At 53.8% G+C, this 115,343-nt stretch carries 104 protein-coding genes, 1 tRNA gene and 3 pseudogenes (2 of these 108 only partly in view); 58 read left to right on the forward strand and 50 right to left on the reverse strand.

Annotated elements, in window-relative coordinates; all coding sequences use genetic code 11:
* On the forward strand, positions 1-955 hold the 3' portion of the coding sequence (gene patD / locus MUU46_RS21595) for an aminobutyraldehyde dehydrogenase (protein ID WP_159759041.1). 470 nt of this gene lie to the left of the window's left edge; the window shows 955 of its 1,425 coding nt (coding positions 471-1,425); the start codon falls outside the window, past its left edge; its stop codon occupies positions 953-955.
* A 97-nt stretch (positions 956-1,052) separates the two neighbouring features.
* On the opposite strand, the gene MUU46_RS21600 is transcribed toward patD, so the two are convergent.
* On the reverse strand, positions 1,053-1,895 hold the full coding sequence (locus tag MUU46_RS21600; protein WP_374685032.1) for an MBL fold metallo-hydrolase: 843 nt from the start codon (positions 1,893-1,895) through the stop codon (positions 1,053-1,055).
* Between the two features lie 163 nt (positions 1,896-2,058).
* On the opposite strand from MUU46_RS21600, the gene MUU46_RS21605 reads away from it, so the two are divergent.
* The 9 genes from MUU46_RS21605 (at position 2,059) to MUU46_RS21645 (ending at position 10,907) form a co-directional block, all read left to right on the forward strand.
* Positions 2,059-2,136: transfer RNA gene (locus MUU46_RS21605), tRNA-Lys, on the forward strand.
* 95 nt (positions 2,137-2,231) lie between these two features.
* Positions 2,232-2,456 (forward strand): hypothetical protein, encoded by a 225-nt coding sequence (locus tag MUU46_RS21610; protein WP_110508110.1) that lies wholly within the window; start codon positions 2,232-2,234, stop codon positions 2,454-2,456.
* Between the two features lie 204 nt (positions 2,457-2,660).
* The gene (locus MUU46_RS21615) at positions 2,661-3,209 is read left to right on the forward strand and encodes a GNAT family N-acetyltransferase (protein ID WP_159759053.1); all 549 of its coding nucleotides are present in this window, start codon (positions 2,661-2,663) and stop codon (positions 3,207-3,209) included.
* Between the two features lie 65 nt (positions 3,210-3,274).
* Positions 3,275-3,523, forward strand: coding sequence for a lipoprotein (locus MUU46_RS21620; protein ID WP_159759055.1), 249 nt, complete (start codon positions 3,275-3,277; stop codon positions 3,521-3,523).
* A 334-nt stretch (positions 3,524-3,857) separates the two neighbouring features.
* Positions 3,858-5,447 (forward strand): carbohydrate porin, encoded by a 1,590-nt coding sequence (locus MUU46_RS21625; RefSeq protein WP_258966834.1) that lies wholly within the window; start codon positions 3,858-3,860, stop codon positions 5,445-5,447.
* A gap of 39 nt (positions 5,448-5,486) precedes the next feature.
* Positions 5,487-6,659 carry an alpha/beta hydrolase-fold protein gene (locus MUU46_RS21630; RefSeq protein ID WP_374685033.1) on the forward strand — a complete coding sequence of 391 codons (1,173 nt, stop codon included), beginning with the start codon at positions 5,487-5,489 and terminating at the stop codon, positions 6,657-6,659.
* Between the two features lie 8 nt (positions 6,660-6,667).
* Positions 6,668-7,510, forward strand: coding sequence for a BglG family transcription antiterminator LicT (gene licT, locus MUU46_RS21635; protein ID WP_159759059.1), 843 nt, complete (start codon positions 6,668-6,670; stop codon positions 7,508-7,510).
* 129 nt (positions 7,511-7,639) lie between these two features.
* The gene (gene bglF, locus MUU46_RS21640; protein WP_258966662.1) at positions 7,640-9,496 is read left to right on the forward strand and encodes a PTS beta-glucoside transporter subunit IIABC; all 1,857 of its coding nucleotides are present in this window, start codon (positions 7,640-7,642) and stop codon (positions 9,494-9,496) included.
* A 16-nt stretch (positions 9,497-9,512) separates the two neighbouring features.
* Positions 9,513-10,907, forward strand: a complete 1,395-nt coding sequence (locus tag MUU46_RS21645; RefSeq protein WP_258966663.1) for a glycoside hydrolase family 1 protein — start codon at positions 9,513-9,515, stop codon at positions 10,905-10,907.
* Between the two features lie 84 nt (positions 10,908-10,991).
* Here MUU46_RS21645 and yncL read toward each other — a convergent pair whose 3' ends face one another.
* Complete coding sequence (gene yncL, locus MUU46_RS21650) at positions 10,992-11,084, reverse strand: stress response membrane protein YncL (RefSeq protein WP_159759065.1); 93 nt, start codon at positions 11,082-11,084, stop codon at positions 10,992-10,994.
* A 182-nt stretch (positions 11,085-11,266) separates the two neighbouring features.
* On the opposite strand from yncL, the gene MUU46_RS21655 reads away from it, so the two are divergent.
* Positions 11,267-11,440, forward strand: a complete 174-nt coding sequence (locus MUU46_RS21655; protein WP_258966664.1) for a GhoT/OrtT family toxin — start codon at positions 11,267-11,269, stop codon at positions 11,438-11,440.
* Between the two features lie 214 nt (positions 11,441-11,654).
* On the opposite strand, the gene MUU46_RS21665 is transcribed toward MUU46_RS21655, so the two are convergent.
* Positions 11,655-13,088 (reverse strand): aldehyde dehydrogenase, encoded by a 1,434-nt coding sequence (locus MUU46_RS21665; RefSeq protein ID WP_258966665.1) that lies wholly within the window; start codon positions 13,086-13,088, stop codon positions 11,655-11,657.
* A 169-nt stretch (positions 13,089-13,257) separates the two neighbouring features.
* On the opposite strand from MUU46_RS21665, the gene MUU46_RS21670 reads away from it, so the two are divergent.
* Positions 13,258-13,587 (forward strand): hypothetical protein, encoded by a 330-nt coding sequence (locus tag MUU46_RS21670; protein ID WP_159759071.1) that lies wholly within the window; start codon positions 13,258-13,260, stop codon positions 13,585-13,587.
* A gap of 150 nt (positions 13,588-13,737) precedes the next feature.
* Here the strand turns inward: MUU46_RS21670 and MUU46_RS21675 are convergent, their stop codons facing one another.
* On the reverse strand, positions 13,738-15,351 hold the full coding sequence (locus MUU46_RS21675) for an FGGY-family carbohydrate kinase (protein ID WP_258966666.1): 1,614 nt from the start codon (positions 15,349-15,351) through the stop codon (positions 13,738-13,740).
* Positions 15,352-15,373: 22 nt separating this feature from the next.
* A complete protein-coding gene (locus MUU46_RS21680; RefSeq protein ID WP_159759075.1) occupies positions 15,374-16,123 on the reverse strand; it encodes an SDR family oxidoreductase in 750 nt (249 codons plus the stop codon).
* A gap of 122 nt (positions 16,124-16,245) precedes the next feature.
* Between MUU46_RS21680 and MUU46_RS21685 the strand changes: the two genes are divergently transcribed.
* Positions 16,246-17,268 (forward strand): LacI family DNA-binding transcriptional regulator, encoded by a 1,023-nt coding sequence (locus MUU46_RS21685; RefSeq protein ID WP_258966667.1) that lies wholly within the window; start codon positions 16,246-16,248, stop codon positions 17,266-17,268.
* Here the strand turns inward: MUU46_RS21685 and MUU46_RS21690 are convergent.
* Positions 17,265-18,206, reverse strand: coding sequence for a sugar-binding transcriptional regulator (locus MUU46_RS21690; protein ID WP_159759079.1), 942 nt, complete (start codon positions 18,204-18,206; stop codon positions 17,265-17,267). The two genes, MUU46_RS21685 and MUU46_RS21690, sit on opposite strands and share 4 nt — an antisense overlap.
* A gap of 213 nt (positions 18,207-18,419) precedes the next feature.
* On the opposite strand from MUU46_RS21690, the gene dalD reads away from it, so the two are divergent.
* The 4 genes from dalD to MUU46_RS21710 all read left to right on the forward strand — a co-directional run bounded on the left by dalD (position 18,420) and on the right by MUU46_RS21710 (position 23,314).
* Positions 18,420-19,784, forward strand: a complete 1,365-nt coding sequence (gene dalD, locus MUU46_RS21695; protein WP_258966668.1) for a D-arabinitol 4-dehydrogenase — start codon at positions 18,420-18,422, stop codon at positions 19,782-19,784.
* Positions 19,785-19,794: 10 nt separating this feature from the next.
* Positions 19,795-21,258, forward strand: coding sequence for a xylulokinase (xylB, locus tag MUU46_RS21700; protein WP_258966669.1), 1,464 nt, complete (start codon positions 19,795-19,797; stop codon positions 21,256-21,258).
* 64 nt (positions 21,259-21,322) lie between these two features.
* Entirely contained in the window at positions 21,323-22,603 is a 1,281-nt protein-coding gene (locus tag MUU46_RS21705; protein WP_258966670.1) for an RbtT/DalT/CsbX family MFS transporter, read from the forward strand.
* 57 nt (positions 22,604-22,660) lie between these two features.
* Positions 22,661-23,314, forward strand: coding sequence for an HAD family hydrolase (locus tag MUU46_RS21710; protein WP_258966671.1), 654 nt, complete (start codon positions 22,661-22,663; stop codon positions 23,312-23,314).
* A 98-nt stretch (positions 23,315-23,412) separates the two neighbouring features.
* On the opposite strand, the gene MUU46_RS21715 is transcribed toward MUU46_RS21710, so the two are convergent.
* The 4 genes from MUU46_RS21715 to MUU46_RS21730 form a co-directional block, all read right to left on the reverse strand.
* Positions 23,413-24,672, reverse strand: coding sequence for a sugar ABC transporter permease (locus MUU46_RS21715; RefSeq protein WP_258966672.1), 1,260 nt, complete (start codon positions 24,670-24,672; stop codon positions 23,413-23,415).
* Positions 24,673-24,675: 3 nt separating this feature from the next.
* Positions 24,676-25,488, reverse strand: coding sequence for an ATP-binding cassette domain-containing protein (locus tag MUU46_RS21720; RefSeq protein ID WP_159759091.1), 813 nt, complete (start codon positions 25,486-25,488; stop codon positions 24,676-24,678).
* Between the two features lie 50 nt (positions 25,489-25,538).
* Complete coding sequence (locus MUU46_RS21725) at positions 25,539-26,528, reverse strand: ABC transporter substrate-binding protein (RefSeq protein WP_309582951.1); 990 nt, start codon at positions 26,526-26,528, stop codon at positions 25,539-25,541.
* A gap of 696 nt (positions 26,529-27,224) precedes the next feature.
* On the reverse strand, positions 27,225-28,124 hold the full coding sequence (locus MUU46_RS21730; RefSeq protein ID WP_258966674.1) for a LysR family transcriptional regulator: 900 nt from the start codon (positions 28,122-28,124) through the stop codon (positions 27,225-27,227).
* A 140-nt stretch (positions 28,125-28,264) separates the two neighbouring features.
* Between MUU46_RS21730 and MUU46_RS21735 the strand changes: the two genes are divergently transcribed.
* The 4 genes and pseudogenes from MUU46_RS21735 to MUU46_RS21750 all read left to right on the forward strand — a co-directional run.
* Entirely contained in the window at positions 28,265-28,840 is a 576-nt protein-coding gene (locus tag MUU46_RS21735) for an NAD(P)H-dependent oxidoreductase (protein WP_258966675.1), read from the forward strand.
* Between the two features lie 335 nt (positions 28,841-29,175).
* Complete coding sequence (locus MUU46_RS21740) at positions 29,176-30,204, forward strand: aldo/keto reductase (RefSeq protein WP_258966676.1); 1,029 nt, start codon at positions 29,176-29,178, stop codon at positions 30,202-30,204.
* Positions 30,205-30,307: 103 nt separating this feature from the next.
* Complete coding sequence (locus tag MUU46_RS21745) at positions 30,308-31,036, forward strand: putative quinol monooxygenase (RefSeq protein WP_258966677.1); 729 nt, start codon at positions 30,308-30,310, stop codon at positions 31,034-31,036.
* Positions 31,037-31,161: 125 nt separating this feature from the next.
* Positions 31,162-31,385: pseudogene (locus MUU46_RS21750) on the forward strand (hypothetical protein); the annotation flags it as partial.
* A 189-nt stretch (positions 31,386-31,574) separates the two neighbouring features.
* Here the strand turns inward: MUU46_RS21750 and MUU46_RS21755 are convergent.
* Genes MUU46_RS21755 through MUU46_RS21765 form a run of 3 tightly spaced genes read right to left on the reverse strand, consistent with a single transcriptional unit; the run spans position 31,575 to position 38,025 of the window.
* Positions 31,575-33,716, reverse strand: a complete 2,142-nt coding sequence (locus tag MUU46_RS21755) for a virulence factor SrfC family protein (RefSeq protein WP_258966678.1) — start codon at positions 33,714-33,716, stop codon at positions 31,575-31,577.
* Positions 33,713-36,694 (reverse strand): virulence factor SrfB, encoded by a 2,982-nt coding sequence (locus tag MUU46_RS21760; RefSeq protein WP_258966679.1) that lies wholly within the window; start codon positions 36,692-36,694, stop codon positions 33,713-33,715. Before MUU46_RS21760 ends, MUU46_RS21755 begins: the two co-directional genes overlap by 4 nt.
* Positions 36,694-38,025 carry an SrfA family protein gene (locus tag MUU46_RS21765; protein ID WP_258966680.1) on the reverse strand — a complete coding sequence of 444 codons (1,332 nt, stop codon included), beginning with the start codon at positions 38,023-38,025 and terminating at the stop codon, positions 36,694-36,696. Before MUU46_RS21765 ends, MUU46_RS21760 begins: the two co-directional genes overlap by 1 nt.
* A gap of 272 nt (positions 38,026-38,297) precedes the next feature.
* Here MUU46_RS21765 and MUU46_RS21770 point away from each other — a divergent pair, with 272 nt between their 5' ends.
* Together MUU46_RS21770 and MUU46_RS21775 are read left to right on the forward strand one after the other, a co-directional pair.
* Complete coding sequence (locus tag MUU46_RS21770) at positions 38,298-39,905, forward strand: ABC transporter substrate-binding protein (protein WP_258966681.1); 1,608 nt, start codon at positions 38,298-38,300, stop codon at positions 39,903-39,905.
* Between the two features lie 9 nt (positions 39,906-39,914).
* Positions 39,915-40,148, forward strand: coding sequence for a DUF2526 family protein (locus MUU46_RS21775; protein WP_159759111.1), 234 nt, complete (start codon positions 39,915-39,917; stop codon positions 40,146-40,148).
* A 38-nt stretch (positions 40,149-40,186) separates the two neighbouring features.
* Here MUU46_RS21775 and MUU46_RS21780 read toward each other — a convergent pair whose 3' ends face one another.
* A complete protein-coding gene (locus tag MUU46_RS21780) occupies positions 40,187-40,636 on the reverse strand; it encodes a DMT family transporter (RefSeq protein ID WP_110508128.1) in 450 nt (149 codons plus the stop codon).
* On the reverse strand, positions 40,633-41,151 hold the full coding sequence (locus MUU46_RS21785) for a GNAT family N-acetyltransferase (RefSeq protein WP_258966682.1): 519 nt from the start codon (positions 41,149-41,151) through the stop codon (positions 40,633-40,635). Before MUU46_RS21785 ends, MUU46_RS21780 begins: the two co-directional genes overlap by 4 nt.
* A gap of 210 nt (positions 41,152-41,361) precedes the next feature.
* Here MUU46_RS21785 and MUU46_RS21790 point away from each other — a divergent pair, with 210 nt between their 5' ends.
* The 3 genes from MUU46_RS21790 to MUU46_RS21800 all read left to right on the forward strand — a co-directional run bounded on the left by MUU46_RS21790 (position 41,362) and on the right by MUU46_RS21800 (position 43,961).
* Positions 41,362-41,937 carry a helix-turn-helix domain-containing protein gene (locus tag MUU46_RS21790; RefSeq protein ID WP_258966683.1) on the forward strand — a complete coding sequence of 192 codons (576 nt, stop codon included), beginning with the start codon at positions 41,362-41,364 and terminating at the stop codon, positions 41,935-41,937.
* Between the two features lie 65 nt (positions 41,938-42,002).
* Complete coding sequence (gene curA / locus MUU46_RS21795; RefSeq protein ID WP_258966684.1) at positions 42,003-43,040, forward strand: NADPH-dependent curcumin/dihydrocurcumin reductase; 1,038 nt, start codon at positions 42,003-42,005, stop codon at positions 43,038-43,040.
* Between the two features lie 261 nt (positions 43,041-43,301).
* Positions 43,302-43,961 (forward strand): GntR family transcriptional regulator, encoded by a 660-nt coding sequence (locus MUU46_RS21800; protein ID WP_159759119.1) that lies wholly within the window; start codon positions 43,302-43,304, stop codon positions 43,959-43,961.
* A gap of 85 nt (positions 43,962-44,046) precedes the next feature.
* Here the strand turns inward: MUU46_RS21800 and pqqU are convergent, their stop codons facing one another.
* On the reverse strand, positions 44,047-46,161 hold the full coding sequence (gene pqqU, locus MUU46_RS21805; RefSeq protein ID WP_258966685.1) for a TonB-dependent receptor PqqU: 2,115 nt from the start codon (positions 46,159-46,161) through the stop codon (positions 44,047-44,049).
* A gap of 258 nt (positions 46,162-46,419) precedes the next feature.
* On the opposite strand from pqqU, the gene yncE reads away from it, so the two are divergent.
* Entirely contained in the window at positions 46,420-47,481 is a 1,062-nt protein-coding gene (gene yncE, locus MUU46_RS21810) for a 7-bladed beta-propeller protein YncE (protein ID WP_258966686.1), read from the forward strand.
* A gap of 83 nt (positions 47,482-47,564) precedes the next feature.
* Here yncE and ansP read toward each other — a convergent pair whose 3' ends face one another.
* Complete coding sequence (ansP, locus tag MUU46_RS21815; RefSeq protein ID WP_159759124.1) at positions 47,565-49,028, reverse strand: L-asparagine permease; 1,464 nt, start codon at positions 49,026-49,028, stop codon at positions 47,565-47,567.
* Between the two features lie 271 nt (positions 49,029-49,299).
* Entirely contained in the window at positions 49,300-50,190 is an 891-nt protein-coding gene (locus MUU46_RS21820) for a LysR family transcriptional regulator (RefSeq protein WP_258966687.1), read from the reverse strand.
* Between the two features lie 104 nt (positions 50,191-50,294).
* On the opposite strand from MUU46_RS21820, the gene MUU46_RS21825 reads away from it, so the two are divergent.
* The 11 genes and pseudogenes from MUU46_RS21825 (at position 50,295) to MUU46_RS21865 (ending at position 59,225) form a co-directional block, all read left to right on the forward strand.
* Complete coding sequence (locus tag MUU46_RS21825) at positions 50,295-50,693, forward strand: (R)-mandelonitrile lyase (protein ID WP_258966688.1); 399 nt, start codon at positions 50,295-50,297, stop codon at positions 50,691-50,693.
* A gap of 167 nt (positions 50,694-50,860) precedes the next feature.
* Positions 50,861-50,998: pseudogene (locus MUU46_RS22910) on the forward strand (MBL fold metallo-hydrolase); the annotation flags it as partial.
* Between the two features lie 51 nt (positions 50,999-51,049).
* A complete protein-coding gene (locus MUU46_RS21830) occupies positions 51,050-51,595 on the forward strand; it encodes a P-loop NTPase family protein (RefSeq protein ID WP_159759130.1) in 546 nt (181 codons plus the stop codon).
* 98 nt (positions 51,596-51,693) lie between these two features.
* On the forward strand, positions 51,694-52,695 hold the full coding sequence (locus tag MUU46_RS21835; protein WP_258966689.1) for an MsnO8 family LLM class oxidoreductase: 1,002 nt from the start codon (positions 51,694-51,696) through the stop codon (positions 52,693-52,695).
* Positions 52,692-53,813, forward strand: a complete 1,122-nt coding sequence (locus MUU46_RS21840; RefSeq protein WP_258966690.1) for an amidohydrolase — start codon at positions 52,692-52,694, stop codon at positions 53,811-53,813. Before MUU46_RS21835 ends, MUU46_RS21840 begins: the two co-directional genes overlap by 4 nt.
* Positions 53,814-53,855: 42 nt before the next feature.
* Complete coding sequence (locus MUU46_RS23130) at positions 53,856-55,172, forward strand: LLM class flavin-dependent oxidoreductase (protein WP_509908885.1); 1,317 nt, start codon at positions 53,856-53,858, stop codon at positions 55,170-55,172.
* 13 nt (positions 55,173-55,185) lie between these two features.
* Positions 55,186-56,118 carry an ABC transporter substrate-binding protein gene (locus tag MUU46_RS23135; protein WP_509908886.1) on the forward strand — a complete coding sequence of 311 codons (933 nt, stop codon included), beginning with the start codon at positions 55,186-55,188 and terminating at the stop codon, positions 56,116-56,118.
* 11 nt (positions 56,119-56,129) lie between these two features.
* Entirely contained in the window at positions 56,130-56,639 is a 510-nt protein-coding gene (locus MUU46_RS21850; protein WP_159759140.1) for a GNAT family N-acetyltransferase, read from the forward strand.
* Between the two features lie 9 nt (positions 56,640-56,648).
* The gene (locus MUU46_RS21855; RefSeq protein WP_258966691.1) at positions 56,649-57,569 is read left to right on the forward strand and encodes an amino acid ABC transporter permease; all 921 of its coding nucleotides are present in this window, start codon (positions 56,649-56,651) and stop codon (positions 57,567-57,569) included.
* Positions 57,553-58,329, forward strand: coding sequence for an amino acid ABC transporter ATP-binding protein (locus MUU46_RS21860; protein ID WP_159759144.1), 777 nt, complete (start codon positions 57,553-57,555; stop codon positions 58,327-58,329). The genes MUU46_RS21855 and MUU46_RS21860 overlap by 17 nt, the downstream gene beginning before the upstream one ends.
* Positions 58,330-58,373: 44 nt before the next feature.
* On the forward strand, positions 58,374-59,225 hold the full coding sequence (locus tag MUU46_RS21865; protein ID WP_258966835.1) for a transporter substrate-binding domain-containing protein: 852 nt from the start codon (positions 58,374-58,376) through the stop codon (positions 59,223-59,225).
* 30 nt (positions 59,226-59,255) lie between these two features.
* Here MUU46_RS21865 and MUU46_RS21870 read toward each other — a convergent pair whose 3' ends face one another.
* Positions 59,256-60,593, reverse strand: coding sequence for a gluconate:H+ symporter (locus tag MUU46_RS21870; protein ID WP_258966692.1), 1,338 nt, complete (start codon positions 60,591-60,593; stop codon positions 59,256-59,258).
* Positions 60,594-60,650: 57 nt separating this feature from the next.
* Positions 60,651-61,718 (reverse strand): mannonate dehydratase, encoded by a 1,068-nt coding sequence (gene uxuA / locus MUU46_RS21875; protein ID WP_159759148.1) that lies wholly within the window; start codon positions 61,716-61,718, stop codon positions 60,651-60,653.
* Positions 61,719-61,909: 191 nt separating this feature from the next.
* On the opposite strand from uxuA, the gene MUU46_RS21880 reads away from it, so the two are divergent.
* A complete protein-coding gene (locus tag MUU46_RS21880; RefSeq protein WP_258966693.1) occupies positions 61,910-62,539 on the forward strand; it encodes a glutathione S-transferase family protein in 630 nt (209 codons plus the stop codon).
* Positions 62,540-62,590: 51 nt separating this feature from the next.
* The gene (pptA, locus tag MUU46_RS21885) at positions 62,591-62,821 is read left to right on the forward strand and encodes a tautomerase PptA (RefSeq protein WP_258966694.1); all 231 of its coding nucleotides are present in this window, start codon (positions 62,591-62,593) and stop codon (positions 62,819-62,821) included.
* A gap of 129 nt (positions 62,822-62,950) precedes the next feature.
* Here the strand turns inward: pptA and MUU46_RS21890 are convergent, their stop codons facing one another.
* The 4 genes and pseudogenes from MUU46_RS21890 to MUU46_RS21905 form a co-directional block, all read right to left on the reverse strand.
* Positions 62,951-64,372 (reverse strand): amidohydrolase family protein, encoded by a 1,422-nt coding sequence (locus MUU46_RS21890; RefSeq protein WP_258966695.1) that lies wholly within the window; start codon positions 64,370-64,372, stop codon positions 62,951-62,953.
* Between the two features lie 8 nt (positions 64,373-64,380).
* Entirely contained in the window at positions 64,381-65,175 is a 795-nt protein-coding gene (locus MUU46_RS21895) for an ABC transporter permease (RefSeq protein ID WP_258966696.1), read from the reverse strand.
* On the reverse strand, positions 65,168-65,986 hold the full coding sequence (locus MUU46_RS21900; protein ID WP_258966697.1) for an ABC transporter ATP-binding protein: 819 nt from the start codon (positions 65,984-65,986) through the stop codon (positions 65,168-65,170). Before MUU46_RS21900 ends, MUU46_RS21895 begins: the two co-directional genes overlap by 8 nt.
* 135 nt (positions 65,987-66,121) lie before the next feature.
* Positions 66,122-66,334 (reverse strand): annotated as a pseudogene (locus MUU46_RS21905) (ABC transporter substrate-binding protein); the annotation flags it as partial.
* A 536-nt stretch (positions 66,335-66,870) separates the two neighbouring features.
* Here MUU46_RS21905 and MUU46_RS21910 point away from each other — a divergent pair.
* The gene (locus tag MUU46_RS21910; protein WP_258966698.1) at positions 66,871-67,851 is read left to right on the forward strand and encodes an isopenicillin N synthase family dioxygenase; all 981 of its coding nucleotides are present in this window, start codon (positions 66,871-66,873) and stop codon (positions 67,849-67,851) included.
* Here the strand turns inward: MUU46_RS21910 and MUU46_RS21915 are convergent, their stop codons facing one another.
* Positions 67,852-68,424, reverse strand: coding sequence for a flavin reductase family protein (locus MUU46_RS21915; protein WP_258966699.1), 573 nt, complete (start codon positions 68,422-68,424; stop codon positions 67,852-67,854).
* 151 nt (positions 68,425-68,575) lie between these two features.
* Between MUU46_RS21915 and nhoA the strand changes: the two genes are divergently transcribed.
* On the forward strand, positions 68,576-69,421 hold the full coding sequence (gene nhoA / locus MUU46_RS21920; protein WP_258966700.1) for an N-hydroxyarylamine O-acetyltransferase: 846 nt from the start codon (positions 68,576-68,578) through the stop codon (positions 69,419-69,421).
* Positions 69,422-69,568: 147 nt separating this feature from the next.
* Here nhoA and narI read toward each other — a convergent pair whose 3' ends face one another.
* The 6 genes from narI to MUU46_RS21950 form a co-directional block, all read right to left on the reverse strand.
* Positions 69,569-70,249, reverse strand: a complete 681-nt coding sequence (narI, locus tag MUU46_RS21925) for a respiratory nitrate reductase subunit gamma (RefSeq protein ID WP_159759167.1) — start codon at positions 70,247-70,249, stop codon at positions 69,569-69,571.
* Entirely contained in the window at positions 70,246-70,944 is a 699-nt protein-coding gene (narJ, locus tag MUU46_RS21930; RefSeq protein ID WP_258966701.1) for a nitrate reductase molybdenum cofactor assembly chaperone, read from the reverse strand. The genes narI and narJ overlap by 4 nt, the downstream gene beginning before the upstream one ends.
* Positions 70,944-72,488 carry a nitrate reductase subunit beta gene (narH, locus tag MUU46_RS21935; RefSeq protein WP_159759171.1) on the reverse strand — a complete coding sequence of 515 codons (1,545 nt, stop codon included), beginning with the start codon at positions 72,486-72,488 and terminating at the stop codon, positions 70,944-70,946. Before narH ends, narJ begins: the two co-directional genes overlap by 1 nt.
* Positions 72,485-76,225 carry a nitrate reductase subunit alpha gene (locus MUU46_RS21940; protein ID WP_258966702.1) on the reverse strand — a complete coding sequence of 1,247 codons (3,741 nt, stop codon included), beginning with the start codon at positions 76,223-76,225 and terminating at the stop codon, positions 72,485-72,487. The genes narH and MUU46_RS21940 overlap by 4 nt, the downstream gene beginning before the upstream one ends.
* 59 nt (positions 76,226-76,284) lie before the next feature.
* A complete protein-coding gene (locus MUU46_RS21945; protein ID WP_258966703.1) occupies positions 76,285-77,676 on the reverse strand; it encodes a NarK family nitrate/nitrite MFS transporter in 1,392 nt (463 codons plus the stop codon).
* 181 nt (positions 77,677-77,857) lie between these two features.
* On the reverse strand, positions 77,858-78,433 hold the full coding sequence (locus tag MUU46_RS21950) for a TetR family transcriptional regulator (protein WP_258966704.1): 576 nt from the start codon (positions 78,431-78,433) through the stop codon (positions 77,858-77,860).
* A 118-nt stretch (positions 78,434-78,551) separates the two neighbouring features.
* On the opposite strand from MUU46_RS21950, the gene MUU46_RS21955 reads away from it, so the two are divergent.
* Positions 78,552-80,042: an MFS transporter gene (locus MUU46_RS21955; protein ID WP_258966705.1), complete on the forward strand. Its 1,491-nt coding sequence runs from the start codon at positions 78,552-78,554 to the stop codon at positions 80,040-80,042.
* On the opposite strand, the gene yddG is transcribed toward MUU46_RS21955, so the two are convergent.
* Positions 80,043-80,921, reverse strand: coding sequence for an aromatic amino acid DMT transporter YddG (gene yddG, locus MUU46_RS21960; RefSeq protein WP_258966706.1), 879 nt, complete (start codon positions 80,919-80,921; stop codon positions 80,043-80,045).
* A 113-nt stretch (positions 80,922-81,034) separates the two neighbouring features.
* Positions 81,035-82,237, reverse strand: coding sequence for an NAD(P)/FAD-dependent oxidoreductase (locus MUU46_RS21965; RefSeq protein ID WP_258966707.1), 1,203 nt, complete (start codon positions 82,235-82,237; stop codon positions 81,035-81,037).
* A 132-nt stretch (positions 82,238-82,369) separates the two neighbouring features.
* Here MUU46_RS21965 and MUU46_RS21970 point away from each other — a divergent pair, with 132 nt between their 5' ends.
* Positions 82,370-82,879, forward strand: a complete 510-nt coding sequence (locus tag MUU46_RS21970) for an RrF2 family transcriptional regulator (RefSeq protein WP_159768540.1) — start codon at positions 82,370-82,372, stop codon at positions 82,877-82,879.
* Between the two features lie 58 nt (positions 82,880-82,937).
* Here MUU46_RS21970 and adhP read toward each other — a convergent pair whose 3' ends face one another.
* From adhP to sra, 4 genes are all read right to left on the reverse strand, one after another.
* The gene (gene adhP, locus MUU46_RS21975) at positions 82,938-83,948 is read right to left on the reverse strand and encodes an alcohol dehydrogenase AdhP (protein WP_258966708.1); all 1,011 of its coding nucleotides are present in this window, start codon (positions 83,946-83,948) and stop codon (positions 82,938-82,940) included.
* A gap of 232 nt (positions 83,949-84,180) precedes the next feature.
* The gene (locus MUU46_RS21980; protein WP_258966709.1) at positions 84,181-85,899 is read right to left on the reverse strand and encodes an ABC-F family ATP-binding cassette domain-containing protein; all 1,719 of its coding nucleotides are present in this window, start codon (positions 85,897-85,899) and stop codon (positions 84,181-84,183) included.
* Positions 85,900-86,219: 320 nt separating this feature from the next.
* Positions 86,220-87,917, reverse strand: coding sequence for an NAD-dependent malic enzyme (locus tag MUU46_RS21985; protein WP_159759191.1), 1,698 nt, complete (start codon positions 87,915-87,917; stop codon positions 86,220-86,222).
* A gap of 195 nt (positions 87,918-88,112) precedes the next feature.
* The gene (gene sra / locus MUU46_RS21990) at positions 88,113-88,253 is read right to left on the reverse strand and encodes a stationary-phase-induced ribosome-associated protein (protein ID WP_159759193.1); all 141 of its coding nucleotides are present in this window, start codon (positions 88,251-88,253) and stop codon (positions 88,113-88,115) included.
* Positions 88,254-88,512: 259 nt separating this feature from the next.
* On the opposite strand from sra, the gene MUU46_RS21995 reads away from it, so the two are divergent.
* The 3 genes from MUU46_RS21995 to MUU46_RS22005 all read left to right on the forward strand — a co-directional run bounded on the left by MUU46_RS21995 (position 88,513) and on the right by MUU46_RS22005 (position 90,721).
* Complete coding sequence (locus MUU46_RS21995; RefSeq protein WP_258966710.1) at positions 88,513-89,565, forward strand: NAD(P)-dependent alcohol dehydrogenase; 1,053 nt, start codon at positions 88,513-88,515, stop codon at positions 89,563-89,565.
* Between the two features lie 57 nt (positions 89,566-89,622).
* Entirely contained in the window at positions 89,623-90,051 is a 429-nt protein-coding gene (locus MUU46_RS22000) for an OsmC family protein (protein ID WP_125353566.1), read from the forward strand.
* A 130-nt stretch (positions 90,052-90,181) separates the two neighbouring features.
* On the forward strand, positions 90,182-90,721 hold the full coding sequence (locus tag MUU46_RS22005; RefSeq protein WP_258966711.1) for an NUDIX hydrolase: 540 nt from the start codon (positions 90,182-90,184) through the stop codon (positions 90,719-90,721).
* A 30-nt stretch (positions 90,722-90,751) separates the two neighbouring features.
* Here MUU46_RS22005 and MUU46_RS22010 read toward each other — a convergent pair whose 3' ends face one another.
* Positions 90,752-92,161 carry an MFS transporter gene (locus MUU46_RS22010; protein ID WP_258966712.1) on the reverse strand — a complete coding sequence of 470 codons (1,410 nt, stop codon included), beginning with the start codon at positions 92,159-92,161 and terminating at the stop codon, positions 90,752-90,754.
* 128 nt (positions 92,162-92,289) lie between these two features.
* Between MUU46_RS22010 and MUU46_RS22015 the strand changes: the two genes are divergently transcribed.
* The 6 genes from MUU46_RS22015 to MUU46_RS22040 all read left to right on the forward strand — a co-directional run bounded on the left by MUU46_RS22015 (position 92,290) and on the right by MUU46_RS22040 (position 96,917).
* Positions 92,290-93,222: a LysR family transcriptional regulator gene (locus MUU46_RS22015; RefSeq protein ID WP_258966713.1), complete on the forward strand. Its 933-nt coding sequence runs from the start codon at positions 92,290-92,292 to the stop codon at positions 93,220-93,222.
* Positions 93,223-93,355: 133 nt separating this feature from the next.
* Complete coding sequence (locus MUU46_RS22020) at positions 93,356-93,871, forward strand: DUF6622 family protein (protein WP_258966714.1); 516 nt, start codon at positions 93,356-93,358, stop codon at positions 93,869-93,871.
* A gap of 137 nt (positions 93,872-94,008) precedes the next feature.
* Positions 94,009-94,809 carry a MipA/OmpV family protein gene (locus tag MUU46_RS22025; protein WP_185153759.1) on the forward strand — a complete coding sequence of 267 codons (801 nt, stop codon included), beginning with the start codon at positions 94,009-94,011 and terminating at the stop codon, positions 94,807-94,809.
* A gap of 50 nt (positions 94,810-94,859) precedes the next feature.
* The gene (locus MUU46_RS22030) at positions 94,860-95,813 is read left to right on the forward strand and encodes an autotransporter domain-containing protein (protein WP_159759207.1); all 954 of its coding nucleotides are present in this window, start codon (positions 94,860-94,862) and stop codon (positions 95,811-95,813) included.
* A gap of 97 nt (positions 95,814-95,910) precedes the next feature.
* The gene (locus MUU46_RS22035; RefSeq protein ID WP_258966715.1) at positions 95,911-96,354 is read left to right on the forward strand and encodes a hypothetical protein; all 444 of its coding nucleotides are present in this window, start codon (positions 95,911-95,913) and stop codon (positions 96,352-96,354) included.
* 5 nt (positions 96,355-96,359) lie between these two features.
* Positions 96,360-96,917, forward strand: a complete 558-nt coding sequence (locus MUU46_RS22040; protein WP_258966716.1) for an RNA polymerase sigma factor — start codon at positions 96,360-96,362, stop codon at positions 96,915-96,917.
* Positions 96,918-97,000: 83 nt separating this feature from the next.
* On the opposite strand, the gene MUU46_RS22045 is transcribed toward MUU46_RS22040, so the two are convergent.
* From MUU46_RS22045 to MUU46_RS22055, 3 genes are all read right to left on the reverse strand, one after another.
* On the reverse strand, positions 97,001-98,332 hold the full coding sequence (locus MUU46_RS22045; protein ID WP_258966717.1) for a glycoside hydrolase family 10-like protein: 1,332 nt from the start codon (positions 98,330-98,332) through the stop codon (positions 97,001-97,003).
* A gap of 106 nt (positions 98,333-98,438) precedes the next feature.
* Positions 98,439-98,777 carry a ProQ/FinO family protein gene (locus MUU46_RS22050; RefSeq protein ID WP_159759215.1) on the reverse strand — a complete coding sequence of 113 codons (339 nt, stop codon included), beginning with the start codon at positions 98,775-98,777 and terminating at the stop codon, positions 98,439-98,441.
* Between the two features lie 98 nt (positions 98,778-98,875).
* Positions 98,876-99,190: an ArsR/SmtB family transcription factor gene (locus MUU46_RS22055; protein WP_159759217.1), complete on the reverse strand. Its 315-nt coding sequence runs from the start codon at positions 99,188-99,190 to the stop codon at positions 98,876-98,878.
* 220 nt (positions 99,191-99,410) lie between these two features.
* On the opposite strand from MUU46_RS22055, the gene fusA reads away from it, so the two are divergent.
* Positions 99,411-101,513, forward strand: coding sequence for an elongation factor G (gene fusA / locus MUU46_RS22060; protein WP_258966718.1), 2,103 nt, complete (start codon positions 99,411-99,413; stop codon positions 101,511-101,513).
* A 141-nt stretch (positions 101,514-101,654) separates the two neighbouring features.
* Positions 101,655-101,939 carry a VF530 family protein gene (locus MUU46_RS22065; protein WP_258966719.1) on the forward strand — a complete coding sequence of 95 codons (285 nt, stop codon included), beginning with the start codon at positions 101,655-101,657 and terminating at the stop codon, positions 101,937-101,939.
* A 232-nt stretch (positions 101,940-102,171) separates the two neighbouring features.
* Here the strand turns inward: MUU46_RS22065 and MUU46_RS22070 are convergent, their stop codons facing one another.
* Together MUU46_RS22070 and lysC are read right to left on the reverse strand one after the other, a co-directional pair.
* Positions 102,172-102,336 carry a YnfU family zinc-binding protein gene (locus tag MUU46_RS22070; RefSeq protein ID WP_258966720.1) on the reverse strand — a complete coding sequence of 55 codons (165 nt, stop codon included), beginning with the start codon at positions 102,334-102,336 and terminating at the stop codon, positions 102,172-102,174.
* Between the two features lie 173 nt (positions 102,337-102,509).
* On the reverse strand, positions 102,510-103,871 hold the full coding sequence (gene lysC, locus MUU46_RS22075) for a lysine-sensitive aspartokinase 3 (protein ID WP_258966721.1): 1,362 nt from the start codon (positions 103,869-103,871) through the stop codon (positions 102,510-102,512).
* Between the two features lie 494 nt (positions 103,872-104,365).
* Between lysC and MUU46_RS22080 the strand changes: the two genes are divergently transcribed.
* On the forward strand, positions 104,366-105,751 hold the full coding sequence (locus MUU46_RS22080) for a diaminobutyrate--2-oxoglutarate transaminase (RefSeq protein WP_258966722.1): 1,386 nt from the start codon (positions 104,366-104,368) through the stop codon (positions 105,749-105,751).
* Positions 105,752-105,765: 14 nt separating this feature from the next.
* Positions 105,766-107,241: a pyridoxal phosphate-dependent decarboxylase family protein gene (locus tag MUU46_RS22085; protein ID WP_258966723.1), complete on the forward strand. Its 1,476-nt coding sequence runs from the start codon at positions 105,766-105,768 to the stop codon at positions 107,239-107,241.
* 141 nt (positions 107,242-107,382) lie between these two features.
* On the opposite strand, the gene MUU46_RS22090 is transcribed toward MUU46_RS22085, so the two are convergent.
* On the reverse strand, positions 107,383-108,225 hold the full coding sequence (locus MUU46_RS22090) for a LysR family transcriptional regulator (RefSeq protein WP_159759227.1): 843 nt from the start codon (positions 108,223-108,225) through the stop codon (positions 107,383-107,385).
* Between the two features lie 22 nt (positions 108,226-108,247).
* Positions 108,248-109,171 carry a LysR family transcriptional regulator gene (locus tag MUU46_RS22095; RefSeq protein WP_258966724.1) on the reverse strand — a complete coding sequence of 308 codons (924 nt, stop codon included), beginning with the start codon at positions 109,169-109,171 and terminating at the stop codon, positions 108,248-108,250.
* A gap of 532 nt (positions 109,172-109,703) precedes the next feature.
* On the opposite strand from MUU46_RS22095, the gene MUU46_RS22100 reads away from it, so the two are divergent.
* Positions 109,704-110,591 (forward strand): LysR family transcriptional regulator, encoded by an 888-nt coding sequence (locus MUU46_RS22100; protein WP_159759231.1) that lies wholly within the window; start codon positions 109,704-109,706, stop codon positions 110,589-110,591.
* 40 nt (positions 110,592-110,631) lie between these two features.
* Here MUU46_RS22100 and MUU46_RS22105 read toward each other — a convergent pair whose 3' ends face one another.
* The 5 genes from MUU46_RS22105 to MUU46_RS22125 form a co-directional block, all read right to left on the reverse strand.
* Positions 110,632-111,327: a fimbria/pilus periplasmic chaperone gene (locus tag MUU46_RS22105; RefSeq protein WP_258966725.1), complete on the reverse strand. Its 696-nt coding sequence runs from the start codon at positions 111,325-111,327 to the stop codon at positions 110,632-110,634.
* Positions 111,320-111,850: a fimbrial protein gene (locus MUU46_RS22110; RefSeq protein WP_258966726.1), complete on the reverse strand. Its 531-nt coding sequence runs from the start codon at positions 111,848-111,850 to the stop codon at positions 111,320-111,322. Before MUU46_RS22110 ends, MUU46_RS22105 begins: the two co-directional genes overlap by 8 nt.
* A 10-nt stretch (positions 111,851-111,860) precedes the next feature.
* Positions 111,861-112,385 (reverse strand): fimbrial protein, encoded by a 525-nt coding sequence (locus tag MUU46_RS22115; RefSeq protein ID WP_258966727.1) that lies wholly within the window; start codon positions 112,383-112,385, stop codon positions 111,861-111,863.
* Entirely contained in the window at positions 112,385-114,976 is a 2,592-nt protein-coding gene (locus tag MUU46_RS22120; protein ID WP_258966728.1) for a fimbrial biogenesis usher protein, read from the reverse strand. The genes MUU46_RS22115 and MUU46_RS22120 overlap by 1 nt, the downstream gene beginning before the upstream one ends.
* A gap of 81 nt (positions 114,977-115,057) precedes the next feature.
* Positions 115,058-115,343, reverse strand: partial view of a fimbria/pilus periplasmic chaperone gene (locus tag MUU46_RS22125; RefSeq protein ID WP_258966729.1) — the 3' portion only. 428 nt of this gene lie beyond the right edge of the window; 286 of the gene's 714 nt are visible here — the last part of the coding sequence; its start codon lies off the right edge, out of view; the stop codon is at positions 115,058-115,060.

The following is a 115,343-nucleotide window of genomic DNA, read 5'->3' on the forward strand; positions in this document are numbered from 1 at the left end:
GAAACTCGCTCCGGCGCTGGCGGCGGGTAACTGCGTCGTTATCAAACCGTCCGAAATTACACCGCTGACGGCGCTGAAACTGGCGGAACTGGCGAAAGATATCTTCCCGGCGGGTGTGATTAATGTGCTGTTCGGGCGTGGCAAAACCGTCGGCGACCCACTGACCGGCCACGAAAAAGTCCGCATGGTATCGCTCACCGGATCTATCGCCACCGGCGAGCACATCATTTCCCACACTGCACCGTCAATCAAACGCACCCATATGGAGCTGGGCGGCAAAGCGCCGGTTATCGTGTTTGACGATGCGGATCTGGATTCGGTAGTGGACGGCGTGCGGACCTTCGGTTTTTACAACGCCGGACAGGACTGCACCGCCGCATGTCGACTGTACGTGCAGAAGGGCGTTTATGCCGCACTGGTCGAAAAACTCGGCGCGGCGGTTTCCACACTGAAAATGGGTTGTCCAAACGATGAGTCCACTGAACTCGGACCGTTGAGTTCTAAAGCACATCTGGATCGCGTCAGCCAGGCTGTGGAGGACGCCCGCGGCCTGAGCCACATCAAAGTAGTGACCGGCGGCGAAAAAGCACCAGGTAAAGGTTATCACTTCCAGCCGACCGTGCTGGCGGGGGCGAAGCAGGAAGACGACATCGTGCAACGCGAGGTGTTCGGCCCGGTGGTCAGCGTCACCGAGTTTGACAATGAAGAACAGGTGCTGGGCTGGGCCAACGATTCACAATATGGCCTGGCATCATCAGTGTGGACTAAAGACGTGGGCCGCGCCCACCGAATGAGCGCGCGCCTGCAATACGGCTGCACCTGGGTTAACACCCACTTTATGCTGGTCAGCGAAATGCCACACGGCGGCCAAAAACTGTCGGGCTACGGCAAAGATATGTCGGTTTACGGGCTAGAGGATTACACCGTGGTTCGGCATGTGATGATAAAACACTAAATCCATGTCCGGTAGCGCTGACGCTTTCCAGGCCTAAAAATGAAGGGATCGTAGGCCCGGCAAGCGTCAGCGCCGCCGGGCTGCGACTCTTTAATCGTTACTCTTCCAGATACACAATTCGATACCCATCCTTCGCCTCAACCAGATGCGCAAAGCCGGGCTTGCCCAAATGCATTCCGGCAATCAGTAGATTTTCTCGGGCGACCTGCTCGAATAGCTTTTTGCGGGTGGCCTCTGCCTGAGCAGGATCGTTATCGAACGCAATGGAAACGGCGGGGAGCGCGGTCTGAATATGCGGGAAATGCACGACATCGCCCCAAATCAGCAGGCTCTGTTCGCGGGATTCAATGCGGAAGCCGGTGTGACCTGGCGTATGGCCAGGCAGCCAGATTGGGGTAATGCCGCGCACGACCGCATGGTCGCCGAGGACATTTATCCGCTGTGCGTAGGCGTCCAGCGTGCGGCGGAACAGGGCAAAGTTGCGCTGTGCTCGTTCGCTGGCCCGCTGATATTTGTCGTCATCCAGCCAGTGTTCGATTTCCAGCGGATTAAGGTAAACCTCGGCTTGGGTAAAAACCGGAAGATCCTGGGCGTCCAGCAGGCCGCCGATGTGGTCAGGATGACCATGCGTGAGTAAAACAGTGTCGATATCCTCAGGACTGACGCCAACCGCTGCGAGAGAGTTTTGCAGCAGTCCTCCGGAATTGTTGAGCCCGCCGGTACCGGAATCTATCAATACGGTATGGCCGTGACCGCGAATAAGATAGCCGTGAATATGAATATTGCCGGCGTCGGTTATCCCGGCCTCGCGCTGAATGTCGCCCGCGACGGCACTGTCGACGCCGGACAACAGTTCCAGGCTGGCGGCCATGTTACCGTCGCTCAGGGCGGTTACATGAAAATCACCAATATGACGTGAAGTTAATTCAGAGCCGGACATTGCGTTCTCCCGTTGATTTTTCATCATCTTACACGCCGTCTCATGCCTTCGAAATTGAGAAAATTTCACGGCCCATCACGGCGGTGAATGACCTGAATTGTCTGTAATATTAGTCCTAATAATTGTAATGCTAACGATTGGCGCGTAATATTTGCAGCCCAAACCGCCACTAGCTCAGCTGGAAGAGCAAATGACATTTTATGTTGTAGTGTACGAGGTTCGAGGCCTCGGTGGCGGTCCAATTTCCTTTTACTCTGGCTTCTGCCTGGGTTTTCAGTATCCTGCTCCTGACAATCAATTCAAAAACACTATTCATACCCCCTTAAGGAGAGAGCGATGTTAGAAGGCTATTTTGATCTCGATGGCACCACCGGCCCGGATGCATCAGAAAACAGAAAACGTCTGCTGGCCGTTCAGGCAGCGTTAGAAATTTCGAAAGCGTCGGTTTCTGCTTCCACCGCAAATTCTGGCATTCGTAGCCAGATGGACCTGCGCAACGTGGCGCAGGAAGTGGCTTCCTTAGCGGACGCCATCCAGGATGCGCTGGAAGGGGCTGAGTAAGACCTCTTAATTGTGCTAAGCCGCCTGTGTGACGTGGGCGGCTTTTCTTTTGTCCATTCCACCAATAAACGCCAGGCAAAAAGGCGAAAACTGTCCATAATTCAGGATATCTAATGTCAGCTTTTGGGTTCTTCACGGCTGGCGTCCCTGTCATGGAGCGGTAAGACAATCGACACGCAATTTCTTTTTTCTGAACGACTGATCATGCGCCCGGTGCGCCCTGATGACGCCGATTGCCTCTTTCGCATTTATGGCGATCCCGCCACTAATACCTTCAATCCTGCCGGACCTTATCCCGACGTGACGTTTGCCAGAACGCGGCTCGCGCAGTGGCTCGACGGCTGGCAGAAACATGATATTGGTGAAATGGCTATCTATGACCGGCTACAACCTCAGGCGCTGATAGGTTTCGGCGGGATCAGCGTGCGTCCTCTGGGCAATGACCTGACTTACAATCTGGGCTACCGTTTTGCGACGGAGGCCTGGGGCAAAGGGTTGGCAACCGAGTTTTGCATCCGCATTCTTGACTATGCGTTCGACGAACGTGCGCTGGAAAAAGTCACCGCGGTGGTACGCGCCAACCATCTGGCCTCGCAACGGGTGCTGGTGAAAGCCGGACTGGCGCTGCGTGGGCAGGTGAATGATGTCGCTAAAGCGGATCCGAGTCTGTTCTACGCGCTGAAAGCGGAAGAGTGGCAGCGTAACCGCCAGGAGATGCTACGCCCGCACAATTCCAGACTAATCGGGTTTTGACAGTCTTCAGGCAGGTATGCGAGGATCGTTAGCTTTCTCATCCTGGTTATAAATCTTACGTTGTTATGAAGAAATTGTTTATTTGCGCCTTTGTCGCGCTGGCTTTTTTGAGTGGTTGTACAAATTCACCGGCGCACCGCATCGCGGAGTGCGAAAAGAAGGGGGGTTCTGAAGCGGCCTGTACCGCGGCGGAGTGGGATTATGAGAAGGTTAATCCGTTACCTCAGTACGACGCGAGCAACTACGATAACGCGGCGGCGTTGCAGGCGGCATTCAACATGAATGCGGCGAAGGTGAAATCTCCTGCGGAGTGAGTTTTAACTAAAAAACTGTCTGATGGTAATGATTTCCCCGAATATCGTTGCTAACAAAACGAAACAAAGTTAGAGGAAGGTCACAGACTATTTAAATAATCATTGCGGTCTACAACGCAATGATTATCATCGCTACACAAATATGATTGGATTGTTACTGCTGCGGCAGGCAAAACCTGACTTTCTCAAAAGAGGAATGTCAGGTTTTTTTGTTTTTTAATACCAGGTAATTACTCATTCAACTAAATGCAGTCAGCGGCGTGTATGTTTTTTTACGCGATGGTTAACTATTGCCTTTTAATAATATTGTTATCTCTGGGGTGTTTATATGGATATAGGCAGGCACGGTCTCTTAACCACGGCGTTTTTAGCACCGATGGCGTTTCCGGCATTGGTGCAAAGCGCGACGCAATTATCTTTAGAGCAACGCATGGAATTGCTTGAAAAGGATTTGCGCGAAACAAAAAAAGAACTGCAATATTATAAGTTGAAACAAGAAGAGGGAAGTCGAAGAAATATTTCCTCCATCAATGAGTTGCCCAGACAAACCACACGCCCTGATGACGTTATTGTGACATCCACTGTGCCGATATCGGGTGATACCGCAGCCAATGCAAGCTCACAAATCGCGGCAATCACTATGAAGGATTTAAGTCAATTCGTTAAGGAAGATATTGGTTTTAACTACAGTGGCTATTTCCGTTCGGGCTGGGGAACGAGCTCGCAAGGCTCACCCAAGTCTTGGGCGATTGGTTCATTAGGTCGTCTGGGGAACGAATACAGTAACTGGTTCGATTTACAGCTTTCGCAGCGTGTTTACAATGAAGGGGGAAAAACGGTTCATGCGGTGGTGCAGCTCGATGGCAACGTAGGGCAACAGTATTCTGCCGGATGGTTTGGAGATAACGTTTATAACGAAAATTTCCTTCAGTTTTCAGACTTATATGTCAACACCAAGGGCTTCTTGCCTTTCGCGCCAGACGCGGAGTTCTGGGTCGGTAAGCATCAGTTACCGATGTATGAAATACAGATGCTGGACTGGAAAACGCAGCGAACCGACGGCGGCGGCGGATTGGGCGTGCAGAATATGAAACTGGGTCGCGGTATGCTGGATATTGCATTAATTCGTGAAGATATCGACGGTTATAACCAGGATCTCAGTCAGTCACAGCAACTCAATATCAATACTGTTGATATGCGGTATAAATCAATTCCATTATGGAACAATGCAGAATTGATGGTAAATGGGCGCTATGCCATGGCAAATCAAAGCGACTATCAACATAACAATGAAGATCGGAACGGTTATTATCAGTGGAAAGATACCTGGATGTTCGGCACTGCGCTGAAACAAAAATTCGACGGCGGTGGATTTAATGAATTTAGCATTCTGCTGGCAAATAATTCATTGGCCAGTAGTTTTGCGCGTTACTCCGGTTCAAGTCCGTACACCTCTTTCAATGGGCGGTATTATGGTGAGCATACCGGGGGGACAGCATTACGTGTTGTCTCGCAGGGTGAGGCTTATTTGCGCAGCGATATTATCGTGGCAAATGCACTAGTGTATTCTCGTGGTGAAGATGTTTACAGTTATGAAACGGGAGCACATACTGATTTCGAAAGTGTGAGAGTGGTTGTCAGGCCAGCTTATATCTGGAGTGAGTTTAATCAGACCGGTATCGAAGTCGGCTATTTCAATCAAAAAAACACGAATCAATTTGGTGATACATTCACCGAAGCAGGTTATAAAACTACGCTCTACCACGCATTTAAAGTGGATACCAGTATGCTAACGTCTCGCCCAGAGATTCGTTTCTACGCCACTTATATACATGAGCTGAATAACGAACTCGATAACTTTAGTTTTGCGGATGAAAAAAACGATCAGTTAGCCGTGGGTGCGCAGGCTGAAATCTGGTGGTAATCCACCTTCAACATAAAGGAAACAAGGATGAACATAAAAATGCGTTATTTGTCTCTATTAATGCTTAGCATACTGGGTGCTCCGGCTGTAAAAGCGGCGAATCTGCCAGCCACCTCCCCGGTAAGTGAGCCTGCCAGTCAGTACATTACCGGCCTTAATAGTGACAACTCTGTGACCTGGCGTCTGTATGCGCCAACCGCAAAGCGGGTCGCTGTAGTAACAGGCAGTACGCCTGAGAGCCAGGTATCCCATGAGATGTCTCGCGATGCAAACGGCCTCTGGTCGTGGCGAAGCGGGCAGCTTAAACCAAACCTGTACGAATACTTTTTTGACGTTGATGGTTTTCGAACCATCGACACTGGCAGCCGCTTCCCCAAACCTCAGCGGCAGGTGAATACCAGCCTGATGCTGGTTCCCGGCGGGATTTTAGACCAACGCGCAGTTCCCCATGGCGAACTGCATACAATCACTTACTCTTCTGGCGCATTGCAGTCAGAGCGGCAGATTTATGTCTGGACGCCGCCGGGCTATAAGCCGGACGGTGAACCTCTTCCGGTGCTCTATTTTTATCACGGTTATGGCGATACCGGCTTGTCTGCGATTACGCAGGGACGCATCCCGCAAATCATGGACAATCTGTTAGCCGAAGGCAAAATTAAGCCGATGCTGGTGGTGGTACCGGATACTGAAACTGACATTAAGCAGGCAGTACCGGAGAATTTTGCCTCGGTGAATACGCGCAAAGATTTCTATCCTGCGAATGCCGCAGCAGCGGATAAAGAGCTGATGGAGGATATCATTCCGCTTATCGGCAATCGTTTCAATGTGCGCAAAGACGGCGCAGGCAGAGCGTTGGCGGGGCTTTCTCAGGGCGGATATCAGGCGCTGGTTTCAGGCATGAGTCATATTGACAGCTTCGGCTGGTTGGGGATGTTTAGCGGCGTGAGCATCATCTCGGTACCCAATGCAGCCGTATCCCAGCAGTTAATGCAGCCTCAGGCTATCAATAAACAACTGCAGAATATTACGCTGGTGGTCGGTGAAAAAGATGGGGTGACGGGTAAAGACGTCGCTGGCTTGAAAAGCGAATTTGAGCAGCGTGGGGTGAGGTTTACCTATAAAAATTATCCGGGCCTCGGCCATGAAATGGATGTCTGGCGGCCCGCGTATAGTGAATTTGTACAGCACATTTTCAATCGTGAGCCGCAGTAGGGGCAGCAATGAAAGTAGCCAAAGTACTCAATAACAACGTGGTGGTCATTCTGGATGAAAACCAGCACGAGCAGGTGGTGATGGGCCGCGGATTGGGTTTCCAGAAACAGATCGGGGATGCGCTGGATACGCGCAAAATCGAGAAAGTGTTCTCCCTGCAAAGTGATGAGTTGGTGGCGCGTCTGGGCGATTTACTGAGTCAGATCCCGTTGGAAGTGATGACCACCTGTGACCGGATTATCGAGCAGTCACGCGCGCAGCTTGGCAAATTGCAGGAAAGTCTGTACATCACGCTGACTGATCACTGCCATTTTGCTCTCGAGCGGCATCATAAGGGCGTGGCGCTGCGAAATGTGCTGTTATGGGAAATCAAACGCTTGTATCCGAAAGAGTTTTCATTGGGACAACAGGCGCTGGATATCATTGAAACACGTCTCGATGTGCGGCTGGCAGAAGATGAGGCCGGGTTTATTGCGCTACATTTGGTCACCGCCCAGCTCAACAGCGAAATGCCGGAAGTCATGCACGTTACGCGCGTCATGCAGGAAATTTTGCAGATAGTGAAATACCAACTGACGCTGGAGTACAACGAAGAGGCTCTGAGTTATCAGCGTTTCGTTACGCACCTGAAATTTTTTGCTCAACGAATGCTGAACCGCACGGTGGTAGCAGACGATGACGCTACGCTGCATACGGCGGTCAAAGACAACTACCCGCGCGCCTGGCGCTGTGCGGAGAAAATAAGTCGCCACCTGGTCAATGAATATCAGCGCGAACTGACCACGGAAGAAATCATGTTCCTCGCCATTCATATTGAGCGAGTGCGTAAAGAGAGCCTCACGCTTTCTTAAAAAACGGATTGTTACTGCTTTGGCAGGCAAAACCTGACTATCGGTCCTCTGTATTGAGTGGCTGAGGTCAGGTTTTTTTTCGTATATAACTCAGGCTACACAACGCCCGACGGGCGAAAGGAACGTATCATGCAATATCAAGAGATTGCGCGGGATATTCTGGCTCAGATAGGTGGACGGGAGAATATCGTCAATCTGGTTCACTGCGCTACGCGTTTACGATTCAAGCTCAAAGAGGGGAAGCGTGCCAACGCCGAGGTGCTGAAGAAGAATCCCGACATCATTATGGTGGTGGAAAGCGGCGGACAGTTTCAGGTGGTTATTGGCAACCACGTGCATGACGTCTATAACGCGGTTTGCGACGAAGCGGGGATCAGTGATGAAACCGTGGCGCCGCCGACGGCGGAAAAAACGAACCCTCTCAATAAGCTTATCGACATTATCTCCGGCATATTTACGCCGTTCCTTGGCGTGATGGCCGCATCGGGGATCCTCAAAGGTCTCTTGTCGCTGGCGGTGGTGTGCGGCTGGCTGGCCCCAAACAGCGGAACGTACACGCTGTGGTTTGCCGCCAGCGACAGCCTGTTTTACTTCTTCCCGTTAGTGCTCGGTTACACAGCAGGTAAAAAATTTGGCGGCAGCCCGTTCCTGACCATGGCGATCGGTGGAGCGCTGGCGCATCCGCTGGTTATCCAGGCCTTTCAGGCCAGTCATCAGGCGGGCGCAACGACGGAGCATTTCCTCGGTATCCCGATTACGTTTATCAATTACAGCGCTTCGGTTATTCCCATTATTTTTGCCGCATGGGTCAGCTGCTGGCTGGAGAAACGCTTTAACAAGATTTTCCCCTCGGCGGTACGCAATTTCTTCACCCCGCTGTTTTGTTTAGCCATTACTGTACCGCTGACGTTCCTGCTCATTGGCCCGGCGGCTATCTGGTTGAGTCAGTTGCTGGCGCAGGCGTATCAGGCAATATATGTCTTCATGCCGTGGCTGGCGGGGGCTGTCATAGGCGGTATCTGGCAGGTGTGCGTCATCTTTGGCCTGCACTGGGGGCTGGTGCCGCTGATGATCAACAACCTCAGCGTGCTCGGACATGACACCTTAGCGCCGCTGCTGCTGCCTGCGGTAACGGGACAGGTTGGGTCGACGCTCGGTGTGCTGCTGCGCACGCGTGATAAGAAAATGAAAGTGCTGGCAGGCTCGGCATTTACCGCCGGGATTTTCGGTATAACCGAACCGGCGGTGTATGGCGTCACCTTGCCTAACCGTCGGCCTTTCATTTTTGGCTGTATCAGCGGGGCGGTGGGCGGCGCAATTGTCGGGTTATGCCACTCAAGCGTCTACTCTTTCGGTCTGGTCAGCGTCTTCACCTTTGCACAGATTATTCCATCGGCCGGTGTCGATTTCACCGTATGGGGAGCGATTATCGGGACGGCGGTATCGATGGTGTTAGCCTGCGCGATGACTTGTATTTCAGGCCTGCCGCGTAGGGAGGGAAACACCACGGTTGCCGTCGCTGTCGCCGGTGAGAACGACATTCTGGCGCCGATGAGCGGCACGGTTCTGGCGATGGATCAGGTTACAGATACCACTTTTGCCAGCGGTTTACTTGGCCAGGGCACGGCGATTATCCCGCTAACAGGACAGGTTATCGCACCTTTCCACGGGGAAGTGGCCTCATTGTTCCAGACGCGTCACGCCATCGGTCTGCTAAGCGAAAGCGGTATCGAAGTACTCATTCACATCGGCATCGACACCGTCAAACTCGACGGACAGTATTTCATCGCCCACGTCAAAATGGGTGACAAAATTAAACCCGGCGATCTGCTGATCGAGTTCGATCGTCAGGCTATTCTTGATGCGGGATACGATCTTACTACGCCGGTAATCATCAGCAATAGTGAAGATTACACCGCTGTTGTTCGGACCTCAGATCAGCACATCATCCAGGGCGGGATGCCATTTTTAACGGTTACGCGTTAAATCAAAGGAGAATCAGATGAAAGCATTTCCTGAAACATTTTTGTGGGGCGGCGCAGTGGCTGCTAATCAGGTCGAAGGTGCATGGCAGGAGGACGGAAAGGGCATTTCAACGTCTGATGTTCAGCCGCACGGCGTGTTTGGCGAAATCAGAGAACGCAAGTCTGGCGATATGGGCATCAAAGATGTCGCCATCGATTTTTATCATCGCTATCCCGACGATATCGCCTTGTTCGCCGAAATGGGCTTCAGTTGCCTGCGGGTGTCAATTGCGTGGACGCGCATTTTCCCTAACGGTGATGAGCAGCAGCCCAACGAAGCCGGGCTGGCCTATTACGATCAGCTGTTCGATGAGCTGGCGAAGCACAACATCACCCCAATGGTTACTTTGTCTCACTACGAAATGCCGTGGGCATTAGTGAAAAACTATGGTGGCTGGGGCAATCGCGAGGTTATCACGTTCTTTGAACGCTACGCCCGTGTGGTGTTCACCCGCTTCAAAAGCAAAGTAAAACTGTGGTTGACCTTTAACGAAATCAACATGTCGCTTCATGCGCCAATGACCGGCGTGGGCCTTGCGGGAAACAGCACCAAAGCCGAGATTTATCAGGCTATTCATCAGCAACTGGTGGCCAGTGCTCTGGCGGTCAAAGCCTGTCATGAGCTTATTCCGGACGCGAAAGTGGGCAATATGCTGCTCGGTGGATTGATGTATCCGTTGACCTGTAAGCCAACAGACGTACTGGAAACCCTCCAGGAAAACAGGCAATGGTTGTTCTTTGGTGATGTGCAATGTCGTGGTGAATATCCGGGCTATATGCTGCGCTATTTCCGTGATAACAACGTCGAAATTGTAATGAGCGACAGTGACAGGCAGGCGCTGAAAAGCACCGTCGATTTTATTTCCTTCAGCTACTACATGACTGGTTGCGTCAGCGCTGACGAAGACGTGAATGCCAAAGCGCGCGGCAATATTCTCAGCATGATCCCCAATCCTCATTTGCCGGCCTCCGAATGGGGCTGGCAGATTGACCCGGTTGGCCTGCGCGTGCTGCTGAATATGCTGTGGGATCGGTATCAGAAGCCGCTGTTCATTGTCGAAAACGGACTGGGCGCGAAAGATAAAATTGACGCCGACGGTATCGTGAATGATGACTATCGCATCAGCTATCTCAACGATCATTTAGTGCAGGTCAGGGAAGCGATTGAAGACGGCGTGAACGTGCTGGGATACACCTGCTGGGGACCCATCGATCTTGTCAGCGCCTCGAAAGCAGAACTTTCCAAGCGATATGGATTTATCTACGTGGATCGTGACGATCAAGGCAACGGCACACTGGCGCGTTCGCGGAAGAAAAGTTTTTATTGGTATAAGGACGTCATTGCCTCGCGTGGCAGCAGCTTAAAACGCTAACGAGCTGTTAAAATAATGCCGGTCACCCTACAGTGACCGGGATTAACTCTCAGACTTTGCTGTTACTCTGTCCGCTGTGCGTCTTTAAATCCAGCCAAAGCGAATCGACAACAGACTAATAAGGGCAACGGCTGCAAAGAGATTAATCAGGAACACGGTTTTGCTCGACACTTCCATAACGCCTTCCTCTTTTTATCGGCCTCTATTGATATAGTCGCCAGCCAGAAGGTTCGCAATCAGACAAAGTCAGTTTTTACATAACCAGAGCAGTCGGTCGAAGTGAAATGTAAAAATTTGATACATGTCAAAAAAAATGGCATATTGCGCGCGAATTTTTTTGATACGGATCGGTTTTTTTCATGACGCTTTACCAGCATATGCTGATTTTCTACGCCGTAATGGCTTCCATCAGTGCCTTCATCACGTGGTTTCTCACCAAAGAGAGCAAGCGTATCCGCCTGATTGCCACTGTGTTGATTGGTGCCACCTGGCCTTTTAGTTTTCCGATCGCACTTTTGTTATCGATGTTTTGATCCGGACTGGGCTCGCCATTTCTTTATGGGTACTGTATAAAAATACAGTCAATAAGAGAGGGAGGAACCTATTCGGTGAATGCTCATTACCGGATGACGATGCATCAGCGGTAGTAAATGCCGGGATCCCGCTGCATATTGTGCCAGAAGCAGGACACTCCATGTCCTGGGAAAATCCATCTGCGCTGGCGGCAGTATTAGGGCGAATTTTTGTTCAGAAGGGTAGCTGACGCGGCGTGGTTTGCAGCGTTATCCAGCGCAGTTCAGTGAATTCATGAATGCCCGCGCGGCCACCGAAACGGCCATAGCCAGAAGATTTGCAGCCACCAAACGGCATTTGCGCCTCGTCGTGAACAGTGGGGCCATTAATGTGACAGATACCGGATTGCAGATTCTGTGCCACGTTCCACGCTCTGGCGGTATCGCGACTGTAGACCGCAGAAGAGAGGCCATATTCGCTCTCATTGGCGATAGCCAACAATTCAGCGTCGCCGCTGGCGCGGATAATAGCTTTCACCGGCCCAAAAGACTCTTCGGCCCACAGGCGCATTTCACGGGTGACGCCGTCGATCAGCGTGGCGGGCATGTACGTGCTGTCGGCTTTTCCTCCGGTCAGCACGCGTGCGCCTTTACCGACGGCGTCATCAATCAGTGCGTTGCAGCGCTCAACAGTGTGTTTATTCACCACCGGTCCCAGTAGCCCGGCAGGTAATGCTTTCACGCGGCTCACCAGGCTGTCGATAAACACCCCGGCAATGGCGTTATCGACGATGATGCGCTCGGTCGACATGCAAATTTGCCCGGCGTTGGCAAAAGCGCCGAAGGTAGCACCGGCTGCAGCCTGCGTAATATCGGCATCATCCAGTACCAGTAGCGGGGCTTTGCCGCCGAGTTCCAGTACCACAGGCTTAAGATAGCGGCCGCAGGTTTGCGCGATAATTCGCCCCACGCCCGTTGAACCAGTGAAATTGACCCGACGCACGGCCGGGTGCGCAATTAGCGCTTCTACCCGTTCTGGGGCATCAGCCGGATCGCAGGAAAGATAATTGACCACGCCTGCCGGGAATCCAGCGGCATCCAGCGCTTCAATAATCAAACGTTGGGTCGCAGGGGAAAGCTCAGAGCCTTTGAGAATAACAGTATTACCACAGGCCAGCGGGGTGGCGATGGCGCGTACGGCGAGGATCACCGGTGCATTCCACGGCGCCATACCGAGCACCACGCCGGCACCCTGGCGCACGCCCATCGCGAGGTTGCCCGGAACGTTTGAGGGAATAATCTGGCCGTCGATTTGAGTGGTCAGCGCGGCGGCTTCTCGCAGCACCTCTGCGCCCAGATGGACGTTAAAGCCCGCCCAGTGCGGTGTCGCACCGGTTTCAGCTGCCATCACGGTCACGAACTGTTCGCTGCGTTTTTCCAGTTCATCGGCGGCGTTCAGCAGCAGGTTTCGCCGAACCGCTGGCGTGGTTTCGCGCCATGAAAGAAACGCCTTGGCGGCTGCGTCAGCTGCCCGGACGGCATCATTGACGCTGGCAGCTGCCGCCCGACTGGCTACGGCATCGTTAACGGGATTACGCCGCTCAAAGGTGCGCTGGTCTTCAGCCATCACTGACTTACCGGCAATAAACAGGGGACAGATGACAGTCATACTTACCTCGTTGTTCTGGTTGACGAAATGAGTGTAGAGAGTGGTGGGGAGAAGACCAGACGCAGGGCGTTAATCGCACGCTTTATTTTGACAGGCAGTTAAGCATTAAAAGCCCATAATGAACCCATTAATCCCTGTAGATTGCACGGTTTTCTTTTAAGGAGGGGTTGTGGGATTTAGAACAATACTGGTGTTAGGCGTGGTGATGACAGGAATTCCGGTGTCGGGTATAGCAGGCGTTTTTGCCGAATCAAACGGGTCAGTGCTCTCCTGTACTTCAAATGATGGGACGACATATCAGGTCGACGTCACGCTTTTCCCGAAGACCCTAAGGGTCAATAACAGCTATTTAGAGCTGCAGTCTACCCGTGATGCCAATGACAACTTTAAAGTCGGTGTTTATAAACAGGCTGCCGGGGAATCTCACGCGCTGTTTGCGGTAAAAGCTGGGTTCAGACCGGTGCTTTTCGAAAGTAACACCCCGTATATTTGTCGTTAATACCCGCAGTAAAAGACTCTCGTTCACCCCGTAATGCCAGATAAACCAACAGCCATATTTTACTGATTCATCATTTTATCTGATTGAGGGGTGTGGCGGGCTGACGGACCAGAGTGGAATGGTCCGTCCCCAGACCTGTGAATCACAATATCAACTATCCCGAATCCTTTTGGCCGTCTGCTGCAACAGCATGTAGCTCTCGTAGCGAGACTTGTGCTTCTGGCGGAAATTCTCTTGTGGATCAAACTGGCGGTCAAGCTTTGTCATTTTCTGCATTGCTTCCCTGACGGTGGGTGCCAGGCCTCCTGCCACTGCGCCAAGAATGGCTGAACCCAGTAATACCGGCTCGCTGCATTGCGTGGTTACCACAGGAAGATCGCATGCGTCTGCCAGCAACTGACGCACCAGCGGATGCTGGCCTGCACCGCCGCTAATCACTATCTTATCTGTCACCACCCCTTCATGACGCTGAGCATCCACGATCTGCCGCAGACCGTAGCCAATCCCGCAAAGCCCTGCGATGTAGAGTGCGACCAGATTGTCCAAATCGTTTTCCATTCCCAGACCTGCAATGACTGCCCGGGAATGGGGATCGGCAAAAGGTGCGCGGTTGCCTAAAAACTCCGGCACCACGTGTATTCCGCGGGCCAGCTCTATTGTGCTGGAAGGCTCAGTGAATTTCGCCAGCGCGAGATCCGCGAGATAAACGGGTAACGGTACGTTAAGGGCTTTTGCTTGTTTGCGTGTTGCAGCGGCAGCCGGATGGAAAGCAACCAGTTGATCAATCGCCGCACCCGCTGCGCTCTGCCCCCCCTCGCTCAGCCACATGCCCGGCACCATAGCTGAATAGTAAGGCCCCCACACACCGGGAATATAAACGGGATTTTCCGTAGAGGTCATCGTGCAGGCGGACGTGCCAAACACCCAGGCAAGATTGTGCAGTGCACCTTTATCCACACCCGCTGTACCGATACCGCCAGCATGGGCGTCAATCATCCCCACGGCGACAGGCGTACCGAAAGGCAACCCCAGTTCATCTGCCGCGCTGGGGCTAAGTCCTTCGCCGCAAGGGGTCCCTGGCTCAACAATTTGCTGACCAATACGCTCGAAATCTTCATCCGCCAGTTCGTTAAGGCCAATGGTACGGAAATAGTCGGCATCCCAACGCTTTTCGTGCGCCAGATAGGTCCATTTGCAGGTTACGGTACAGGTTGAGCGGGCGAGATCCCCCGTGGCGCGCCAGGTGAGGAAGTCAGCCAGATCAAAGAATTGCCAGGCATTGTCATACACTTCCCGGCAATTCTCCTTCAGCCAGAGGAGTTTTGGCGTTTCCATCTCGGGGGATATTTTGCCGCCAATATATTTCAGCACGGGGTGTTCTGTGGCGTTAATGCGCTCAGCCTGCGCGGTGGCGCGGTGATCCATCCAGACGATAATATTGCGATCGGGATGGTTTGCGTCACTGACCGGTAGCGACTCGCCATTGTGCCCCAGCACCACCAGTGAACAGGTGGCATCAAAGCCAATTCCTTTCACGCTGGTTGCCGGGACGTCTGCGGCACTCATCGCTTCACGAATACTCTCACACACCGCTTGCCAGATTTCGCGGCTGGATTGCTCGACTTTGTTCCCTGTACTGCGATGCAGCGTAATTGGACGTGACGCGTGGGCCAGCAGATGACCATCATGGTCGAATATCCCGGCGCGTACGCTGCCTGAACCAACATCTACACCGATTAGGGTACTTTGTGTTTCACTTTTCATATTGTTATCCATTATCCCTGGATCACAGATCGACGCTGTTTGGCAGAATGACCAGATCGCGAACGGTCACGTTTTTACTGCGCGTCACCATAAACAATACGGACTCGGCGACTTCAATCGGCTGCATCAGGCTGCCGTTGGCCAGAGCCTCTTCCATTTTCTCTTTCGGCCAGTCGTCGAGCAGGGCGGTAACCACCGGGCCTGGAAGTACAGCACCCACACGTACGCCATACTGTGCAACCTGGCGACGGGTTGAGTGAACGAATGCCTGTACGGCAAACTTGGATGCGGTATAGATAGGTTCCCAGATGACCGGCACCACGCCCGCGATGGAACTGGTGAAAATAATATCCCCGGATTTCTGGGCGATCAGGTGAGGCAGTACTGCCCGCACGCTGCGAAACGCGGCATTGATGTTAAGGTGAAGCACGCGGTCCCAGACATCCGGATCGCCTTCCGCCACCGGGCCGCCAATATAGGCGCCAGCGTTAGCATGGAAGATATCCAGACGCCCGGCTTTTTCCAGGATCCCCGCGAGGATACTGTCAACCTGCTTCGGCTGCATCAGGTCCACTACCAGGGCAAAGGCGTTGTCACCCATTTCTGCGGTCAGTTTCTCAAGCTTTTCGCCGTCGCGGTCGATCAGTACAACCTTCGCACCTGCCGCCAGCAGCGTTCTGGCACATTCCAGCCCGATGCCGGAGGCAGCGCCGGTAATGGCAGCCACTTTGCCGTTCAGTGCGCAATTCTTAGAGGGTAATGTGTTTTTCATTTTATAATCCTTGTCAGCCAGGCAGATTATTGGGATGTAATATAAATTGCTCAATCGATAGAGCAGATTTAGCACCAGATCAAATGTGCGGCAAGCCCGATAAAAAACGGAGAGAGAAATTTGTGATACGCACCAGGAAAACGAAGAAAATAACGATTTACGACCTGGCAGAACTGACCGGGGTTTCGGCGAGTGCGGTGAGCGCTATTCTGAACGGTAACTGGAAAAAGCGCCGCATCAGCGCGAAGTTGGCCGAGAAGGTCACCCAAGTGGCTCAGGAGCAGGGCTACGCGGTTAATCGCCAGGCTAGCCTGCTGCGCAAAGACAAATCCCGGGTGATTGGCATGATTGTGCCGAAATATGATAATCGCTACTTCGGCTCCATCGTCGAAAAATTTGAAGAGATGGCGCGTGAACGTGGCCTGTTCCCGATTATCACCTGTACCCGCCGCGACCCGGAGCTGGAGCTGGAAGCGGTGCGCACCATGCTCTCATGGCAGGTTGAATGGGTGATTGCGACCGGGGCGACGCGGCCTGATGAAATCTCTGAGCTGTGTTCGCAGGCGGGCGTTCACACCCTGAATCTTGACCTGCCGGGCACGCTCGCGCCTTCGGTTATCTCCGATAACTACGCCGGAGCAAAGGCGCTGACCGAACGTATTCTGCTCAACGCCGAGAAGCGCTTCGGCAAGAAGGTCGCGCTGACATTTATCGGCGGCAGGCGCAACGACCACAACACCCGCGAACGTCTGCGCGGCTTCCGGGATGCGCATCAGGCGGCGGGCCTTGTCGTGTCAGCGAAAAACACCTTTGTTGACGGCTACTCGCCAAAGCATGTTCAGGCGAGTCTGGTGGATTTTATGCCGCCGGAAGATGGCGTGTACGGCCTGTTTGTCAATTCGACCATTTCGCTGGAAGGGGTGGTGCAGTGGTTGTCCGCCCGTGGGCAAACCGGCACGCAGCAGCCGCCGATGGGCTGCTTTGACTGGGATCCGTTCGTGCCGCTGTTGGGCCACGATATCGATATGGTGCGTCAGGACGTCCCGGCGATGCTGGAAGCCGCGTTTTCAATTATCGATTCCGGTGACGCCAAAATTCAGTGCATCGAAATTCCGCCCATGCTCACCATCGGCAGCCCGCTTTAGCGGGTCAGCAGCCACCGGGCGGTGTGCTCATCGGTCACCAGGCCGTTAATCCACTTGCCCTTAAGCGCCGAGAAAATCACCCTGCGTTTATCCTCGCCGCATGCGGCGGCAATGCGCGGACACGGGCTGCGGCGGATATCAAAGCTGGTGATCAGATTGTTGATATCGCTCTCTACTACGTCGCCGCTGGCATCAATAAAGCGGCCCAGGATCTCCCCGATGGCACCCTGTAGAGTCAGTGTTTCCAGCTGTTCGAGAGTGATGAAACCATCTTTCACGATAGGGCTGTCCTGTGTCAGCGCGCCGATGCCGACGAAAATAACGTCCGCATCCAGCGCGACGTCGGAGACGTTGTTAAACAGGCGGTTCGAGCACCACATCTGATGTTCCAGCGACGTCTGCGCGTAGCGAGGTGCAGGCCACTGATAATAATTGGCCTGAATTTTACTGGCCAGCAGCAGCGGCACGTCATCGTAGTAGTTACATTTCCCGTCCGCGTTCATGGCGCTGATTAATGCCACACAGCGCGTGTTGGCGCTGTCGAAATCAATCCGCCGGATGGTTTTTTTCAGTGTTAAGCCTGAGCCCACGCCGACCACCTTATCCTCATCGCTGTGAAGATACTTCTTCATCAGCTGATAGCAGCCGAAGGAGACGCTGTCGAGCGTCATGTCGCGGGTAAAAGCGGGGACGACGCTGCACTCGATAAGATCGTATTTCTCTTTCAGCATTTGCGCGTAGTTCAGGCAACTGGCCACCGGGTGGTTAAGACCGATGGAGACGATGCCTTCTTCTTTTGCCGCTGCCAGCAGACGCTGTACGACAGGCCGGGAGGTCCCGAGCTGGGTGGCTATCTCGCTCTGATTCTGTCCGGCAATGTAGTACATCCACGCGGCGCGTACTTTCTGATCCAACCGGATATCGTCTTCAGTTATCAATTTTTTCAGCACCTTAGAGGGAGGAAACGGAAAGTTTATTCCCGTTGTGATACCCGCATTCTGGCGCGTGCAGGCCAGGCAGGCAACACTAATTTATCTGTATCTGGTCATTTGTAATTTAATGGGTCATTTGCTCTTTTGTGACGTAACGCTCTTAATTTAACTAAATGTTCAATTACATTCAGTTCACAAATCTGAATGGAGAGCTACGTCATGACTACGAATACCTGGTTACACATTGGTCTGGGATCTTTTCACCGCGCGCACCAGGCCTGGTACTTGCACCGTTTGATTGCGCAGGGCGATACCCGCTGGCACATCGCCGCCGGGAATATTCGCAATGATGCGGAACATGTCGTCGCCGCTCTGACGGCGCAGAAGGGCCGCTACGTGCTGGAAACGGTCAGCCCGGAAGGCGAAAGGGCTTATGAAGAGATCACCTCCATTCAGAAACTGCTGCCATGGCAGGCTGACCTGCAGCCGCTGATTTCAGAAGGCGCGAAGCCGCAAACCAAAGTCATCGCATTCACCGTGACGGAAGGAGGTTACTACCTGAATACCTCCCACAGGCTGGAGGTCGCAAATGTCGATCTGGCCTGTGACCTGAAGGGCGGCAACAAAACGATTTATGGCGTTATCACCCGTATTCTTGAGCAGCGTATGGCAAACGGCGCGGGTCCTCTGACCTTGCTTAACTGCGATAACGTGCGCCACAACGGTGAGCGATTCCACGACGGGCTGGTGGAGTTCCTCGAACTGTCCGGTAAGCAGCCCGTCATCGCGTGGCTGGCTGCCAATGCGACCTGTCCGAACACGATGGTTGACCGTATTACTCCTCGTCCGGCAGCCGATCTGCCTGCGCGCATCAAAGCGCAGACCGGTATTGAAGATAAAGCCCCGGTGATGGGCGAAACCTTTATCCAGTGGGTGGTTGAGGACAATTTCCGCGACGTTCGCCCGGATCTTGAGGCCGTTGGCGTGGAGATGGTTGAGTCGGTCATCCCTTACGAAGAGGCGAAAATCCGTATCCTGAACGCCTCCCATAGCTGCATTGCCTGGGCGGGCACGCTGATGGGGAGGACGTTTATTCACGAAAGCACCCTCACGGAGGCCATCTACGCCGTGGCCGACCGTTACGTCACCGAAGATGTGATCCCAAGCCTGGGCGATAACGGCATCGACCTGCCGACCTACCGCGATGTGGTTCTGAAACGTTTCACCAATCCGTATATCGAAGATACCAATCAGCGCGTGGCGGCAGATGGTTTCTCGAAAATCCCGGCGATGATGACCCCGACGATGATCGAATGCTATCAGCGTGGCACCGTGCCGCACGCGACCGCCATGCTGCCCGCGCTGTTTTTTGTCTTCATGGAGCAGTGGCACAAGGGCCAACTGCCGTATGAATACCAGGACGGCATTCTGGACGCAAATGCGGTGCACGCCATGTTCAACGCCGAAGATCCCGTGGCGCTTTACGCCGGTGACAAAGCGTTGTTCGGAGAGTTAGCGCAGCGGGAAGATTTTACCGCGCTGCTGCGTGAAAAAATTCAGGCTGTTTATTCGCTGATCCGCTGAGGAATACATCATGTACTTAGGCATCGATCTTGGCACCTCAGAAGTAAAAGCGCTGGTCATTGACGAAAACGGTGACATCGTGACCAGCCATAGCGCACCGCTGACCATACAGCGTCCCCATCCGCACTGGTCAGAACAAAGCCCACAGGCCTGGTGGGAGGCCACCGACTACCTGATGAGCACGCTGAAAGAGAAATGTGAACAGCACTGGTCGGCAATTAAAGCCGTTGGCCTCTCCGGGCAGATGCACGGCGCGGTGCTGCTGGATGCGTCAGACAATGTGATCCGCCCGGCCATTCTGTGGAACGACACCCGCAGTTCACAGGAGTGCGCCGAGCTGGAAGAAATAGCCCCTGAGCTGCACGCGGTGGCTGGGAATCTCGCTATGCCGGGATTCACTGCACCGAAGCTGCTGTGGGTTCGCAGGCATGAGCCAGAAAACTTCAAACGTATCGATACGGTTTTGCTGCCGAAGGATTACCTGCGGCTGCAGATGACGGGGAAAAAAATCTCTGACATGTCCGACGCAGCGGGCACGCTCTGGCTGGACGTGGCGCGCCGCGACTGGTCAGACAGCCTGCTTGCTAAGTGCGGTCTGTCCAGACGCAATATGCCAGCGCTGGTGGAAGGCTGTGACGTCTCTGCCACGTTGGCCCCGGAAATCGCCGCACGCTGGGGGCTTAACCCGTCGGTGGTGGTCGCCGGTGGGGGGGGCGACAACGCGGTCAGCGCCATAGGCGTGGGGGCGGTTAACCCAGGGGATGCGTTTATTTCTCTGGGCACTTCCGGCGTGCTGTTTGTGGTTAACGAAGCCTATCGCCCGGCGCCGGCTTCCGCAGTGCATGCATTTTGCCACGTGCTACCCAATCGCTGGCATCAAATGAGCGTCATGCTGAGCGCCGCCAGTTGCCTGCAATGGTTCTGCCGACTGGTTGGCGTGACCGAAACGGCGTTGCTTGAGGAAGTCGCGCAGCTGAGCGAGCAAGAAAAGGCCGAGGCACCCATGTTCCTGCCATATCTCTCCGGGGAGCGCACACCTCATAACGATCCGAATGCGAAGGGCATCTTCCACGGGCTAACGCATGCCAGCAGTCGCGCCACCATGGGGTATGCGGTGCTGGAAGGCGTGAGCTTCGGTCTTGCCGATGGGCTGCGGGTGTTGCAGGAAAGTGGTACGCATATCGAGCAGTGTTCGTTGGTCGGCGGCGGTGCCCGAAGTGCATTATGGGCGCAACTGCTGGCGGACGTGCTCAATATGCCCATTGTCACCCACAAGGGCGGCGAAACCGGCGGCGCGCTCGGGGCGGCCCGTCTGGCCTGTCTGGCGGCAGGTAAAGATCTGGTATCGGTTTGCAGGAAACCTGAAATATACCAGAGCTGGTCGCCGCGGGCTCAGCAGCATACCGCGCTGATGAAACGCTATGCACACTTTACTTCGCTCTACCTGAACGATCTGAATTATAGAACCTTCTGATTTTAATAATAAAAATGACCCGGCTGCGGCCGGGCTTACCCTGTACAAAAGAAACGAGGTCACTATGTCCGTTGCGAATAAACAATGGTTTGGATTACCGCTTCACCTGCTGTGGGGCTATATCGCTATCGCCGTTTTCATGACCGGTGACGGTTTTGAGCTGGCGTTCCTCTCCCACTACATCAAAGAGCTGGGCTTTTCGCCCGCACAGGCATCGTTTGCCTTTACGCTCTATGGCCTCGCTGCCGCGCTGTCCGCCTGGGTTTCCGGGGTGGTTGCCGAAATTATTACGCCGCAGAAAACCATGTTTATCGGCTTTGTGCTGTGGTGCGTGTTCCATGTGCTGTTCTTGACGTTCGGCCTGGGGCATGCCAACTACGGGCTGATCTTGCTGTTCTACGGCATTCGCGGCTTTGCTTATCCGCTGTTCCTCTATTCCTTCATCGTGGTGATTATTCATAATGTGAAGAGCGAAAATGCCAGCTCCGCACTGGGCTGGTACTGGGCGGTCTATTCAATTGGTATTGGCGTGGCGGGCAGCTACATTCCGAGTTTTACCATTCCACTGGTTGGCGAACTGGGTACGCTGTGGATGGCGCTTTTCTTCTGCCTGGCGGGTGGGGTGATTGCGATGATCTCCCTGCGTAACGTGCATACCCCAACGCACATGCATAACCTGACGACCAAAGAGAAACTCAACGAACTGAGTCGGGCGATTACGCTGCTCTATACCAACCGTAGCATTATGTATTCGAGCATGGTGCGCATTATCAACACTCTGTCGCTGTTCGGCTTTGCGGTAATCATGCCGCTGATGTTCGTCGATGAGCTGGGCTTCAGTACCTCTGAGTGGCTCCAGGTGTGGGCAGTATTCTTCTTTACGACCATTTTCTCGAATATTTTCTGGGGCATCGTGGCGGAAAAAATGGGCTGGATGCGCGTCGTCCGTTGGTTCGGCTGCATTGGTATGGCCCTTTCAAGCCTGGCGTTCTACTACGTACCGCAGCATTTTGGGCATAACTTCGCCATGGCGCTACTGCCTGCTATTTCGCTTGGGATTTTCGTCGCGGCATTCGTGCCGATGGCGGCCGTTTTCCCGGCGCTCGAGCCGCGTCACAAAGGGGCTGCGATTTCTGTCTACAACCTCTCTGCGGGCCTGTCGAACTTCCTGGCGCCGGCGATTGCGGTAGTGTTGCTGCCGTACTTCAGCACCATCGGCGTGGTGATTGCCTATACCACACTTTATGTCATCGCCTTCTTCCTTTGCCACTTTATCCATGTCGAACAGCCCGGCTTTGAAAGCTGTGCGGATAAAACCGACAAAGCGGTGGTGCGGGCATCTTAAGATAGTTACGGCTGGCGTACCCTGCCAGCCGCTAACGGAACGGGAACAGGAACAGTAATGGGCGTACAAGCGGTTATTTTTGATATGGACGGCGTCATTATCGATTCGGAAGGTTTCTGGCAGCGTGCCCAAATCGAGGTGTTGGCAGAACAGGGCATTGCGATAACGGTTGAGGAGTGTGAAAGCGCCACCAAAGGGAAGCGGATTGATGATATCGCAAGGCTATGGTGTGAACGATACGCGTTGAGCATATCCTCGCAGCAAGCAGAGGAGCAGATTGTCGCGCGGGTTTGCGCTGCCATTCGTAGCGAAGGTGTGGCAATGAGCGGGCTGGAGCAGGCGCTGCGCAATTTCCGTGCCGCAGGTTACCGCCTGGCGCTGGCAACGTCATCCTGTAAACAGATCATTGAAGCGGTGTTTGACCAACTGAAGCTGTGGGACTGGTTTGACGTTGTGTGCAGCGCGGACGAGGAGCCTTTCGGCAAGCCTCATCCTGCTGTTTATCATAAGGCGATGTTTAAGCTGGCGCTGGAGGCCGGGGAGTGCAGAGTCATTGAGGACAGTCTGAGCGGTTTTACCGCCGCCCGGCGGGCGAAGATCGAAACCTTTGTGGTGGCCGCCGATTACCAGGATGTAAAGTTTGCGACGGCGCTCGGGCGCTACCCAACGCTTGATGAACTTATTGATGCTTTGCAGCCAGCACTTACCTGACCTTTACCCCTACCAGGGCGGCGCAGACACTATCCCGGGGAAGTTAAACGACCTTTGTGACCCCGGGATGGTATCTGCGCTTCGCCTATTTTCTGAATTCAGGCGCGGCCGTGGCTCACCCGCGAGCGTCTCGCCATCGAATCCACAATGACGGCAATAGCCAGCACGCCACCGGTGATCATATAGCGTAACGACGATGGCAGATTGAGCAGCGTCAGCCCGTTGGAAATACACTGGATAACGATGATGCCGAGCAGGGCAGAGTACGCGCTGCCGCGTCCGCCAAACAGGCTGGTGCCGCCGATCACCGCTGCCGCGATAGCGTTAAGATTCACATCTCCGGTCCCTGCCTGCTGGCTGGCAGAGGCCAGGCGTGAAGCGGCAAGGATCCCGCCGGTTGTGGCCAGCACGGAGCAAATCATAAACGCGCTGATGTAAATACGGCGGACATTAATGCCGGAGCGGCGCGCAGCTTCGCGGTTGCCCCCTACGGCAAACATTGAGCGGCCCCATTTTGTGCGTTTCAGGGCATAGTTCAGCACCACGACGACGAGAATAAACAGCCCAAAGACCCACGGTACACCGCGACCCATGTTGAGATAAAAAACCATAAACTCGAACACGGCAGTCATAAAAATGCTGCGCGCCCAAAGTGAGCTGAGAGGTTCACAGGACAGGTTGGCCTGATTCCGTCGCGTGCGGGTGCGCAACCCCTGGACCAGCATCAGGACCCCCGGTAGCAACGCAAACAGATGTGCCAACCAGCCCGGCATAACCAACACCTGCCCGAAGCGCACCAGCGGGGAAACGTAGGGCAGGTTAATACTTCCCGATGGGCCGAGAATGTAGAGCTGCATCCCGAGCAGCGCAAGCAGTCCGGCAAGGGTTGCCACAAAGCTCGGCATCCCTAAGCGGCTGTATAGCTGGGCGTAGAGCAGACCCACGGCGGCACCTACCACCAGGGCGACGGCTATCGCGCCAATGACCGGCCAGCCCTGGTTCACCCACAGCACGCCGATAATGGCCGAGGCCAGGCCGCTCATCGACCCGACGGAAAGGTCAATCTCACCCAGCAGTAGCACGCAGACGATACCCAGCGAGATAAAGCCCACCGTGGCGCAGTCGAAAAGCATATTGACGAGGTTATTCGGTGCCAGATAGATCGGGTTAAGCACGGTAAAGACGATGGAGATAATTATCAGCCCGAGGACCACGGGGATCATCCCGAGATCGCCTGTTTTGATGCGAGTGATATACGCGCGCAGCAGGCCGGAGATGCTGTCCTGGTGGCTGACACGCTCGTCGCTACGATCTAGCCTGGTTTCTGGCGTCAGCGGTTTATTGGTGGTTATGGTCATGGCTCAGCTCACTCCCGTCGTATGTTCATGCGTTTTTCTTTCCACCCGGCGCGACACGGCGTTCTCCGTCGCCCCGGTAATGGCGGCAACCAGATCCTGGTTGGTGGCTTCCGGTGTGAAAATGCCTTTATTGCGGCCCAGACGCAGAACAACGATTCGGTCGGCAACGGCTCGCACGTCTTCCATATTGTGGCTGATGATAATCACGCCCAGCCCGCGCTCGCGTACCCGTTCAATCAGGTTCAGCACTTCTGCCGTCTGTGCCACGCCGAGGGCAGCCGTGGGCTCATCGAGCATAATGATTTTGGGATGGAGCAGCAGCGAGCGGGCGATGGCGACCGTTTGCCGCTGTCCGCCAGAAAGGGAGGCGACCGGTTCGCGGACGGAGGGAATGCGGGCAGCCAGCTCGTTGAGCAGCGTCCATGCCTGCACCTCCATGCTCACTTCGTCGAGCTGCCAGGCCGACAGCTCGTGCCCCAGAAACAAGTTCGCCACCACGTCCAGGTTTTCGCACAACGCCAGATCCTGAAAAACAGTGGAAATACCATGCTCCAGCGCCTTCCCTGGGCTATCGAGGGTGATTTCCTTACCTTCAAATTCAATCGTACCGGAAGTGGGCTGATGCACGCCCGCCAACACTTTGACTAGCGTCGATTTACCTGCACCGTTATCGCCGACCAGTGCCACGACTTCACCCGCATAAACGTCGAGATCAATATCCGTCAGGGCGGAAACGGCGCCAAAGTTTTTAGAGATTTTCCTTAACTGAAGAAGCGGGCTATCCGTGCGCGGGGCGAGGCCATTGTCGATTAACATAGTAAAAACCTTCTTATTGTCGGTGCGTCTGCGAACGCACCGACTGCGACTTAGTTGAGGATCCCTAATTTTTGGCAGGCCTGCTGGTATTCTCCGGTACAGACCTGTTGCGGCGTCTGGATTTTCTTATCAAAGATTTCCGCTTTGATATTTTTGGCAGTGATCACCGCCGGAACAAAAAGCTGTGACGGTGTGTTGTAGAGGGTTGAGGTGGCCTTAGGCTTCTGACCATTGATCAGCTGCACCGCAACATTCGCGGCCGCGGCAGCAACGATTTCCGACGGTTTGGAGATGGTGTTGTACTGATCCCCGGCGATAATCAACTGCAATGCGGCGATTGTCGCATCGTTGCCGGTTACCGGAGGAATCGGTTGAACACCGCCGGATTTAAAGGCGGCGATAGCCCCGCCACCGGTCCCGTCGTTCGCCGCGACCACGCCCTTAATTTTGTCGCCGAAGCGGGTTATCTGACCGGCAGCCCACTCCTGCGCCTTTGGTGGGGCCCATTCCGGGGTATCGAATTCAGCTAACGTTTTGTAACCGGACGCTTTGAGTCCGCGATGGATACCGTCGCGAATCAGACCCGCTGCGGCATCGGTCGGCGAACCGTTAATCTGCAGCACGCCAGCGCCAGCGGGCACGTTTGTCGCCTTCAGTTGTTCAACCAACGAGGTGGATATCGCGTAGCCGATGCCTTCGTTATCAAAGGAGATGTAAAAATCGGCTGGCTTGCCGGGGATAGGGCGGTCGTAAGCCACCACTTTCACGCCCTGGGAGTGGGCGATTTCCACCAGGCCGGCAGCGGCGGAGGAGTCAACCGGATCCAGGACAATCACCTTCGCGCCCTGGGCAATGGCGGAATTGAACTGCTGTTGTTGCAAAGAGGCGCTGGCGTTGGCGTTCTGGTAGATAACCTTGCACTGCTGGCAGAGCTTGGTCAGCTCCGATTTAAAGCCGGGAAAATCATGCTGCTCATAGCGGGTAGATGCCTGATCGGGCATCAGAAACGCAACGGTAGCTGCTTCCTGCGCCTGCGCCATGCCGCAAAAACCTATGGCCGCAATAAGCGATGCTTTGAATACTGTAGGGTAACGCATAGTTCTGCACCTCACTGAATCGAATAAGATGACCACCTCACCATTAATTCACTGAGGCAGCTGTTTTGCTTAAACATCAGGAAACCAAAATTCAGCTTTTCATTATCATTGCCGCTACATTTGCTCAATCGGTGAAGCAAGAATTGACACTCCTGATTCAGGTTGTCAAGAAAGGGCAGAAAAGCGATGTGGATTTTGTGACTGAGTGCAGATAGGGAGAGAGGAGAGCAGTTGTAAGCAAGTTATGAGGAACATTTACCGCCCATGGGGACGGCTTGGGTAAAAGCAATTTTTGGATACCGAAAAAATTCAGTTTCAACAGACAGAAAATCAGGTGTACAGGGAGAAGATTGCCTCTGTCTGCCACTCAACCCTGCACTACTCGAACGGCTAAGGCTGAGCCAGCTATGCGAGTCTGTGCTTTAATACCTGCGTCAATGCCACCCAGACCAAACCAGTGAAGAAAGGCTGGAAGCCACCACCCGTCGATAACGCAATCCGGTCTGTAAAACCACGCTGTTCGACAAGAGTAGTAAACCTGTCTTGAGTTCGAAAAAATAACCTAAAAAACATGGATCTATGTCTTCAGAAAAATCCAACAATAAACCCATTTGTTTGCGCATTTATAAACACAGGTCGCTATTTTTTGGTTTTCATCATTAAAAAATTAATCAGCGCTTTGACTCGCTTTGCCTTACCGGTGCTTTTTAAATAATAGAGATAAACCGGTGGATAGGTTTTCCAGTAAGGCATCATTACCGGGATAAACTGCTCTTTATCGGGCTGCAATTCATACACCGGCTCAAACAGTCTTCCTATTCCAAGACCGCTGCGTATGCCATCGGCCATGACATCAATATCATTGCTGATGAGCTGTCCTGGCATTTCAACGGTTAATTGCTCACCGTTATCTTCCAGCATCAGAGGAAGGATGCGGTTATTGGTAATAAAGCGGTAGCCGATGAGTTGATGTTGTTGCAAGTCTGTCGGCAATTTAGGCGTACCGTACTGTGCGAGATAGGCCTTGGATGCATACAAACCTTCCCGAAACGGTTTCATCAACTGGCGAGCCACAACGCTCTCTTCCAGGATATCGCCAAAACGAATGCCCAAATCAAAGCGTTCATCAATCATATTCACGGTTCCGTCATAAACGGATATCTCAAGCTGTATTCCTGGATAGCTTTGGCAAAACTCTGTCATAAAGGGCTTCAGAATGAGCAGGTATGCAAAGCGTGACAGCGTGATTCTGACCAACCCGGACGGTTCCTGATTCAGATCTTTGATGCTTTCCACCGCACTTTCCAGTGATGCCACCGCCCGCGATGTCTGTTGCAACAGTTGCTCTCCGGCATCTGTTAGTTCAATACGCCGTGTGGTGCGTACAAATAGCGGATGGCCAATATGCTGTTCAAGCAGTTTTAGCGCTTTGCTCACGGAAGGTGGCGTTATCTCAAGTTTCCTGGCCGCTGCAGTAATGCTGCCTTCACGGGCGATGCTCTGAAAAATACGGATTTGGTTGTAAATGACATTGTTCATGGCGCTACCCAGCAGAGAAGATAAAGTTTGATTATTAGCTATTGGGTAATAGTGTATGAGCTATTGCTGCTCTAAAAAACAGAATCAGGTTTGTTTATACTCACTTCCAGTTAAACAAGCCACTGTTAAGGAAGCTAAAAATGCAAAATGTACTGATTATTTCGGGTCATCCGATTATTAATGAGTCCATTGGCAATGCCACTATCTTGGGTGAAGTCGCGAAAGCGCTGCCCGATGCCGAAATTCGCTTTCTTGATGCTCTGTATCCTGACTACCAGATCGACGTGGAACGGGAGCAGGAAGCCTTGCTCAAAGCCGATGTGATTGTCTGGCAGTTCCCTTTCTCCTGGTATTCAGTGCCGGGGTTAATGAAATTATGGATTGATCAGGTATTCGTTCACGGTTTTGCTCATGGATCAACCGCAAAACTGGGTGGCAAAAAACTGATTATTTCCTTTACCGCCGGAGCACCTGAGAGCCTCTATTCTCCGGAAGGCTTTTTCGGTCACGGGATTGAGCAATACATGGCCCAGTTTGAAACCACTGCATTGTTGTGCAATCTGGATTTACAGGACCCGATTTATACTTTTGGGATCAGCTATGCGGGTCGTGATGAAGACAAAATTCGGGAACAGAAAGCCATGGCAAGAGATCACGCTGAACGCCTGATTACTGCGATTAAAGCAACTGCACCAGCTTTAAAAATAGCTGTATAAAAGGGAAGATAAAATGTATCTCATTAATATTACGGTGAATGGCGATATTCCGGCTCAACAATATGAGGTGCTTTTCATGTGCCATGCGAGCTGGTTTTAACACTATTTCAACGCAGGAAAATTTGTTCTGAACGGCCCCTATTCGGATTGCGAAAGAGCAGGGGTGATTATTGCTCATACTGAAAGCCGGGAAGAGCTGGATACTATCCTGAGTGAAGATGCCTATTATCCAAATCTCGCTGAATGTGAGTTTCGCGAATTTATCCCGAAAATGGTAGGGAGCTGGCAATAAAAGACGGTGAACTTTTAATTAAAAATAGGGTAAGGAGATAACTATGCAGTATATAAACTTGGGGCGAAGTGGCCTTAAAGTATCGCGACTGTGTCTGGGCTGTATGAGTTACGGCGAACCAGAACGTCTTCCTCAGCCGTGGTCGCTTGATGAAAATGCGTCGCGTCCCTTGATTCGCCAGGCACTTGAGGCCGGAATTAACTTTTTTGATACGGCGAATGTTTATTCAGGTGGTAGCTCGGAAGAAATAGTTGGTCGGGCGCTACGTGAAATGACGTATCGGGATGAAATTGTCGTCGCCACGAAGGCCTTTTTCCCATGGCGCAATTCGCCAAATACCGGTTTTCTGTCTCGAAAATCGTTGTTTCAGTCCATTGATGACAGCCTGACCCGGTTGGGTATGGATTATGTGGATCTGTATCAGATCCACCGTTTTGATCACGGCACACCTGTTGAAGAGACCATGGAAGCCCTGCATGACTTGGTGAAAGCCGGGAAAGTTCGCTATATCGGTGCATCCTCGATGGAAGCCTGGCGTTTTGCGAAGATGCAGCATGTGGCTGAGCGTCACGATTGGACGCGCTTTGTCTCTATGCAACCGCAATACAACCTGCTGTATCGGGAAGAAGAGCGGGAAATGCTGCCATTATGTGAAGACCAGGGGGTGGGGGTTATTCCCTGGAGTCCGATGGCACGCGGCAGGCTGACACGCGACTGGAATGAAACCACTACCCGAACGCGCAATGACGCCTTTGCGCTGAAAATGTATGAGAATGCCGCGCAGCAGGACCAAAAGGTGGTTGAGGTCGTAGCGCAGATTGCCGCTAAACGAGACGTTCCTCGTGCGCATGTTGCGCTAGCATGGCTGCTGTCTAAATCTGTGATTACCGCGCCTATAATCGGTGCTACAAAAGCGGAACATCTTTCAACCGCAGTAGATGCGCTGACGCTGACATTATCAGCAGAGGAATTTGCCGCATTGGAGGCGCCGTACGTTCCTCATGTGGTCGATGGCATCGTACCTCCGCTGTCTGAACAACCGGTACAGCTTTCATCCCTACGGATCAAATAGGGGGACGGGTTTGACGAAAATGGATGGTGATGATGGCGCGGTTAACGCGCCTTATCAGCAATAGTGGCACAAAATTTACTGCAGCCGAAAAGAGAGATCATTGATGAATACCAGAATTTCATTATCACTTTTGTTGACTCTGAGTTGTTCTGCTGTTGCGCAGGGGCAGAAAATAGTTGCTCCACCGGTATTCAATATTTTTGAGCTCGTTATCAAGCAAGATCAAAATAACGCATACGACAGCCTGGCTGAAAAGAACATTACTGCTTCGGTAACAGATGAAGCTGGAACCCTGGCGATGTATTCAGCCAAAAAGAAAACGAATCCCTCAGTTGCTTATATGTTTGAAATTTACGCTGACAGCGATGCCTACCAACAACATCTGAATTCGACGAGTTATAAAGATTTTTTGCGCAATTCACCGGATATTCTGGATGCGAGTCAAAAGCGTAAAATTGACGCGGTACCGCAATTTTTGGCTGATAAAAACATTGTGCAAAGCGATAAAACGATAAATAACTTTGTCATCGTTGATGTTAAGCCCGAGTTTGGGCAGGCGTTTCGCCATGTCGTTTTACCTGAAATGGCACAGTCCATTAATCTGGAAGAGGGGGTTCTGGCTATGTATGCCGTGACCGATAAAACGAACCCTAATCGCTGGTATTTCTATGAAATATACGCCAGCGAAGAGGCTTATCAGGCCCATCGTCTGACTCCCCATTTTAAAGGTTATATTGAGCAGACGGTCGAAATGACGACGTATAAAGAAGCCGTTGCGATTAAGCCTGGCAAACTTATGAATAAAGGTGGCCTGATGTATGAAATTAAGTAAATGACTGCCTCACAGGGCGAATGGGGCAGTATAAAATCAATTCAGTTCTGACGTTCAGAGGGTTCATATAGCAAAAGTATCGGATGTTGCATATAGCGGTTATGTTTCCAGCAGAGCAACGGTGCGAGGTGCGCATCACCTGCTCAGGACGAAAGTTTGCAGGCTATCTGGATTTTTACCGTAAGCACAAAGCTAAATTAGACGTATCGAGTAAAAAATATCAGCTTTTCACCCTGTACTACATCCGCAATAAAAGATGCGCCCGCAAACGCTGATGAAACTGATGACGCTACGAAATCTTAAACGCTATCTGATGATGTATTCCAGCTTCCGGAACAGGAAATTCTAGCGCTGACTGACGATGAGAGGTCTTGCGGTATTTAGAATCGTGGGATTATTTCAAGTTTAAAGTTGAGGCGATTTATGAAAGATCATTGCTTTCTTTTTTCGCTCAAAACTCCCTGTCATGTCTTCTTAAGAAACGTTAATCAACACCCGTAAACATGCCTGGCTCACGTCCCTGTGAGCCGCAAATGGGTTACAGCAATTTATTCAATTGAGCGCGGGCTTCCGGGGAAAGATCCAACGGGTGGCGATAGTCCGGCGCTTCGGTAGCACGGGTGAACAATGCCACTAGCCAGTCATAGACATAGCGCGTAGCGGCATGGGCAGGGCGCTCACCTAGTCGCGTAAGACGTTCGGTATTACTCGCAGTCGGAGCAAACAGGGTACTGCCTTTTACTACGCGGCTCGCCGGTCGCGAGTCGACAGGCATATCCGCGTAGCCCAGCCACGCCAGATAATTGCTGATAGTGGCCCTCAGGCGTGCGGCGCTGGCGCGCTCATCCGGAATGACAGCCTGCAGCTGTTTTGGCAAATCGAGTCGGTAGCTGGTGATTATCAGACAATCAGCCAGCTGCTGGAGCACCACCGGAGCAATGCCATAGCGACGGGCGTAGGATTCACTGCGACTCCACTGACGCAAATAATTCACCCACAGCGCATGGGCCTGAAAGCCGCTGTCCTGTCGAGCACTGCCGCAGAGCTGCGGGTCGTCCGGGAGGGCGAAAAGATCCATATTATCGCTAAACAGTTCACTGACTTTTTCTTCACGCGGCTGCTGCACCTGGCTGAGCTGCTCGAAGGTGGAAAGCGGGGGCAGCAGGCCTTCAAGCAGTTCGCCAAGGGTCGCAGCGTGGCCCTGTAATTCGCGCACGAGATTTTCTGCCTGATGACGCGCGCTGGCGGCATCGGTCTGCGGCGCCTGCTGCCAACAGGCCATAATCTGGCGCACAGCCTGTGGCTGACGTGCCCTCAGGCGTTCGAAACGCGCCGCGCGCAACGCAGGTGCCGTCGCCTGTGACAACCATTCGATCAGCCGTTGCAAACTGCTGCCATCCAGCGCCTGTAACGTTCCCCAACGCTGGCCCGGCTTCTCTATTAACTGTTGAACGGCTTCGTCGAGATTCAGCTTACGCACAAATCGGTCGTCCTGCGGAGTAATGGCCCACACCAGGCCCGGTAACGCGCCGTCGTGCTGCGGTTGGGTGTCACTGACCCAGCGTACCAGCGCACGGGCGCTGGTTGGGATCTGCGCCCGTGTGGCCGCCGCATTACAAATCAGCAGCAGATCGGGCTGCATCTGCTGGCGATAATGTTCCAGCAGCCAGCGGCATTTACTGGCCCATAGCGCATCGTCAGTTCCTTGGGCGGGCTGCGGGATATCAATCAGGTCGACGTTATCCAGCACGCCATTTTCAGTGGGCAAGACCAGTTCAACGGTCAACAAGGCCAACGCGTTTAGCGGCAGGCTGACGGCATTGTGCAACTGTTCGTCGATCAGCGGATGCACTACCGTTTCGCCTTCTGGTTCGCTCTCGGGCGTCAGAAAACCCTCCGCGGGTAAGGTGAAACTGTCGATCAGCAGGCTGAGCGGCGCGGCCAGTTCGCGCGCGTTTCCGCATTGCTGGAGCACATGCGCCAGCGTCAGCCACTGGCGGGTCAGTTCCTGCTGTTCGCCCCACAGCAGCGCCCAGGCGCTGGCGCGAGCGCTAAGGTCGAGACACGGTAACAGCTGAATAAACTGCTGCCACAGGGCGTCGTCAATCTGCTGGTGATGGGCAGGCACATTCGCTTGCCAGAAGTGAGCGATAGCCGCCACATCTTCTTCATTCATTCCTGGAACTGGCTGCGTCTGGCGAAGCGATTGCCAGCTATTCAGCCGCGCGGCCACTACTGATTTTTCTACCTGACGCACCGCGCCTTGCTGCAACGCATGGGCGAGAAACACCTGCACCAGTTCCGCCTCACGCATAATGCGCAGGCGTAGCGGAAACGCGTCGTCCGGGGTTGGCGTGCTGTGGCTAAAACGCAGGGCCATCCGCGTCACGGCATGACCGGGATTAAGGTGCGTGAAATAGTCGAGTGTTTTGCTGCCGGTTTGCACCAGCAAACGGCCATTACCGCTGCTGCAAAGTGTGCCAAGCAAGTGCGCTTTTGCCGCCTGCGAATGACCGTAAAGCGCAATGCTCGCCGGGGCGGACTGCGCGGTTTTCAGCGCTGTTTCCTGCGCTTTTAGCTGATACAAACGCGTGAGCAACGCATCAGCATCGGTATCGAAAAGCGGCGAGGTCCGACGGTTCGCGTGGGTCCAGTCGATGATAGTTTGCAGTCGGCTCATTTCAGGTACACGCTCCCGCTGTCGATCCAGTAATGGCTGCCGCTATGACGGCGGTCGGCCAGAGTATTCAGTTTCAGCGTCAGGGCGTCCGGCGCCACCGGCGTGCCGTCCTGAAGCCAGGCGTCGGCCAGCACAAAGGCTTCCGGACCTTCGGCTTTATTGCCGCCAGTGAGCTGTAGGCGAACCTGCAACACGCCGTCCCCGGCAATGGCTTTTGCCACTTCCGGCGAGTTGATGCTCAGGGTGTACAGTGGCGTGGCGGGCCAGCGGGCATTGGCGAGCTGACGGAAACCGAGTGTGACGTTGCCGCGTAGCGGGAAATGCACCCGCGTATCGACCTTCGCCCCCGGCTTGTCCAGATCGAGTTCTGAATACCAAATGTTTTCTTCGCGCAGCGTGTTGACGGTGCTGTCCAGCACGCCGAGATAGCGTACGGTGGAGTAGGCGCCGATATCCGCCGCTTTAAAATTAAAGCGCGGCAGTCGTAAATCCAGCGCCAGGCTGCACAGCATCGCGCCGACGGCAGCGGTGGATTTCGGGTTGCCGATGCGGCCTTGCTGGCTGAACGGATACCATTCGTGAACGTGATAGCTGTCCATCCACACCATGCGATTCACCGGCACCGGCTGCAAATAGCGGATCAGCGACTGAACGCCCGGCAGGCAACCCGGACGCCCGGTCACCAGCAGCACGTCGCAGGCGTAATGTGAAATCGCTTCGCATACCGCATGCAGCGGGGCAGCGATGGTAAATTCGCCCGCCAGCATCGCGTCGTGTAAATCGCGGAAGCTGACCTGCAACGGCGTGGCGAATAAATCGAAAGGCTCTGAACCGGCCGGCTGCGCATGGCTGATTGCCTGGCCGACATAATTCATCACGTTGCGGGTCGGCGTCTGCGGTAACAGTTCGCCGAAGGTGGCATGCAGACCCGCCAGCGGATCGTTAATGTCGCTTTCTTCCCACGCGCCAAGAATGGCGTGACCAACAGGCATAAACAGCTGCAAGGCCGTTTGCTGGCGCAGCACGGCCTGCGTATCAATGCGCCCAGAATCGCCAAACAGCGTTGCCATCAGGGCTGGCGCATCGGCAATACCGGATTTTTGCAGCTGAGTTTGCAGCGCGGGCAGCACGCAGCGCTGAATAATGTCGAGCAGAATATCGTCGCCCGCTACCTTAAACCCTTCGCGGAACAGCAGCTGCGGCGTGATTTTGACGTTGCTGCCAGTGCCTTCATCCAGCCGATAATGTGTGATAGCCATATCGGTGGTGCCGCCGCCTAAATCGATGGCCGCCACGCGCAGGGCGCGAGCTGGACGGCTGCCGGGTTCCGGGTCACGATCCGGACGGGCAAGGGCGGTGAAGAATGCTTCCGTCTGTCCACCAAAGTGCGACATTGCCTCGTTATACAGCCACACCAACTGGCCACAACTGGCTTCATCCCACTCCATATGGATTTTTGGCACCGGAACAACGCTTTTATCCTGCTGTTTTTGCGTCACAAAATCGTCGTCCTGCGGATGCCAGCCCAGAGCTTTCCATACCAGGGCGATAGCTTCAAACATGCGACGACGAAAAATCTCGCGTTCTTGTTTCGGCATCGCCGACGGCAGAGTCAAAATCAGGGTACGCAGCTGGCGCGGCGAAGACGGGAAACCGAGGCGCTGGCGGGTCGCCACGCTGTTAATTTGTCCCAGCGCCTGCGACAAAATTTCGCACAGCATATGCGTCATCAGCGTGCTGCGGCTGTACTGCGGTGAAAACACCGGCATCCGCTCATCCTGCGGCAGTGTAAACAGTGGCTGTCCGTCGTCATTCATCAGATAGGCCAGCGGGAACGCGGCGGCCAGCGGTTCTCGCTGCGTGCGGCTGTTCATCTGGCTAAAGCGCCAGTCCTGAACGGTCGGTGTTTCATCCCATAAATAGCGGCGCGGGCTGGAGATCCCACTGTTGCCTTCGGTGCCCAAACGCTGCATCGCCAGCTTGCGGGCTTCATCGCCCACGCGAACGATTGACGGCCAGACGAACGCATCCTCGCGTCCGCTTTCCACAGAGAAATGCTGTTTGCCAAAGCGCGCTTCGGAGAACTCCAGGCGGCTGGTGAATAACGGGGCATTGAGGAACTGCGGTTCACTCAGCGAGCGTACCTGCAATTCTGCGGTCTGGCGCAAACCATCGTTGGCATCGCCATGATCTTCGATGATCACCCCGCAGGTATGGCTATTGCCGACGTCCAGAATCAAGTCCACCGGGATCGCCGGGGTGCTGACGGTGGCGGTGGCAATTTTCACTTCCGGCACGCTGAGCTGTTCACCTAACAGAGCCAGCAGGTTAAGCCAGTGTCCCTGATATTCAAAGCCACGCATCGCCTGGGCAATGTCTCGCTCGCTGCGGTTTTCTTCCACGCTGGCGTGATGGCTGAATACTTCGCGTAGCCAGCCGTCAATCCAGGTTTGATCGAGGAAATCCGCAACTTCTTCATCGCGCCAGGCGAGTGCAAAACGTGTCCCGTTCAGCAGATCATTTTCAATCGGGGCCAGCGCGGAAGGGGCGTCGTCACGAATTTGGCTGTCGAGGGCGATGGTGACGCGGTGCGTGTTTCCGGCGCTGTCCGGCTCGGGGAGCTTGCGAATTTGCACGCGCGCCCAGTTGTCCGGGCCTTCAACAAACGTGCGAGGCGGATTAAAACGCAGGAACGGCAGCGGCAGCCAGACGCCGTCGAGCATCACCAGAGATTGCTCGAGCGGAAGGGTGCTTTCAGGTTTCACCACTTCAGCCTGCTGGCCGTCGATGGCAGGCAGCGTGTAGCGGCTGTTGACGATGTCGTAGTTCAGACGCAGCAGCGGACCGTTGGCGGTTTTACGCACGAAGCGCCCGTTGCTCAAGGAATCCTGTGGCGTCAGACCAAAATCGAGAAACTGCACCCCGCTGTTGGCAATCAGGGTAACGCTTTGTTGATAATCACAGAGAGTAACCAGCATTAGCGCGCCCCCACTTTACGGAACGTCAATGGTACGACGGTGTTTGCGTCGTAGCGCCCGGTGCATTCCGCCACGTCGCTGACGCCTGCTTTACAGGTAATTTCTGGAACCGGATAGCGTGAACCATCGCTGCAACGCGCGTTGCCACGGCTTTTGATCAGCAGCTCGCCGTTCTGATGCAGCCCGGAGAAAATTTCAGCCTTGCAGACCACATTGTCGCCATGCACCAGACGCGCGTTGCCTTTATTGTTGAGAATTTGATAGCGAAGAGATGGGGCTTTACCGGTGACCGGATCTTTCACGTTGACCAGCACACGCCAGGTGCCGTTGAGGAATTTGGTGGTGCCAGCGCGCATCTGATCGGCCTCCATCACCAGCGCATCTTTCGGAATGGCAGCGATAATCACCGGTTTTTCCTCCGGCTTCTCTTCTTTCACCGGTTCTTTGACGCTCGCCAGATGCAGCGGCAGGGAGTGCGTCAGTTCTGGCAGCGCAGGTGCCGTCGGTTTTGTCACCGTAATGGGTTCCACATGGGCCAGAACTGGTTCCGCGGAGGTCGTTGACCGAGGCCATAACAGCGGCCCGGCAATGGCGGCGACAAGTACGGCCGCCACCGGTAAGCTCCACAGCGGAATGCGGCGAGAGGCTTTCTGCGCAGCGACGTCCACTGGGGCCTCTGGCTCGACGTTTTCTTCAATGGGTTCTGGTTCAGAAAATTCGTGGGGTTCTGCGGCAACGGTCATCGCCAGCGGTGTCGCCAGCAGCGGCGTATCGGACTGGCTGAAGGTGACTTTCAGCGCGTCTTCATCCGGGATGTCTTCGTAAAAGTCGATAACGGGTTCTGGCGTGGGCGCTAAATGCAGGCAACCAAACAGTTCCTCGCGGGCGCTTTCGTTCAGATTCACAAAGCCCCAGAAGGTGATAACCGGTTTGCCGCCGACCAGGAAAACATGGTTTTCGCCGGGAAACTGTAACGCTTTTTCCAGCAACGCGCCGAACAGCTGCTGAGCGGTCCTGTCGGACTGCTGGCATTTACGTGCCAGGCTCAGTGCGCCATCGGCCATCATTTCCAGTTGACTCAGCGCGCGCTCACGCACATCTTCATCGGCTAGCTTCCACGCCAGCACGTCGCCTTCAACCGGCGAATACCAGTCCACGCGATCGCCGTCATCGTTGACCTGCGGGATAGCCAGACACTCAACCAGCGTCTGCTGTTTGCGCAGGCGCAGCGTCTCACGAATCTGTAATGCTGATGCAAATACGGCCTGGCCGCCGCCGCCCACGGACTGGAAATCGTCCAGACTGCCGCTGCGTAATAGAGTTTTTGCCACGTTCTTATCCCATCGACTTTTTCACACCGCTACTCTAACGCAGGCGGGAAGGGGATAAACGGGCGAGGAAAAGCCAAAAACAGCAAATACTCTGGCTATTGAACGCACGTGAAACGCTTGCTTTTTGAGAAAGTTTTTAAGTTAAATTATTGGCGAATAAAACGGCGGAATGGGTTGAATACGCATAACCTGATGCCGTTTGGTTATTTGCCAGAATAACTGCCTTGTGCTGTGATTAAGCCTCATATAATAAGAGCAAAAGGCTTATAACAATGTCTCCAACAACGACAGGGAAAACGCTGCTGGCCCTGGCCCTCAGCGCATTATTACCGGCAGGGGCCGCGATGGCGGCAAATAACGATACCCTTATATACTGCTCCGAAGCGTCACCGGAGTCGTTCAACCCGCAGATTGCCAGCTCCGGACCGTCGTTCGTGGCCAGTTCGCAGGTGCTGTACAACCGTCTGATAAATTTCGATCCGCAGAAAAACACCCCGATCCCCTCGCTGGCAACCGCCTGGACGATTTCTCCGGACGGTAAAACCTATACCTTCACCCTACGTCAGGGCGTGAAGTTCAACAGTAATAAATTCTTTAAGCCGACGCGTGATTTCAACGCCGATGACGTTATTTTCTCGGTGATGCGCCAGAAGGATGAAAATAATCCTTATCACAAAGTATCGCAGGGGAATTACGAATATTTCACCGACGTGGGGCTGGATAAGCTCATTAAAGACGTGAAGAAAATTGATGATTATCACGTTCAGTTTGAGCTAACCGAACCGAACGCCGCATTCCTGGCCGACTGGGGCATGGATTTCGCCTCGATCCTTTCCGCTGAATACGCCGATGCGATGATGAAAAAGGGGACGCCGGAAAATGTTGATACCTGGCCTATCGGCACAGGGCCGTATGCGTTCCAGCAATATAAAGTCGATTCGCTGATCCGCTACGTTGCTAACCCGAACTATTGGGACGGCGAGGTGCCGACGAAACACCTTATTTTCTCCATCACCCCGAATGTGGAAACCCGTCTGGCGAAGCTGCAAACCAACGAATGCCAGATTATCCCTGCACCGTCGCCAGTGCAGTTCGACGTGATTAAAAAGAACAAAGATTTGGTATTGCATTCAGTGGACGCGCTTAACGTCGGTTATCTGGCGTTTAACACTGAGAAAAAACCGTTTGATAACGTACTGGTGCGTCAGGCGCTGAACTACGCCACGGACAAAAAGGCGATCGTCAATGCGGTGTTTATGGGGTCCGGTACGGTAGCCAAATCACCGTTGCCGCCGAAAATGCTCGGTTACGACAGTCATCTGGCAGACTACGATTACAACCCTGAAAAAGCCAAAGCGCTGTTAAAGCAGGCAGGGCTTGAGAAGGGCGCGGAAGTGACGCTGTGGTCGATGCCGGTGCAGCGCCCGTATAACCCAAATTCGCGCCGTATCGCCGAGATGATCCAGAGTGACTGGGCGAAAGTAGGAATCAAAGCCAAAATTACCACCTATGAATGGGGTGAATATCTGTCCGGGATGCGTAAAGGCGAACACGATTCGGCACTGTTTGGCTGGATGTCCGACAACGGCGATCCGGATAACTTTGCCGACACGCTGCTGGGCTGTGACAGCATAAAAACGGGCTCGAATGCCGCGCGCTGGTGCGATAAAGGGTATGATGGCCTGGTGAAAAAAGCCAAGCTGACCAGCGACCCGGCCGCGCGCGCGAAGCTGTACCAGCAGGCGCAGGAGATTTACTACCAGCAGGCTCCATGGATTGCCCTGGCCAACGGTAAAACCTTCTTCGCCACGCGCAGCAATGTGACCGGCTACAGCGTCAGCCTGATGGGCAGTGATTTTTCGAAAGTGAAGCTGAATTAAGGAGCAGATATGTCACATTTGGATGAGGTAAGTACCCAGGTAGACGCAGCCATTGAGGACGGTTCTATCATCGGCATGAATGAATTGCTGGTTGTGTTAAGCGATGATGCAGAACTGAGCCAGGAAGATCGTTATACCCAACAGCAGCGCCTGCGGACTGCTATTGCCCACAAAGGACGTCATCATAAAGAAGAAGAGGACGCTCGCCACGACAGCCTCACCAAAGGTGGTACGATCGTTTAAGTTCCTGCCATTGTCCCCTTATGTTGAGGGGACAATGCTCAAAATGACCGCCGCGCAACCAACCACGCCCCGACGACCAGCATCACTGCGCCGCAAACCGGGCCGACCAACGCGCGCCACGGAATACCCTGCTGGCGCAGAATATCCATTGCTAACCCACCAATTAACTGGCTGGCGACCAGCACCGCGATCGTCGTTGCCGCACCGACGTATTGATAGCCGCTAATACTGGCAAAAACGAAAAATGAGCCCAGCAGGCCGGGGATTAACGTCCACCATTTAACGCTCGAGGCCAGCTCCTGAAAGCCGCTCAGCCCGTGTTTAATCAGCAAAATCGACACAAACAACACAATGCCGACCAGCGAATTGAGCAGCATCGCAATGAGGATCGTCGACGCCGATTGAGTGATGCGCACCATCAGCGTGTTCTGGATAACCAGACCGATACCGGCGGCAATCAGAAAGGTGAGGGTCAGCGACTGGTTCATCCGCGAGCGTCCGGATCCTGACGATCGTCGAGCTGCAACTGCATAAACGTCAGATCGAGCCAGCGCCCGAACTTGGTGCCGACCTGTGCCATTTGCGCGGTGGTAACGAAACCGAGCGTTTCATGCAGCTTCAGCGAAGCTTGATTCTGCGACTCAATGCCCGCCACCATGACATGTTTACCGATGTGTTTGGCCTCAGTGATTAGCTGAGTCAGTAGCGCACGGCCAAGTCCTTTACCCTGATGCTGGGGGTGAACGTAAACGGAGTGCTCAACGGTATGGCGAAAACCATCGAATGCGCGCCAGTCACCAAAAGAGGCGTAGCCTGTCACGGTGCCGTTTTCTTCGCTAACCAGCACCGGATAACCCGCAATCTGGCGGGCTTCGTACCACGCGATACGGTTGTCGGTGTCAACGGTTTGATCGTTCCAGATGGCGGCGGTGTGCAGCACCGCGTGATTATAAATTTCCGCGATCGCCGCGCAGTCTTCTTTGCTTGCGTAACGAATGTTCATGGCTGGCCTCGGCTGTTCACTATAGTAGTACGGTATAGATACTATAGTTCTGTCTGTTTTGACAAGAGCTCGATCGGTCTGTTCTTAAAAAAGCAGGCTGGCCAGTGAGGAAACACATTGTCACGGGAAGCTTCTGTCCAACATCAGTCTGATTTACTGTGACAAATTGCCCTTCGAGGAAACTCATCAAATGCACTATAGTATTACGCCATGAATACTATTGCAGACAATCTCAATCAGCGCATTAGCGCGCGCATTCGTATCGAGCGCGAATCCCGGGGCTGGTCGCTGAGCGAACTGGCAGAACGGGCAGGTGCGTCGCGGGCGATGATCCACAAGATCGAGCGGGGCGACAGCAGCCCGACGGCGACCATGCTCGGGCGGCTTTCCGGTGCGTTTGGGATAAGCATGTCCACGCTTATTGCCCGGGCGGAAATGCAGGAAGGCAAACTCCTGCGTCTTGCCCATCAGCCTGTGTGGCACGATCCGCAAAGCCATTATTTACGCCGCCATGTCTCTCCGCGTAGTGATTTACCCATCGATTTAGTGCAGGTCGAACTGCCTGCGGGCAGCGATATCCCAATGCCCGCGTCGTCGTATGCCCTAGCGCGACAGCTGATCTGGCTGCAACAGGGAGAACTGTTGTTTATCGAAGGCGATACGCGCCATGAGATGCACGCCGGTGATTGTCTGGAACTCGGGCCGCCGAACGACTGCCGCTTTGTGAACGAAACCGATCACCCCTGCATTTACCTCGTCGTGCGTCTGAATCATTCAGGCTCATAAAGACAAGGCGCAGGTGCGGATTAACGTCCAGGATTAAAAGCTGAATTCCCAATAAGGAGCAGATCATGAGTCAACAGACATCACGCCACCGCCGCTGGGTGCTGGCCTCGCGTCCACACGGCGAGCCGGTACAGGATAATTTCCGCCTGGAAGAGGGCGATGTACCGACGCCGGGCGACGGACAGCTGTTGCTGCGCACCGTTTATCTTTCGCTCGACCCTTATATGCGTGGCCGCATGAGCGACGCGCCGTCCTATTCGCCGCCGGTAGAAATCGGCGCCACGATGGTCGGTGGCACAGTCAGTCGCGTTGAGCAGTCGAACCATGCCGATTACAAAACCGGTGACTGGGTGCTGAGTTACGGGGGCTGGCAGAACTATGAAGTTTCTGACGGACAGGGGTTGGTCAAACTCGGCGATAATCCGCAACATCCGTCCTGGGCGCTGGGTATACTCGGGATGCCGGGCTTTACAGCGTACATGGGCTTGCTGGATATCGGCCAGCCGAAAGACGGTGAAACGCTGGTGGTTGCCGCAGCCACCGGGCCGGTGGGCGCGACGGTCGGACAGATTGGTAAGATTAAAGGCTGCCACGTCGTGGGCGTGGCAGGCGGTAGCGATAAATGCCGTCATGCCGTGGACACACTTGGCTTCGACATTTGCCTCGATCACCGGGCGGAGGATTTCGCTGAGCAACTGGCAAAAGCCTGCCCACAGGGCATTGACGTGTACTACGAAAACGTCGGCGGTAAAGTCTTTGATGCGGTACTGCCGCTGCTGAACACCTCGGCCCGCGTACCGGTATGCGGTCTGGTGAGCGGCTACAGTGCGACGGAACTGCCGTCCGGGCCCGATCGTTTGCCGTTGTTGATGGGCACGTTGCTGAAAAAACGCATTCGCATGCAGGGTTTTATCATTGGACAGGACTACGGGCACCGCATCAGTGAGTTCCAGGCAGACATGGGCCATTGGATAAATGACGGTTCGATAAAATATCGTGAACAGGTCACCGATGGGCTAGAAAATGCGCCAGAAACCTTTATCGGTATGCTAAAAGGTAAAAATTTCGGTAAAGTCGTTATTCGTATCGCCACCGACGCGTAAAAAAACAACAGCGGCGCCATGCGCGCCGCAACTTTTCGTGCAAAAATTCCATTAGCGTCTTTAATTAATCATGCAATAGCATATTTGTATGATGTGTACGGCCTAAATTAACAACCTAATAATTAAATAGTTAATATTGGCAGCAGATTGCTCCATGTTATTTCCAACACCACCCGCGATACAGGATATATCCTGTATCGCGCTGAGTTGTTTACTCGCAGGCCGTAATGAGAACCATGATTATGGAAACAGGAAATAACCATGCTTGATTTTGAAAAAGCGCAACGTATGAGCCTGACGATGCAGGTCGAAGTGAATTTAAAAAGCGCGTTGATTATTGGGGCACTGAAGCCCGGTGCCCGCCTGATAACCCGGGATTTGGCTGAACAGCTCGGGACCAGCATCACCCCGGTGCGGGAAGCACTGCTGCGGCTGGTGTCTTCCGGGGCACTTCAGGCCACACCGGCGCAGGCATTTTTAGTGCCAGAGGTATCGCTCCAGCGGTATAACGAAATCAATCAGATCCGTAAAAAGCTGGAAAGCATGGCGGCGTCTACGGCGGCATCGCTGATGACGAAGGAAAAGCTAGGGGAATTGCACAGCCACGTTGATGCCTTCCATGATGCGAAAGCACAGGGCGATATGGAGGAAGCGTTACAATCTAACTGCCGGTTTCGTTTTCATCTGTATGACTACGCAGAAATGCCGACGCTGACCGCACTCATCGAACAGCTGTGGGTGCGCATCGGGCCGTGTTTTAATTTTTTACATCCGCTGTCGTGCGAAATATTTAAACAGGATCGGTATTATGACGATCTGTTGCGCGCGCTGGAAAAAAAGGATCAGGCGGAAAGTGGGGTGGCGATTTGTCGGGCTATCGATCAGGGGGCGGCTATTTTGCAGCGGCAGTACGTAAATTAATGCAGGTAATTAATTTCGGTAATTAATAAATAACATGCGTGCCGGGTATTCCGGCACGCTGATATGGCTATTTAAACTAATTAACTTATTGGAACTGATAGGCCACAGATAAACCCACACCATAATTACGGCCAGGCGCTGGCTCGTAATAGCGACCATTAGATTCGTTCACAATCACCGAACCCACATATTCACGGTCAAACAGGTTATCAACGCGGCCAAAGACATCCATTTTCCAGTTGTCGGCGATGTTGAATTTATAACCGGTATTCAGGCCTACCACGGTCCACGACGGCGCTTTGGCGGTATTTTCGTCATTGGCCATGATATCGCTCAGATAGCGAATATCGCTGCCCGCGTACCAGCCCATCTCCGGCTCATAGCCAAATGAGACGTATCCCATATTACGGGCGATGCCCGGAATACGGTTACCGTTGCAGTTGGCGTCATCACAGACGTTACTGCGGTAGGTCGCGTCCAGCCACGTCCAGGCAGCTTTCAGTTTCCAGCTTTCACCAAACTGCTGATCGAGCGACAACTCTGCGCCCTGGCGACGGGTTTTACCGGCGTTTTTATAGGTGGTACGCCCGCCACTGCTGGTGTCGGTTACGATTTCATTATCGGTGTCGGTCTGGAACAGGGCGGCGGTCAGCAGGCCGTTGCCAATACGTGTTTTACTACCGATTTCGACGGTTTCGTTAGTCGATGGCTCAAGGCCAAAGTTCAGCCCGCTCTGGTTATCCGGACGATAGGAAAGCTCGTTGATGGTTGGTGTTTCAAAGCCGCGTCCCGCTGAGACGTATACGTTCCACGCATCGGTCACCGCATATTTCAGAGAGCCTGCCGGAAGCCATTTATGGTAGCTGGCATCGCCGCTGTCGTCGTCGTTACCCGGCGTGACGTAGGAATCGTTGGAGTCGAACCACACTGAGCTATAGCGCACACCCGCGTCCAGTGACAGTTTGTCGGTGAGCTGCCATTGGGTTTGTAAATACGGGTCGAGGTCCCACATCAGGTTACGTTCGTTACGGCGCATTGCGCCTTTCTGCCCGTAGTCCGGCACGCCGTTATCCATCACAAAGTTTTCGTAACCTTTGCGCTTCTCGCTCATGTTTTCGTAATCGAGGCCGGTGGTAAACGTGACCGGCACAAGCAGTTCGCCGCGGTGCGTCCAGCGGGTATCAATGCCCTGATAGTGGCGGTCGAGGTCGATCACGCCGCCGGAGTGTGAAGGTTTGAGCTGCGGCCCCATTGGGATCGACTGATACTGTGTGGTCTGGCGTTCCCCGGCGTACATCATCACGCTAAGGTCGTCGTTTTCGCTCAGCTGGCGTTCATAACGCATACCTGCCTGGGTCTGTTTTATATCTTTGCGGGTGTTGTACTGATCGCCACGCGGCGATTGCTGCGGATCGGCGCGCCATTCGTTGTAGCTCAGGCCGCCCGGATCGTTAGCTTTGATGTCTACGCTGTTGAACATCAGGGTCAGTTTGCTGACGTCATTAATGCGCACGCCGAGTTTGGCGTTGGCGAGGTTTTTACGCGCGCCGCTATGATCGCGATAACCGTGGGTGTCAAACCGCGTGGTGGAGACAGTGTAATCCACGTCTCCCGCTTGCGTACCGTCGCCGACTGCGCCGCTGGCTTTCAGGCCATAACGCCAGCTGCCATAGCTGCCGTAATAGCTGCTGGCTTCAATGGTGGTCGGTTGCTGGCCGGTGTCGGTCGTGACGTTCATCACCCCGCCGGATGAGTTACCGTACAGCGCGGAGAATGGGCCGCGCAGCACTTCGATATTTTCGACGCTGCTGATGTCGATGTTTGAGGTCTGACCCTGGCCGTCCGGCATCGTGGAGGGAATACCGTCCACATACAGACGAATGCCGCGTACGCCGAAGGTCGAGCGGGAACCGAACCCGCGGATAGACAGCTGTAAATCTTGGGCAAAGTTCTGACGATTCTGTACCTGCAGGCCGGGCACCGCACCGAGGGATTCAGACAGATTCACGCGCGGCGTAGCGTGGCGCATATCGTCACCATTCACCACGCTCACGGCGGCGGGTGTATCGAGTTCAGAGACGATTTGTGGGCTGGCAGAGACAACCATGGTCTGTTCATCGGCGGCGAATGCGTCAGGCAGTGGAAGAAGCGGCAAAAGTAATGCCGGGAGCGCGGCCCTGCGGACAGTAATGATTTTCATGCAATTCTCGTGATAATGAACCAAATGGAACAACTGCGAATATGTTAATGCTTTTGTAAATTATTTGAAAATCATAACGGCACTTAACGTTAAACGAAGGTTTAACAATGGCACATTTCCAGCGAAACAGCGGAATTATCACTGCCCTTTCAGTGCAATAATGATTACTATTCTCAACAACTAACGTAGCGCACAGACGCTACGAGCAGGAAGCATGTCGGGCAATACACATTTTTGTCTTTAAAAAAGGGAGTCGTCATGTCTTTACGTCATATGTCCATGCCGCGTTTACGCCGTTCACTGCTGTTATCATCACTGCTGCTCGCGGGCTCATTCAGCGTCCATGCGGCGGATGAAATGCTGCGCAAAGCCGTCGGCAAAGGGGCTTACGAAATGGCGCTCAGTGAGCAGGGAAATGCGCTGTGGGTAGCCACTTCACAGAGTCGTAAAACCGACAAGGGCGGGGTGATCTACCGTCTCGACCCGGTAACGCTAGAGGCAACTCAGCTTATTCACAGCGATTTAAAACCGTTCGGCGCGACGATCGATAACCAGACGCAGACCCTGTGGTTTGGCAATACCACCAATGGCACCATTACCGCCATTGATGGCAAAACCGGTGACGTGAAAGGGCGCGTAGTGCTCGATTCGCGCCAGCGCAGCGAAACCGTTAAACCGTTACAGCCACGCGAGCTGGCGTCTAACGACAAAACCAACACCGTGTACGTGACCGGCGTCGGCAAAGAAAGCGTGGTATGGGTGATTGATGGCGCAACGCTGAAGCTGAAAGCGACCATTAGCGGAACAGGTAATCGTAGCACTGCTCTGGCGCTGGATAACGATGCGCAGCGTCTGTATACCGTGAGCGCTGACGGCGAGCTGATCACCATCAACACCGCCAGTAACAGCATTCTGACGCGTCAGAAACTGGTGGATGACGGCAAAGAACACGCCTTCCTGAATATCGCGCTGGATACCGCGAATCACCGCGCCTGGATCACCGATTTCAAACAGCCGGCGCTGTTGGTGGTGGACTACCGGGACGGCAAAGTGCTGAACAAAATTGCGGTGCCAGAATCGCTGGCCGTGAAGTTCAACCCGGCGCGCAATGAAGTTTATGTGACTCACCGCAAAGCCGGGAAAGTCAGTGTGATTGACGCGAAAACCAATAAAGTGGTGAAAACCTTCGATACCCCAACGTACCCTAATAGTCTGGCGCTTTCCGCCGATGGCAAAACGCTGTACGTGAGTGTTAAGCAGGAATCCACTCGCGAGAAAGAAGCCACGCAGCCGGATGATGTGATTCGGATTACGCTGTAATCCACAAAAAAAGCCGCTCAGTTGAGCGGCTTTTCGCAGGCCCGGCACGCTTTCGCCGCCGCTTATGCTGACCGGGTCAGCAACTACTTCACATCGTCCGGATGAACCGGCGCGGTACTGTGAATTTCATTCACGCGTTTACGCACGCCAAACCAGCCCGCGACCAGTAGCACGGCCAGCAGCGGAATCGAGCCGATGGTGTAGGTGCCGTTCGGGTAATCGAAGGCCATCAGCACCAGCACGCTGAACAAGAACAGCAGCGTCAGCCAGGAGGTAAACGGCGCACCCGGCAGCTTGAAGCTGACGTCAGCGCATTTCCCTTCCTTGATGAACTTACGCAGGCGCATCTGGCATACCACGATAAATGCCCAGGAAGCGATGATGCCGATAGACGCGATGTTCAGGACAATCTCAAACACCTGTGAAGGTACCAGATAGTTCAGGAACACACCAAAGACATAGACCACCAGCGTCGCAAGGATCCCGGCGTAAGGCACCTGTTGTTTGCTCATTTTTGACATGAACTTCGGCGCGGAACCGCCCATCGACATAGAGCGCAGAATACGGCCCGTCGAGTACAATCCGGAGTTCAGGCTGGAGAGGGCTGCGGTCAGCACCACCATATTCATCACGTCGCCAATATAGGGCACGCCGAGCTTCGAGAAGAAGGTCACGAACGGACTTTGTCCAGCCTGATAGGCATTCCATGGCAGCAGCAGAACCAGCAATACAACAGAGCCGACGTAGAACAGACCTATACGCCAGATAACGCTGTTAATCGCTTTCGGTACCATGGTCTGCGGATCTTTACATTCCCCCGCAGCAGTCCCGACCAGTTCAATAGAGGCGAAAGCAAACACCACACCCTGAATCAGCACCAGCGCAGGCAGCAGGCCATGCGGGAATAAACCGCCATTATCGGTGATTAAATGGAAGCCGGTGGTGCCGCCGTCAAGCGGCTTGCCAGTGCCGAGGAAAATAGTCCCGACTATGAGGAATGCGACGATCGCCAGCACTTTCACCAGTGCGAACCAGAACTCCATCTCGGCGAACCACTTCACGCCAATCATGTTCATGGTGCCGACAATCGCCAGCGCACCGAGCGCAAAGACCCACTGCGGTACGTCGCCAAAGGCGCCCCAATAGTGCATGTACAGTGCGACGGCGGTGATATCGACTATCCCGGTCATCGCCCAGTTAACGAAATACATCCAGCCCGCCACGTAGGCGGCTTTTTCGCCGAGGAATTCACGTGCGTAGGACACGAAGCTGCCGCTGGACGGACGGTGAAGGACCAGTTCGCCGAGGGCTCGAAGAATAAAGAAGGAGAAAATACCGCATACCAGATAGACGATGGCGAGGGAGGGGCCAGCCATCTGTAAGCGTGCACCGGCGCCCAAAAACAGACCGGTACCGATTGCGCCGCCAATGGCGATCATTTGAACCTGACGGTTGCCTATTGCTTTGTGATAACCCGCTTCATGCGAGTTCAGCCAGCGGCGTTTAGCTGCGTGATGCTCCGCCGCGCTGTTGTTTTGTGTGGTCATTGTAGTATCCCATTTACCTGTCTTTACCCCAATCAGGGTCCAAAAAGTACCGCCGCGTTTAAACGATTGCGTGGCAGCACACAATTCTGCCTTTCTCAACATTCTGACGCAGAGATAAGGCAAAACATGGCGCAGCATCGTACCTGCAAATGGTAAGCGACGCAAAACTTACCCGCCGATCCAGTGACGGATGTCGTAACATTTCGTGTGGTCAGATCTGCTGTTTAATTGGAAACTAATAGCATAACTAATCGGGATAGATTCCAGTAAGTTACGCCAGACGTAGCGCATCAATCAGTAACGCAAATGCCGCGGTGTGCTGGCGTCTTCCTGGGTAGTAGAGGTAATAGCCGGGGAATGGCGGGCACCACTCTTCGAGTACTCTCACCAGTTTTCCTGATGTAACTGCGTCGATAATGGTGTCTTCCGGAAGGTAGGCAAATCCGAGTCCGGCCAGCGCGGCGCCGATGCGCTGCGGCAGGGTATTGAGCGTCACTTGTCCCTCGACCCGCACCCGTAAAATCTGCTCGCCCTGTTCAAACTCCCAGGCATACAGACCGCCGCGCGTCGGCAGACGCATGTTAATGCAGCGGTGCTCCTCCAGCTCGCGCGGGGAGAGCGGGGTCCCAAACTGTGCGACATAATCGGGCGACGCCACCACCGCCATGCGCATCTCCGGACCGATTTTCACGGCTATCATGTCTTTCGCCACTTGCTCGCCCAAGCGAATGCCCGCATCGAAACGTCCGTCGACGATGTCCGTCAGACCGTTCTCAACCGTGACTTCAATATTAATATCAGGATAACGCTGCATAAACGGTACCAGAGCAGGCCACAACAGCGAGTTCATCGCGTGCTCCGCAGCGGTCAGACGAATATTTCCGGTCGGTTTATCACGCAGTTCGTGCAGCGTGAACAGCTCTTCTTCGATTTGCTGGAGCTGTGGGCCGAGGCGCGTCAGCAGTTTTTCACCGGCTTCAGTCGGCGCGACGCTTCGGGTGGTGCGGGTCAACAGGCGAACGTCGAGACGCGCTTCGAGATTACGCATTGCGTGACTGAGCGCTGATTGCGATACGCCAAGCTGCGCCGCCGCCCGGGTAAAACTGCGCTCACGTGCCACGACCATAAAGGAGAGCAGGTCGTGAATGTTCTCTTTCAGCATCGTTTACCTCATTCATGAATTACATTCATAGTTCCATTCTGATTATGCAGTCTAATCCTCAGAGGCGATCCGCGCTACGCTAAATACATCAACCAGGAGGAAGTATGAAAATTATTCGTAGTGGTTCACTGCCGTCCGTTACTGGACCCGATCAATGGTTTACCGGCAAGGTCAGAATTGATGCACCGTTTCAGGCAACAGAACCGGCAAAAGTCGGTGGGGCAACGGTAACGTTTGAACCGGGCGCACGTACCGCATGGCACACGCATCCGTTGGGGCAGACACTGATTGTGACGCAGGGTCGCGGCTGGTTGCAGGAAGAAGGGAAAGAAGCGCAGGCGCTGAATCAGGGCGATATCGCGTGGATCCCGCCAGGTATCAAACACTGGCACGGTGCAAGTTCAGAAACGGCGATGACGCATATCGCCATTGCTGAATCCGAGAATGGCTCGCCCGTGACTTGGCTTGATAAAGTTTCGGACGAAGAATACGCCGGACGCTAATTAGCGAAGTATTTCATTACCGTTGATGCAGGCCTGGAGAGTAAATTCAGGCCTGCATTCGCTTTTTTATTGCTCGGAGGGAGTAAGCTTAATACTCAAAAATAACGATTCCAGCCTAAGGAAAGCGCGAGCAATGACGTTAAAAATCAGTGTGCTACTAGCGAATGCTGTGGCAAGTCAGAGCGTTTCTCCGTCAGCAAAATCCCGATAAAATAATGGGCTGCCATTGTACCGGCGCGTGGGGCCGATTGTGGTTGCCAGAGGTCATCACGCCAGCCGCAGGGGATACGTTCGTATTCGAATAAATACCAGGCGAGCGCTTCGTTTCATTTTTGGGCAATAAAAACGGGGGGAAGGTGAGGATTAACGTGGTTGGCACCAGTGGTGTGGGAAAATCTACGCTCGCTCGCCGTCTGGCAATGCACTTAAATGTACCCTATATCGAAATGGATACACTCTACTGGCGTCCACAGTGGCAGGGCACACCGGATCATGAACTGTTCGCCAGACTGGCTGACGTGTTGGCGGCCAGTGAAAGCTGGGTGCTCGATGGCAATTATAACCGTACACGTCCGGTGAAATGGCGCAATGTGGAAATGATCGTGTGGGTGGATTATGGCTTCTGGCGCACGCTACGTCAGGCTGTTGGTCGGGCACTGTCGCGAGCGTGGACGAAACAGGAACTGTGGCCGGGCACTGGAAATCACGAAAGTTTTCGACTCTCTTTTTTAAGTCGAGACTCGATTATTTTATGGACGCTAAAAACCTGGCATAAAAATCGTCAGCGTTATTTGGCCGATATGCACGACCCACAATTTGCCGGGCTGACCTTCGTCAGGCTGCGAAATCAGGCCGATACTGATGCTCTTATTGCAAAATTGACGGTAAGCGCTAACAACTGATATCTAATTTTGTGCAGAGCAAATGTAAATAAATTGTTTCTCACGCGGCCCAAGCCCTTCTAATAATGCAGACATGTTCCTCATCAAGAGCCTGCGACATGTCTTATCGAATCAGCATCCTGGATAAAAGCCCACTGGCAGATGGCGAGACCGCATCTCAGGCACTGGCACGCACGTTAACACTGGCGCAACAGGCTGACGCCTGGGGCTATCACCGTTTATGGATTGCCGAGCATCACAACACGCTACAGCTGGCGAGCCCTTCTCCGGAAGTGGTGATTGGCTGGCTATTGGGGCAAACGCAACGTATTCGCATCGGGTCCGGCGGCGTGATGCTCCAACACTACAGCCCATACAAAGTGGCGGAAAACTTCAATCTGCTGGCGTCGCTAGCCCCGGGGCGCGTTGATTTGGGCGTCGGCAAAGCGCCGGGCGGTTTACCGCATTCCACTCTCGCGTTGCAGCATGGCGTAGATCCGCAGCAGAAGGGGACGTTCGCCGATCAGCTCGCGCAACTGGACAACTGGTTATCGCTGACGCGAGCGGAAAGCGCCGATGCGGTGCTGGCGACACCTGTTCCACCGCAGCGCCCGGACGGTTTTCTGCTGGGGGCTAGCCTCGAAAGTGCCGAGCTGGCCGCCCAACTCGACTGGAATTTTGTTTTTGCGGCGCACCTCAACGGTGACAAAAATTTACTGCGTGATGTTCTGACTCGCTGGCGCGACCGCAGCTTGCGGGATGCGATAGTCGCAGTCCAGGTGATTGTCGCGGCGGATGCGTCACAAGCCGTGAAGCTTGCCGCACAGGTGGAGGTCTGGGGCGTGCGGCTCGAAAACGGCCAGCGCGTGTCGGTGGCCAGCCAGCAACAAGCCGACGCTTTTGCGCATCAGGCGGGCAGCCCGGCGGTGGAAATTGTGCGCCGAGAATCGGCCGTTATTGCGGGCACTGCGCGCCAGGTTCATAACCAACTTGATACGCTGCATCACACCTTTGGTATCGATGAATTCATTATCGACACCCCGGTGGCTGAAGGTGCGGCCCGTCTGGCGTCGTTGCGCCTGCTGGCCGAAGAACTTAACCGCGCGGAGGTGCTGTCATGAGCTTAGAACAACAGCTGATTACCTGGCGGCGCGAGCTGCACCAGTTCCCGGAGCTTTCTTTACAGGAGGTGACGACCACCGCGCGCATTCGCGACTGGCTGCAAAGCGCCGGGTTGTCGATTTTGCCCTATGCGTTGAAAACCGGCCTGGTGGTTGAGATTGGTCAGGGCGAAAAAGTGATAGCGCTGCGCGCAGATATCGATGCTCTGCCGATTGACGAGGCCGCAGACGTAGCGTTCCGTTCGCAAAATGCAGGCGTCATGCACGCCTGCGGCCATGATATTCACACCAGCGTGATGCTTGGCGCGGCGCTGCTGCTCAAAGCCCGCGAAGCACAGTTACCGGGGCGAATCCGTATTCTGTTTCAACCTGCCGAAGAGAATTTTGGCGGCGCAAAAACGCTGATCCGCGCCGGCGCGCTGGAAGGTGTTTCCGCCATTTTCGGTATGCATAACGAACCAGGGCTGCCGGTGGGCGCCTTTGCCACTCGCGGCGGGGCGTTCTACGCCAACGTAGATCGTTTCGTGGTGCGGGTGCACGGAAAGGGCGCCCACGCAGCCCGTCCTCATGAAGGACAAGATGCGATCCTGCTCGCCAGCCAGTTGGTGAGCGCTCTGCAAAGTGTCGCCAGTCGCGAAGTAAACACCCTGGATTCGATGGTGCTGAGCGTGACGCGCATTCAGGGCGGCAATACCTGGAACGTCCTGCCAGAAAACGTCGAACTGGAAGGTACGCTGCGCACCCATCGAACCGACGTTCAGCAGCAGGTTAAAGCCCGAGTAAGCGAAATCGCCGCCGGGTTTGCTGGCGCGTTCCGATCGCAAATTGACGTTATCTGGCACGCGGGGCCAACCGCACTGGTGAATACTGCCAAATGGGCAGAATTCGCCACCATCGTGGCCGACGAGGTGGGTTATCACACCACGACCGCAGATTTACACATGGGCGGTGAAGATTTTGCCGTGTATTTGCAGCAGACGCCTGGCGCCTTCGTGAGTATCGGCAGCGCCAGTGAATTTGGCCTGCACCATCCGGCGTTTAATCCGGATGAAAAACTCATCGCTCCGGCGGCGCAGTATTTTGCAACGCTGGCAGAAAAAGCCTTACAGCACCTTTAATTTTATTCTTAATTTTTATTACCGGCAGGGTAAGGGGTCATTATGTCAACAGCACGGCAATTACGGCTTGGTACGATATTACATGGTGCATCTGGCAATATGTCTGCCTGGCGTCATTCGGCGGCGCAGGCCGACGCCAGTATTAATTTTGATTTTGTGAAACAGACGGCGTTAAAAGCGGAGCAAGGCAAGCTGGACTTTATTTTTGTTGCCGACGGTCTGTATATCAATGAAAAGTCGATCCCTCATTTTTTAAATCGCTTTGAACCGCTGACCGTCTTATCGGCGCTGGCGAGCGTGACGCAGCATCTCGGTCTGGTCGGCACGCTGTCGACATCTTATAGCGAACCGTTTAGCACCGCCCGCCAGTTCGCGAGCCTCGACCATTTGAGCAATGGCCGCGCGGGCTGGAACGTGGTGACGTCGCCCCTGGAAGGGTCGGCGAAGAACTTTTCCCGCGCACAGCATCCCGAACACGCGCTTCGCTATCGCATCGCTGATGAATATTTGCAGGTGGTAAAAGGGCTGTGGGATTCCTGGGAGGACGATGCGTTTGTGCGTAACAAGGCCAGCGGGCAGTTCTTCGATGCATCAAAACTACACACCCTCGATCATCACGGTGATTTTTTCCAGGTTACCGGACCGCTGAATATTGGCCGCACGCCCCAGGGCAGGCCGATTATATTTCAGGCCGGATCGTCGGATGACGGCAAAAAATTAGCCGCCACGTATGCCGACGCTATTTTCACCCATCATGAATCCCTGGCAGAAGCGCAGGATTTTTATCGCGATGTGAAAAACCAGCTCGAAACTCATGGCCGTCGTGCAGATGAGTTGCATATTTTCCAGGGCGTGAGTGTGATTGTCGGGGATGACACCAATGATGTGGAACAGCAATATCAGACTACCGCCGCACTGGTGACAGAGGAAGACGCGCTGAATTATCTGGGGCGTTATTTCGAACATCACGATTTCAGCCAGTATCCGCTGGATGAACCTTTCCCTGAACTGGGCGACCTCGGGCAGAACAGTTTCCGCAGCACCACGGATGAAATCAAACGCAATGCCCGTGTGCGCGGGTTAACTCTGCGCCAGGTGGCGCTGGAAGCCGCCAGCCCACGCCCTCGATTTTCCGGCACGCCGGAGGAGGTTGCCGACGGTTTACAGCTGTGGTTCGACAGCCACGCAGCGGACGGGTTCATCATCCAGGGCGGCACGCCGGACACCTTCCCGCGCTTTGTCGACCGGGTTGTGCCGTTGCTGCAGGCGCGTGGCCTGTTCCGTCAGGATTATCCTGGCACGACGCTTCGTGAAAGCCTCGGGCTGACGCTGCCCGTCAATCAGTTCACAAAACAATAAGAGAGACTGCACCATGCAAAAATCATCGCTACTGCTGGCAATCGCGCTGGCATTTTCCGGGCTGGCGCAGGCCAGCGACGTCACCGTTAACGGTACAGGCGTGAGCGTCGAGGCCAATAAAACGCCGGTGAATACCGATAAAAATCCGTCGGCGATAGCTCAACTACCTGCGGGCTTTAAACCGGCGGTGCCGGGCAAATTCACCGTTGCCGTGGCGGGCCTGAATCAGCCGCCGCTGACCGTATTTTCCGATGACAACAAAACCCTGCTCGGTAGCGAAGTGGATATCGCCCGTCTGGTTGCCGACAGTCTCGGGCTGCAGCTCAACGTGGTAGTGACCTCTTGGGAAGACTGGCCACTCGGCGTGGCCTCCGGCAAATATGATGCCGCAGTCAGCAATATTACGGTGACCAAAGAGCGCAAAGAGAAGTTTGATTTCGCCACCTACCGCAAGGATTCGCTGGGGTTCTACGTCAAATCGGGCAGTTCAATTGGCAAGGTTGAGAAAGCGGAAGATATTGCCGGATTGCGGATTATCGTCGGTTCCGGTACCAACCAGGAAGCCATTCTACTGGCGTGGAACGCGGAAAACGTCAAAAAGGGCTTAAAACCATTTATCCCGGTCTATACCAAAGATGATGCAGCGCAAACCCTGGCGCTACAGTCCGGACGCGCCGATGCCTATTTTGGTCCGAACGTGATTGGTGCGTGGAAAGCGGCATTGAACGGCAAAACGCAGCTGGTCGGCAGCGTCGACGGCGGCTGGCCAAAGGCCGCACACATTGCCGTGACGCTGAAAAAAGGCAGCGGTTTAGCCGAACCGGTGCAAACGGCGCTGAACGGCGTTATTCAGAAAGGGGACTATGACAAAGTGCTGAACCGCTGGGGCGAAGGCGTGGAACGCATTCCGCATTCTGAACTCAACCCTGCCGGACTCGGCGACTGAGGAATTTAACCATGACTGAACGCTTTCGTGATGTTTCCCCGGAAGATGCCGAGCTTGAGCCGATTTTAGACGGTCTGTTTGCCGAATATGCCGCGCGTTACGGCGACTACTTTTCACGTGATGCGGAAGTGGAACAGACCGAGTGGTATCTCGCCCCGCAGGGGCTGTTTATCGTGCTGGAGCGCGACGGCGCGATCATCGCCACCGGGGCATACAAACCCTATGACGAGCAGACCGCGGAAATTAAACGCATCTGGACCGACAAAACGCTACGCCAGCAGGGACTCGCCGGACGGGTGGTGGCCGAACTTGAACGTCGGGCACGGCTCGCGGGCTATGTGCAGATATACCTGACCACCGGTTTCCGCCAGCCGGAAGCAGTGCGTTTGTATCTCAGCCAGGGCTATCAGCCGCAGTTCGATCTCGATCGCAACCCGGAAGAGTACAGTCGTCCGCCGTTTGACGGTCGGCTGCGTTTCACCAAAGCGCTGGCGCAGCCGGTGCTCAGCAAAAGTGCCTGAGGAGTGACGATGAAGAGCAACGAATCCATCAAAGTGGTGCCCGCGCGATACCCGCTGCGTATCGTCGGGGCCGGCGTGGCGCTGCTGGTGCTGGCGATTGTGGTGCAGTCGGTGGCCTTTAATCCGCGCTGGGAATGGGCCGTGTTTGCCCGCTGGTTCTTTGACCCGGTGATACTGGAAGGGCTTGGGCAAACGCTGCTGTTAACGTTGCTCGGCACGGTTCTGAGTGTGATTTTTGGTGGCCTGCTGGCGCTCTGCCGGCTGTCATCCTCCTGGTTGCTCAGTAGCCTGGCGTGGGCGTACATCTGGCTGTTCCGCTCGTTGCCGCTAATCGTGGTATTGATCGTGCTGTACAACTTTTCGTATCTGTACGACACGCTGTCGGTAGGCATTCCGTTTACCGGGATTACGTGGGCCAGTTACCAGACTATTAACGTGCTTGGCCAGTTTTCAACGGCGGTAGTGGGTCTGACGCTGGTGCAAAGCGCCTACACGGCAGAAATTATTCGCGGCGGTTTTCTTGGCGTCGACCACGGGCAATATGAAGCCGCGTCGGCACTCGGTTTACCCACCTGGCGACGTACGCTGCGCATCATTTTACCGCAGGCGCTACGCACCATTTTACCGTCCGGTTTTAACGAAATTATCAGCCTCGCAAAGGGCACCTCGATGGTGTACGTGCTGGCAATGCCGGAGCTGTTTTACACCATCCAGATGATCTACAACCGCACGCAGGAAGTCATTCCACTGCTGATGGTTGGCGCAGTCTGGTATCTGGTGATCACCAGTTTCCTCTCAGTCATTCAGTATTGGGTTGAACGGGCGCTGGCGAAGAGCGAACGCCGTTCCGCCGTGAACAGCAACCGCAGCCACGTCGCGGTGTCTACCACCACACCAACCCCGGAGGCGGCCCATGCTCAACTCTCCTGAAGGTCATATTTCGATTACCGGCGTCAGTAAATTTTTCGGTCGCCATAAAGCGCTGGATAATGTGTCGCTGGAGATCCCGCCCGGAACGGTGACGGTGATTTTAGGCCCGTCAGGATCGGGAAAATCGACGCTGCTGCGCACGATTAATCATCTGGAGCGCGTCGATGAAGGGTTTATCCAGATTGATGGGGACTACATTGGCTATCGCCGTCAGGGCGAGAAGCTGTACGAACTCAAGGAAAAAGAGATCCTACGCCAGCGCGTGAACGTCGGTTACGTGTTCCAGAATTTCAATTTGTTCCCGCACATGACGGTGCTGGAAAACCTGATTGAAGCGCCGGTGGCGCATCGCCAACTGAACCGCAAGCAGGCCACGGAACGCGCTTATGCATTGCTTGACGTAGTCGGCCTGCGCAATAAGGCCGATGCCTGGTCGCGTCATTTGTCGGGTGGGCAACAGCAGCGCATTGCTATCGCACGGGCGCTGGCGCTCAACCCGCGGGTGATGCTCTTTGATGAACCAACGTCGGCCCTCGACCCTGAACTGGTGGGTGAAGTGCTGGACGTTATCAAAAAGCTGGCGCGGTCGGGCACTACCCTGGTGGTGGTCACCCATGAGATTGGTTTTGCGCGTGAAGTGGCAGACCAGGTGGTGTTTATGGTCGACGGTAAAATCGTCGAGCAGGGCGAAAGCGATGCGGTGTTGAATCGACCGCAGCACCCGCGTACCCGACAATTTTTATCAAAGGTATTGTCATGAATAAATGGATGTTACTGGGTGGGTTGCTGTGTGCCACCTCGGCGATGGCAGAAGGGCGCATTGACCTGAAGGCTAATGAGCAGCCGCTGCCGGTAGTACGCGATGAGGCGGCGATCGCAAAGATCCCCGCCAGCTATAAGTTTGTCGAACCGGGCACGCTGACGGTGGCGATCTCTGCGCTAAATTCACCGCCGCTGGCGCTACTGGCTAGCGATAACCGCACCAGGATTGGCAGCGATCCGGATATCGCCCGACTGCTGGCGGGTAGCCTTGGCCTAAAGCTGAAACTGGTGCCGACGGCGTGGGAAGACTGGCCGCTGGGCATTACTTCCGGGCGCTATGACGTGGCGCTGGTGAACATTGCGGTCACTGAACAGCGCAAAGAGAAGTTTGATTTTGCGACTTATCGCGTCGATTCGCTGGCGTTTTCGGTGAAAACGGGCAGCCCGATAACGACGGTTAAGGGGCCGGCCGATCTCTCCGGTAAGAAGGTGATTGTCGGTTCTGGTACGAATCAGGAACGCATTTTACTCGGCTGGAATGCAGAGAACGAAAAGGCAGGCCGTACGCCTGCGCTGCCGGTGTATCTGACCGACGACGCTTCCGCCAATCTCTACATTCAGTCCGGACGCGCCGACGTGTTCTTCGGCCCGCAGTCCGTTTCGGCGTATAAAGCGGCGTTGAGCGGAAAAACGAGCGTCGTGGGTCTGGGACCGAAAAAAGCCTATGTTGCGACCACCACCAAAAAGGGCAATCAGCTGGTATATGCCCTGCAAGCGGCGCTGAACGGCAGCATTGAACGCGGTGAGGTGCAACGCATTCTGGTGCGTTGGGGAGAAGGTGACGAAGGTGTAGCGCAGTCCGATGTTAACCCGCCGGGGATCACCTATCCATGATTGGCTTTCACCGGCGAACAAGCGTAAACGCTATGATGTAATAACGAGGCTGAGTAACAATACCATCAATAGTCCGACGAGCGAGCTTATCAGTTCAAGCAGCCCCCATGTTTTGAAGGTATCTTTCATGGATATACCAAAGGTCTCTTTGAATAATAAGAAACCGCCATCGTACATTAGCGTTATCGTATTACTGCCACAGGCGACGGCCAGGCACATTAACGCTGGATTCAGATGAAATGCATTAACCATTGGCGCGACAATACCGGCTGAGGTGATAGCAGCGACAGCACCCTGGCCGGTGAGAATGCGAATAATAGCCGTGATTATCCAGGCCACAATAAATGGAGAGAGTGAGACGTTGCTCATAATACTGACAATATGGTCACCAACACCGGAGACGATAATCACCTGCTTCAGGATCCCACCTGCACTGATAACAAACAGCACGTTGGCAATTTTAGCAATGGAATCACTCACGCAATGCGTAATATTCTCGGTGGACATTCCCCGTTTTTTACCCAAAAACCAAATGGCAGCCATTGTTGCCAGCAACATACTGATTTCTGCGCTGCCTAAAAACGTGCAGAGTTTTGCCAGGCCGCTATCGACGCCCATAAATCCTTTTACCACCGATGCCACCACCATAAGCACGGCCGGAATCAGAGGTATTAGCATGCTGATACCAAAAGAAGGAATATCGTCTGATGACTTCTCTTCTACCGGTTTGATCATAGAGTTCAGAGGGATTGATTTAATGCTGGGTAAAAATTTAGGCAGTAAAATACCGGTGCAAAAAAGAGCAGGGATAATGACAATGATTCCGTACATATACACCTGTACAATATCGGCATTAAACGCACTGATGAGTGCTACCGGGCCAGGCTGCGGTGGAAAAAGACTATGTCCCAGCGTGGCGCCTACCACCGTAGGCACAACCAGCTTCATGTAGGGAATGTTCGCCTTTTTGGCAATATTTAACACCAGCGGCATGGCTATCAAAAATGCCACTTCATAAAACATCGCAATCCCAAAAATGACGCCAACAAACATCAATCCAGTTGACAAGAAACGCGTGCCGCAGCGCTTAATGACTGTGTCGGCAATTTGCTGACTGGCACCTGATTCGGTCATGAATCGGCCAATGATGGCCCCAAATATAATAATAAGTGCCAGATGCCCTAAAATACTGCCGAGGCCATCCTGAATAACCGGCACAATTTCATCGACAGGAATGCCTTCCATAATAGCGACAAATATGCCCGCAATCAGCAATGCAAATATATTGTGGAATTTATATTTTAGATTCATTATGACGAGCAGGGCGATACCAACCAGAACCCAAAACAGAGCCAGTAAGGGGGACATATGTTTACCTGTATTCAACACATTGAATAAATGCCGGCAGGGTCGCCGGCCTGGATGCTAATGTTGTTTTTCGAGTGCTTCCCACAGACCAAGGAGATAGGTTACCCCTAATGCCCGGTCGTATAGACCATATCCGGGACGGCCAGTTTCGCCCCAAATAAAACGTCCGTGGTCAGGGCGGATATAGCCATCAAAACCATTGTCATGCAACGATTTCATTACTTTGAACATATCCAGTGAACCGTATTGTGATACGTGCGCCGATTCATAAAAATCTTTATCTTTAATGATTTTGATATTTCGTACGTGGGCAAAATGAATACGCTTCCGTTGAGTAAACTCAGCCAGTATGTCGTAAACATTATTATCAGGATCTTCGGCAATTGAACCGGTGCATAACGTGATTCCATTTGCTTCTGAATCAACTGCATTACACAGCCAATCAAGGTCGTTTCGATTTTTCACTACCCGCGGCAGTCCGAAGATGGAATAGGGAGGATCGTCGGGATGAATCGCCATTTTAATCCCGACCTCTTCACATACCGGGATGATGGCTTTCAGGAAATAGACAAGATTTTCACGTAATTTGTCGTCATCAACATCTTTGTATTTCGCAAACAGCTCTTGTACTTTAGCCAAACGTTCTGGCTCCCAACCGGGCAGGGCGAAACCGTTTGAATTATCGAGAACATCCTTAACAACATCTTCCAGACTTTTGTCGATGCCTTTCTTTTCAAAGGCCATCGTCAGCGAGCCATCCGGCAAGACATAGTTCATATCCGTCTTCATCCAGTCAAAGACCGGCATGAAGTTGTAGCAGATGATTTTAATGCCGATCTCAGCCAGATTGCGGATAGTCGTTTTATAATTCTCAATATACTGGTCGCGCCCCGGGCTGCCGATTTTAATCTCATCGTGAATATTCACACTTTCAATAACTTCCAGCTTCAGACCCGCTTCGCGTGCTTGAGCGGCAAGCGCCAGAATTTTATCTTTTGGCCAGACTTCGCCCACGGGAACATCGTACAACGCCCCTACAATGCCTTCCACGCCAGGCACCTGTCGTATGTGTTCCAGGGAAATCTTATCTTCTGCTGGTCCAAACCAGCGCATTGTCATTTGCATACTCATTACACCTTTAGCGGAAAGTCTAACTACCATACTAGTATCTTTGATGGGGACTGTTAAGAGTGATTTTTCCGACATCAATCACAAAATAGACCGATAAAGGTGGGTAAGTTGCAATCGACAAGTCCCAAACCCCTGTGCAGGAATCTGGTCCATACTTTTGTTTCTGCATTAGTGGAGGCAAACATATGCTAACGCTCTATGGCGTGCCGGGCTGGGGTTCGGCAATCAGCGAAGTGATGTTGACGATGGCTGAGATGCCATACCATTTTGTCGACGTGAATGGCTTCGATAATCCCGGCCCGCAGCATGACGTGCTGGCCCTGATTAACCCGCTGTGTCAGGTGCCGACCCTGCGGCTGGATGATGGCAGTACCCTGACTGAATCTGCGGCTATCGCGCTAATGATCCTCGACCATCGCCCCGATTTAGCCCCACCGATTGGCTCACCGCAGCGCACGCTGTTTCAGCGGCTGCTGGTGTGGCTGGTGGCGAACGTCTATCCGACGTTTACCTATGCCGATTACCCTGAACGCTTTGCGCCTGACGCCCCGGAGCAGTTGCAAAACAGCTGTATTGCTTACAGAAAAACGCTGTATCAATGGCTGGATGGTCAACTGGTGGGGCCGTACGCTATGGGTGACAACGTCACGTTACTCGATGCCTACATTGTAGTAATACGAAGCTGGGGCCCGCGTGCAGCGTGGTTTACCGAAAACTGTCCACGCCTGAGCGCCATTGCAGACCACATTGAAAAGCGTGAAGAACTGCGCCACGTCCTGCGTGAAAACGGAATCTTTAACTGCACAAAACGCTAATTAGGTCGCTGAGAAGATGATAGTTTTAGGGAACACAATAAGGAGGCCACCATGCCGCATGTAGACATTAAATGTTTTCCCCGCGATCTGAACGACGAACAAAAAGACGCACTGGCGGCAGATATTGCCGCCGCGATTACCCGTCATTTGGGCAGTAAAGATGGCGCTATCAGTGTGGCGCTGAACCAGGTGCAAGAGGCTGACTGGAAATCGCAGGTCTGGGACAAAGAGATTGGCCCGCAGCTCGACACGCTGCTGAAAAAGCCAGGCTACAGTTTGTAAGAAATAGCTCCGCGATGCGGATTGCTCCCTTGATGTTTTAAATCGCCCGATGGCGTTTTACTTGCCAGGCCTACGGTTCATGGTTTTGTAGGCCCGATAAGCGTCAGCGCCATCGGGCAAAATTTATCATCATCCACGTCCGTCCGCTCTTTGCTGGAGCCGTTTGACCGCCTCCGTTGCCTGAACGCCTAGCTCACGTAAATCCAAACCTGGAATCATGTCGTTTTCGACAATCACCTTTCCCTGACACAGTAGCGCTTTTAATGTTGCTCGCCCGCCGCAGGCCACCGGGCCGATCGCCATGTCGTGCAGACCGAAATAACGCGGGTCGTCGAGCTGATACAGCGCAATGTCGGCAGGCATGCCTGGACGTAATTCACCGGTTTCAAGGCCAAGCACCGACGCGCCGCCGGACGTTCCCCAGCGGATCACATCTTCTATCGTGGCCGCATCGCCGCCGCCTTCAAAGGTGCCGCCTTCGTAGCGCGGACGGGCGAGCATCCCTTTGCGGGCGCGCTGGAGCTGCCAGGCGGCGTGGGCTTCACTCTGCATATCGGCAGCTTCGTTGGAGGCCGCGCCGTCCACACCGATGGAAATTTTTACGCCAGCCTGTTCCAGGGCAACGATATCCGCGATGCCGCTCCCGAGGCGGGCATTACTTTGCGGGCAGTGAGCGATACCGCTGCCGCTGGCCCCGAGCAGGGCAATTTCTTCTGGTAGCAGTTTCACCAGATGGGCGAACCAGACATCATCTCCGATCCAGTCGTGTTCGGCGCAAAACTGCAGCGGCGTCATGCCGAATTTTGCCTGTGAAGCATCGAGGTAATCGACCGTTTCCGACAGATGGCTGTGCAAACGCAGCCCCAGCGTCCGTGCCAGCCGCGCGCTTTCCCGCAATTCTTGCGCAGTAGTCGAATGTAACGTGGTGGTGGGGGCCATCACTACGCGTCGCATCGCGTCGACCTGTGGCTGATGATATTGCCCGGCGAGGCGCTCGACGTCCTGCATCCAGTCGTCAAAACGCTCGGGTCGCAGCGCCGTCGGCAATGCGCTTTCCAGACCGCGAGTTTGCGTTGCGCCCCCGCGGCACAGCACGAACCGCACGCCTAACGCCTGCGCTTCTTCAAACAAAATGGCGGCCCCGTCGAACGGCATCCCCGGCCAGTACAGATAGTGATGATCGGCCACCGTTGTGCAGCCGGAGCGCACTAACTCTACCAGACCAATTCGCGCGGCAAGGCGAAACGTCTCTGCATCAAACGCGCCGCGAAAACGGTAGGGGGTCGAAGCCAGCCAGGCACTGAGGCTCTGGTTGATGCCTTGCGGTTCCCCCTTGAGCAGCGACTGGAACAAGTGATGATGCGTGTTCACCCAGCCCGGGTAGGCCACGCAGTCGCGGGCATCAATCACGCGCTCATCAGCGTTTGGCTTCAGCGTACCGACGGCGGTGATTCGCCCGTCGGCTACGCGAATATCGGTCGCAGAACTGCGCGGCATGTCGCGGTTCCCGGTCATGATGGCGGTACAGCCTTTTATCAGCAGCGTGCTCATAATTATCCTCAGGCCAGTTCACTGTCGTGCCAGCCACGCAGGCACACTCGGGTGATTAATGACATCAACGCCCACAGCGCGAGGCCAGTGCAGGTGATCAGGAACAGGGCGGCGAACATCAACGGTAAGTTGAGCTGAAAACCGGCCTGTAAAATCTGCCACGCCAGCCCGGCACCTGAGCCGCCCGTTCCGGCCACAAATTCCGCGACCACTGCGCCAATCAGCGCCAGCCCGCAGGAAATGCGTAATCCACTGAAGAAATAGGGCAACGCGTTCGGCACGCGCAGGCGCATCAGCACCTGCCAGCGACTGGCCTGGTTGATGTGAAACAGATTCAGAAGGCCTGGGCTTACGCTGCGCAGACCGAGAGTGGTGTTGGTCAGAACCGGGAATACCGCCACCAGCATCGCGCAGACCACCAGCGCCAGGGTGGTGTTGTGGATCCAGATAATCACCAATGGGGCGATCGCCACCACCGGCGTAACCTGAAACAGGATCGCCCAAGGCATCAGGCACGATTCAATCACTCGACTTTGCACACACAGAAATGCAATCAGCGTACCGATAATTACTGCCAGCAGAAACGCCAGCAGGGTGACTTTCAGCGTCACCAACAAGCTGGAAAACAGAGCGGAGTGCTGTTGATAGAGCGTAATGGCGATATCACTGGGTTTCGGTGCCAGATAAATAGGCACCGCAAACTGACGGAAACCTGTCTCCCAGATGGCGAGCAGAATAATCAGCACCAGCAGCGGCCATAGCGCACGCTGCACCTGCGGATATTGAATCAGGGGTTTAGTCATGGATGCCTCCGCTGGCCTGTTCGAGTAAATCGGAAAGTTGCGCCACCTGACGAATGAATGCCGGAGAGGTACGAAACGCGGCATCGCGAACGGTCGGACCGTCAATTTCGATGTCGGCAATAACCCGGCCCGGACGTGCGCCCATCACAATCACGCGTGATGAGAGCCATACCGCCTCATAAATACTGTGGGTGACAAACAGCACCGTCAGATTGCGACGGCTCCACAGTGCGCGGATATCGGCGTCGAGCTTATGGCGGGTAAATTCATCCAGCGCGCCGAAGGGCTCATCCATCAACAGCAGATCCGGGGCGATCACCAGTGCCCGGGCTAAAGCCACACGCATTTGCATCCCGCCGGAAAGCTCACGTGGGCGGGCGTGAAGGAAGTTCTCCAGCCCGACCGCCAGCAGCGCCTGCATCACCTGCGGTGTGCTTTCCTTTTTACCTATACCTCGCAGGCTTAGAGGCAAACGCACATTTTCCTCGATGGTCGCCCAGGGCATCAGCGTCGCTTCCTGAAACACCATCGCCATTTGGCACTGCTGCGCCAACGACGGCTGGCCGTTCCAGCGCAGCATTCCGGCGCTGGGCTGTTCCAGCCCGGCGAACATCTTCAGCAGCGTGCTCTTACCACAGCCCGACGGACCGAGCAGCGACACCAGTTCGCCACGACCAATATTCAGGTTTAGACGTTCAAGCGCGACGGTGCCGTTTGGCCACACTTTTTCCACTCCGCGCGCCATTAGAAAACGCGGCTCTTCATTTTGCGGTACCGCATTTGGCGGCTCAAAAGATAGAACATGCTGCATAACGCCTCCTTACATCGCGGCCTGCGGATAGAATTGCGTGGTGTACGCGGCTTTATAATCGGTGTCTTTATTTAGCAATCCGGCGCTGACCATAAAGTTGCGCGTTGCCTGCCAGCGTTTGTCGGTCATCACCCCGAGTAGGGTCATATTATTGAGCTGCGGGCCGCCGGAGCGCACTTCGACGTCGAGACCGTATTTTTTGTAGATCCCTGCCGCGACGGCCTGGTAATAGCCGCCTTGTTCCGCTTGAGCAACCCAGGTGGTCTGGAGGACCAGTTTATCGGCCGCGAAGGAGAGGGACGTTGCGCTGATAGTGGCGCACAGGGTAAGTAGACGAACGGACGACATTGACATATAAAGACCCCCAAATCAAAACGTTGTACACGGTCTGTCCGGGGGTAAGCGATGCTCACGACGCAATGCGCCGCCCCCTGACGAGGTACAGCCGAGGCTGTAGAGCAATGTCCCGCGTGGTAACACGCTGACCGCTTATACTCTGTTGGCTATCTAGCAAATGGCGTGCCATTCGCACTGATTGTTCGCAATCTATTGAATTAAATAATTATTTACCCTTTCCACTGAGAGGCCTCCTGAAATTGTTGTTTCACGCTGGCCAATATTGCACAACGATGAGGCAAAAAGTTTCACCGCTGCACATCGGGCGTGCATTCTGCGTTGGCGTGACTGTCTATCTCGCTGAAATAAAAGGCGTTCACAGCCTGGCACGGGCATTGCTTCAGTCAGCCTGAGTAGAAGCTGTCAGCCGGGAACTCAGCCGGTGGGTCATTGCTCAGTCGTCTTTACCGACGATGCCGAGACCTGTCGCTGGTTGAGAACCGCTCCACGGCAGGTCCTCCGTGACTTTCAGTTAACGAGGTTTCCCTATGAACAGCACATCGGCTTTCGCTATGCATGAACTCACCAAAGAATCCCTCATGGGCGCTCGCGGTCAGGAAACGAACCGTGAAGTGCGCATTATCGACTTGTCTGACTTTGATCAACGTAAGACTGAAATCGCCGAGGCGCTGTGGCAGGCATCGACCGAAATCGGCTTTTTTCAGGTCTCAGGCCATGGCATTCCGCTAGAAGATATCAACGCCGCGTTTAGCCGTGCAGCGCAATTTTTTGCGCTGCCTCAGGAAGAAAAAGTCTGCTATCCGCTCAACCGTAATGCAGGCTGGGAGTACCGGGCGCAGATCAGGCCATCCACAGGCAAACCCGATCAAAAAGAGTCTTATCAGGTGACGCGCCCGCGCATGTCAGGCCTGTGGCCAGACGATGAAACGCTGCCTGGTTTCCGCGAGGCGGTGCTGGCGTTTGAAAGTCAGTGCTGGGCTGTAGGCATGAAACTACTGTCCTGTTTCGCGCTGAAAATGGGCTTCCCGGAGGAATTTTTCAGCCAGGCGCATGACCCGTCAAAAGAGACGTATCAGAGCACGCTGAGAATGCTGCACTATTTCGCGCTGACCGGTGAAGCGGACGGCCCATGGCGTGCCGGCGCACATACCGATTTTGACTGCCTGACACTGCTGTTCCAGCAGGCGGGGCAAGGCGGCTTGCAGGTGTGCCCGGGAAAAGATATGGAAACGCAAAGCTGGACGTCTATCGAGCCGCTGGAAGGGCTGATTACCTGTAATATCGGCGATATGCTGATGCGCTGGAGCGATGACCAGCTGCCATCGAATTTCCATCGCGTACGCAGCCCGCTGCCGGGTGAATCGGTGGATGCGCGCTACAGCCTGGCATTTTTCTGTCAGGCCAATGAAGATGTGGTGATTGAAGGGCCAAACAAAAAGTACCCGCCAATCACCGCCCGGGACTATCTGGCGCAGCGCATCAGCGCCAATTTCTCCGGCAAATATTAATTATTCAGCCGCTTTAATCATCCGGCCGCTGGTGACAAAGGTACCAGCGCCGAGATGATGCAGCGTATTGCGGCGATCGCCGTTGAATTGCCAGCGTCCGGCTACGAACGCCTGTTCATCGGCAGCCGCCGCCACCACTTCGCCAAACAGCGTGTCGTATTTCTCCTGCGCTGCCGTCGCAGGCAGCAGCTTGCACTCCAACCATGCCAGGCATCTTTCTTCGACGAGGGGGAGGCCAAGCGCCGGGCCATACACCACTGGAATGCCGTAACAGTTGAATTTATCCTCATCGCGTCCACTGACGCTACCGACAGCGTAAGTCCAGTTCGCCGCATCCACGGCGGGAATGACGATGCCGAACTTTTCGCTGCGCTCAATAAGTTCGCGCGACCAGGCGCTTTTATCGACCACAATAGCGATGCGCGGCGGTTCAAACTCCACCGGCATCGACCACGCGGCGGCCATGATATTGCGCCGGTCAATGCTTTCATCGTAACTGGTGATAAGCACGGTTGGCCCATGATTGAGCAGGCGGCTGGCATGTTTTAATTCCACGGGACGAAAACGGCTCATAGCAATTCTCCTGGTTGTTTGCTGCATTTAAGCGTGTTCCAGCTGCGGAAAATAGCGGTCGCGCACAAACGGAAAAAATCATCGCACAAAAACGCCAGTCAGCTGAAAAAAATACGTTATAAACAGTTTATATCTCAAGCATGGAGGCCGTATGAGCCCATTTTTAACCGCGTATTTTGCCCGACTGAACTGGCATTCTCCTGTCGCTGTCGATATCGACACCTTGCGGGCGCTGCATTTGCGCCACAACTGCACCATTCCTTTTGAGAATCTGGACGTGCTGCTGCCACGCGAAATCCAGCTCGACGACCAGTCGCTTGAAGATAAGCTGATCCACGCCCGTCGCGGCGGTTATTGCTTTGAGCAAAACGGCCTGTTTGAACGCGTGCTGCGTGAAATTGGTTTTGATATACGCAGCGTTTTGGGGCGCGTAGTGTTGTCGAATCCGCCGCAAATGCCGCCACGGACTCATCGTTTGCTGGTGATTGATTTAGCCGGTGAACGCTGGATTGCCGACGTTGGCTTTGGCGGACAAACGCTGACAGCTCCGATTCAACTTCAGGCAGACAAAGAGCAAACCACGCCGCACGGTGTTTACCGCTTGTTGAACGAGGGCAACAACTGGATATTGCAGTTCCGCCATCATGACCGGTGGCAGTCGATGTATCACTTCGATCTGGTTCCGCAATATTTCTCGGATTATGTGGCGGGCAACTTTTGGTCGGCACACTGGCCACAGTCGCATTTCCGCCATCATCTGTTGATGTGTCGCCATTTGCCTGACGGCGGCAAACTGACACTGACCAACTTCCATTTCACACATCAGGAAGGGGGCCATACCCTCGAGTCGATCAATTTACCGGACGTCGAAAGCTTATATTTATTGTTGCAGGATAAATTCGGCCAGGGCGTCGATGACCCAAAAAATGGCTTTACGCTGGCAGATTTAGCGGCAGTGATGGCGGCGTTTGATACGCATGGTGAGGCTGGGAAGTAGGGAGTACGCCAGGGCGAAGCACCGCTTTCGTCGGCGGGGCCACGGGAATTGATAAGGGGAACGTGGTGTTCCCCTTATCCCGTTCAGCGGGAGATGCAGAATCTGCCAAAAATTTGGTGAACGGAACCGGGCCACAAATCTAAGCGATCAGCGCCTCGATCTCACAATCTGATACCTGCGCGTGAAATACTCCACTGGCGCGCTCCACACGTGTACCAGACGGGTGAACGGGAACAGCAGGAAAATCGTCATCCCCAGCGCCAGATGGACGCGGTACACCAGCGCCACCCCCGCGAGATGCGTAGACGCACCGCCCTGGAACGTCACGACTGATTGCGCCCAACCTACCAGTTTCATCATTTCGCTGCCGTCAGGATGCTGTGCCGAGAACGGAATCGTCGACAGCCCCAAAATGCACTGAATCAGTAATATGCTGAGGATCAGAATATCTGCCGGGGTCGACGTGGCGCGAACGCGTGGGTTGAACAGCCGACGAATCAGTAAGCCCGAGCCACCAATCAGTGTCAGCACCCCACAGGCCCCGCCAAGGATCATCGCCATTTGCTGCTTCACGGCAATCGGCAGGAACGATTCGTACATCCAGTGCGGGGTCAGCATCCCGAATGCGTGGCCGAAAAAGACCCCGAGAATGCCGATGTGGAACATGTTTGACCACAGCACCATACCGCGTTTGTCGAGCATCTGGCTGGATCCTGCGCGCCAGGTATATTGCCCGTAGTCGTAACGCAGCCAGCTGCCGATGATAAACACCGAGCCGCAGATATAGGGGTAAATATCGTAAAAGAAGACGTCAAAGAAGTGGCTCATTTGGGGCCTCCGGAACGGACGTCGACGTATTGCGGCGCAACGTCCTGGCTAAAACGTTTCTGATAACTTTGTAGCGGGGAGCTATCGCAGGCAGAGGTGGCGTTGTCCTCGATAAACTTCACCTGTTCTTCTTCCCACACCGCGTCCAGCGCCTGATGGGTATCATCACGCGGTTCAGCCTTCACCTGAGGCGTGACGCTGTCACTTCTTAGTGGGCTGTTAGCCAACAAAAGCAGAGTATCGAACAGTTGATAGTAGTTTGACTGACGTTCTTTCAGCCTTCCTCCGAGCAGCGCCAGAATCGGCGCGACGTTCTGCAAGCCCTCGCGGGCTTCCTCCGACGAACGCGTGCTGAGAAACTCCAGATACAGCGGCAGGTGATCCGGCAGTTCGCGACAGTCGAGTTGTAAACCGGCTTGTTCGTACTGCGTCATTAAATCGACCATCGCCTGTCCGCGATCGCGGGATTCGCCGTGCACATGTTCAAACAGCAGCAGCGACATTGAGCTGCCGCGCTCAAACAGGTCGCACCACAGCTCCTGCTGGTCGAGCAGCGGGGCGCTGAGATAGTTTTCCACCCACGGCGCCAGCGTCGGCGCATCCTGCATCACCAGCGCCTGAGCTTCATCCCGATTATCCCACAGCACTGCATCCGGATACTCCAGCAGCAGGGCAATCATCTTGAGGATCGGCATTATTCCCCCTCCCCATGCTGGCGCACGCCGGAGACATCAATGGCGTCGATGCGTTTGCTGTTGAACAGGTTGAACTTGGTGTCAGATCCGTGGCAGCCGTCACCGAAGGTGAACCCGCAGCCGTTACGTTCCGGGAAGGCTTCTTTCGCCATTTCGCGATGGCTGGTTGGGATCACGAAACGGTCTTCGTAGTTGGCGATGGCGAGATAGCGATACATCTCTTCCACTTGTTCAACGGTCAGGCCGGTCTCTTCCAGCGCACGGGTGTCGGTAACGCCTTCCACCGTTTGCGAGCGTTTGTAGTGACGCATGGCCATCATGCGTTTCAGCGCACGCAGGACCGGGCCGGTATCGCCCGCAGCTAGCAGATTGGCGAGATACTGAACCGGAATGCGCAGGCTCTCGACTGACGGCAGAATATTGCCGTTATGCGGTAACGCGCCCGCGTCCGCAACGGACTGGATCGGCGACAGCGGTGGAACGTACCAGACCATCGGCAAAGTACGGTATTCCGGGTGCAACGGCAGAGCGAGTTGCCATTCCATCGCCAGTTTGTAGACCGGCGACTGCTGAGCAGCCTCAATCACGTTCTGCGGAATGCCCTGTTTAACTGCTTCTTCAATCACCGCCGGATCGTGTGGGTTAAGGAATACGTCACACTGGCGCTCGTAGAGATCGGTCACGTGTTCGGTACTCGCGGCTTCTTCGATTCGGTCGGCATCGTACAGCAGCACGCCGAGGTAGCGAATGCGCCCGACGCAGGTTTCGGAACAGACAGTAGGCTGGCCGGATTCAATGCGTGGATAGCAGAACGTACATTTTTCTGACTTGCCGCTTTTCCAGTTGAAGTAGATTTTTTTGTACGGACAGCCGCTGATACACATGCGCCAGCCCCGGCATTTGTCCTGGTCGATCAGCACGATGCCGTCTTCTTCGCGTTTGTAGATGGCACCTGACGGGCAGGTCGCCACGCAGCTTGGGTTGAGACAATGCTCGCACAGACGAGGGAGGTACATCATGAAGGTGTTTTCGAACTGACCATACATCTCCTTTTGCATGTTTTCGAAGTTCCGGTCTTTGGCGCGTTTTTCAAATTCACCGCCGAGCAGTTCTTCCCAGTTCGGGCCCCATTCGATTTTATTGATGCGTTCTCCGCTGATCAGTGAGCGCGGGCGCGCGGTAGGCAGATGCTTGCCTTCCGGCGCGCGATGTAAATCCTGATAGTCGTAGGTGAACGGTTCATAATAATCGTCGATCGACGGCAGCACCGGGTTAGCGAATATTTTTGCCATCAGCGCCAGGCGTCCGCCGAGGCGCGGCGTGAGTTTGCCGCTGATCCCTCGGATCCAGCCGCCTTCCCATTGTTCCTGATCTTCCCAGTTTTTCGGATAACCGATGCCGGGCTTAGTTTCGACGTTATTGAACCACGCGTATTCCATGCCTTCGCGACCGGTCCAGACGTTTTTACAGGTCACAGAGCAGGTGTGACAGCCGATGCATTTGTCGAGATTAAGAACCATGCCAACCTGAGAACGGATTTTCATTTTTTCGCCTCCTGGACCTGATCGTTGCCTTCGTCATCCAGCCAGTTAATGTTCTTCATTTTGCGGATCATGATGAACTCATCGCGGTTGGAGCCGACGGTGCCGTAATAGTTAAAGCTCCACGCCAGTTGGGCGTAACCGCCAATCATATGGGTGGGTTTCGGGCAAATGCGGGTCACGGAGTTGTGGATACCTCCGCGTCGGCCGGTCACTTCAGAACCGGGAATATTCATGATGCGTTCCTGGGCGTGATACATCATGGTCATGCCGGGTGGAATGCGCTGGCTGACCACCGCGCGGGCGGTGAGGGCGCCGTTTGCGTTGAAGGCCTCAATCCAGTCGTTATCTTCAATGCCGAGCTCTTTGGCGTCGGTTTCACTGAGCCAGACAATCGGCCCACCGCGCGACAGCGTCAGCATCAACAGATTTTCGCTGTAGGTCGAGTGAATGCCCCATTTCTGGTGCGGCGTCAGGAAGTTGAGCGCTTTTTCAGGGAAACCGTTCGGCGGAATGGCATTCATATGGCTGACGCTGCGGGTGTCGATCGGCGGGCGATACGCCACCAGGCTTTCACCAAACGCGCGCATCCACTTGTGGTCCTGATACAGTTGCTGGCGACCGGACAGCGTTCGCCACGGAATAAGTTCGTGGACGTTGGTGTAGCCTGCGTTGTAGGAGACGTGTTCACTCTCGAGGCCGGACCACGTCGGGCTGGATATGATTTTTCGCGGTTGGGCAACGATATCGCGGAAGCGTATTTTTTCGTCTTCTTTGTTCAGCGCCAGATGCGCATGTTCGCGTCCGGTGATTTTGCTCAGCGCCTGCCACGCTTTAACCGCCACCTGGCCGTTGGTTTCCGGGGCGAGGGCGAGGATAACCTCGGACGCGTCAATGGCGGTTTCGATGCGTGGGCGGCCTTTCGCCGGGCCATCGGCCTTCACGTAATTCAGTTTGCCGAGGAACTCAATTTCGCTATCGGTGTTCCACGAAATGCCTTTACCGCCGTTCCCGAATTTGTCCAACAACGGCCCGAGCGAGGTAAAGCGCTCATACGTCGCCGGATAATCACGTTCCACTACCGCAATACCTGGCCCGGTTTTGCCCGGCACGTACTCGCATTCGCCTTTACGCCAGTCGGCCACGTCAAACGGCTGTGACAGTTCGGCCGGAGAATCGTGCAACAGCGGTTGCAGCACCACGTCGGTTTCCGTGCCCAGATGGCCGACGCAGACCTGAGAGAATACTTTGGCGATGCCTTTATAGATCTCCCAGTCGCTACGTGCTTCCCAGGCCGGATCGACCGCCGCCGACAGCGGATGAATAAACGGATGCATGTCCGAGGTATTCATATCGTCTTTTTCATACCAGGTGGCGGTCGGCAGCACGATGTCGGAGAACAGGCAGGTGCTGGACATGCGGAAATCGAGCGTCACCAGAAGGTCGAGCTTGCCTTCGATGGCGGCGGTTTGCCACTCGACTTCTTCTGGTTTCACGTCATCGCTTTCACCGAGTGCGTCGCCCTGAATGCCACTCTCGGTACCGAGCAGGTATTTGAGCAAATATTCATGCCCCTTGCCCGATGAACCGAGCAGGTTGGAGCGCCAGACAAACAGATTGCGCGGATGGTTGTTACCGCTGTCAGGCTGTTCGCAAGCCATTCGAATATCGCCAGATTTCAACGCTTGTGCGGTGTAATCGGCCGGAGAAATGCCCGCCGCGTCGGCCTTCTCTTTGATGTTCAACGGGTTTAGATTGAGCTGTGGTGCGGACGGCAGCCAGCCCATGCGTTCAGCGCGGACGTTAAAATCAATCAGGTGCCCAGTAAATTGACTGGCGTCCGCCAGCGGTGAGAGCAGCTCTTTGGCGGTGAGTTTTTCATAACGCCACTGGCTGGAGTGATTGTAGAAATACGAGGTGCTGTTCATCTGGCGAGGTGGACGGTTCCAGTCCAGCGCGAACGCCAGCGGCAGCCAGCCCGTTTGCGGGCGCAGTTTTTCCTGGCCGACGTAGTGTGCCCAGCCACCGCCGCTTTGCCCGACGCAGCCGCAGAATACCAGCATGTTGATCATCCCACGGTAGTTCATGTCCATGTGATACCAGTGGTTGACCCCGGCCCCGAGAATAATCATCGAACGGCCGTGGGTTTTGTGCGCGGTATCGGCAAATTCACGGGCGATTTGCGCGATGTGATACTGCGGCACGCCGGTGATTTGCTCCGCCCACGCTGGGGTGTAAGCTTTGATTTCACTATAATCTTTGGCGGAGAGCGGATCGTCCAGCCCACGATCGAGGCCGTAATTAGCCAAAATCAGATCGTATACGCTCACCACCAAACCCGCGCCGCCGTCTGCAAACGTCAGCTGTTTAACAGGTAACTGACGCACCAGGATAGGGTCCTGCTTCACGCTGCGGAAATGCGGATTTTCGTTGCCGCCAAAGTAGGGGAAAGCCACTGGTGCGATGCGGTCGTGATTCCCGAGCAGAGTCAATTGCAGTTCGGTTTCAGCACCTGCGGCTATCGATTCGAGATTCCATTTTCCCTCTTCGCCCCAGCGGAAGCCGATCGCGCCGTTGGGCACCACCAGTTCACCCGCGGTATTGAAGGCGACGGTTTTCCACTGCGGATTATTGCTTTCGCCAAGGTTATTGACCAGATCCGATGCGCGCAGCATCCGGCCTGGCACGTAGCTGCCGTCTTCCCGAGCGTCGAGTTGCACAAGCATCGGCATGTCGGTGTAGCGTCGACAGTAGTTGATGAAATAATCGCTCGGGTTATCGAGATGAAACTCGCGCAGCATTACGTGGCCCATCGCCATTGCCAGCGCGCTGTCGGTGCCCTGTTTTGGCGCCAGCCACTGGTCGCTGAGTTTGGCCACTTCCGAGAAATCCGGCGTGATGGCGATAGTTTTGGTGCCTTTGTAGCGCACTTCTGTGAAGAAATGCGCATCCGGAGTACGCGTCTGTGGCACGTTTGAGCCCCAGGCAATGATGTAGGACGAGTTATACCAGTCGGCGGATTCCGGCACGTCGGTTTGCTCGCCCCAGGTCATCGGCGAGGCGGGCGGCAAATCGCAATACCAGTCGTAAAAGCTGAGGCATGTTCCGCCAAGAAGCGACAGATATCGTGTGCCTGCGGCGTAAGAGACCATCGACATTGCCGGAATAGGTGAGAAGCCCGCCACGCGGTCCGGGCCGTAGTTTTTGATGGTCCAGACGTTGGCCGCCGCAATCAGCGTATTCAGTTCGTTCCAGTTGGAACGCACAAAACCGCCGTGACCACGAGCCTGTTTGTACTTCAGGCATTTGGCCGGGTCCTGCATGATTGCATCCCAGGCATGAACCGGGTCAGGGTGTTGTTCCAGTGCCTCGCGCCACATTGAAACCAGGCTTTTGCGGATCAACGGATATTTCAGGCGATTGGCACTGTAGAGATACCAGGAATAGCTGGCCCCGCGTGGACAACCGCGCGGCTCATGGTTGGGTAAGTCGGGACGGGTACGCGGGTAGTCGGTTTGCTGGGTTTCCCAGGTCACCAGCCCGTTTTTAACGTAGATTTTCCAGCTACAGGAGCCCGTACAGTTCACGCCATGGGTCGATCGCACTATTTTGTCGAACTGCCAGCGCTGGCGATAACTGTCTTCCCAGTCGCGGTTGGTGTTGTACACCTGACCGTGACCGTTCGCGAAAGTCTCTTCTTTTTGCTTAAAGTAGCGAAACCTGTCCAGTAGCTTACTCATGACATTTCTCCTGACGGGGGCAGGTCTGCCCCGTGGTTAGGCAGCTCACATTGTTATGATTATTTAGCGGATGGCTGGCGGCGACCGTAGACCAGCCACGTCACCACCACGCAAACGATGTAGAACACCAAAAAGATTTTCATCGCGCCGACCGGAGAACCGGTCATGGCCAGCGACGTGCCGAAGGCTTTCGGAATGAAGAATCCACCGACAGCACCGATGGCTGAGATAAAGCCCAACGCGGCAGCGGTATCGGTAACCGCTTCCTGCTGCGCCTGTTCATCACTGCCACCTTTGGCTTTGACGCGATCGATGGTTATCTTGCGGAAAATTACCGCAATCATCTGGAAGGTTGAGCCACTACCGAGACCGGCGGTCAGGAACAGGCCCATGAAGACGAGGTAGAATGCGAGGAAGTTGCCCGGTGAGCCACTGCCTGGCAGGGTGAGAAAAATCAGGGCGCTGAAGATGGCCATGAAGATGAAGTTAATCAGCGTCACACGTACGCCACCGAGTTTGTCTGAAATCATGCCGCCGAATGAACGCGCCAGGGCACCGAGGAACGGCCCGAAGAACGCCAGTTTGAGGATGTTCACATCGGGAAACTGCGTTTTCGCAAGCATAGCGAAACCGGCGGAAAAACCGATGAATGAGCCAAACGTTGCCAGATACAGCAGGGCAAGGATCCAGGTGTGCATCCGGCCAAGCACCGGTAGCTGTTCGGCGATCGACGCTTTAGAACTGGCGATATCGTTCATTCCGAACCAGGCGGCGATGGTGGCAATCAGCAATAACGGAGCCCAAATCCAGGCGGCGTTGGTCAACCACATCGTTGAACCGTCTTCTTGCGTTACGCCGTGCACGCCGAGGAAGGTGAAAATTGGCAGGAAAATAACCATCGGCGCGGCGAGTTGCATCACACTGACGCCGAGATTTCCGAGCCCACCGTTAATGCCGAGCGCACTGCCTTGTCGGGCCTTTGGGAAGAAGAAACTGATATTTCCCATGCTCGAGGCGAAATTCGCGCCAGCAAATCCACACAGTAAGGCAATAACAATAAATACCCAGTACGGAGTAGCGGCATTTTGAATAGCAATTCCGAGCCAGACGCAGGGAATAATCAGAATAACGGTGCTTAATACCGTCCAGTATCGGCCACCAAATATAGGCACCATAAAGGAGTAGGGCACACGTAATATTGCCCCGGAAAGGGATGGCAGGGCGGTTAATAAGAATAACTGGTCGGTGGTGAAATTAAATCCGACTTTATTAAGATTTACGCTGACAGCGCTGAATAGCATCCATACGCAGAAGGCCAATAGCAGACAGGCCACGGAAATCCAGAGGTTACGTCGGGCAATACTTTTGCCTTTATTTTCCCAAAACAACGGATTCTCAGGCTTCCAACTTTTTAAAAGGTAATGATTATTCTTCTCATCTTGTTGTGGCATATCGCCCTCGTCTGCACCAGTACGTTATGAAAAATAAGCAAAAAGAGACCGACGGAACGTAATGGTCCGCGAAAAGTAAGGAATTTTAGGGTTATGTGAAAGAAGGATAGATAAAAAAGCGCAACCCCGCGAATGGGCCGGTAATATAGCTGCGCTTAAGTGTTACTGATTGTAAATAAAACTAGACTAATTCGAGAGCAAAGGCGCGGTGCAAATGACGATTAAATGCGGCATCGTCGACTTCCGGCATTCCCAATACATATATGCCGTCCAGCCCGCAGACCAATGAAATTAAACGCCAGGCAATGTCTTTGGCGCTGTCGTGCAGGGTAAACTCACCGGCTTTTTCACCGGCTACGATCAGCCTGACGGCTTCTTCGTGCCACATCGACATGGTCAGCAAATACGCCCCTTTGATTTCCGGGTCGCTGTCGGCCAACAGCTGCGCCTGACGCCACAAGCGAATATACGGCTCAAGTCGTCGATCTTCACTGCCGAGCAGCGCAAACAGACGCTCACGCCAACTGGCATTTTCCGCGACCAACGGGAGTTCCATCATTTCTCGGATCACCCGGACAAAGGCCTGTGATTTCAGTTCGCCCGACGACGTAAAGTGATGGTGGACCTGGCCTGCGGCAATACCCGCACGGCTGGCGATATTACGGACGGTCATGGCGGTGAAACCTTCTTCCAGCGCCACGCGAATAGCAGCCTGCATGATGGATTCCCGACGTTCTTCCCGATTCAGATAGCTCATAGTTTCAGTCCCTGGCGGTAGTACAGTAATAATAACAAAAAGCTGGACAAGCGTTCAACTCTCAAGCAGGATCAAAAGCTGGACGGGTGTCCAGTTTGTTTTTGAAGAAGGAAAGATTATGTTTCGTCAATGGTTAACGTTGGTTGCTATCGTACTGGTTTATATCCCGGTAGCGATTGATGCCACGGTATTGCACGTCGCCGCGCCGACGCTGAGCGTGTCGCTCGGGGCTAGCGGTAACGAGCTGCTGTGGATCATTGATATCTACTCGCTGGTGATGGCGGGTATGGTTCTGCCGATGGGTGCGCTGGGCGACCGCATCGGCTTTAAACGTCTGCTGCTCATCGGTAGCGGCCTGTTTGGTCTGGCGTCGCTGTGTGCGGCGTTTGCGACCACCGCGGAGTGGCTGATTGCTGCGCGTGCGGTGCTGGCCATCGGCGCTGCGATGATCGTTCCGGCTACGCTCGCCGGGATCCGCAACACCTTCAGCGAAACCCGTCACCGTAATATGGCGCTGGGTATGTGGGCTGCGGTGGGATCGGGCGGTGCGGCATTTGGTCCGCTGATCGGCGGGATCGTGCTCGAGCACTTCTGGTGGGGCGCGGTGTTCCTGATCAACGTCCCGATCGTACTGTTTGTGATGGCGTTGAGCGCGCGCGTGGTTCCCCGTCAGGCCGGACGCCGCGAACAGCCGCTGAATTTCAGCCACGCGTTGATGCTGATCGTCGCTATCCTGTTGCTGGTGTGGAGCGCGAAAACGGCAATGAAAGGCGTGATGGCGCTGTGGGTTGTCGGCCTTGTGCTGCTGTTTGGTGCAATGTTGCTCACCGCCTTCGTGCGTATTCAGCTGAATGCCCGCACACCAATGATTGATATGCGCCTGTTCACACACCGCATTATTCTCAGCGGCGTCATGATGGCGGTCACGGCGATGATCACGCTGGTGGGTTTCGAGTTGCTGATGGCGCAAGAACTGCAATTTGTACACGGAAAAACGCCGTTTGAAGCCGGACTGTTTATGCTGCCGTTAATGCTGGCCAGCGGCTTTAGTGGCCCGATTGCCGGGGTTCTGGTTTCGCGTTTGGGGCTGCGTCAGGTGGCAACCGGCGGTATGGCACTGAGCGCTATCAGCTTCCTTGGCTTGTCGATGACCGACTTCAGCACCCAGCAATGGCAGGCGTGGGGCCTTATGACGCTGTTAGGTTTTAGCGCCGCCAGCGCCTTATTGGCCTCAACGGCAGCGATTATGGCGGCAGCACCAAAGGAAAAAGCGGCCGCGGCCGGGGCTATCGAAACCATGGCTTACGAACTGGGTGCCGGTTTGGGAATTGCGTTGTTTGGCTTGATTCTGACCCGCAGCTATACATCGTCGATTGTTCTGCCGGAAGGGCTAAACAGCGATGCTGCCAGCCGGGCGGGTTCCTCTATCGGGGAGGCGATGCAGCTGGCTCAGACGCTGACGCCTGTGCTTGCGGATTCCGTTGCTAATGCAGCGAGAAGTGCCTTTATTACCTCACATAGCGTGGCGTTGTTCAGTGCGGGTAGCATGATGCTGGTTCTGGCGGTCGGGATCTGGTTTGGCCTGGCGAAAACGCGCCAGGCCGTTTAACTAGTTTCGCGTCGCGTACCAGCACAATAAGGAGCCAGCACACACCATGCAGGCTCCCTGCCAGAAGGCCCAAGAGAGCGGGGCGCTAAGCAACACCGACGCCAGCGCAGAAGAAAGCACCGGGGTAAAATAAGAGCCAACCGCTAACAGACTCACACTGCCATGCAGAATTCCGATATTCCACGCCGCATAGGCAAATCCTAACGACAACGCGCAAAGAATAAGCTTAATCACTACCGGCCAGCTGAAAATCATCATCGGCTGAGGGCTGGAAAAATACTGAACCCACAGGCTTAGCGCGGTGAGTAAAACAAAAAGCGTTATCCCATTTTTCCCTTTGGCGTATTTGGCGGTAACCGTGCAGTACGTCGCCCAGATAAATGCCCCACAAAATGCCAGGATATAGCTGAGTGGACTGCTGGCGATATTGTGCTTTATTTCTGCCAGATTAAGACCGTTCTCCCCGCCCAATACCCAACTGACGCCGAGCAGTGAAATCAGAAGCCCTGGAACCACCCACCATCGGGCTTTCTGTCCGTTGAATAAAATAGCAAACGCGATAGTCAGGCTTGGCCAGAGATAATTAACCATCCCGACTTCAATCGCCTGCTGGCGCGTGGCGGCATAGCCAAGAGAGAGCGCGAGGCAGATTTCATAGGTGACAAACAGCACGCAGCCAGCCACCAGATAGCGAAAGGAAAAGGTTTTGAGTTGAGGAAAACCAACGGTAAGGAGTAACAGCAACCCGCTGCAGCTGTAAATCGCCGCCGCGCCACCGACCGGGCCTAAGCCTTCGCTGACGCCGCGAATCAGACCCACCATTGTGCTCCACAGCAGAATAGCCAACAGTCCGATGAGCGTGGCTTTTTGTTTTGTCATGAGCGTAATCTTGTTCATCCTGAAAACGAATAAGACTACGGTATTAAGGCCGTAAAAGGCAAAAAATCCGGCGCAAAGGCCGGATTACGGAATGACTTCAAGTCTCGGAGAACCTACACGAATTTCGCCAGTGGGTCGCCGGCGGCAAAGGCCACGTCACGATCGGCTTTTGGCGGATAGATAAGCTCGTTAGTAATGGCGATTTTCAGCTTTTTAGCGTCTTCGCGAACCATTTTCAGCTGCTGATCCCAGCCTTCGGTGTACACCGCGCCCCACGCGCCGAGATCAAGACAGGTCACATAATTCACCTGGCGATATGGCAAACCTTCAACCCCGAGCAGGCTGGCTGCGGCATTATGGCCGGCGAACTTACCAAGCTGAATGGCATGCTGACAGGTCATCAACGCGGTGTTGCCGATATCGTCTGATTTCGCATGAGCCATATCGCCGGTCGCGAAAATATTTCGATATGATGGGATTTGCAGTTCTTCGGTCACGACAAAGCGGCCCAGCGCATCGCGGTCTGCGGTGAGGTTTTCGCCCAGGGAGCTGGCTTTTACACCGGCAGTCCAGACGACGGTTGCCGCGTCGATCCGGCTGCCATCTTGCAGAGTGACGCCGGTGGCATCGACCATTTCCACGGCCGCATTCAGATGCCACTCGATTCCCAGTTCGTCAGAGGCGTTTCGGATAACCTCGCGTAGCGCTTCGCTCCAGCGGCCACCAATCTCAGGACCCCTTTCTACTACGACTACTTTTGTCCGTGTATTTTCACCGAAAAGTACTTTCAAACGAGAAGGGAGTTCAGTTGCCAGCTCAATGCCGGTGAAACCGCCGCCGCAAACAACGACGGTGTTTCGGGCAGGGGTTTCCGGCTGGTTTGCCAGAGCGTGCAGGTGATCTTCCAGGCGCTGAGCTGAATCCATCTGATCGACATCGAAGCCATGCTCGGCGATGCCTTTGATACCGAAGTGGTGCAAGTGGCTTCCGCTGGCAATAACCAGGCGATCGTAGGAGATAAAGGTCGACTGCGACTCGGGGGTTTTGTACCAGACACTGTTCTCTGCGGCGTCGATTCGCTCGGCGTGACCCGCAATGAAACGGATATTCAGCTCAGTAAACAGCGGCTGCAAATCAGCGGTCAGCGTCGAAACATTGGCTTCGTAAAAACGCGGTCTGACGCGCAGTTCAGGTTGCGGTGCCAGCACGGCGATTTCCAAAGAATCGTTGCCTTGCAGATACGCCAGACGTGCCGCACTGACTGCAGACCACATACCTGCAAAACCGCTACCGATGATAAGAATACGTTGTTTCATGTTTTGTCCTTCTGCATTTTCAGGCCGCTCGGCCCCAATAACTGCCACTATACTTGTCGGAGTTAACTCCGACAAGATCTTTCTGAGTATCTGAGTTATCATCACCGTGAATAAACCGAAGAGGATCATAAAATGGCGTTTTACAGTTCTGGCGTGGAGTACGGGATCCACAGCCTGATGAGCATGGTGGATGCGAATGGCGATGCGCGTGAAATGAGCGTGCGAGAGCTGGCCGAGCTGCAGAACGTGCCTTATGACTATCTGGCAAAAATATTTACCCGTCTTTCCCGCGCCGGGCTGGTGGTGAGCACAGAAGGTAAGGGCGGTGGGTTCCGTCTGGCGAGAGCCAGTGAGCTCATCAGCGTGCTGGATATCGTTCAGGCTATCGACGGTGACAAATCGATGTTCGAATGCCGGGAGATCCGCCAGCGTCTGGCCTTATTTGACGAAGCGCCGCCTTCATGGGTTTGCGATGGCCCATGCGGGGTGCGTTCGGTGATGGACAGCGCTCAGCAGCGGATGGAAGAAGAACTTGCTCGCCATACCGTGCTCGACCTGGCCCGTAAAATGTTCCGTAAAGCGCCGGACACCTTCACCATTGAAGTCAAACAGTGGATTAACGATCGTCGGAGTAAAGCCTGAGAAGACCGATCTCAATAAAAACGGCGCCTTTTGGCGCCGTTTGTCGTTTAAGGCCGGATTAATGACGCAGGTCGATAACCATACGGCCGCGAATCTGCCCTTGTTCCATTTCTTTGAAAATGGCGTTGATGTCGCCAATTGGACGCATTGTCACTTTCGGTACCACTTTGCCTTCGGCGGCAAACTGGAACGCTTCGATCAGGTCCTGGCGCGTGCCCACCAGCGAACCGATCACCTGAATACCGTCCAGTACCAGGCGCGGAATATCAAGGCTCATGGATTCTGAGGGCAGGCCAACGGCAACCACACGACCACCGGCACGAACCGCATCGACCGCAGAATTGAACGCTGCTTTTGCAACGGCAGTGACGACCGCTGCGTGCGCGCCACCGGTTTTTTCCTGCACGATTTTCGCCGCGTCTTCACTGCGGGAGTTGATCACTAAATCAGCGCCCATTTCCTCCGCCAGTTTCAGCTGCGCGTCGTTGACGTCCAGGGCGATAACTTTGGCATTGAACACGTTTTTCGCGTATTGCAGCGCGAGGTTACCCAAACCGCCCAGACCGTAGATGGCAATCCACTGACCCGGTTTGATGCCGGACATTTTGACCGCTTTATAAGTGGTGACGCCCGCACAGGTGATGCTGCTGGCCGCTGCGGATTCCAGGCCGTCCGGCACTTTTACGGAGTAACCGGCGGTGACGATACACTCTTCGGCCATCCCGCCATCGACGCTGTAACCGGCATTCTTCACCGAGCGGCAGAGCGTTTCGTTGCCACTGTTACAGTATTCACAGTGGCCGCAGCCTTCGAAGAACCACGCCACGCTTGCGCGATCACCGGGTTTCAAGGAGGTGACGCCAGGACCGACTTCTTTCACAACCCCAATACCTTCGTGACCCAGAATGACGCCGGTTTTATCGCCGAAATCGCCATTTTTCACGTGAAGGTCGGTGTGGCAAACGCCGCAGCATTCCATCTTTAGCAGCGCTTCACCATGCTTCAACGGACGAAGCGTTTTTTCAGTCACAATGACCTGATGGTCTTGAGTTACAACAGCAGCCTTCATGTATATCTCCTTTTTGGATGAAAATCTGCAATGCAGGTACGGCGCCTGTGAAGCGCGTCGTTACTCCTTTAGAGTTAAAGTATTTCGCTGATTTAGCAAGCCCATCGCAACATAACGTAATAATTTTACGAAAATTAGTAGTATTTAAAATTACAAAAACGATAAGTTAAGTTTATAAATCTCTGTGTATTCAGACAAAAAAACAGGCACCCGAAGGTGCCTGAGAAGGGAACTACAGCGATTCCAGCCGCGCGGTTAGCACGTCCATGTCACGCCGCCACTGGGCCTGAAGCTGAGGTTTCTGATGCTTAGGTTTACGTGCCAGGTCGTCAGCCAGCTGCGTTTCGAGCGCCAGCAGGGCTTCCAGCAAATCGTCTGCTGCGTCTGATGTCGTTTCCAGTGTGACAACGGGCTTCGAATCTGGCATGGCCGGGAGCGGTTCGCGTAACCGTTCCCATGCCGCATCGGCATCGTGCCACTCTTCCAGCACGCCATTTTCAATCAGCCAAAAACGATTGCAGCTCTGTTGCATCAGTTGCCTGTCGTGGCTCACCAGCAATACACCGCCGGCGAAGGTTTGCAACGTTTCCGCCAGCGCCTCTTTGCCTTCCATGTCGAGATGGTTGGTGGGCTCATCAAGCATCAGTAGGCTATAGCGCGCCAGGCTCAGGCCGACAAACAACAGCCGGGAACGCTCGCCACCGCTCAGTGAATCGACGCGCTGGCCATGTCTCGCCCATGCAAAACCGGCGCTGATTAACGCCATTTTTCGTGTTTCCGGCGCGGGAGCGAACGGCTCCAGTGCATCAAACAGCGAGGCGCCATCCGCTAACTGGTGCAGCGTTTGATCGTAATAGCCCAGCGCCACGCGCGGGTGGATAGTTAATCCTTCCGCCATAACGCTGGCCTGAAATTGCTGCCAGATAAGCCGCAGCAGCGACGATTTTCCGCAGCCGTTACGGCCAATCACGGCCACTCGATCACCGCTTTTCAGCCGAGCAATCGGTACACTAAACAGCGGCGCGACTCCGGCGGCCGGTGATACGGACAGATTTTCCAGCTCCAGCAGACGGTCAGCCCGCAGCAGGTCGCCATGCAACTGTAATCGCCATTGACTGCCTGCGGTAACATCGGTCTGGCTTGCCTTCAGCCTGTCGACCTGTTTTTCCATTTGCTTGGCTTTACGTGACAAGTCTTCGTTGTCATATACGTGGCCCCAGACTGCCAGCCGTTTAGCGCTGGCCGCCACCCGGTCGATCTCTTTCTGTTCTGCTTTGAAGCGCAAGGTATCGCTTTCATCCTGCTCCATCAGCGCCTGACGGGCGGCGCTATAGGGCAGGGAAAAGCTGTGCAGTCGCTGATCACGCAAGATCCAGCTGGTGTTGGTCACGTTATCCAGCAGCGGTTGGTCATGGGAAACGACGATAAAACTGCCGTTCCAACCGTTGAGGAACCGCTCCAGCCACAGCAGCGTCGGCAGATCGAGGTGATTCCCCGGTTCGTCCAGTAGCAACAAGTCCGGAGAGGTTATCAACGCCCGCGCCAACAGCAGACGAGTATGTTGCCCTCCGCTCAGCGTGGCCGCCGTTAACGCCTGGTCTTCGGCACTGAAACCCATTTCTGCCAGCAGCGCTTCGGCACGCCAGCGTTGGATTTCCCGCTCAGCGTGAGGAATGTTATCCAGCACTGCATCGAGCATCGTCAGCGGCCCGAGGGATTCAGGTAGGTGTTGCTCCACGCGTGCCAGCAGGCAGTGGTTGGCAATGGAAACGTAGCCGGATGAAGGCGCTTGTGTGCCATCCAGTAGTTTTAGCAGAGTACTTTTACCGCAGCCGTTATAGCCAATCAGCCCGACGCGATCGCCTTTTTTTAGCGTAAAAGAGAGGTCAGTGAACAGGGGGCCGAAGGCCGTTTCGCTGCACAGCGAGTGGGTATTTAATAATGTGGTCATAGAACTTACTCAAGTGTTACTGGCGTAAAAACGCCTCGTCAGTTAACGCCGACGATAACCCGGTAAGCCGAGGGAAGGGATTCAGTCTTTGGTTTCTTCGCTCAAGCAGAAGTTATCGCAGCACGGTACGGATAACGCTTGAGTAGGTGCGATCGCCAAAAGTACGTGAAAAAGTAAACTTTTCACAATACAGCATGGGATCCTCCTTTTATATTTTCAGCAGATGAATGGGTGCAGAGAGTGTAGCGGTGATTGTGGATTGGCGCTACGCCTGCAAGACCTACAATTTCTTGTAGGCGCAGCACCATCAGGCACAAAGATTAAATCGAGGTACGGCGGTAGCTGCGGTATTCCGGCTGCCAGAAGTTGTCATCAATAGCCTGTTGCAGGGCTTCGGCAGACGTTTTCACCGCCATGCCTTGCTGCTGGGCCATTTTGCCAATCGCAAACGCAATCGCCCGCGAGACAATATGAATATCCTTCAGCTCTGGCAACACCAGGCCTTCCCCGTTGTTTACCAGTGGCGAGTGTTTGGCCAGCGTTTCGCTCGCCGACATCAGCATTTCGTCGGTAATTCGCGACGCACCGGAGGCGATCACGCCCAGACCAATACCCGGGAAGATGTATGAGTTATTGCACTGGGCAATTGGATACGTTTTATCTTTCCACGTTACCGGCGCGAACGGGCTGCCGGTGGCAACCAGTGCACAGCCTTCGGTCCAGGTGATGATGTCCTGCGGCGTCGCTTCTACGCGAGACGTCGGGTTCGACAGCGGCATCACGATTGGGCGCGGGCAGTGCTTATGCATTTCGCGAATGATTTCTTCGGTGAATAGCCCTGTCTGACCAGAGACGCCAATCAGGATATCCGGTTTCACGTTGCGTACCACGTCCAGCAAGGAAAGCACGTCTTCTGCGGTGTCCCAGCTTTTCAGGTTGTCGCGCTTTTGTACCAGCTTGTTCTGGAACGCCAGCAGATTTGGCATCTGATCGGTCAGCAGGCCGAAGCGGTCAACCATAAATACGCGCGCGCGCGCCTGTTCTTCGCTCAGGCCTTCACGCTGGATCTGCGCGATGATTTGCTCAGCAATCCCGCAACCGGCAGAGCCTGCGCCGAGGAAGACAATTTTTTGCTCACTGAGCTGGCTACCCGCCGCGTGGCTGGCGGCAATCAGCGTACCAACGGTAACCGATGCGGTGCCCTGAATGTCATCGTTGAATGAGCAAATCTCGTCACGATAGCGGTTCAGCAGCGGCATGGCGTTCTTCTGCGCGAAATCTTCGAACTGCAGTAGTACGTTCGGCCAGCGCTGTTTCACCGCCTGAATGAAATCATCCACAAATTGATAATACTCGTCGTCGGTGATACGCGGCTGGCGCGAACCCATGTACAGCGGGTCATTCAGCAACTGCTGGTTATTGGTACCGACATCGAGCACGACCGGCAGAGTGTACGCTGGGCTTATCCCGCCACAGGCGGTGTACAGCGACAGCTTGCCGATAGGAATGCCCATTCCGCCAATACCCTGATCGCCGAGGCCGAGAATGCGCTCGCCGTCGGTGACCACAATCACTTTGATGTTGTGGTTTGGCACGTTTTGCAGAATGTCGTCCATGTTGTGACGGTTCTCGTACGAGATGAACACGCCGCGGGACCGACGATAAATCTCGGAGAAACGCTCACAGGCGGCGCCGACGGTCGGGGTGTAGATAACCGGCATCATCTCGTCGAGGTGGTTTTCGACCAGACGGTAGAAGAGGGTTTCGTTCGTATCCTGGATATTGCGCAGGTAAATATGTTTGTCAATTTCAGTCTTGAAGCCCTGGTACTGGATCCAGGCGCGTTCGGCCTGTTCTTCGATGGTTTCCACGACGGCGGGTAACAGACCTAAGAGGTTAAAGTTGCGACGCTCCTCCTGGCTAAACGCACTGCCTTTGTTGAGGAGTGGAAACTCCAGTAATACGGGGCCTGCATAGGGGATATAAAGAGAACGGTTGTTTTTATGGTTGACTAACATCTCACTGATCCTTTGTCATCACGGCCTGCCCTGGTAGGCGAATAGAGAGGGCTGGCGGGTACTTCGGCGCGGCAAAGTATAAAGCAAGTGTTAATAAAAAGGGAAAACGCTGCTGTTCAGAAACTAAAAAAAACACCATCTTATGTAAACGATGGTGTCGGTCGTTATCGATGAAAGGGCTGAAAGGCCGGGATGTTACTCGGTGCGACGTTTGCGGCCGGTGGCATGAGAGTGGTTATGCTGGGTTTCCGCATCGCCTTCGATAAGGACTTTTTTCTGGTTTGAAAGCTTGTAGTTCAAGCCGAGGATATGACGTGCCTGACGGTTCGATTTCATGCTGACTCCTTAATCCTGTGAATGGTTTCAAGGTCAATCCCGGAGGTACCGGGCGAAATTTACCCTTAGCGCAGAACGGTATTTGCCTGCGAGATTGATAGTTGACCATTGTGCTCGAAATAGCAACACCCGCTGGCGCTTTCAGGAACTCTCTGAGATTTAACCCTTTGTGCGACGGACGTCACGCTGTCATATACCTGAACTATGCTTTTTGATTCGCGCTGAGGTTTCCCCGTTTTGTTCATCGTGAGGTCACTCCATGAAAGTTTTAGGATATGCAGCACAAAATCCCACCACGCCGCTGGCCCCGTTTTCCTTTGACCGCCGCGAACCGCGCCCGGACGATGTGACCATTGAGGTGTTGTACTGCGGTGTTTGCCACTCAGACTTACACCAGGCCCGTAATGACTGGGGGTTCAGTACCTATCCCATTGTTCCAGGGCATGAAATTGTTGGCCGGGTGACGGCTATAGGTGACGGCGTCACTAAATTTAAGCCCGGCGATCTCGCCGCCATCGGTTGTATGGTCGATTCCTGCCGTACCTGTTCACCTTGTAAAGACGGGCTGGAGCAGTATTGCGAAGAAGGCAATACGCAAACCTACAACGGGCAGGATCGTCACGATCACCAGACCACCTACGGCGGTTATTCACAATCCATCCTTGCGAGTCAGGATTTCGTTCTGCGCATTCCCGATGGGCTGGATTTGAAAGGGGCAGCTCCGTTGCTCTGTGCCGGGATCACAACCTGGTCGCCGCTGCGTCACTGGAAGATTGATGCAAACAGCAAAGTGGCGGTGATTGGCCTTGGCGGGCTCGGGCATATGGGTCTGAAACTGGCACACGCGCTGGGCGCGGAGGTGACGCTGTTTACCCGTTCGCCGGGGAAAGAGGCGGATGCCCGTCGTCTGGGCGCGAGCCATGTGGTGCTCTCCACCGACCCGGAACAAATGAACGCGGTGAAAAATCAGTTTGATCTGATTATCGATACCGTCCCGTACACGCATGATGTCAATGCGTATATGCCAACGCTGACCCTCGACGGCACACTGGTGTTTGTCGGTCTGCTCGGCGATTTGCCGGAAGTGAACACCATTCCGATGCTGATTAACCGTCGCTCGGTGGCGGGTTCGGCGATTGGTGGCATTGCAGAGACGCAGGAGATGCTCGATTTCTGCGCGGAAAAAGGCATTGCGGCGGACGTTGAGGTCATCAGAATTCAGGATATCAATGAGGCCTACGAGCGTCTGCTGAAAAGTGATGTGAAGTACCGTTTCGTGATTGATATGGCATCTCTCAACGCCTACGGCTAAATGGCCGGAAAGGCGTGTTCTATACTTAGTACCCCTAACGGATAAAAGGAGTGAACGATGACGATCCACAAGAAAGGTCAGGCACACTGGGAAGGCGATCTGAAACGTGGCAAAGGCACCGTCTCGACGGAGAGCGGCGTTCTGAACCAGCAACCGTACGGGTTTAACACCCGCTTTGAAGGTGCGAAGGGCACCAATCCTGAGGAACTGATTGCGGCGGCGCACGCCTCCTGTTTCTCGATGGCCCTTTCCCTGATGCTGAGCGAAGCCGGGTTTACGGCGACCTCAATTGATACCGAAGCCACTGTTTCACTCGACCAGGTCAGCGGCGGATTCTCGATAACCAAGGTGGCGCTGCAAAGTAAAATCGCGGTACCGGATATTGATGCCGGCACATTCGATGGCATCATCCAGAAGGCAAAAGCCGGTTGCCCGGTGTCTCAGGTCCTGAAAGCTGAAATCACCCTCGATTATCAGCTCAATTAATACTCCCACACGGCCCGCATAATGCGGGCTTTTGTATTTTCACCTCTCTGAAGATGAAAATTCAAAAGCTCACAACAGAATGAATACCCCGTTAACATCACATTGTCTTCAATAAGCAGAAATGAGCCCTATGAGTGAGATTAAAACCCTGAGTTCGCAAGAGATTTATTGCAATCAATGGATGCGTCTGAAAGAAGATCGCATTGAACGTGCCGACGGTTCGCACGGTGTGTATTCGGTGATTGAGAAGCCCGATTTCGCGGTGATCGTCCCAGTGTCGGAAGGCTATATCTGGGTTGTGGAGCAGTACCGCTATCCGCTCGGCGCTCGCACGATTGAATTGCCGCAGGGATCGTGGGAACTGGATCCACATGCTGATCCGATTGCCGTTGCACGCGGAGAGTTAGCGGAAGAGACTGGCCTGCTGGCGCAAAAAATGGAGCAGATTGGTTATCAGAAACTGGCCCAGGGCTATTCCAGCCAAGGCTATCACATCTGGCTGGCGACAGATTTTGTGTCCAGCACCCAACAGCTAGATGCGGAAGAAGTGGGGCTGACCTGCCGCCAGATGCCAGTCGCTGAGTTTGAAACCCTGATTGCAGAGGGAAAGATCAGTGATGCGACTTCGGTGACGGCATTTTTGCTGGTTAAACTAAAAGGTTTTGTGTGACGGCGTCACTTATTCCTGTGCTTTCTGCGGCTACTTACGGTGTAGGCGGCTCAGACTGAACACAATTGCCAGCCCGGACGTGGCAACCGCCACCCACAAGCTCAACTTCACGGCCTGTGCTTCCAGCACCAACTGTGTACTGGAAGCCATCACCGCCAGCAGGACACCCACTAACGCCGCGCCGAGACATTGCCCGAAGGTGCGCATTATCGCCAGCACGCCTGAGGCGTATCCGCTGTATTCCCGCGCCACATTAGACAACATTTCGCGATTGTTCGGGCTCTGAAAACAGCAAAATCCCATCCCACACACCAGGCTACGCAGGCCGATATCCCACGCTGCGGCGTGATCGGGCAACGTCGCCAGTAGTGCTAAACCAATAACAAACCCCAGTAAACCAATGGTCGAGATTATCGACGGCGAATATTTATCCGCCAGACGTCCGGCATGGGGAGCAACCAGCACAATGCCCACCGGCCAAGGCGTAAACAGTAGCGCGGAAGTAAATGCGCTGTAGCCGTACACGCTCTGGAACAGGAATGGCAGGGCTACAAAGGTAATGCCCTGGCTTATAAACGATGCTAACGAGGTCAGGGCGGCCAGTGAAAAACGTCCGGAGGTGAAGATAACTGGCGGTAGCAACGGTTTTTCCGCCCGACGAATATGCCAGACGAACGTCGTCCCGCTGACCAGCGCCAGCACACCCCAGCCCATCACCTTGGTGCTGAGCGAGTGATCGGCGGCGTGCGGATCGGCAAAGCCATTGGTCACCATGATCAATGCCCCGAGCATTGTCGCAGACAGCACCGCCCCAATGGCATCAAACCGCTGATCGTTTAGTGCCGGTTTACGTGGAATGGCTTTGATAGCCAGGAACAGCGCCACCATGCCCGGCAGCACGTTGATGGCAAACAGCCACTGCCAGCTCAGCGTACCCAGCAGTGTGCCGCCTAATACCGGGGCGACGGCGGTGCTTGCGGCAATCAATAGTGCATTGAGCCCCAGAATTCGCCCGAGCAGTCGGCCAGGAAACACTGAGCGTAATATCGCGGGGGCAATACTGAGCGTGGCCGCGCCGCCTACGCCCTGAAGAATGCGCATCAGGATAAGCATCTCTGCCGAGGTAGCCATCGCACAGCCGAGCGAAGTGAGAGTGAACAGGCTCAAACCAAAGATAAAGATCGGGCGAAAACCAAAGCGGGTGGCGAGCGCGGCAAAGATGGCCAGCGTCATGGCGGCGGAGAGCAAATAGCCGTTGGCAAACCACACCGCAATCGGGGCTGCCACCTGTAACGATTGCGCCATCTGAGGTAAGGCGATATTCACCATCGAACCGTCAAAAACAGCCATCAGGGTCGAGGTCATGACCGCCGCCATCGCAAACGCCCGTTCGCGGCCCGGCAAGCCTTCGTCGCCTGGTTTGTCAGAAAAGAGTTCCATCACATTATTCTCGTCGGTAAGCATTTTGATGAGAGAAGTCTATGCGCCCACCAAGGAAGGCGGAAGATACAGCATTGGTACTGTATAGTTGCATCAAACGCCTTATCTAAAGTCGAAGGAATATTTTGATGACCGATCCGGATTTTAATCTGCTGATTGCGCTGGATGCGCTTTTGACCGAAGCGAGCGTGGCTGGGGCGGCCCGGCGTCTTAATTTGAGTACCTCAGCCATGAGTCGGACGCTCAGCCGTTTGCGCGAGGTCACCGGCGACCCGTTACTGGTGCGTGCGGGGCGAAATATGGTGCTGACGCCTTACGCCCAGTCCAGCCGGGAGCGGGCACGTAACGCCGTGCTGGATGCCCGGACGGTGCTACAACCGTCTACATCGGAGCTGAATATTGCGCAACTGGAACGCGTGTTTACGCTGCGAGTGAACGACGGTTTTATCGAAGCCTTTGGTCCGCAACTGATTGCGGCGGTGGCCGCCATGGCACCTGAAGTGTGCCTGCGTTTTTCACCGAAGCCCGAGAAAAGCTCACACTTTTTGCGTGAAGGGCTGGTGGACCTGGAAATTGGCGTGCTGAGTAATATGGGCCCGGAAATTCGCGTGCAGGCGCTGTATCGGGACCGTTTCGTTGGCGTAGTTCGTCATGGGCATCCGCTAGCCGGGAAAGCGCAGGTGAGCGTGGAAGAGTACATCGCGTGGGGCCATGTGGTTGCCACTCGCCGGGGGCAACCGTCAGGTCCGGTCGATGAAGCGCTGGCAGAGATGGGGCTGGCACGCAAAATTGTCAGCATGGTGCCGGGTTTCCCGTCGGCGCTGGCGGTAGCGAAGGCGTCAGATTTAATTGCGCTGGTTCCGGCTTCTTTTTTATCTCAAACGGAAAATTCGGCCCGGTTACAGGCTTTCGAGCTGCCGTTTAAAACGCGGACGATCACCATTTCGCAACTGTGGCATCCACGAATGGAAGCAGATCCGGCGCATCGCTGGCTGAGACAAATGGTTATTGCGGTGTGTCAGAAGCAATGCCCTGACTACCATGCAGGAATTTCAGGTTAAAACGACGCAACGTGATTTATGCGAGGTGCCGCAGCGTAATCAAGGCTTCTGATTCGCAAAGTAATTAACGTTGTGCCAGACTTTTTCTCATCACGGAGCACATGGCTCTGTTTTACACATCCAGGAACTGTAAATGCTCGAATTTATTGCACATATGCTGGTCGGTACGCCGATATGGGTGTACGTGCTGTTTGTGTTTCTGCTGATCCGTGGCATTAAGGCGCGTCAGCCCGCAACGGTGACGCTCGAGAGGTTGGCCATTATCCCGCTGATATTTTTGGTTTGGGATCTCTATGATTTGGTTCTCTATCGGCATTTGACGTTGGGCGTGGTCATGCTGTGGATTGCGGTGCTGATTATGGGCGCGGCGCTTGGCTTCTGGCTGATAAAACCGGAGCGGGTGAGCCGCGGGAGTGCGCCGCGCTCGTTGAACCGTCAGGCCGATTATTCCGCGCTGCCGTTAATGATGCTGGCATTTGCCATTAAATATGTGTTCGGTGTGATGGTAGCGGTGTCGCCGCAGACCATGCAACAACCCGCTATGAGCGCGGCGGCGGTTGTGGTCGGTGGGCTGTTCGCTGGTAGCTTTATCGGGAAATATTCACGCTATCTGCAATGCTATTTCGGTCGGATGCAAAAGGTGAATTAAGATGATTCTGTGTTAAAAAAATAGGTTTTATCGGTTAGGCAGTCTACATTAATGGGTTGATAAATTTACGCTTTCTCTGGTCATTTGTGCTGCATTTTTGCCACGAATGAAGGCTAATAGCACGTTCAGGAATGAAAATGACACTAAACCGCAACGCCGTGGCTGCGCTTAGCGCGCTCTGGTTGTTCAGTACTTGTGCCTCTGCCGAAGTGGATCTCGGCTCGATGGATATTCTGGCGAGAGATAACCCGCAAAGCCCTGTGCCAAAAGGTTTTGTTGTCGGCGCCGCGACGGTAAGCGGCCAGGCGCGTTATAAAGATCAGGATAACAGCACCTACTTTATTCCAGGCGCCCTCTATTTTGGCGATAACCTGATGTATCTCGGGGATCGCGCTCGCTACTATTTTCGTCTGGACGATAACGTCGCAGTGTATGGCTACGGCCGTTACCGTTTTGGCAATCTGGACCCGTCGGACGCCGATATCCTGCATGGCATGGATAAGCGAAAAGGGGAGTTGGAAGCCGGGATCGGCGGGACAATTATTACGCCGTATGCGCTGCTGACCGCCCGATTCGCGAGCGATGTCACCGGGCGCAGTAACGGCCAGGAACTCCTGCTCTGGGCGGATTTCCCGATTGTCAGAGACAATCTGCTGGTAATGCCGGGGATGGGGATGATGATCCGCAGTCACAATATGGCGAACTACTATTTCGGCGGCGTTTCGAAAGAAGAAGCCACGCCACAGCGTAAAGCCTGGGATACCGGCACGACATTCTCGCCAATGGCGGCGGTAGTGACGTCCTACCGTTTCAGCCCGCACTGGATGGGTTTGTTTGCCGCGAACTATGAGCTTTACGACAAAGACATCGCTGACAGCCCGATCGTGCAGCACAGCGGTGAGTTTTATGTGATTGCCGGGGTGGGTTATACCTGGTAGCGATTAACAGCGCGTTCGCGGTTGAACGGCAGCGGGGGGTGTGAACACGTATGAGCATACTGTTCCCGGGTATTCGGTTACTGCTGCTTGCCGCCTGTCTTCCGGCAACGCTGAGCTATGCCGCCGATGGGAATCGGATTCGACAACGCGCCAACGCGGTTCTGTCGCTGATGAGTTACACGGTTGTGCCGGACGTTACCGCCAGTGACCTGAACATTGGCAGCAGCGGCGGCGACAAAAACGAGCTCGATATCACCCAGTTTGGCGGCGGAGCAACGCTCAGTGAAAGCGTGCCCATTTATGTTGAAGGCACGATGGGCTACAGCCGCTTCGATCCGCATTTCGTATTATCTGACGGCAACCGCACCCGTAAAGTTCCGACCAAATGGAACAGCCTGACCGCCACCGGCGGCATCGGCTGGGATTTCCCGCTGTATACCGATAGCCGGGGCGGCAAACTGGTTATCCGCCCGATTGCTAACGTCATGCTGGGCACCATGGCCAGCGATGTGCGTATCGGCGGCTTTGTGCTGGAACGGCGTAAGGATGTAGATTTCAAGTTTCTCGACGGTGGGAGGCTGAATGCTTACGGGCTGGGCGGTTCGCTGATGCTTGATTACGAACTGGTGTCGAAACCGCAGGATATCGACGTTGAATTACGCTATTCCAGCATGAATCTGCAAACCTTCGGTAGCACCTCGGACGCGGTACAGGGCGAGGCTACCGCGCAAAACCTGGGCCTTTATCTCCGACGCCGGGCACCGATTTTAGACTGGACGCTGCTCAAAAGCCCGGTGCGTTATGTGCTTGAAGGTGCTCACACCGAATACCTGGGATCTCAGCGCGGCGAACTGGGCTTCAACAGTCTGAGTTCTCTGGGGTTAGGCATCGAGCTGGACAGCAGCAAATACCCGGTTTTCATTACCCGCACCCGGCTGGTGGCCCGTTATATGTTTGGTGAAAACACCGCCGGCTACGGCATTGGCCTGGCGATGAGTTTTTAACACTTTTCTTTTTTTTCATTTTTTCAGCAATATTTTTCCTCCTCATACGTCTACCTCAGCACGAACACGATTTAATTCCTAAGATGAGGTAATTCTAATGAGAGATTTTGATATGCATGAACATCAACGTGGTCGCGGTTTTGGCGGCCATCGGATGGCGAAACCGCTGGTTATGGGTGCAGTGATTTTTGTCGTACTGGGCCTGTTGGTGATGTCGCTGTGGAATGCGCTGCTGCCCGCCATCATCGGCGTTAAAGCGATTGGCTTCTGGCAGGCATTAGGGCTGCTGGTACTGTGCCGTATTCTGTTTGGCGGCCTTGGTTTCCGTCCGGGCATGTTTGGCGGAATGCGTCGTCGGATGCACGAACGCTGGATGCAAATGACCCCGGAACAGCGCGAAGCCTTTATGCAACAGCGTCGCGAGGGCTTTGGTCGTCGTGGGCATTGTCACCATCGCGGTTGGCACGAACGCCGTGACCAAAGGGCCGATATGCGCCAACAGCCTGAAGAGCCTGTGGTGAAAACGCCGGAAGGCGAGTAATTCGGATGAAAGCCGGAATGGCGAAGGATTCCCTGCTGCTTTCGGCCCTTAACACCTGTCGTTCGCGATTAACTGCGTTTATCCGTGGCCGCACGGCGGTGCGCGAAGATGCCGATGACGTACTACAGGAAATCACCTGGCAGCTCATGAAAGTGGAACAACCCGTGGAAAATATCGCCGCCTGGTTGTTCCGCGCCGCCCGGAACGAACTGACCGACAGAGCGCGTAAAAAGCGTGAATTACCGCTGTCGGCATTCTCCTCAGCTGACGAAGACGGTAACTTCCCGGAAGATGAACTGGCGGAAACGTTATTTGGTGTAGCACAAACGCCAGAAGACGATTACCTGAAGGCGCTGCTGTGGGAAGAACTAAACGATGCGCTGGCGGCACTTCCGCCCGCACAGCGTGAGGTGTTTGAACGTACGGAGCTGGAAGGGTTGAGTTATAAAGAACTGGCCGAGGAAACTGGCGACAGTGTGCAGGCGTTGTTGTCGCGCAAACACAAAGCGGTGTTGTACCTGAGAACCCGGTTACGTAGTGTTTACGATGATTTGACGCAATAAAAGAAATTGCCCGACGGTGTTAGCACCGGTCGGGCAAGTGTCGGTCTGATACGGGTTAGCGTCATCAGGCAGGGCAAATCGAATCAGCTTCCCCAGCGACTGCGCAGGTAATTTACCGCCTGCTGAGTCTGCGGCTGATTGAGGTTGTTTTCACGGAACAGAATGGTGCCCTGAACTTCCGGTAGCGCATCGTTTAAATCGAGCTGTTTTTTCAGCTCAGGCACACCGCCCTGAACGGTCCAGTCTGGCTCATTCTTTGAGGGTTCCCCAACCTTATAGAGCGCCACACCGATATATAAACGGGTGTGCGTCGGTTTCACCACATCTGCCCACCATTTTGCCAGCACGTCGTAACGCGCCGCATCGCGAGCGAACGGCCAGTAAACCTGTGGCGCAATGTAATCCAGGAGTCCTTTTTGCACCCACAAACGGGTGTCGGCAAACGATTCGTCATACGCCGCCGCGCCACGGGTATCGGACCCCGCTGGATCGTGCGAGCGGTTGCGCCACACACCAGCCGGGCTCACGCCAAACTGAACGTTTGGATTCAGCTGTTTGATAGTCCGTGACACTTGGGTAATCAGCAGTTCGGTGTTGTGTCGACGCCAGTCGGCCTTCGAGGCATAACCCTGGCCGTAAATGCGGAACGTCTGGCTGTCGTTCAGCGCAGAACCGGCGGTTTCGGTATAGAAGTAATCATCGAATTGTACGCCGTCAACCGGATAGCGCGACACCACTTCTGCCACGATGCTGGTTATCCAGTCACGCGCTTCGGGAATGCCCGGATCAATAACATAGCGATCGCCGGAAATACGGATCCAGTCGCGATGCGCTACAAACACGCTGGACGGGTGCATTGACAGCGTGCGATTCAGTTCTGCCACGGTGCCAGGTTTGGTATTGGTCGTGACGCGATACGGGTTAAACCACGCGTGGACTTTCATTCCGCGTTTGTGCGCTTCATCGAGCATAAACTGCAGCGGATCGTAGCCCGGATCCTGGCCCACTTTGCCGGTCAGCATATCTGACCATGGCAAAATCTGGGACGGCCAGAGGGCAGTGCCATCGGGTTTAATCTGGAAGAAGACGGTGTTAATGCCAAGGCTTTGCAGCTTATCCAGCTTATCGGTTAGCGCTTTCTTTTGCAGATTGGCACGGGCCGCTGCATCGCTGACGTTAACCGATGACACCGGCGGCCAGTCAAGACGCGAAACGGTGGTCAACCATACGCCGCGCACGGCGTGTTTGTCGGCAGGTCTGTCAGGTAGCGGATGTTTTGCTACCGGTGGCAGCGGCGTCACCAGTGATTTCGGTTTTTCTGATGTGCAATTAGCAAGCAGAAGTGCACTGGCAATCAGCGCCCCGGTAATAGTGACTCGTGCAATTATGGAGAGTTTACGTGAGCTGATAATCATATCCCTGTTTTATGCAGGCCTTCACATTAGCGAGACTCATTCTCGTATGATTCGATTTGTGGAGCAACCCGGAAAGTTTGTGAACGCATCAAAACGCATTCTGCGCTCAAGCTTTTTCTGATCGCTCAACTACCTGTGGATAATTTGGGTTGTTATTCAACCAGTTCTGCGCCATGGCACGTTGTTCATCCGTCACTACGCCGTCGGGTTTGCCGTCGATACCGTAGCGCTGGTATTCACTGGCGAGCGCCATCTGATAGGGAATACTACGGGTGTAGCGTTTCAACGCTTTGCCTATCTCAACCCCAGGGAAATCAATATCACGCCGGATAGCGTCGTTGATCAGATCCTGCATGATGCGGACTTTAAGCGGCTTAGGCCGTTCATGTGCAAAGAGTAATGGCCAACTCTCACGCAGCATCATGGCACGTTGGTTTTTATCCACGGTAATACCCCAAAGGTATCTGGTTTTTTTATGAGTATAAAACAAAGATATGTCAGGCGTAGGAAACGGGCAGGGACTACTTTTGGTTGTTATTTTGGCTATTGCGCAGAATTGTTTTGGATAGACTGAAGTAGCGTATCCAGTAAGCCGGGGAAACGCGCATCTAAATCGTCGCGGCGCAGGGAAATTCTATTCTCCCGCCCCTGAGGGCGTTGCCAGATAACGCCACTGTCACGCAAAACGCGCCAGTGATGTGTCATGGTTGACTTCGCCACGTCCTGCCGCAGCGCGCCGCAGCTCAGTTCACTGCCATCCGCAAGCGCTTTTACTATCTCCAGACGCAATGCATTCCCTAATGCAAAAAGGACATTTTCCAGGCGAATCTGTTCACGTTCCGGATGATTGGCGATCATACTGTTCCTGTATTTACCGGTGAATGTGCGGAAGCGAGAGGGCGCTAATATACCGAAAGCCCTCGCTGAACGCTACGCATCGGGGTGGTGTTTCACCGATTGCTGCTATAGCTAATATAGTTCGAATATACTCGTACAGTTGTACTATTATAGATGCCGTTACATAACCCGCGGTCAATTCCGGCCGCGGATTGACAGTCAACAGACTTAAGGACGCATCATGCCTCGACCCATCCCCCTCGAACGTTACCGCAACATCGGCATCTCCGCGCATATCGATGCCGGTAAAACCACCACCACCGAGCGCATTCTGTTTTACACCGGAATGAGCCACAAACTGGGTGAAGTGCACGATGGCGCGGCAACGACGGACTGGATGGCGCAGGAGCAGGAGCGCGGTATTACCATCACCTCTGCCGCCGTGAGTGCCTTCTGGTCCGGAATGGATCGTGATTTTGAGCCGCATCGGGTCAACATAATCGACACCCCTGGTCACGTGGATTTCACTATTGAAGTTGAACGTTCCATGCGTGTGCTCGACGGCGCGGTGATGGTGTATGACTCGGTCGGCGGTGTGCAGCCGCAGTCCGAAACCGTGTGGCGTCAGGCCAACAAATACCAGGTGCCGAGGCTGGCTTTCGTCAACAAGATGGACCGACAGGGCGCTGACTTTTTCCGCGTCGTGCAGATGATGAAAGACCGCCTGAAAGCGAATCCGGTACCGATCGTCATCCCAGTTGGTGCGGAAGAACACTTTTCCGGCGTGGTTGATCTCATCAAAATGCGGGCGATCCACTGGGATGACGAAACCCAGGGCATGACCTTCAGCTACGGCCCGGTTCCGGTGGATTTACTGGAAATAGCACAGGAATGGCGTGAGAAAATGGTGGCCGCAGCCGCAGAGGCCAACGATGGGCTGATGGATAAGTATCTGGAAACGGGCAGCCTCGACGAAGCCGATATTATCGCCGGGCTGCGTCAGCGAACGATTGCCGGTGACATTCAGCCGATGCTGTGCGGCAGCGCCTTTAAAAACAAAGGGGTGCAGCGGATGCTCGATGCGGTGGTGGAGCTTATGCCGTCGCCACTGGACGTTCCGGCCATTGACGGGATTGATGAACAGGGCCAACCGGCGGAACGACACCCGAGCGATGACGAACCGTTTTCGGCGCTGGCGTTTAAACTGATGACCGATCCGTACGTTGGCCAGCTGACTTTTATTCGCGTTTATTCGGGCGTATTGAGAAAAGGCGACGCCGTGTATAACCCGGTTAAAGGCAAGAAAGAGCGTATTGGCCGTATCGTATTAATGCATGCGAATGACCGGCATGAAGTGGATGAACTGCGCGCCGGGGATATCGCCGCCTGCGTGGGGCTAAAAGATGTAACCACCGGGGACACGCTGACGGATCCGGACCACATTATCACGCTGGAACGAATGGAGTTTCCGGAGCCGGTGATTTCTCTGGCGATTGAACCGAAAACCAAGGCCGATCAGGAGAAAATGGGCATTGCGCTGCAGCGTCTGGCGGCGGAAGATCCGTCGTTCCGCTTGCACACGGATGAAGAATCCGGGCAGACGATTATTTCTGGCATGGGTGAATTGCATCTGGAGATCATCGTCGACCGTATGAAACGCGAGTTTGGCGTGGATGCGAATATCGGACGGCCGCAGGTCACATACCGAGAAACGATCCGCAAACCGGTGAAGGAAATCGAAGGCAAGTTTGTGCGCCAGTCCGGAGGGAAAGGTCAGTATGGTCATGTGGTGCTGAGCCTTGAGCCGCAAGAGCCTGGTAGCGGATTCAAATTCGAAGACGCGACCAAAGGCGGCGTGGTTCCGCGCGAATACATTCCTTCGGTGGAGAAAGGTCTACGCGAAGCGATGAGCAGCGGCGTGCTGGCCGGGTATCCGGTGGTGGATGTGAAAGCGACGCTGACATTTGGTTCATATCATGACGTCGACTCGTCAGAACTGGCGTTCCGCATGGCGGCAATCTTTGGTTTCAAAGAGGGCTTTCGTAAAGCGGATCCGGCAATTCTGGAGCCCATAATGCACGTTGAAGTAGAAACGCCGGAAGACTATGCCGGGAATATCATGGGCGATTTGTCGTCACGTCGAGGGATGGTGCAGGGCATGGAGGAACGATTTGGCAACCAAATTATTCGCGCCGATGTACCGCTGGCGGAGATGTTCGGTTATTCCACCACCCTGCGATCGATGTCTCAGGGTCGAGCCACGTACAGCATGGAGTTTCATCATTATGCCGAAGCACCGCGCAACGTAGCGGATGACATCATCGCCAAACGTGCCAAAGCATAAAAGGTAATACCTGACGGGAGTGTTCTTGATTGAGCGCTCCCGTTTTTTTGCCTGAAGCCTGTGCCGCGCTCCCCGTAGGTTGCACATGGCTTTTGGAGCCAGTATGGTGTGCGCAATTTCACAAGAATCGCAGGACATATTATGACCAATCCGCCCTCAAAAGATCCGCTGCACGGCGTCACGCTCGAAGCACTACTCAACACGCTGGTGAATAAATACGGCTGGCCCGAACTGGCGAAAAGAATCAAAATTAACTGTTTCAAAAGCGATCCGAGCATAAAGTCGAGCCTGAAATTCCTGCGTCGTACGCCGTGGGCACGCAAAGAAGTTGAAGACTTGTACATTGATTACCTTCACGACGAGCAAGAGAACATCGATGATGAAAGCCCATGGGCAAACTGGCAGGGTAAAAAGCCGCAGGACTAATTATGGCGCAATGTTATTTTTCGCCTGACTATAAAGAAAGTAAGCATCTTTAATTAACGTCCATGACAATATAGAAAACACATCAGGCGGTTGATTTATGTAAAGGGCGTATTTTGTCGCCTTATGCCAAAGATAAGTCAGGCATAATGATCAACGTTTTTTCGATGCAAAGAATTGGGCCTGAAGATGAAAACAGAACACCAGACTGGTGTTCTGAATGCGGTGCGAGAGATTAGCGTGACGCGACAAACAGGGATTTGCATCCCGGACACAGCATTGCCTGTTTGAGTCGTATTTTTGAGGCAGCCTGTGTTGATTTAAAACCACAATTGGGGCAGGTGACCGTCGTCGTTGACGCACCACCAATGAGCTTCATTGCGTAGTCGAGAAAAGACATGATGATTAACTCTTCAATGAACGGACCTCACCATAGCACGAAGGGGCAAAAGAGTATGTGTATTCCATCGGAATATCATGGGATACGTGAGGTCGATTCAATAGCGCTTTGATTAAACAATATCGCACAGCTGCTGAGATGAAATAGGGACGCCTGCACGCCCCTGTTCTGGCTTACTCAAATAACCGAAGATGTAGTGCAGCAATCGCGCCATTGGCCACATCATCTGGCAGCAGGAAACACAAATTGTCATTGGCTGCGCCATGGAAAATCATTCGCACGCAATACTCTTCTGACTCCATAAAGGCATCCCGGCATACGCCAGGACTACGATGGAGTTGATTACCAATCACCGTAACCAAAGCCAGACCGGTTTCAATCTCAACCCGGCAATGAGAAGAGAGTGCGGTCAGTAGCGCGGTGGTCAACGTGTCATCGTCTCCGGACGTGCTGCCCGTGCCGTTCAGAGCCATCGCGATGCCTCTTTCGCTGGTGGTGATCAACTCCACATCAACCTGATGCTCTGCCAGAATGGCAAAAATGTCGGCAAAAAATGCATATGCCGGTCGCGCGTGCAGGCTGTGTAATCTCAGCAGCGTCTGTTTACGACGAACAGCAATGGCACGATATTGCGGGGGTTTTTCTGTCTCGCGCTGAACCAGCGTTCCACCGGCAGCTGTATTTTTGCTGGAACCGACAAATACCGGGATGTTTTTGCGCATTGCCGGTAACAGGGTCGCCGGATGAAGCACCTTCGCACCAAAAGCGGCCATATTGCTGGCTTCGGCAAAAGAGATATGGTCGATGCGCTGCGCCTGCGCCACAATGCGCGGATCGGTGGTGTAGATCCCGGCGACATCAGTCCAGATATCGACTCGCGCGGCGTGCAATGCTTCCCCAAGCAAGGACGCGGTGTAGTCGCTGCCGCCCCGGCCAAGCGTCGTCGTATGCCCATTTTCATCACTGCCGATAAATCCCTGAGTGATCACTATCGCCTGTTCAAGGCGTGGACGTAGACGGGCTTCAGCCAGTGTTTCCACATCGCTGAGTTGGGGTTCGGCACAGCCGTAAAGGTTGTTTGTTCGAATGACTTTACGTGCATCAAACCATTCAACCCTGGCTTCACGTTCACGAAGCACCTCAGCAAAAAGCAGGCTAGACATCAGCTCGCCATGGCTGACCAGGTCATCACTCAGTGCAGCGGACGGCGATGTTGATGCCATTTCTGCAAGACGAGTAACATTTTCAAGGAGTTGATCGATTTCCTTGCCAATGACCGACGGCGATTTCAAACGGGAAATAATGTTGTGCTGGAGCGCACGAAGGGTATCAATTTTATCCATTCGATCGTGTCTTTCTAGCCCTTCAGAAAGTTCGACTAATAGATTTGTAACGCCTGCGGAGGCAGATAAAACGACCAGACGAACGTGGTCATCTGCAAGAACAATACCGGCACTACGATGCATAGAGTCGAAGTCAGCAACGCTGGTACCGCCAAATTTGGCAATGACGAATTGTGGATAAACGCGTGTCATAACACTCTCATGTCAGGGCGCCATAAAAAAATGGCAAGAAACTTTCATTCTCGGCATAAGGGAAGCACGCTTCACCTTACGAAATGTTCGCCCGCGAACACTTCTGTTTAGTTTTTTATTTACGGCATCCGTAAATAAGCGCGACATAGTAAGTGATTTATCTTTAGGGATCGATGTTTTATTTTACTTAAGAAATAAATCAATGAAAATAATGCCTTATAGGATGATCCTTGCATCATTAACAAAAAATTTGCATCAGGAAGGAGCAAGCCATAAGAAAGCGATGTGTTTCATGACATTGCAAACAGTCACAAATGTCAGTGCACAATCAAGGGGTTTTCTTTTACTAATTGATTTAAAAGGGAAATTTGTAAATTAAAAAAATGATTGAGTCCTTATTTAAAAAAACATATATTAGCCGCGTTTTTTACAGGCAATTCTTTTAACCTTTAACTCAATCCGGTGTTAATAATACCCGTGGTTGTAGGAGTGATATGATGACGGATAAAGTCCGTATTGATACTTTAAGTGCTCATTCATTACCTCAAAGCAATGATACCTTCCTCGCAAGACAAGCCGAGTTTGAATCTAACGTCAGAAGTTATCCACGTAAGCTGCCCTTGGCGATTGCCAAAGCGCAGGGCGTATGGATAACCGACGTTGAAAATAATCAATATCTTGATTGTCTGGCAGGCGCCGGAACGTTGGCGCTGGGTCATAATCATCCTGACGTGCTGCAAAGCATTCAAAGTGTCATCAGCAGCGGCTTACCGTTACATACGCTGGATCTGACTACTCCTCTGAAAGATGAATTTTCATCTTATTTACTCTCTTTATTACCGGGTCAGGGAAAAGAATATTGCCTGCAATTCACCGGTCCATCAGGCGCGGATGCAGTTGAAGCCGCGCTTAAACTGGCGAAAAAAGTCACCGGCCGTTCAGGCATCATAAGCTTCTCCGGCGCCTATCACGGGATGACGCACGGTGCGCTCTCCGTAACCGGAAACCTTTCACCAAAAGAAGCCGTCAGCAACATGATGCCGGAAGTGCAGTTTATGCCTTACCCACATCTGTACCGCTGCCCGCTAGGTATTGGCGGTGACGCTGGCGTTAAAGCGCTGACCTACTATTTCGAAAACCTGATCAACGACGTGGAAAGCGGCGTTCGTAAACCAGCGGCGGTGATCCTTGAAGCGGTTCAGGGTGAGGGCGGTGTTAACCCGGCCCCGGTTGAGTGGTTGCAACGCATCCGTAAAGTCACGCAGGAGCATGGCATTCTGCTGATCCTCGACGAAGTCCAGGCTGGTTTCTGTCGCACCGGCAAACTGTTCGCCTTTGAGCACGCCGGAATCGAGCCTGACATCATCGTAATGTCTAAAGCTGTCGGTGGCGGTCTGCCGCTGGCCGTACTGGGCATCAAAAAACAGTTCGACGCATGGGCGCCAGGCCACCATACCGGGACATTCCGCGGTAACCAGCTGGCGATGGCTACCGGCCTGACCACGCTTAAAATCCTTAAAGATGAGTCAGTTGCCGATAAAGTTGCCGTCCAGGGTGAATGGCTGAAGGGTAAACTGGCTGACCTGCAAAAACGTTACCCGGTTATCGGTCACGTACGTGGTCTGGGCCTGATGATCGGCATTGAAATCGTGAAGCCGGATGAAGCGCAGGATCACATGGGATGCTACCCGGCGGATGGCGAACTTTCTGCATTGTTGCAGAAAAAATGCTTTGAATCCGGTCTGATTTTGGAGCGCGGTGGTCGTCATGGTTGCGTCCTGCGCCTGCTGCCATCTCTGCTGATCACAGATGAAGAGCTGGGAATCTTCCTCGATAAATTTGAAAATGCCTTGCTGGGCGCTGGCATTAAGCCAGTTTAATCGGAGCTAACTCAGTGTCAGATAACAACCCGATTCTGTCCGGTTCGCCGCAAAGTATCGCCGCCTATCAGGACGCCATTGAGCAGAGCAGCCAGGCGGTTGTCGACTGGTTAAAGCAGCCTGAAATGTATCAGGGGAAAACCGTCGACCAGTTGCGCGAGCGCATCCAGTTGAACGTTACCTCAGAAGGCCTGGGTAACCAGGCCGCCATTGCGCGTGCAGTTGAGTATTTCCTCAAGGACAGTCTTTCTGTCCATCACGCCCAATGCGTGGCGCATCTGCACTGCCCAAGCCTGGTCATCAGCCAGGCCGCAGAGGTGTTGATCAACGCCACTAACCAGAGTATGGACTCCTGGGATCAAAGTCCGTCAGCGACCATCATTGAGGTAAAACTCATTCAGTGGCTGCGTGAGCAGGTTGGGTACAGCGCCGGAGATGCCGGCGTGTTCACCAGTGGTGGCACCCAAAGTAACCTGATGGGCCTGATGCTGGCGCGTGATGCTTTCTTCGCTCGTCAGGGGCACTCCGTCCAGTTGCAGGGGTTAACCGGCGATCTTAGCAAAATCAAAGTGTTCTGCTCAGAAAGCGCGCACTTTTCTGTGCAGAAAAATATGGCATTAATGGGTCTGGGCTATCAGTCCGTCACCCAAGTGAAAACCGATGCGTTCTCACGGATGGACCTTGCTGATCTGCAAGTCAAACTGGCACAGGCGAAAGCCCAAGGTGAACAGGTGATGGCGATTGTGGCCACCGCTGGCACGACGGATGCAGGTGCTATTGATCCGTTAGTCGAGATCACAACGCTTGCCGCTCAAGAAAATATCTGGGTTCACGTTGATGCTGCATGGGGCGGAGCACTGCTGCTTTCTGAGAAGTATCGCCATTACCTGAACGGCCTGGAATGCGCAGACTCTGTCACCCTGGATTTCCATAAGCAGTTCTTCCAGACCATCAGCTGTGGTGCATTCCTGTTGAAAGACGCGCGTCATTTCGAGTTGATGCGTTATCAGGCGGCTTACCTGAATTCTGATTTTGACGAAGAGCAGGGCGTGCCAAACCTCGTGTCGAAATCACTGCAAACGACGCGTCGGTTTGATGCCCTCAAGCTGTGGATGGGCCTTGAAGCGTTAGGCAAAAAGCAGTACGCCGACATCATTGATAATGGTGTAACGCTTTCGCAAGATGTGGCTGAATATGTTTCAGCACAGCCGCAGCTGGAACTGATTATGCAGCCTCAGCTGGCAAGCGTATTGTTCCGCTTCCGCCCGGAAAGTGGCGACAGCGCATTTGTCGCGTTGCTAAACCAACGTATCGGCGACGTTTTGCTGGCATCCGGGAGCGCCAACGTTGGTGTAACCGAAGCCGACGGTATAACGTGCCTCAAGATGACGCTATTGAACCCAACAGTTTGTCTGGAGGATGTAAAAATCCTGCTGGCAAGCGTGAAGGATACGGCTGAAACATTGCTCCACGCAGAGTTCCAGTCCTAAACGCTTAGCGTCGAAGTAAAGTCAGCCATGCGCTGCGTGAAATCTGCAATTTGCTTGTAAGCGGTTTCACGTAGCGCGCGGACTTATCCAACCACGGTAGACGATATAGCCCAATAATTGGCGTGTCCCCGCACCGGAAGTTTACATAAACTTCAAATCGATATCGTCCAGCTCAACCTTTAAAGAACGATGGTGATGAATATAACATTCAAATTTCAAATTTAGTTCATTTGGAAGGGGGAATGGCTTTAATGGGAATATTTTTTGCAGGGCGCCAATGAACACCTCTGGAACAATCATGATTGAATCACCCCTAGAGCATAAATAAGCCATGGTCAGTAAATTAGGGCTTTCCCATAAAATATCGCGATTAAGGATAAGTTCATCAGCTGTATTCATCCCATCAACCATGCTGGTAATACTACCAAGATCCCGACGCCAGCGAAGATGGGTATTATTACGCCAGTCACAGAGAGTGAAATTGTCATCAATCGTCGAGTGATTCTCACTGACAAGAATTTTCATATCAGATTGCAGAAATTTTTTAGAGACGAGAGCAACATCATCCGGAAGTTTCCCCCCGATATCTATATCCACTTCGCGCTGTTTGAGTTTGCTCAGACGCTCATCTTCGCCGGCATCCATCGTAATAAAATGGAACAGGGTCGAATCATCGCGGGATTGAATTGACTCGGTCAGCAACAGCTCAATTAAAGAGTATGTCGCAATAAAATATTCTTTTCGCGATGTGTTTAGCGCATTCAGTTCTCGATAACGCGCTTGCAAAGCCAACGCAGTATCATTTGGTTTTAAGCCGAAACGGGTTCTGATAAAAATATCAGTACCAAGCTTCTCTTTCAGACTCTTAATGGTGTAGCTAATCGTTGACGGTGAGATTTTTAGACGTGAGGCAGCTTTCATCGCATTCTCACACTCAATGACTTCATTGATTATCTTTAGTTTTTGTAGGCTTATTGTATGCATTGTTCTTCCAGCGGTGACAAAGCTAGGGTGACTGACAGGTAAATGTTGTTCTCACAGAGTGAATGATGTCATCGATCAGACGCGTCATAATGGGGTTTTCTGTCATTTTATTATTAAAATGGATATAGCAATCATGCTTCATTCTCAGTTCCGCTGGCAGTGCGAGGCGTTTAACAGCGAATGCCTGAGTAAATAATGGAATGAAAATATCAGGCAACAGCATGATGTAATTACTCCGGGCGCAAAGCTCTACCATGTTAATGATGCTGCCGGAAACCACCGCCACATCTCTCTCCTGGATATATTTTTTTACTTCCCCAGAGACTTGCATATTTTCACAGTAGTAATCGCCGAGGGATGACCATATAGCATGTTTAGCCTGATATAAATCAGCACAACTCACATCTGTTGGAATGTCTGTATTATGCATGCTGGCGAGTATTGAAATATTTGAGGTAAACAGTTTCACTTTGCTGACTGCTTTGTCTTGCGGCAGTTCGGCACCAATATCGATATACGCATTTTTATTGACCAGGTTGTCCAGACGCTCATTAACGTCAATGGTATAAGGTAAAAAGCTATAACGATACTTATCGGGCTGATGGGCCAAACTGGCAATTGACTCTGAAAGCAACATTTCCACTGGCGAATAGCTCAAAATGGTCAGACTGTTTTCATTCTGCTGATTTTCATCACGGCTAATATCGACATCCGCTGCGAAATACTTTTGATAGCGCTGACTGAGCTCATAAGCCGTCGCATTTGGTTTCATTCCGGTTCTGGTTCGAATGAAGAGATGTTCCCCGGTAATATCCCTGAGTTTTTTTAACGAGTAACTAATTGCAGCAGGGCTTAAGTTAAGCAACTTTGCTGTTGTTTTAACGCTACCACATACAACGAGGGTGTTAATGATTTTTAGTAGCTTTAACTCTATTGTCTGTGACATGCCGTAACACTCCATTCAGCCAGCACCTCCTTTATAATATATATAAAGTAAGGATTGATAATTTTGTGTTTATTTACAAAATACCATGTCAGATGAAATGTAGTGTCAAATCGAAATGCAAACAATACATAAAAACACATTAGTTACATTGCATATGAGTAACATCTCAAGGTGACCGCTTAACCCATTGTTTTTACTTGGGTTTAATGGATATTTAACTAAATTAAAAAGTAAAATAAAAAATACTAAAAATGGAGGGGAGGTAGGGCGTAACACTCACTTCATTATTAACCATTATGCGGCACTGTCAAAATGATATTAACAACCGAGCATAAACAGCAGAAAATAAACCGATATAACACAGGAATGGATGATTATTGCAAAACTTACTTTTTCCGCGAGGGAGTTTGCTTCATAGAACCCACAATTTCAATCCCTACACTAATAAGCGGGAGGATGAAGGGCGTGTTTGCTGCTATCATGGCTATATTGTTGATGGACACAGTATCGGTGTGACGTAGGATTATCTGAAATGAATGTAGAACTGGATATCAAAGTCCTCCGAGCCATTTATACCCTCAGTACAGCAGGTAGCGTTACCAAAGCGGCAGAAATGTTACAAGTTACTCCAGCAGCAGTAACCTATCTGATCAATAAAGCAAGAAAAACAACAGGATCCGCACTGTTTTTCCGCACTCGGCAAGGGATGAAACCGAATACACTGGCGACAGAACTTAGCCAACGTTATCAAGGGATGATGCAGGATTATTTCCCCGAAGATAGCATGTCTTCCAGCCTCAGTCGGGCGTTTACCATCAGTACCTATTCACTTTTTGAATTCCTGCTGGCGCTTGAGTGGGGGAACGCAGTACAGAAAGGGGCAGAGCTCAGTTTTGTTCCCACTGAAGAGAATGACACTCGCCGTCTGGCGGCGCTGCGTAACAAAGAGGTTGATATCGATATTGGTTCGCGCCTGCCGGTGGACAGCGCTATCATGCAGATGAAACTGTTTTCAACCGATGTCGGGATCATTGCCAGAAAAGGGCATCCTTCAATTTGTGACCAATTCACTACTGCGGACTGGCATGAAAATGGTCATGTTCTGTGGTCCCGGGGTATGCATTTTATCAGCGATGATATCGAGCAAACGCGTAACTTCCGTAATCTGTTCGATCAACAAAACAAGGTGTGGATATCGAGCAGTACACTGAATGTGACGTTACTGTGTGCGTATTCCGATGCGATAACCCGTATGCCTGTGCGCCTCGGGCGCAAGCTTGAGTCTGTGTTGCCCGTGACGTTGTTCAACTTACCGGATAATTTGCAGATGACCTATGAATGTTACCTTCATTATCATCACTCCCTGTCAAATGATCAGGTCTTTCAGCAAGTGATAGCCAAAATCCAGCAGACGTTATGACCTTCAACTTCGCCATTATTCGCCCTTTATAAGCGCGAAATTATCGACCCGGGTTATCAATACGTTGCTCGGGCAGCACCCGGCCAAAATCATTAATACCTTGCCAGCTTACCGGACATTGCGCGGCCTGCGAGCATCCGTCGATATTACGCTGGCTGAAAGGGGCAACCATCCCGGCATTACGTACTTCACGACCATTCACATGCAAATTGAATAGCGTCACGTAGTAAGGGGTAGGGTTTTCCACCCGTAATTGCTTACCGACTCGTGTCCATCGCAGTTTTTGGGTCGCGTCTTGAGCGGAACCTTGCAGCCCGGCAGGACGGTAAAACAGTTTTAGCTGTGAACGAATGGCAACCTGCACGCTGTTATCGTGGGGCGAACCGGACGGTATCGTCGCAATACTGAGCGTAAATACGCTTTCGCGATCACGGGCAAGTGAGCCACCGGTATAAATTATTCGTAACGTACTTTCACGCCCGGCCTTCAGGGCAAAAAGCGGAGGCGTTATCACAAACGGTGCTTTTTTTGCCGAAAGCGTACTTCCAGGCCAACTGCCGCCGGTCGAAATTTTGCTATTAATCAGCCACGCAGTCTGACTGTTATTGCGCAAAGGCAGGGTGACGCTGCTTTGTTTTTCGCCATATACCACGCGAGTGCCACCAATCACCACCCCGGCCTGGACACAGGGAATGGTGAGAAGGGTCATCACCAGGGTGCAGAATAAATTACGCATAATTCAGCATAAATGTTGCAGATGAATTAGCCGGGCCAGTGGAAACGGTATCTCCATTCGCCAGGTAGCGGGCATAAAAAGTCATGGTCACCGTGGCCTGGTCAGGCGTGAGTTCGGTACTCCCGCCTGGCTGACCCAGCGGGATAAGCGTTTTGTTATTGTCATAGATAGCAATCGCCACCCCCTTTGCTGCATCTGCATCAGCGGTCAATGCCAGCAATTCAGGGTTGCTGCTGTCAGCATTACCCGTAAAGGTGACCGTGACATTGCTTGCACTCCCCCCGCATTTCTCCAGCGAGATGGTGAAAGGTTCATATCGACCGCCGTCACCGGAATGGGTAAAGAGTTGGCTGCTGACCGAGCCAAATTTGACCAGCAAAGCGGTTGAATCCGCTGAAACGGCACAGGTATTGCCGTCAATCGAACCGGTAATATTGATTGTTCCGGCATGTGCACCAGGGCTTGCAGCCCACAAGGCGAGCAGGGAGAGTGCGGTAAGGCCGCGAAAAACAGGGCGTATCATCAGCAACTCCTCATTGATACTGCAAATCAAAATACATCACCGCCGCAGCGTTACCCGGGACAACAACATCCTGCGTCGATTTATACCTCAGGGCGAAAGTCAGGGTATTGTCCGCGCCTGGTGTCAGCGAATAAGCGGGAACGCCGTCAAAGTTAATCGGTATCAATACCCGTGTCTTGTTGTCGAGTATCTCTATGCCGACCCCTTTGGCCACATTGTCGCCATCAGAAAGTGCCAGCAGGCGTGAGTTGTCTTTATCAGCGATGCCCGAAAAACTGATAACCACACCGCTGGCGGAGGAACCACAACCGGTGAGCCTGATATCAAACTCTTTTTCCGCGCTGACGCTACCGGTTGATGTAAAATCTGATGCCGAAAACTTACCGATATCGACCGTTTGCGTCTCATTTTCCACTTCACAGGTTCGGGAAAGGATGGTCCCGGTCATTTGCAGGTTATAGGTTTCTGCCCTGAGGCTTGCCGACATCACCAGCAAACTGATCAGCAGGGATGAGTTTAAAAATGTCGACTTCATTACTGGCACACTCTCGTTAATTTGTTGATGGCATTCTGGCTGGCATCGTCTGGCAGGCGATATGTCACCACACACTGGCGGGCGTCACCGTCCCCCCAGCGAACCGTCAATTTGCCTTTCTGTGCCAGACCGGACAGATACACTTGTCCGTCATCGCCGACAATACTGTTACTGCCTTTTTCTGTGGTGACGATGGCTCCAAAAGGGACCACCTTGCCGTTATGAGTCAGATTCATCAGGGCCCGAGCGCCGACATGGGTATCAAAACGGGCCCGTACCAATGCGCCGCGGGTCGGTACGACGTTGACCACGGTATCGTCCAGATCAACGTTTTGCGGCAGGGTGGTGGTATCCAGTGCCATACGGTTGCGGCGATAGGTGGTGGCATAAGGAACGACGGCATAGCCTCGCCAGTCGGTACGCAACCCGGTGTTACCTTCGACTTTCACATCATCAGCACCTGGCGCCGCAATCAGGACATTGGTTTCACCCAATGGTTGTGACAGTGTTACGCCATTGCGGTGCGCAACAATGGAGCCGCTCAGCCCATAGTTGACCTGTTGGAAATTGCCGTTATCGCTGTAGTTATAGCCTGCATTGGCACTTCCCCAGGAACCATCATAATTCATGCTGACCGAACCACTGGCGCCGCCGCCCTGGTTCTGATAGCCCTGTTGAATGTTGTAATTCAGATTGTCATCTTCCAGCAGCGTGCCGCTCAAACCAGCATTCTGGGTGGTGTGTCCACGCGTATCGTTACTGATGCTATAAGTCGCATAGGCATTATGTTGCTGACGCGTAATATCCCCCGATGGGGTCAGCCACTGGCCGAGAGGGATTGAAATACCCAGCGCTACGCGGTTATCCGCCTCGCGCAGCCCAGGGACTTTGTTGTAGCTGTAGTTGAGCGTCCATGAAACACCGTACAGGTTGCCGCTATATCCGGTTTGTACCAGCGTGTTGACAACGCCCGTTCGCCAATAGGTCTGGCGACTGCCGTTGATGTAGACCGAGCCATTGCTGCCAAGTTGTTGGGAAATGTTGAGCTGGATTTTGTCGCGTTTATTATTGCGCAGATCGTAATAGTCACTGGGGGCGACCTGGGATTGGGGATCGTCGTTTTGTGAATTACGGGCATAGCCATTCATGCGCTCCCGGGTACTCTCTTCAAGGGTATAAAACCCTTCGGTCGAGTAACGATAGCCGACCAGCTGAAAGTTAGTCCCGGTGCTGTTAAGTGATTTACCGTACAAAAAGCGTAGCGAGGCGCCGCTGTGTTTGCTGTCATCGGCCAGAATACTGTTAGCCTGGGTCACATCCAGCGACAATGCACCAAAGGTACCAACGTTGACGCCCAATCCGAGCGCAAAGGCATTGTAATTCTTCGCGACCTGCGTGCCGCCATAAGCCGTAAATCCGGCGGGTAAACCCCACAGCAACGTAGACTGCGCAAAATTGACGTCATCCTGCAGTTCTGAATTACTACGATACTTGCCCGCGGTGACGGCATATTTGATATGACCTTCGCGTTGCAGTACCGGCACAGAGGCATAAGGTACGGAATAGACGTCAACGCTGCCGTCAGTCTCTTTGACTTCTACAACCAAATCACCACTGGATGAGGTCGGAAACAAGTCATTGATTTCGAAGGCACCTGGTGGGACGTAACTTTGATAAATGGTGTAACCATTTTGACGAATGGTGACTTGCGCATGGGTACGTGCAATACCGCGAATGGTCGGAGCAAAGCCACGCAGACTATCTGGCAGCATATTGTCATCGGATGCCAGTTGCACACCACGAAAACCCAGGCTGTCGAAAACATCTGACGGCGTGGTGCTGTCGCCGATGACCAGTTCACTGCGCAATGGAATGATCGCCCGCTCAATCCAGGTATTGATATGTTGCCAGTCGCTACTGCTGTTATGACTACTGCTACTGTAGTTCCAGGTCGAATAATCACGCAGGCGCCACGGGCCGAGATTCAGGCCGCTGTGCAAGCCCAAAAAATAGTTATTGCTGGCGCCGCTTTGTTTGTCGTCGTTATTCGAGCCGCTAAAATTGTAGTTCAACATCAGTGCGTTGATGCCTTCATCCCACTGTGAGGGCGGGATATAGCCACGGACAGAATTGTTCATCATCGCCTGCGGAACGCTAATATCCAGACGCAACCGCTCAAAATTAAATTGGGTCGCTGCCCCTTCAATGGCGGTAGCAATATCCAGACATTTATCCGGGTCGGCATCGGCGAGCGCAGGTTTTCCCTCAATGTTAACACCCATGGCACTCAACTGTGCCGGAGTCAGACACGGGGTCAGGCCGGTCTCATCGACTCCCGCAGAGGGAAGGGCGTTAGCCGCCTGGAATTGAATATCCTTTCGCGACTGAAACGTATCGTTGAGATAAATATCAACGCGATAAGTGCCGGGTGCTTGTGTGCCGCCTTCAAAACGAGACAGATCGGCGACCGCAGAAGGATCGTCAGATAAAAATGCCGGATTAAAGTATTCATCGGCATAGCCATTCGCAGATGCCATCGCAATCGCAACAGCCAGAGGCGCTATTTTATAAGATTTATTTTGCACTGGCATAGTATCCCTTTCCTTCCTGCACACCTATGGCCGACGTGCTGCCGACGCTTTAGCATTCCTTTTGGTTAGATTTGGGGGGCCTTACGCGCCGCAAGACTGCGTGGCGGTATTGGCGCCGTAGTCATTGACCGTCTGAAAACGAACGGGCCCGCTTTTATGACCGGGGACGTCAACCGTCAGTGAATTCATTGGCGAGACCATGGAATTCGGCAATTTTTGACCGCCCACAGTGAACTGGACCAGGGTGACAAAGTAAGGGGACGAATTTTTAACCGTCACGCGGCCGCCCTCGACCCGACAGGTCAGATGTTTTGGCGCATCAACTGAATTCGAGGGGAGATGCTTCGGGCGCACAAATAATTTGATG

It is taken from the genome of Scandinavium tedordense (assembly GCF_024764965.1).
Taxonomy (GTDB): Bacteria; Pseudomonadota; Gammaproteobacteria; order Enterobacterales; family Enterobacteriaceae; genus Scandinavium; species Scandinavium tedordense.

Excerpts from the sequence above, each read along its gene's own strand:
- nhoA (WP_258966700.1), top strand. The coding sequence starts at position 68,576 with ATGAGCCCATTTTTAACCGCGTATTTTGCCCGACTGAACTGGCATTCT.
- MUU46_RS22110 (WP_258966726.1), bottom strand. The coding sequence starts at position 111,850 with ATGATACGCCCTGTTTTTCGCGGCCTTACCGCACTCTCCCTGCTCGCC.
- MUU46_RS21715 (WP_258966672.1), bottom strand. The coding sequence starts at position 24,672 with ATGACCATAACCACCAATAAACCGCTGACGCCAGAAACCAGGCTAGAT.
- ansP (WP_159759124.1), bottom strand. The coding sequence starts at position 49,028 with ATGACCACACAAAACAACAGCGCGGCGGAGCATCACGCAGCTAAACGC.
- MUU46_RS21945 (WP_258966703.1), bottom strand. The coding sequence starts at position 77,676 with ATGCCACAACAAGATGAGAAGAATAATCATTACCTTTTAAAAAGTTGG.
- MUU46_RS21835 (WP_258966689.1), top strand. The coding sequence starts at position 51,694 with ATGTCTTATCGAATCAGCATCCTGGATAAAAGCCCACTGGCAGATGGC.
- MUU46_RS21980 (WP_258966709.1), bottom strand. The coding sequence starts at position 85,899 with ATGACCACATTATTAAATACCCACTCGCTGTGCAGCGAAACGGCCTTC.
- MUU46_RS21740 (WP_258966676.1), top strand. The coding sequence starts at position 29,176 with ATGCAGTATATAAACTTGGGGCGAAGTGGCCTTAAAGTATCGCGACTG.
- MUU46_RS21985 (WP_159759191.1), bottom strand. The coding sequence starts at position 87,917 with ATGTTAGTCAACCATAAAAACAACCGTTCTCTTTATATCCCCTATGCA.
- MUU46_RS22000 (WP_125353566.1), top strand. The coding sequence starts at position 89,623 with ATGACGATCCACAAGAAAGGTCAGGCACACTGGGAAGGCGATCTGAAA.
- MUU46_RS21785 (WP_258966682.1), bottom strand. The coding sequence starts at position 41,151 with ATGAACATTCGTTACGCAAGCAAAGAAGACTGCGCGGCGATCGCGGAA.
- MUU46_RS21705 (WP_258966670.1), top strand. The coding sequence starts at position 21,323 with ATGTCCGTTGCGAATAAACAATGGTTTGGATTACCGCTTCACCTGCTG.
- MUU46_RS22010 (WP_258966712.1), bottom strand. The coding sequence starts at position 92,161 with ATGGAACTCTTTTCTGACAAACCAGGCGACGAAGGCTTGCCGGGCCGC.
- MUU46_RS21610 (WP_110508110.1), top strand. The coding sequence starts at position 2,232 with ATGTTAGAAGGCTATTTTGATCTCGATGGCACCACCGGCCCGGATGCA.
- MUU46_RS21645 (WP_258966663.1), top strand. The coding sequence starts at position 9,513 with ATGAAAGCATTTCCTGAAACATTTTTGTGGGGCGGCGCAGTGGCTGCT.
- MUU46_RS21910 (WP_258966698.1), top strand. The coding sequence starts at position 66,871 with ATGAACAGCACATCGGCTTTCGCTATGCATGAACTCACCAAAGAATCC.
- MUU46_RS22115 (WP_258966727.1), bottom strand. The coding sequence starts at position 112,385 with ATGAAGTCGACATTTTTAAACTCATCCCTGCTGATCAGTTTGCTGGTG.
- MUU46_RS21840 (WP_258966690.1), top strand. The coding sequence starts at position 52,692 with ATGAGCTTAGAACAACAGCTGATTACCTGGCGGCGCGAGCTGCACCAG.
- MUU46_RS21900 (WP_258966697.1), bottom strand. The coding sequence starts at position 65,986 with ATGCAGCATGTTCTATCTTTTGAGCCGCCAAATGCGGTACCGCAAAAT.
- xylB (WP_258966669.1), top strand. The coding sequence starts at position 19,795 with ATGTACTTAGGCATCGATCTTGGCACCTCAGAAGTAAAAGCGCTGGTC.
- MUU46_RS21970 (WP_159768540.1), top strand. The coding sequence starts at position 82,370 with ATGGCGTTTTACAGTTCTGGCGTGGAGTACGGGATCCACAGCCTGATG.
- MUU46_RS22030 (WP_159759207.1), top strand. The coding sequence starts at position 94,860 with ATGAGCATACTGTTCCCGGGTATTCGGTTACTGCTGCTTGCCGCCTGT.
- MUU46_RS21745 (WP_258966677.1), top strand. The coding sequence starts at position 30,308 with ATGAATACCAGAATTTCATTATCACTTTTGTTGACTCTGAGTTGTTCT.
- MUU46_RS21880 (WP_258966693.1), top strand. The coding sequence starts at position 61,910 with ATGCTAACGCTCTATGGCGTGCCGGGCTGGGGTTCGGCAATCAGCGAA.
- sra (WP_159759193.1), bottom strand. The coding sequence starts at position 88,253 with ATGAAATCGAACCGTCAGGCACGTCATATCCTCGGCTTGAACTACAAG.
- MUU46_RS22120 (WP_258966728.1), bottom strand. The coding sequence starts at position 114,976 with ATGCCAGTGCAAAATAAATCTTATAAAATAGCGCCTCTGGCTGTTGCG.
- MUU46_RS21940 (WP_258966702.1), bottom strand. The coding sequence starts at position 76,225 with ATGAGTAAGCTACTGGACAGGTTTCGCTACTTTAAGCAAAAAGAAGAG.
- MUU46_RS22040 (WP_258966716.1), top strand. The coding sequence starts at position 96,360 with ATGAAAGCCGGAATGGCGAAGGATTCCCTGCTGCTTTCGGCCCTTAAC.
- bglF (WP_258966662.1), top strand. The coding sequence starts at position 7,640 with ATGCAATATCAAGAGATTGCGCGGGATATTCTGGCTCAGATAGGTGGA.
- MUU46_RS22015 (WP_258966713.1), top strand. The coding sequence starts at position 92,290 with ATGACCGATCCGGATTTTAATCTGCTGATTGCGCTGGATGCGCTTTTG.
- MUU46_RS21860 (WP_159759144.1), top strand. The coding sequence starts at position 57,553 with ATGCTCAACTCTCCTGAAGGTCATATTTCGATTACCGGCGTCAGTAAA.
- MUU46_RS21735 (WP_258966675.1), top strand. The coding sequence starts at position 28,265 with ATGCAAAATGTACTGATTATTTCGGGTCATCCGATTATTAATGAGTCC.
- MUU46_RS21965 (WP_258966707.1), bottom strand. The coding sequence starts at position 82,237 with ATGAAACAACGTATTCTTATCATCGGTAGCGGTTTTGCAGGTATGTGG.
- MUU46_RS21800 (WP_159759119.1), top strand. The coding sequence starts at position 43,302 with ATGCTTGATTTTGAAAAAGCGCAACGTATGAGCCTGACGATGCAGGTC.
- MUU46_RS21955 (WP_258966705.1), top strand. The coding sequence starts at position 78,552 with ATGTTTCGTCAATGGTTAACGTTGGTTGCTATCGTACTGGTTTATATC.
- MUU46_RS22055 (WP_159759217.1), bottom strand. The coding sequence starts at position 99,190 with ATGATCGCCAATCATCCGGAACGTGAACAGATTCGCCTGGAAAATGTC.
- MUU46_RS21825 (WP_258966688.1), top strand. The coding sequence starts at position 50,295 with ATGAAAATTATTCGTAGTGGTTCACTGCCGTCCGTTACTGGACCCGAT.
- MUU46_RS21620 (WP_159759055.1), top strand. The coding sequence starts at position 3,275 with ATGAAGAAATTGTTTATTTGCGCCTTTGTCGCGCTGGCTTTTTTGAGT.
- MUU46_RS21600 (WP_374685032.1), bottom strand. The coding sequence starts at position 1,895 with ATGTCCGGCTCTGAATTAACTTCACGTCATATTGGTGATTTTCATGTA.
- MUU46_RS21730 (WP_258966674.1), bottom strand. The coding sequence starts at position 28,124 with ATGAACAATGTCATTTACAACCAAATCCGTATTTTTCAGAGCATCGCC.
- MUU46_RS22005 (WP_258966711.1), top strand. The coding sequence starts at position 90,182 with ATGAGTGAGATTAAAACCCTGAGTTCGCAAGAGATTTATTGCAATCAA.
- MUU46_RS22080 (WP_258966722.1), top strand. The coding sequence starts at position 104,366 with ATGATGACGGATAAAGTCCGTATTGATACTTTAAGTGCTCATTCATTA.
- MUU46_RS21865 (WP_258966835.1), top strand. The coding sequence starts at position 58,374 with ATGGCAGAAGGGCGCATTGACCTGAAGGCTAATGAGCAGCCGCTGCCG.
- MUU46_RS21675 (WP_258966666.1), bottom strand. The coding sequence starts at position 15,351 with ATGAAAAGTGAAACACAAAGTACCCTAATCGGTGTAGATGTTGGTTCA.
- MUU46_RS21870 (WP_258966692.1), bottom strand. The coding sequence starts at position 60,593 with ATGTCCCCCTTACTGGCTCTGTTTTGGGTTCTGGTTGGTATCGCCCTG.
- MUU46_RS21710 (WP_258966671.1), top strand. The coding sequence starts at position 22,661 with ATGGGCGTACAAGCGGTTATTTTTGATATGGACGGCGTCATTATCGAT.
- MUU46_RS21950 (WP_258966704.1), bottom strand. The coding sequence starts at position 78,433 with ATGAGCTATCTGAATCGGGAAGAACGTCGGGAATCCATCATGCAGGCT.
- pqqU (WP_258966685.1), bottom strand. The coding sequence starts at position 46,161 with ATGAAAATCATTACTGTCCGCAGGGCCGCGCTCCCGGCATTACTTTTG.
- MUU46_RS22035 (WP_258966715.1), top strand. The coding sequence starts at position 95,911 with ATGAGAGATTTTGATATGCATGAACATCAACGTGGTCGCGGTTTTGGC.
- MUU46_RS22025 (WP_185153759.1), top strand. The coding sequence starts at position 94,009 with ATGACACTAAACCGCAACGCCGTGGCTGCGCTTAGCGCGCTCTGGTTG.
- MUU46_RS21655 (WP_258966664.1), top strand. The coding sequence starts at position 11,267 with ATGACGCTTTACCAGCATATGCTGATTTTCTACGCCGTAATGGCTTCC.
- MUU46_RS21760 (WP_258966679.1), bottom strand. The coding sequence starts at position 36,694 with ATGCTGGTTACTCTCTGTGATTATCAACAAAGCGTTACCCTGATTGCC.
- MUU46_RS21820 (WP_258966687.1), bottom strand. The coding sequence starts at position 50,190 with ATGCTGAAAGAGAACATTCACGACCTGCTCTCCTTTATGGTCGTGGCA.
- MUU46_RS21995 (WP_258966710.1), top strand. The coding sequence starts at position 88,513 with ATGAAAGTTTTAGGATATGCAGCACAAAATCCCACCACGCCGCTGGCC.
- curA (WP_258966684.1), top strand. The coding sequence starts at position 42,003 with ATGAGTCAACAGACATCACGCCACCGCCGCTGGGTGCTGGCCTCGCGT.
- MUU46_RS21775 (WP_159759111.1), top strand. The coding sequence starts at position 39,915 with ATGTCACATTTGGATGAGGTAAGTACCCAGGTAGACGCAGCCATTGAG.
- MUU46_RS22045 (WP_258966717.1), bottom strand. The coding sequence starts at position 98,332 with ATGATTATCAGCTCACGTAAACTCTCCATAATTGCACGAGTCACTATT.
- narJ (WP_258966701.1), bottom strand. The coding sequence starts at position 70,944 with ATGCCGATCCTCAAGATGATTGCCCTGCTGCTGGAGTATCCGGATGCA.
- MUU46_RS21850 (WP_159759140.1), top strand. The coding sequence starts at position 56,130 with ATGACTGAACGCTTTCGTGATGTTTCCCCGGAAGATGCCGAGCTTGAG.
- MUU46_RS21790 (WP_258966683.1), top strand. The coding sequence starts at position 41,362 with ATGAATACTATTGCAGACAATCTCAATCAGCGCATTAGCGCGCGCATT.
- yncL (WP_159759065.1), bottom strand. The coding sequence starts at position 11,084 with ATGGAAGTGTCGAGCAAAACCGTGTTCCTGATTAATCTCTTTGCAGCC.
- MUU46_RS21770 (WP_258966681.1), top strand. The coding sequence starts at position 38,298 with ATGTCTCCAACAACGACAGGGAAAACGCTGCTGGCCCTGGCCCTCAGC.
- MUU46_RS22105 (WP_258966725.1), bottom strand. The coding sequence starts at position 111,327 with ATGCGTAATTTATTCTGCACCCTGGTGATGACCCTTCTCACCATTCCC.
- MUU46_RS22065 (WP_258966719.1), top strand. The coding sequence starts at position 101,655 with ATGACCAATCCGCCCTCAAAAGATCCGCTGCACGGCGTCACGCTCGAA.
- adhP (WP_258966708.1), bottom strand. The coding sequence starts at position 83,948 with ATGAAGGCTGCTGTTGTAACTCAAGACCATCAGGTCATTGTGACTGAA.
- MUU46_RS22070 (WP_258966720.1), bottom strand. The coding sequence starts at position 102,336 with ATGTCTTTTCTCGACTACGCAATGAAGCTCATTGGTGGTGCGTCAACG.
- yncE (WP_258966686.1), top strand. The coding sequence starts at position 46,420 with ATGTCTTTACGTCATATGTCCATGCCGCGTTTACGCCGTTCACTGCTG.
- MUU46_RS21720 (WP_159759091.1), bottom strand. The coding sequence starts at position 25,488 with ATGTTAATCGACAATGGCCTCGCCCCGCGCACGGATAGCCCGCTTCTT.
- MUU46_RS21615 (WP_159759053.1), top strand. The coding sequence starts at position 2,661 with ATGCGCCCGGTGCGCCCTGATGACGCCGATTGCCTCTTTCGCATTTAT.
- MUU46_RS21630 (WP_374685033.1), top strand. The coding sequence starts at position 5,487 with ATGCGTTATTTGTCTCTATTAATGCTTAGCATACTGGGTGCTCCGGCT.
- MUU46_RS21855 (WP_258966691.1), top strand. The coding sequence starts at position 56,649 with ATGAAGAGCAACGAATCCATCAAAGTGGTGCCCGCGCGATACCCGCTG.
- licT (WP_159759059.1), top strand. The coding sequence starts at position 6,668 with ATGAAAGTAGCCAAAGTACTCAATAACAACGTGGTGGTCATTCTGGAT.
- MUU46_RS21915 (WP_258966699.1), bottom strand. The coding sequence starts at position 68,424 with ATGAGCCGTTTTCGTCCCGTGGAATTAAAACATGCCAGCCGCCTGCTC.
- MUU46_RS21890 (WP_258966695.1), bottom strand. The coding sequence starts at position 64,372 with ATGAGCACGCTGCTGATAAAAGGCTGTACCGCCATCATGACCGGGAAC.
- MUU46_RS21755 (WP_258966678.1), bottom strand. The coding sequence starts at position 33,716 with ATGAGCCGACTGCAAACTATCATCGACTGGACCCACGCGAACCGTCGG.
- MUU46_RS23135 (WP_509908886.1), top strand. The coding sequence starts at position 55,186 with ATGCAAAAATCATCGCTACTGCTGGCAATCGCGCTGGCATTTTCCGGG.
- MUU46_RS21780 (WP_110508128.1), bottom strand. The coding sequence starts at position 40,636 with ATGAACCAGTCGCTGACCCTCACCTTTCTGATTGCCGCCGGTATCGGT.
- narI (WP_159759167.1), bottom strand. The coding sequence starts at position 70,249 with ATGAGCCACTTCTTTGACGTCTTCTTTTACGATATTTACCCCTATATC.
- MUU46_RS21895 (WP_258966696.1), bottom strand. The coding sequence starts at position 65,175 with ATGACTAAACCCCTGATTCAATATCCGCAGGTGCAGCGTGCGCTATGG.
- pptA (WP_258966694.1), top strand. The coding sequence starts at position 62,591 with ATGCCGCATGTAGACATTAAATGTTTTCCCCGCGATCTGAACGACGAA.
- fusA (WP_258966718.1), top strand. The coding sequence starts at position 99,411 with ATGCCTCGACCCATCCCCCTCGAACGTTACCGCAACATCGGCATCTCC.
- MUU46_RS22100 (WP_159759231.1), top strand. The coding sequence starts at position 109,704 with ATGAATGTAGAACTGGATATCAAAGTCCTCCGAGCCATTTATACCCTC.
- MUU46_RS21680 (WP_159759075.1), bottom strand. The coding sequence starts at position 16,123 with ATGAAAAACACATTACCCTCTAAGAATTGCGCACTGAACGGCAAAGTG.
- lysC (WP_258966721.1), bottom strand. The coding sequence starts at position 103,871 with ATGACACGCGTTTATCCACAATTCGTCATTGCCAAATTTGGCGGTACC.
- yddG (WP_258966706.1), bottom strand. The coding sequence starts at position 80,921 with ATGACAAAACAAAAAGCCACGCTCATCGGACTGTTGGCTATTCTGCTG.
- narH (WP_159759171.1), bottom strand. The coding sequence starts at position 72,488 with ATGAAAATCCGTTCTCAGGTTGGCATGGTTCTTAATCTCGACAAATGC.
- MUU46_RS21725 (WP_309582951.1), bottom strand. The coding sequence starts at position 26,528 with ATGGCGCAGGCGCAGGAAGCAGCTACCGTTGCGTTTCTGATGCCCGAT.
- MUU46_RS23130 (WP_509908885.1), top strand. The coding sequence starts at position 53,856 with ATGTCAACAGCACGGCAATTACGGCTTGGTACGATATTACATGGTGCA.
- MUU46_RS22090 (WP_159759227.1), bottom strand. The coding sequence starts at position 108,225 with ATGCATACAATAAGCCTACAAAAACTAAAGATAATCAATGAAGTCATT.
- MUU46_RS22095 (WP_258966724.1), bottom strand. The coding sequence starts at position 109,171 with ATGTCACAGACAATAGAGTTAAAGCTACTAAAAATCATTAACACCCTC.
- MUU46_RS22020 (WP_258966714.1), top strand. The coding sequence starts at position 93,356 with ATGCTCGAATTTATTGCACATATGCTGGTCGGTACGCCGATATGGGTG.
- dalD (WP_258966668.1), top strand. The coding sequence starts at position 18,420 with ATGACTACGAATACCTGGTTACACATTGGTCTGGGATCTTTTCACCGC.
- uxuA (WP_159759148.1), bottom strand. The coding sequence starts at position 61,718 with ATGCAAATGACAATGCGCTGGTTTGGACCAGCAGAAGATAAGATTTCC.
- MUU46_RS21665 (WP_258966665.1), bottom strand. The coding sequence starts at position 13,088 with ATGACTGTCATCTGTCCCCTGTTTATTGCCGGTAAGTCAGTGATGGCT.